Annotated in this window: 97 protein-coding genes and 2 pseudogenes (1 of these 99 running past the window's edge); 36 read left to right on the top strand and 63 right to left on the bottom strand. The window is 64.1% G+C overall.

Annotation, left to right across the window (positions count from 1 at the left end; all coding sequences use genetic code 11):
- The 23 genes from BMY90_RS08435 to BMY90_RS08325 form a co-directional block, all read right to left on the bottom strand.
- A protein-coding gene (locus BMY90_RS08435; RefSeq protein WP_092703224.1) for an isovaleryl-CoA dehydrogenase crosses the window boundary here: on the bottom strand, positions 1 to 189 show its start. It extends 969 nt beyond the left edge of the window; the window shows 189 of its 1,158 coding nt (coding positions 1–189); the start codon lies at positions 187 to 189; its stop codon lies off the left edge, out of view.
- Positions 190 to 439: 250 nt separating this feature from the next.
- Positions 440 to 1,168, bottom strand: a complete 729-nt coding sequence (gene fabG, locus BMY90_RS08430; RefSeq protein WP_092703222.1) for a 3-oxoacyl-ACP reductase FabG — start codon at positions 1,166 to 1,168, stop codon at positions 440 to 442.
- On the bottom strand, positions 1,165 to 1,623 hold the full coding sequence (locus BMY90_RS08425) for a hotdog family protein (RefSeq protein ID WP_092703220.1): 459 nt from the start codon (positions 1,621 to 1,623) through the stop codon (positions 1,165 to 1,167). The genes fabG and BMY90_RS08425 overlap by 4 nt, the downstream gene beginning before the upstream one ends.
- Positions 1,620 to 2,813: a beta-ketoacyl-[acyl-carrier-protein] synthase family protein gene (locus tag BMY90_RS08420; protein ID WP_092703218.1), complete on the bottom strand. Its 1,194-nt coding sequence runs from the start codon at positions 2,811 to 2,813 to the stop codon at positions 1,620 to 1,622. Before BMY90_RS08420 ends, BMY90_RS08425 begins: the two co-directional genes overlap by 4 nt.
- Complete coding sequence (locus BMY90_RS08415) at positions 2,810 to 3,532, bottom strand: class I SAM-dependent methyltransferase (protein WP_092703358.1); 723 nt, start codon at positions 3,530 to 3,532, stop codon at positions 2,810 to 2,812. The genes BMY90_RS08420 and BMY90_RS08415 overlap by 4 nt, the downstream gene beginning before the upstream one ends.
- A gap of 117 nt (positions 3,533 to 3,649) precedes the next feature.
- Positions 3,650 to 4,126, bottom strand: coding sequence for an acyl-CoA thioesterase (locus BMY90_RS08410; RefSeq protein ID WP_092703216.1), 477 nt, complete (start codon positions 4,124 to 4,126; stop codon positions 3,650 to 3,652).
- On the bottom strand, positions 4,119 to 5,084 hold the full coding sequence (locus tag BMY90_RS08405; RefSeq protein ID WP_092703214.1) for a lysophospholipid acyltransferase family protein: 966 nt from the start codon (positions 5,082 to 5,084) through the stop codon (positions 4,119 to 4,121). Before BMY90_RS08405 ends, BMY90_RS08410 begins: the two co-directional genes overlap by 8 nt.
- Complete coding sequence (locus BMY90_RS08400; protein WP_092703212.1) at positions 5,081 to 5,437, bottom strand: 3-hydroxyacyl-ACP dehydratase FabZ family protein; 357 nt, start codon at positions 5,435 to 5,437, stop codon at positions 5,081 to 5,083. The genes BMY90_RS08405 and BMY90_RS08400 overlap by 4 nt, the downstream gene beginning before the upstream one ends.
- Entirely contained in the window at positions 5,434 to 6,000 is a 567-nt protein-coding gene (locus BMY90_RS08395; protein ID WP_008209168.1) for a COG4648 family protein, read from the bottom strand. The genes BMY90_RS08400 and BMY90_RS08395 overlap by 4 nt, the downstream gene beginning before the upstream one ends.
- Positions 6,001 to 6,030: 30 nt before the next feature.
- Positions 6,031 to 6,321, bottom strand: a complete 291-nt coding sequence (locus BMY90_RS08390; RefSeq protein ID WP_008209166.1) for a phosphopantetheine-binding protein — start codon at positions 6,319 to 6,321, stop codon at positions 6,031 to 6,033.
- Entirely contained in the window at positions 6,318 to 7,124 is an 807-nt protein-coding gene (locus tag BMY90_RS08385) for a lysophospholipid acyltransferase family protein (protein WP_217638564.1), read from the bottom strand. The genes BMY90_RS08390 and BMY90_RS08385 overlap by 4 nt, the downstream gene beginning before the upstream one ends.
- The gene (locus tag BMY90_RS08380) at positions 7,085 to 7,834 is read right to left on the bottom strand and encodes a beta-ketoacyl synthase chain length factor (RefSeq protein ID WP_092703210.1); all 750 of its coding nucleotides are present in this window, start codon (positions 7,832 to 7,834) and stop codon (positions 7,085 to 7,087) included. The genes BMY90_RS08385 and BMY90_RS08380 overlap by 40 nt, the downstream gene beginning before the upstream one ends.
- A 130-nt stretch (positions 7,835 to 7,964) precedes the next feature.
- Entirely contained in the window at positions 7,965 to 9,212 is a 1,248-nt protein-coding gene (locus BMY90_RS08375; protein ID WP_092703208.1) for a beta-ketoacyl-[acyl-carrier-protein] synthase family protein, read from the bottom strand.
- A gap of 19 nt (positions 9,213 to 9,231) precedes the next feature.
- Positions 9,232 to 10,455: a beta-ketoacyl-ACP synthase gene (locus BMY90_RS08370; protein WP_092703206.1), complete on the bottom strand. Its 1,224-nt coding sequence runs from the start codon at positions 10,453 to 10,455 to the stop codon at positions 9,232 to 9,234.
- 268 nt (positions 10,456 to 10,723) lie between these two features.
- Positions 10,724 to 13,105, bottom strand: a complete 2,382-nt coding sequence (locus BMY90_RS08365) for an MMPL family transporter (protein WP_092703204.1) — start codon at positions 13,103 to 13,105, stop codon at positions 10,724 to 10,726.
- Complete coding sequence (locus BMY90_RS08360) at positions 13,102 to 13,746, bottom strand: LolA family protein (RefSeq protein ID WP_092703203.1); 645 nt, start codon at positions 13,744 to 13,746, stop codon at positions 13,102 to 13,104. Before BMY90_RS08360 ends, BMY90_RS08365 begins: the two co-directional genes overlap by 4 nt.
- On the bottom strand, positions 13,734 to 14,507 hold the full coding sequence (locus BMY90_RS08355; protein WP_175481536.1) for a glycosyltransferase family 2 protein: 774 nt from the start codon (positions 14,505 to 14,507) through the stop codon (positions 13,734 to 13,736). Before BMY90_RS08355 ends, BMY90_RS08360 begins: the two co-directional genes overlap by 13 nt.
- 16 nt (positions 14,508 to 14,523) lie before the next feature.
- A complete protein-coding gene (locus BMY90_RS08350; protein WP_245734989.1) occupies positions 14,524 to 14,868 on the bottom strand; it encodes an acyl carrier protein in 345 nt (114 codons plus the stop codon).
- Between the two features lie 406 nt (positions 14,869 to 15,274).
- Entirely contained in the window at positions 15,275 to 18,490 is a 3,216-nt protein-coding gene (locus BMY90_RS08345; protein WP_092703354.1) for an autotransporter outer membrane beta-barrel domain-containing protein, read from the bottom strand.
- 333 nt (positions 18,491 to 18,823) lie between these two features.
- Positions 18,824 to 19,924, bottom strand: a complete 1,101-nt coding sequence (locus BMY90_RS08340) for a Glu/Leu/Phe/Val dehydrogenase dimerization domain-containing protein (RefSeq protein WP_092703201.1) — start codon at positions 19,922 to 19,924, stop codon at positions 18,824 to 18,826.
- Between the two features lie 536 nt (positions 19,925 to 20,460).
- Entirely contained in the window at positions 20,461 to 20,829 is a 369-nt protein-coding gene (locus BMY90_RS08335) for a YXWGXW repeat-containing protein (RefSeq protein WP_008210595.1), read from the bottom strand.
- 110 nt (positions 20,830 to 20,939) lie between these two features.
- Complete coding sequence (locus BMY90_RS08330; protein WP_139201723.1) at positions 20,940 to 21,275, bottom strand: YXWGXW repeat-containing protein; 336 nt, start codon at positions 21,273 to 21,275, stop codon at positions 20,940 to 20,942.
- Positions 21,276 to 21,687: 412 nt separating this feature from the next.
- Complete coding sequence (locus BMY90_RS08325; protein ID WP_092703199.1) at positions 21,688 to 22,485, bottom strand: M48 family metallopeptidase; 798 nt, start codon at positions 22,483 to 22,485, stop codon at positions 21,688 to 21,690.
- 154 nt (positions 22,486 to 22,639) lie between these two features.
- Between BMY90_RS08325 and BMY90_RS08320 the strand changes: the two genes are divergently transcribed.
- From BMY90_RS08320 to BMY90_RS08300, 5 genes and pseudogenes are all read left to right on the top strand, one after another.
- The gene (locus BMY90_RS08320) at positions 22,640 to 22,867 is read left to right on the top strand and encodes a ChaB family protein (RefSeq protein WP_008207654.1); all 228 of its coding nucleotides are present in this window, start codon (positions 22,640 to 22,642) and stop codon (positions 22,865 to 22,867) included.
- Positions 22,868 to 23,306: 439 nt separating this feature from the next.
- On the top strand, positions 23,307 to 26,984 hold the full coding sequence (locus tag BMY90_RS08315; RefSeq protein WP_092703197.1) for a methylmalonyl-CoA mutase family protein: 3,678 nt from the start codon (positions 23,307 to 23,309) through the stop codon (positions 26,982 to 26,984).
- Between the two features lie 45 nt (positions 26,985 to 27,029).
- Positions 27,030 to 28,991, top strand: coding sequence for an NACHT domain-containing protein (locus tag BMY90_RS08310; RefSeq protein WP_092703195.1), 1,962 nt, complete (start codon positions 27,030 to 27,032; stop codon positions 28,989 to 28,991).
- A gap of 428 nt (positions 28,992 to 29,419) precedes the next feature.
- A pseudogene (locus tag BMY90_RS17035) lies at positions 29,420 to 29,485 on the top strand (integrase core domain-containing protein); the annotation flags it as partial.
- Between the two features lie 49 nt (positions 29,486 to 29,534).
- Positions 29,535 to 30,236 carry a hypothetical protein gene (locus BMY90_RS08300; RefSeq protein ID WP_139201722.1) on the top strand — a complete coding sequence of 234 codons (702 nt, stop codon included), beginning with the start codon at positions 29,535 to 29,537 and terminating at the stop codon, positions 30,234 to 30,236.
- Between the two features lie 448 nt (positions 30,237 to 30,684).
- Here the strand turns inward: BMY90_RS08300 and BMY90_RS08295 are convergent, their stop codons facing one another.
- Complete coding sequence (locus BMY90_RS08295; RefSeq protein WP_092703191.1) at positions 30,685 to 31,059, bottom strand: hypothetical protein; 375 nt, start codon at positions 31,057 to 31,059, stop codon at positions 30,685 to 30,687.
- A 96-nt stretch (positions 31,060 to 31,155) separates the two neighbouring features.
- The gene (locus tag BMY90_RS08290; protein WP_092703189.1) at positions 31,156 to 31,851 is read right to left on the bottom strand and encodes a transposase; all 696 of its coding nucleotides are present in this window, start codon (positions 31,849 to 31,851) and stop codon (positions 31,156 to 31,158) included.
- A gap of 148 nt (positions 31,852 to 31,999) precedes the next feature.
- Between BMY90_RS08290 and BMY90_RS08285 the strand changes: the two genes are divergently transcribed.
- The gene (locus BMY90_RS08285; RefSeq protein WP_092703187.1) at positions 32,000 to 32,722 is read left to right on the top strand and encodes an rRNA pseudouridine synthase; all 723 of its coding nucleotides are present in this window, start codon (positions 32,000 to 32,002) and stop codon (positions 32,720 to 32,722) included.
- Positions 32,723 to 32,905: 183 nt separating this feature from the next.
- Here BMY90_RS08285 and BMY90_RS08280 read toward each other — a convergent pair whose 3' ends face one another.
- Positions 32,906 to 33,967, bottom strand: a complete 1,062-nt coding sequence (locus BMY90_RS08280) for an alpha/beta fold hydrolase (RefSeq protein WP_092703185.1) — start codon at positions 33,965 to 33,967, stop codon at positions 32,906 to 32,908.
- 236 nt (positions 33,968 to 34,203) lie between these two features.
- Here BMY90_RS08280 and BMY90_RS08275 point away from each other — a divergent pair, with 236 nt between their 5' ends.
- A complete protein-coding gene (locus BMY90_RS08275) occupies positions 34,204 to 34,560 on the top strand; it encodes a YciI family protein (protein WP_245734988.1) in 357 nt (118 codons plus the stop codon).
- Positions 34,561 to 34,686: 126 nt separating this feature from the next.
- Here BMY90_RS08275 and BMY90_RS08270 read toward each other — a convergent pair whose 3' ends face one another.
- From BMY90_RS08270 to BMY90_RS08250, 5 genes are all read right to left on the bottom strand, one after another.
- Positions 34,687 to 35,196 carry an SRPBCC family protein gene (locus BMY90_RS08270; RefSeq protein ID WP_008207672.1) on the bottom strand — a complete coding sequence of 170 codons (510 nt, stop codon included), beginning with the start codon at positions 35,194 to 35,196 and terminating at the stop codon, positions 34,687 to 34,689.
- A gap of 54 nt (positions 35,197 to 35,250) precedes the next feature.
- Positions 35,251 to 35,607 (bottom strand): ArsR/SmtB family transcription factor, encoded by a 357-nt coding sequence (locus BMY90_RS08265; RefSeq protein ID WP_092703184.1) that lies wholly within the window; start codon positions 35,605 to 35,607, stop codon positions 35,251 to 35,253.
- 355 nt (positions 35,608 to 35,962) lie between these two features.
- A complete protein-coding gene (locus tag BMY90_RS08260) occupies positions 35,963 to 36,367 on the bottom strand; it encodes a GFA family protein (protein ID WP_092703182.1) in 405 nt (134 codons plus the stop codon).
- A 115-nt stretch (positions 36,368 to 36,482) separates the two neighbouring features.
- Complete coding sequence (locus BMY90_RS08255) at positions 36,483 to 37,307, bottom strand: DUF929 family protein (RefSeq protein WP_092703180.1); 825 nt, start codon at positions 37,305 to 37,307, stop codon at positions 36,483 to 36,485.
- 104 nt (positions 37,308 to 37,411) lie between these two features.
- Positions 37,412 to 37,849: a DUF2231 domain-containing protein gene (locus BMY90_RS08250; RefSeq protein ID WP_092703178.1), complete on the bottom strand. Its 438-nt coding sequence runs from the start codon at positions 37,847 to 37,849 to the stop codon at positions 37,412 to 37,414.
- A gap of 500 nt (positions 37,850 to 38,349) precedes the next feature.
- Here BMY90_RS08250 and BMY90_RS08245 point away from each other — a divergent pair, with 500 nt between their 5' ends.
- A complete protein-coding gene (locus tag BMY90_RS08245) occupies positions 38,350 to 39,192 on the top strand; it encodes a class I SAM-dependent methyltransferase (protein WP_092703177.1) in 843 nt (280 codons plus the stop codon).
- Positions 39,193 to 39,295: 103 nt separating this feature from the next.
- Entirely contained in the window at positions 39,296 to 39,520 is a 225-nt protein-coding gene (locus BMY90_RS08240; protein WP_092703175.1) for a hypothetical protein, read from the top strand.
- Between the two features lie 49 nt (positions 39,521 to 39,569).
- On the opposite strand, the gene BMY90_RS08235 is transcribed toward BMY90_RS08240, so the two are convergent.
- Entirely contained in the window at positions 39,570 to 40,466 is an 897-nt protein-coding gene (locus BMY90_RS08235) for a hypothetical protein (protein ID WP_245734996.1), read from the bottom strand.
- 630 nt (positions 40,467 to 41,096) lie between these two features.
- Between BMY90_RS08235 and BMY90_RS08230 the strand changes: the two genes are divergently transcribed.
- The 4 genes from BMY90_RS08230 (at position 41,097) to BMY90_RS08215 (ending at position 45,175) form a co-directional block, all read left to right on the top strand.
- The gene (locus BMY90_RS08230) at positions 41,097 to 42,068 is read left to right on the top strand and encodes an RDD family protein (RefSeq protein ID WP_092703171.1); all 972 of its coding nucleotides are present in this window, start codon (positions 41,097 to 41,099) and stop codon (positions 42,066 to 42,068) included.
- Between the two features lie 124 nt (positions 42,069 to 42,192).
- Positions 42,193 to 42,957, top strand: a complete 765-nt coding sequence (locus BMY90_RS08225; protein WP_245734987.1) for a dienelactone hydrolase family protein — start codon at positions 42,193 to 42,195, stop codon at positions 42,955 to 42,957.
- Positions 42,958 to 43,217: 260 nt separating this feature from the next.
- Positions 43,218 to 43,877 carry an NAD-dependent epimerase/dehydratase family protein gene (locus BMY90_RS08220; protein ID WP_092703169.1) on the top strand — a complete coding sequence of 220 codons (660 nt, stop codon included), beginning with the start codon at positions 43,218 to 43,220 and terminating at the stop codon, positions 43,875 to 43,877.
- Positions 43,878 to 44,035: 158 nt separating this feature from the next.
- Entirely contained in the window at positions 44,036 to 45,175 is a 1,140-nt protein-coding gene (locus BMY90_RS08215) for an aminotransferase class V-fold PLP-dependent enzyme (protein WP_092703167.1), read from the top strand.
- Positions 45,176 to 45,229: 54 nt separating this feature from the next.
- Here the strand turns inward: BMY90_RS08215 and BMY90_RS08210 are convergent, their stop codons facing one another.
- From BMY90_RS08210 to BMY90_RS08180, 8 genes are all read right to left on the bottom strand, one after another.
- On the bottom strand, positions 45,230 to 46,027 hold the full coding sequence (locus tag BMY90_RS08210; RefSeq protein WP_092703165.1) for a MipA/OmpV family protein: 798 nt from the start codon (positions 46,025 to 46,027) through the stop codon (positions 45,230 to 45,232).
- 272 nt (positions 46,028 to 46,299) lie between these two features.
- Complete coding sequence (locus BMY90_RS17030) at positions 46,300 to 46,752, bottom strand: hypothetical protein (RefSeq protein WP_139201721.1); 453 nt, start codon at positions 46,750 to 46,752, stop codon at positions 46,300 to 46,302.
- A gap of 333 nt (positions 46,753 to 47,085) precedes the next feature.
- Positions 47,086 to 47,772 carry a DUF4097 family beta strand repeat-containing protein gene (locus BMY90_RS08205; RefSeq protein WP_008214073.1) on the bottom strand — a complete coding sequence of 229 codons (687 nt, stop codon included), beginning with the start codon at positions 47,770 to 47,772 and terminating at the stop codon, positions 47,086 to 47,088.
- A gap of 160 nt (positions 47,773 to 47,932) precedes the next feature.
- On the bottom strand, positions 47,933 to 48,688 hold the full coding sequence (locus BMY90_RS08200; RefSeq protein WP_092703161.1) for a M90 family metallopeptidase: 756 nt from the start codon (positions 48,686 to 48,688) through the stop codon (positions 47,933 to 47,935).
- A gap of 359 nt (positions 48,689 to 49,047) precedes the next feature.
- Positions 49,048 to 49,530 (bottom strand): EF-hand domain-containing protein, encoded by a 483-nt coding sequence (locus BMY90_RS08195; protein WP_245734986.1) that lies wholly within the window; start codon positions 49,528 to 49,530, stop codon positions 49,048 to 49,050.
- Positions 49,475 to 49,741: a hypothetical protein gene (locus BMY90_RS08190; protein ID WP_092703157.1), complete on the bottom strand. Its 267-nt coding sequence runs from the start codon at positions 49,739 to 49,741 to the stop codon at positions 49,475 to 49,477. Before BMY90_RS08190 ends, BMY90_RS08195 begins: the two co-directional genes overlap by 56 nt.
- Positions 49,742 to 50,220: 479 nt before the next feature.
- A complete protein-coding gene (locus BMY90_RS08185; RefSeq protein WP_092703155.1) occupies positions 50,221 to 52,119 on the bottom strand; it encodes a glycoside hydrolase family 76 protein in 1,899 nt (632 codons plus the stop codon).
- 633 nt (positions 52,120 to 52,752) lie between these two features.
- Entirely contained in the window at positions 52,753 to 55,401 is a 2,649-nt protein-coding gene (locus tag BMY90_RS08180) for a glycoside hydrolase family 31 protein (RefSeq protein ID WP_092703153.1), read from the bottom strand.
- A gap of 340 nt (positions 55,402 to 55,741) precedes the next feature.
- Between BMY90_RS08180 and BMY90_RS08175 the strand changes: the two are divergent.
- Positions 55,742 to 58,132: pseudogene (locus BMY90_RS08175) on the top strand (glutaminase family protein).
- Between the two features lie 344 nt (positions 58,133 to 58,476).
- Complete coding sequence (locus BMY90_RS08165) at positions 58,477 to 59,769, top strand: MFS transporter (protein ID WP_245734985.1); 1,293 nt, start codon at positions 58,477 to 58,479, stop codon at positions 59,767 to 59,769.
- A gap of 114 nt (positions 59,770 to 59,883) precedes the next feature.
- Here the strand turns inward: BMY90_RS08165 and BMY90_RS08160 are convergent, their stop codons facing one another.
- Positions 59,884 to 61,155 carry an O-acetylhomoserine aminocarboxypropyltransferase/cysteine synthase family protein gene (locus BMY90_RS08160; protein WP_008216765.1) on the bottom strand — a complete coding sequence of 424 codons (1,272 nt, stop codon included), beginning with the start codon at positions 61,153 to 61,155 and terminating at the stop codon, positions 59,884 to 59,886.
- 236 nt (positions 61,156 to 61,391) lie between these two features.
- Positions 61,392 to 63,335: a CocE/NonD family hydrolase gene (locus tag BMY90_RS08155; protein ID WP_092703146.1), complete on the bottom strand. Its 1,944-nt coding sequence runs from the start codon at positions 63,333 to 63,335 to the stop codon at positions 61,392 to 61,394.
- A gap of 240 nt (positions 63,336 to 63,575) precedes the next feature.
- Here BMY90_RS08155 and BMY90_RS08150 point away from each other — a divergent pair, with 240 nt between their 5' ends.
- The 5 genes from BMY90_RS08150 (at position 63,576) to BMY90_RS08130 (ending at position 72,814) form a co-directional block, all read left to right on the top strand.
- Positions 63,576 to 65,420, top strand: a complete 1,845-nt coding sequence (locus BMY90_RS08150; protein ID WP_175481532.1) for a peptide-N4-asparagine amidase — start codon at positions 63,576 to 63,578, stop codon at positions 65,418 to 65,420.
- A gap of 127 nt (positions 65,421 to 65,547) precedes the next feature.
- Positions 65,548 to 66,825 carry an FAD-dependent oxidoreductase gene (locus BMY90_RS08145; protein ID WP_092703142.1) on the top strand — a complete coding sequence of 426 codons (1,278 nt, stop codon included), beginning with the start codon at positions 65,548 to 65,550 and terminating at the stop codon, positions 66,823 to 66,825.
- A gap of 152 nt (positions 66,826 to 66,977) precedes the next feature.
- Positions 66,978 to 67,817: an endonuclease/exonuclease/phosphatase family protein gene (locus BMY90_RS08140; RefSeq protein WP_092703140.1), complete on the top strand. Its 840-nt coding sequence runs from the start codon at positions 66,978 to 66,980 to the stop codon at positions 67,815 to 67,817.
- 251 nt (positions 67,818 to 68,068) lie between these two features.
- Positions 68,069 to 71,029, top strand: coding sequence for a TonB-dependent receptor (locus tag BMY90_RS08135; RefSeq protein ID WP_092703138.1), 2,961 nt, complete (start codon positions 68,069 to 68,071; stop codon positions 71,027 to 71,029).
- Positions 71,030 to 71,281: 252 nt separating this feature from the next.
- Positions 71,282 to 72,814 carry a glycoside hydrolase family 30 protein gene (locus BMY90_RS08130; RefSeq protein WP_092703136.1) on the top strand — a complete coding sequence of 511 codons (1,533 nt, stop codon included), beginning with the start codon at positions 71,282 to 71,284 and terminating at the stop codon, positions 72,812 to 72,814.
- 26 nt (positions 72,815 to 72,840) lie between these two features.
- Here the strand turns inward: BMY90_RS08130 and BMY90_RS17215 are convergent, their stop codons facing one another.
- The gene (locus BMY90_RS17215) at positions 72,841 to 73,002 is read right to left on the bottom strand and encodes a hypothetical protein (RefSeq protein ID WP_157618227.1); all 162 of its coding nucleotides are present in this window, start codon (positions 73,000 to 73,002) and stop codon (positions 72,841 to 72,843) included.
- Positions 73,003 to 73,220: 218 nt separating this feature from the next.
- Here BMY90_RS17215 and BMY90_RS08125 point away from each other — a divergent pair, with 218 nt between their 5' ends.
- Both BMY90_RS08125 and BMY90_RS08120 read left to right on the top strand, forming a co-directional pair.
- Complete coding sequence (locus tag BMY90_RS08125) at positions 73,221 to 73,943, top strand: SDR family oxidoreductase (protein ID WP_175481531.1); 723 nt, start codon at positions 73,221 to 73,223, stop codon at positions 73,941 to 73,943.
- 127 nt (positions 73,944 to 74,070) lie between these two features.
- A complete protein-coding gene (locus tag BMY90_RS08120) occupies positions 74,071 to 75,117 on the top strand; it encodes an MDR family NADP-dependent oxidoreductase (RefSeq protein ID WP_092703132.1) in 1,047 nt (348 codons plus the stop codon).
- A 94-nt stretch (positions 75,118 to 75,211) separates the two neighbouring features.
- Here BMY90_RS08120 and BMY90_RS08115 read toward each other — a convergent pair whose 3' ends face one another.
- The 4 genes from BMY90_RS08115 to BMY90_RS08100 all read right to left on the bottom strand — a co-directional run bounded on the left by BMY90_RS08115 (position 75,212) and on the right by BMY90_RS08100 (position 79,388).
- Positions 75,212 to 75,835, bottom strand: coding sequence for a glutathione S-transferase family protein (locus BMY90_RS08115; RefSeq protein WP_092703130.1), 624 nt, complete (start codon positions 75,833 to 75,835; stop codon positions 75,212 to 75,214).
- Between the two features lie 89 nt (positions 75,836 to 75,924).
- The gene (locus BMY90_RS08110; RefSeq protein ID WP_175481530.1) at positions 75,925 to 76,509 is read right to left on the bottom strand and encodes a peroxiredoxin; all 585 of its coding nucleotides are present in this window, start codon (positions 76,507 to 76,509) and stop codon (positions 75,925 to 75,927) included.
- 159 nt (positions 76,510 to 76,668) lie between these two features.
- Entirely contained in the window at positions 76,669 to 78,057 is a 1,389-nt protein-coding gene (locus tag BMY90_RS08105; RefSeq protein ID WP_175481529.1) for a chloride channel protein, read from the bottom strand.
- 128 nt (positions 78,058 to 78,185) lie between these two features.
- Complete coding sequence (locus tag BMY90_RS08100; protein WP_050984397.1) at positions 78,186 to 79,388, bottom strand: MFS transporter; 1,203 nt, start codon at positions 79,386 to 79,388, stop codon at positions 78,186 to 78,188.
- 496 nt (positions 79,389 to 79,884) lie between these two features.
- Between BMY90_RS08100 and BMY90_RS08095 the strand changes: the two genes are divergently transcribed.
- Complete coding sequence (locus BMY90_RS08095; RefSeq protein ID WP_139201720.1) at positions 79,885 to 80,400, top strand: hypothetical protein; 516 nt, start codon at positions 79,885 to 79,887, stop codon at positions 80,398 to 80,400.
- A 36-nt stretch (positions 80,401 to 80,436) separates the two neighbouring features.
- On the opposite strand, the gene BMY90_RS08090 is transcribed toward BMY90_RS08095, so the two are convergent.
- Both BMY90_RS08090 and BMY90_RS08085 read right to left on the bottom strand, forming a co-directional pair.
- Positions 80,437 to 83,292, bottom strand: a complete 2,856-nt coding sequence (locus tag BMY90_RS08090) for a sensor domain-containing protein (protein ID WP_245734984.1) — start codon at positions 83,290 to 83,292, stop codon at positions 80,437 to 80,439.
- Positions 83,293 to 83,560: 268 nt separating this feature from the next.
- On the bottom strand, positions 83,561 to 84,487 hold the full coding sequence (locus BMY90_RS08085) for a cupin domain-containing protein (protein WP_092703122.1): 927 nt from the start codon (positions 84,485 to 84,487) through the stop codon (positions 83,561 to 83,563).
- Between the two features lie 135 nt (positions 84,488 to 84,622).
- Here BMY90_RS08085 and BMY90_RS08080 point away from each other — a divergent pair, with 135 nt between their 5' ends.
- Complete coding sequence (locus BMY90_RS08080; RefSeq protein ID WP_092703121.1) at positions 84,623 to 85,159, top strand: carboxymuconolactone decarboxylase family protein; 537 nt, start codon at positions 84,623 to 84,625, stop codon at positions 85,157 to 85,159.
- A gap of 69 nt (positions 85,160 to 85,228) precedes the next feature.
- On the opposite strand, the gene BMY90_RS08075 is transcribed toward BMY90_RS08080, so the two are convergent.
- On the bottom strand, positions 85,229 to 86,125 hold the full coding sequence (locus BMY90_RS08075; protein ID WP_092703119.1) for a LysR family transcriptional regulator: 897 nt from the start codon (positions 86,123 to 86,125) through the stop codon (positions 85,229 to 85,231).
- A 111-nt stretch (positions 86,126 to 86,236) separates the two neighbouring features.
- Between BMY90_RS08075 and BMY90_RS08070 the strand changes: the two genes are divergently transcribed.
- From BMY90_RS08070 to BMY90_RS08050, 5 genes are all read left to right on the top strand, one after another.
- Positions 86,237 to 87,115 (top strand): NmrA/HSCARG family protein, encoded by an 879-nt coding sequence (locus tag BMY90_RS08070; RefSeq protein ID WP_092703117.1) that lies wholly within the window; start codon positions 86,237 to 86,239, stop codon positions 87,113 to 87,115.
- Positions 87,116 to 87,256: 141 nt separating this feature from the next.
- Complete coding sequence (locus BMY90_RS08065; RefSeq protein ID WP_092703346.1) at positions 87,257 to 87,658, top strand: VOC family protein; 402 nt, start codon at positions 87,257 to 87,259, stop codon at positions 87,656 to 87,658.
- Between the two features lie 59 nt (positions 87,659 to 87,717).
- Entirely contained in the window at positions 87,718 to 88,167 is a 450-nt protein-coding gene (locus BMY90_RS08060; protein ID WP_092703115.1) for a helix-turn-helix transcriptional regulator, read from the top strand.
- A gap of 29 nt (positions 88,168 to 88,196) precedes the next feature.
- Positions 88,197 to 88,607, top strand: a complete 411-nt coding sequence (locus BMY90_RS08055) for a VOC family protein (RefSeq protein WP_092703113.1) — start codon at positions 88,197 to 88,199, stop codon at positions 88,605 to 88,607.
- Positions 88,608 to 88,673: 66 nt separating this feature from the next.
- Positions 88,674 to 89,078 (top strand): DUF1801 domain-containing protein, encoded by a 405-nt coding sequence (locus BMY90_RS08050; protein WP_092703111.1) that lies wholly within the window; start codon positions 88,674 to 88,676, stop codon positions 89,076 to 89,078.
- 150 nt (positions 89,079 to 89,228) lie between these two features.
- Here BMY90_RS08050 and BMY90_RS08045 read toward each other — a convergent pair whose 3' ends face one another.
- The 3 genes from BMY90_RS08045 to BMY90_RS08035 form a co-directional block, all read right to left on the bottom strand.
- Entirely contained in the window at positions 89,229 to 91,493 is a 2,265-nt protein-coding gene (locus BMY90_RS08045) for a beta-glucosidase (RefSeq protein WP_092703109.1), read from the bottom strand.
- A 40-nt stretch (positions 91,494 to 91,533) separates the two neighbouring features.
- Positions 91,534 to 92,811, bottom strand: a complete 1,278-nt coding sequence (locus BMY90_RS08040; protein ID WP_245734983.1) for a hypothetical protein — start codon at positions 92,809 to 92,811, stop codon at positions 91,534 to 91,536.
- Positions 92,812 to 93,115: 304 nt separating this feature from the next.
- A complete protein-coding gene (locus tag BMY90_RS08035; RefSeq protein ID WP_092703105.1) occupies positions 93,116 to 96,379 on the bottom strand; it encodes a TonB-dependent receptor in 3,264 nt (1,087 codons plus the stop codon).
- Between the two features lie 515 nt (positions 96,380 to 96,894).
- Between BMY90_RS08035 and BMY90_RS08030 the strand changes: the two genes are divergently transcribed.
- From BMY90_RS08030 to BMY90_RS08005, 6 genes are all read left to right on the top strand, one after another.
- The gene (locus BMY90_RS08030) at positions 96,895 to 97,908 is read left to right on the top strand and encodes a LacI family DNA-binding transcriptional regulator (protein ID WP_092703103.1); all 1,014 of its coding nucleotides are present in this window, start codon (positions 96,895 to 96,897) and stop codon (positions 97,906 to 97,908) included.
- 66 nt (positions 97,909 to 97,974) lie between these two features.
- Positions 97,975 to 99,237, top strand: a complete 1,263-nt coding sequence (locus BMY90_RS08025) for an MFS transporter (protein ID WP_092703101.1) — start codon at positions 97,975 to 97,977, stop codon at positions 99,235 to 99,237.
- A gap of 288 nt (positions 99,238 to 99,525) precedes the next feature.
- Positions 99,526 to 101,124 (top strand): carboxylesterase/lipase family protein, encoded by a 1,599-nt coding sequence (locus tag BMY90_RS08020; protein ID WP_092703099.1) that lies wholly within the window; start codon positions 99,526 to 99,528, stop codon positions 101,122 to 101,124.
- Between the two features lie 114 nt (positions 101,125 to 101,238).
- On the top strand, positions 101,239 to 101,823 hold the full coding sequence (thpR, locus tag BMY90_RS08015) for an RNA 2',3'-cyclic phosphodiesterase (RefSeq protein WP_008213154.1): 585 nt from the start codon (positions 101,239 to 101,241) through the stop codon (positions 101,821 to 101,823).
- A gap of 52 nt (positions 101,824 to 101,875) precedes the next feature.
- Positions 101,876 to 102,361 carry a GNAT family N-acetyltransferase gene (locus BMY90_RS08010; RefSeq protein ID WP_175481528.1) on the top strand — a complete coding sequence of 162 codons (486 nt, stop codon included), beginning with the start codon at positions 101,876 to 101,878 and terminating at the stop codon, positions 102,359 to 102,361.
- A 170-nt stretch (positions 102,362 to 102,531) separates the two neighbouring features.
- Entirely contained in the window at positions 102,532 to 102,903 is a 372-nt protein-coding gene (locus BMY90_RS08005; protein ID WP_008213150.1) for a YciI family protein, read from the top strand.
- Between the two features lie 151 nt (positions 102,904 to 103,054).
- Here BMY90_RS08005 and BMY90_RS08000 read toward each other — a convergent pair whose 3' ends face one another.
- Both BMY90_RS08000 and BMY90_RS07995 read right to left on the bottom strand, forming a co-directional pair.
- Positions 103,055 to 103,963 carry a hypothetical protein gene (locus tag BMY90_RS08000; RefSeq protein ID WP_092703095.1) on the bottom strand — a complete coding sequence of 303 codons (909 nt, stop codon included), beginning with the start codon at positions 103,961 to 103,963 and terminating at the stop codon, positions 103,055 to 103,057.
- Complete coding sequence (locus BMY90_RS07995; protein ID WP_008213144.1) at positions 103,950 to 104,282, bottom strand: PadR family transcriptional regulator; 333 nt, start codon at positions 104,280 to 104,282, stop codon at positions 103,950 to 103,952. Before BMY90_RS07995 ends, BMY90_RS08000 begins: the two co-directional genes overlap by 14 nt.
- A 248-nt stretch (positions 104,283 to 104,530) precedes the next feature.
- On the opposite strand from BMY90_RS07995, the gene BMY90_RS07990 reads away from it, so the two are divergent.
- The gene (locus BMY90_RS07990) at positions 104,531 to 106,486 is read left to right on the top strand and encodes a M61 family metallopeptidase (protein ID WP_092703092.1); all 1,956 of its coding nucleotides are present in this window, start codon (positions 104,531 to 104,533) and stop codon (positions 106,484 to 106,486) included.
- 240 nt (positions 106,487 to 106,726) lie between these two features.
- Here BMY90_RS07990 and BMY90_RS07985 read toward each other — a convergent pair whose 3' ends face one another.
- The 8 genes from BMY90_RS07985 to BMY90_RS07950 form a co-directional block, all read right to left on the bottom strand.
- Positions 106,727 to 107,248, bottom strand: coding sequence for a DUF4405 domain-containing protein (locus BMY90_RS07985; RefSeq protein WP_008213143.1), 522 nt, complete (start codon positions 107,246 to 107,248; stop codon positions 106,727 to 106,729).
- Positions 107,249 to 107,337: 89 nt separating this feature from the next.
- Entirely contained in the window at positions 107,338 to 109,716 is a 2,379-nt protein-coding gene (locus tag BMY90_RS07980) for a M48 family metallopeptidase (RefSeq protein ID WP_092703090.1), read from the bottom strand.
- Positions 109,717 to 109,955: 239 nt separating this feature from the next.
- Entirely contained in the window at positions 109,956 to 110,708 is a 753-nt protein-coding gene (locus tag BMY90_RS07975; protein WP_157618125.1) for an energy transducer TonB, read from the bottom strand.
- 256 nt (positions 110,709 to 110,964) lie between these two features.
- Entirely contained in the window at positions 110,965 to 111,648 is a 684-nt protein-coding gene (locus BMY90_RS07970) for a class I SAM-dependent methyltransferase (RefSeq protein WP_092703344.1), read from the bottom strand.
- A gap of 244 nt (positions 111,649 to 111,892) precedes the next feature.
- Positions 111,893 to 113,221 (bottom strand): M1 family metallopeptidase, encoded by a 1,329-nt coding sequence (locus tag BMY90_RS07965; RefSeq protein WP_092703086.1) that lies wholly within the window; start codon positions 113,219 to 113,221, stop codon positions 111,893 to 111,895.
- A gap of 207 nt (positions 113,222 to 113,428) precedes the next feature.
- Positions 113,429 to 114,337: an NAD(P)/FAD-dependent oxidoreductase gene (locus BMY90_RS07960; protein ID WP_092703084.1), complete on the bottom strand. Its 909-nt coding sequence runs from the start codon at positions 114,335 to 114,337 to the stop codon at positions 113,429 to 113,431.
- Complete coding sequence (locus BMY90_RS07955) at positions 114,327 to 114,779, bottom strand: RrF2 family transcriptional regulator (protein ID WP_092703082.1); 453 nt, start codon at positions 114,777 to 114,779, stop codon at positions 114,327 to 114,329. The genes BMY90_RS07960 and BMY90_RS07955 overlap by 11 nt, the downstream gene beginning before the upstream one ends.
- Positions 114,780 to 115,120: 341 nt before the next feature.
- Positions 115,121 to 115,343 (bottom strand): transposase (locus tag BMY90_RS07950; RefSeq protein WP_139201718.1); only part of this gene is annotated, 223 nt, incomplete at its 5' end.

The following is a 115,343-nucleotide window of genomic DNA, read 5'->3' as shown; positions in this document are numbered from 1 at the left end:
GGTGCCGCCGTACTCGGTCGGAATGGTCATGCCGAGCAGGCCCATCTCGCCGAATTTCTTCCACAGGTCGGCCGGGAACAGGTTGTCGTGATCGATCTGGGTCGCGCGCGGGGCGATCTCTTTTTCCGCGAAGGCGTGCACGGTGTCGCGCAGCAGGTCGATGTCTTCTCCGAGCGGGAACGGGCGCATCACGAACTCCTTGGGGACTTAGCCGGGCAATGGTAACCGAGTGGCGCCGGCTTGCCCTGACGCGCCGCACCAGTGCGATGGACGTCGTCGGTTGTGGCGCCCCGGGGTTGGTGTAGGAGCGCACCCTGTGCGCGAATGCTCTAATGCCGGTCCTCGGCGAAAAGCATTCGCGCACAGGGTGCGCTCCTACGGTAGCACCGGGATCAATGCACCTTGACGAGCTTCGCCATCAGGTCCACGTCGGACATCGTCAGCACAGCCCGCCATTCACCGCCAGCACCTGGCGGGTGATGTAGCCGGCGTCGGGGCCGAGCAGGAATTGCACGGCGGCGGCGACTTCCTCCGGCGTGCCCATGCGTTGTGCGGGGATGGCCTTGAGGATTTCCTCGACCGGCACGTCCTCGTCCAGCATGTCGGTGTCGATCAGCCCCGGCGCCACGCAGTTCACCGTGATCTTGCGCTTGGCCAGTTCCACCGCCAGCGCCTTGGCGGCGCCGATCACGCCGGCCTTGGAGGCGCTGTAGTTGACCTGGCCGCGGTTGCCGATCAGGCCCGAGACGGAGGCGATGCAGACGATGCGGCCCGGCTGGCGGCGACGGATCATCGGCATCACCAGCGGGTGCAGCACGTTGTAGAAGCCGTCGAGATTGGTGCGCAGCACGCTGTCCCAGTCGTCGTCGGACAAGGCCGGGAAGGCGCCATCGCGGGTCAGTCCGGCATTGCAGACCACTCCGTAGGGTGCGCCGTGTTCGGCTGCGTCGGCTTCCAGTGCGGCGCGACAGGCGGCGCGATCGGAAATGTCGAATTGCAGGATGCGTGCCTGGCGGCCCAGCGCCTCGATTTCAGTGGCGACGGCTTCGGCCTCGTCGCGGCGCGAGCGGCAATGCAGCACCAGGTCGTAGCCGGTTTGCGCTAGTCGCAAGGCGATGGCGCGGCCGATGCCGCGGCTGGAGCCGGTGACTAGGATGGTGTCCGTCATGTGGGTTCTCCCGCAGAGGCCGTGAAAAACACCTCCGCGTTGGTTGGACTGAAAACGTTGAGCAAGGCCTCGGCACTGCCGATGGCTGAATCGATGCGGCAGGCGAACACGGCCATGCCGCTGTCGTCGTGGAAACTGCGTACCGCTTCCACGCGCAATTCGGTATCGGGCGGGAAGCTGTCCACGTCGCAGCGATAGTGCCGGGTGCCCAGCAGAAAGCCCAGGCGGACCGGTTGTCGTTCCTGCCGGGCCTGGTGGCCGGCCCAGGCGGCGACGGCCTGGGCCATCAGTTCCACGCCGGCCCAGGCGGGCAAGCCGTTGGCATCTTCGAACAGGCCTTCGCTGCGTACGCGGCGACGGCAAGCAATGTATTCGTCCCCGACTTCGATCACGCCGTCGAGCAGGATCATCTCGCCGGCGTGTGGCAGCAGTTCGGCGATCGGTCGCGCTGTCATCGCGGGTCCCCGAGAATCAGGCAGGCATTGTTGCCGCCGAAGGCGAAGGAATTGCTCATCAATCGGCACGGGCGACCGGCCGGTAGATGCTCGCCGGTGTGGACGAAGTTCAATGAGGGCTGTTCTGGATCGGCTGCGCCATCCCATACCTGCGGTGGCAGCCGCCGCATGGCGCGCGCGTCGGTCAGGCTCAGCCAGCAGAACGCCGCTTCCAGCGCGCCGGCGGCGGCCAGCGTGTGACCGGTGAGCGACTTGGTCGATGCGCAAGGCACGCCATCGGTGAACACGTCGGCCACCGCGCGGCTTTCCATGCGGTCGTTGTGTTCGGTGGCGGTGCCGTGCAGGTTGAGGTAGTCGATCTGCGCCGGTTGCAGCCCGGCATCGGCCAGTGCGGCACGCATCGCCTGCATCGCGCCGCGACCATCCGGATCGGGCGCCGACATGTGGTGGGCATCCGAACTGGCGCCACTGCCCAGCAGCTGTACCGGACCGCGCTCGCGGGTCATCAGGAACAGTGCGGCGGCCTCGCCGATATTGATGCCGTGGCGATGCCGCGAGAACGGATTGCAGCGCGCCGGGTCCAGCGCTTCCAGCGCATGGAAGCCGTTGATCGGCAGCCGCGCCAGCGTGTCCACGCCGCCGCATAGCACGGCATCGCAGACGCCGACCTGCAACAGCCGCTGCGCGCTGATCAGCGCGCGTGCGCCGGAGGTGCAGGCGGTGGAGATGACGTAGCAGGGACCGGCCAGCCCCAGCCATTCGGCGAGACATTCGGCCGGGCCAGCCAGTTCCTGGTGGGCGTATCGATATTCAGACGGCCATGTGCCATCGCGACGCCAGGCGGCGAGGCCATCGGTGGCTTCCTCGATACCGCCGGTGCTGGTGCCGAGCACGATGCCGATGCGCTCGCTGCCGTAGTGTGCGATGGCGGTGCGAATATCGCCCTCGATCTCCATCGCGGCGGCCAGCAGCAGGCGATTGCAGCGGTTGTCGCGGCTGGCCGCCAGGGATTCGGGCATGGCCGGCAACGGCGTGCGCACCGCACCGAGTGACGGCGCATGGCCGGGAATCCAGCCGGACTCGGGTTGCAGGCAGCGATCGTCGCCGGCAAACAACGCCTCGGCCACCGCGGCCTTGCCGCTGCCGAGCGTGCAGGTCACGCCAAGTGCGTTGAGGTAGGCGTGGCTCATGCGCGTTCCATCGGTTTGCGCGCGGCCACGTTCACCAGGGTTTCCTCGCGCTGGCCCGGCGGTGGCGGCGCTCGCAGCCCCCAGCGTTCAAGCAAACCGAAATCCTTCGAACGGCTCCACCACAGATAGGGCAGCGAAACGTGGGCGTCATCGAACACGAAACCCTGCGTGCGCAGCATGGCGAGGTAGCCGTCGGCACTTTTCTGCACGTGCATCGGGTGACGGAAGAACCAGCGAATCACCCACGTGTCGATATACGCCTTGGTCGATTCGGCGAACAACAGCCGGCCGCCGGGTTTCAGCACGCGCCAGAACTCGGCCAGCGCCTGTTCCTGTTCAACCAGGTGATGGAACGTCTGGTGGCAGAACACGATGTCCACGCTGGCATCGGGCAACTCGATGCGCGCGCAGTCGGCAACGTGCAGCTCCACGTCGATGCCCTCGCGCTGCGCTTCGATGCGCGACAACTCGACGCTGTGCGGGTCGGCATCCAGTCCAATCAATCGGCGGGGCGCGAAGGCCTCACGCAGCAGCCGGAACGAACGCCCCTGGCCGCAGCCGACGTCAAGCAGCACGCCGCCTTGCGGCAGCGGGTCGCCGATCAAGCGCTTCAGGTCATTGATCGCCACGCGCAGCACATGGTGCTGCCAGGTGTGAGTGGCGAGGAAGCGGAAACCGATGCGGGTTTCTTCGACGTAGGTAGGGCTGGCGTAGGTCATGATCAATAGGTTCTTTGTTCGTCATTCCTGCGCAAGCAGGAATCCAGTGTCTTTTGTTCAATGGCTCGGAGGCACTGGATCCCAGCTTGCGCTGGGATGACGAGCAGAATCCGGATGCTAGGAGCGGTCATGAGCGCTCACCTGTTCATGTGCTCGGTCAGCATGACCAATGGAAATACTTTGCTCCACGGCATCAATAAAAATCTGCGGCGAAACCAGTTGCATCTCGCCATCGGCCAGGCGCACAGCCACCTGCACGGTGCTGGCGCGGGTCATACGCTCGCCGCTGGCGGCATCGCTGACGAGGTAGTGGATCTTCAGCCGGTTCTGCCATTCCACCAGCTCGGCGCGCACGCGCAGGCGCTGTCCGAAACGGGCCGGGCGCACGTAGCGCAACTGCACGTCGATCACTGGCCAGACGTAACCGGCGGCCTTCATCTGCGTGTAGTTGTGGCCGATCAGGTCGAGCAGCGCGCAGCGCGCCACTTCCAGGTATTTCACGTAGTGACCATGCCAGACCACGTCCATCGAATCGACGTCGTAGAACGGCACCACGATTTCGCTGTCAACGTGCATCACGCCGCGGCTACGCATCGGTTTCTCCCTGATGGATGGATGGCCAGTAGGCGTAGAAATTGAACCATTGTTGCGGCGCCAGCAGGCATAGCTGGGCGAGGCGGTCGGCGTAGCGTTGCGTCCATTGGGCAATGGTTTGCTCACGTCGCCCGCGCTCCCACGTCGGCAAGTCGAGGAATGGCTCCAGCCGGATCTGGTAGCGGCCATCGATCTTCAGGCAGCACATCAGGTTCACCGGGCAGCGCAGTAGGCCGGCCATCAGCCACGGACCTTGCGGAAACGGCGCGACATGGCCGAGGAAATCCACGTTGACACGACGGCCATCGTTGAGCGGCACGCGGTCGCCGGCAATCGCCAGCCATTCGCCGCGATCCAGCCGTTGCGACAGGTCGAGCATCAGCGCCGCGTCCATCTCGCTGACCTGCAGCAGGCGCAGCTGGCGATCACCGGCCTCACTCTGCAACTGGTTGAAATGGGCGACGTGACGGTTGTGCACCAGCACGTTCAGCGGTACCTGTTCTCCCATCTCCGCCAGCGCGCGGCAGACGTCGAGGTTGCCCAGGTGGGTGCAGACCAGAATCTGTCCGCGTCCGCCATGCAGGCATTGGCGCAGCTGGTCGCGCACGCCGGCCGGGTCGTGCAGCTCGACCTGCGCCGGGCCGAGCCGCCCATGCCACACGTCGAGGCGATCAAGCAGGCTCTCGCCGAAAGCCATGAACTGGCCGAACACGCGGCGCGTGGTGGAGCGCAGTTCGTCGCGTCCACTCCAGTTGGCGAGGTAGGTCTGGTACTGGCGTATGTTGCGCCGCGCGCGACGGCCGAACACGAAGAAGTACAGCACGATCAGGTACAGCACTGGCGTCATCGGACGTCGGCCGAGGTGGCGCAACGCCAGCGCCGTGAGTTTCATCAAGGCGAAGCTGCCGCGCTCCTTCTGTGCGGCCCAATGCGGCTCCTGCACGCCTGCGTCGCTCATGCCGCCGGCTCCACGCGCAGGCGGCCGGACGAGCAATGCGCACCGTCGATCCGATAGGCGAAGTGCAGCTTGCCGCGCGTGGCGTCCAGTCGCAGTTCCAGTTCCACCTCGTCGCCCGGGCGCAACAGGCGCTGGAATTTCAGCGCCTCCATCTCGCGGCAGCGCGGAGTGATGCCCAGTCGCGGCGCCGCCAGCGCCAGTGCCCATTGCACCTGCAGTACGCCGGGCAACACCGGGGCACCGGGAAAGTGCCCGGTGAAATGCGCCAGCTCCGGCGGCAGGCGCAGACGCAGCGTCCAGACGCCATCGACTTCGCGTTCGTCGAGCAACTCGGCGGTGCGCGGCGCATTCATGCGTAGCGCTTCCGCATGCGCTGGCGCAGCAGCCATTCGCCGACGAACAGCACGGCCATGATGAAGTACACGATCAGGCCGTTGTACAGCGTCCACCACTTCAGCGGCGCCCACAGCGTGAGCGCCGCCGACATCAGTCCGTTGAACACGAAAAAGCCTACCCACACCCAGGTGACCTTGCGCGTGTAAGGCACGGCTTCCGGGGGCAGGTCGGGTTCGCGCAGGCGCGCTATTCGCTCGACGAGAGGCGGCCCGAAGACCAGGCTCAGGCCAAACGTGGCAAGCAGGAAGACACTGATCAGGGTGGGGTACCAGCGCAGCAATTGCTCCTCGCCGCTCACGGCCAGCAGCACGCAATACGCCAACGCCACGGCGACCATCCAGCGTCCGCCGGGCTCGCGCAGCAGTGTCGGTGCGCGGATCAGCCAGATCGCGCCCAGCACCAGCGCGAATACCGGCGGCGCCACCTTTTCCATGCCGTAGTAGACGACGAACGGATACAGCACGCCGGCCAGCGGCAGCAGCAGGCGGGTCAACTTGGGTCGCGGCGATCCGTTCGGCATGGTGTTCATCGATGCGCAGGGCAGGCGTCGTCAGTGTGCGCCATCGCCGGCGCCTTGCTGCGAGGCGACATAGGCGGCGAGGTTGGCGACGGTGGCGAAGTGCTCGCGTGCGTTCTTCGCATCGGATTCCACGCGAATGCCGTAACGCTTCTGCAGCGCCAGCGCCAGTTCCAGCGCGTCCACCGAGTCCAGCCCCAGGCCTTCGCCGAACAGCGGTTGCGCCGGCGGAATGTCGGAGGCCTGGAGGTCTTCCAGGTTCAGCGTGTCGATGATGAGCTGGGCGATGGCCTGCTCGAGTGCGGTCTGGGTCGGTGCGTTCACGAGGTGGCGAGTTCCCTGAGAAAGAGTTGATGCAAATGGTCGTTGAGCCGGCGCGAGGCGACCGGCAGTGGTGCGTTGGTGTTGAAGTCGGCGGGGTCGATGTCCGCGCCCACGCGCAGGCGCACCTGCACGCGGCGGTCGGGGATGCGATACCACGGCTCGGCCTTGGTCAGCGTGGTCGGTTCGACGGTGATGAACACCGGTGTGACGCAACGCGCGCCACGCAAGGCGATGGCCGCCGCGCCGCGATGGAACACCGGCGCGCAGCCCGGCGTGGTGCGCGTGCCTTCGGGAAACACCAGCAGCGATTGCCCTTCGCGCAGCACGTCGGCGGCGCGCTCCAGCATGGTCATGCTGCCATCGTTGCTGATGTATTGCGCCGCGCGCACCGGCCCGCGCATGCACGGGTTGCGAAACAGGCCGGCCTTGACGATGCAGTTGGTGTCGCGCAACTGGCCGATCAGAAACACCACGTCGATCAGCGAGGGATGGTTGGCCACGATCATCTGGCCGGGTTGTCCCAGTCGCTGCACGCCATCGATATGCAAGGTGAGGACGCCGCTGCGTCGCATGAACCAGGCGTGCAGGCGGAACGCGCGACTGATCGCGGCGCGTGCGCGCCGGCGTCGTGCCATCACTCCACCGGGCAGGCAGGCCAGCACCGGCAGCAGGAATATCCACAGCAGCAGGCCGCCCAATCCGAACAGCACGAAGCTGGCGCCGGTGGCGACCAGCCGCACGGCCCATGCGTCGGTGCGCCGGTTCAGCGGCTGCGTTGCCAGTTCCAGCGGCGTGCTTTCCATACGTGTTCCAGTGACGGTTCATGAACGAGCAGAGCGCGCAGGAAATCCAGCGCGTGCGGCCATGCGCAAGGTGTGCCACGGTCGTCGTGCCGGCCTGGCTGCAGTTGCCAGTCGGTGGTGGTCGGCGCTTCGCCGGTGGCTGTGGTTTTCCCCAAACGCAGCGCGACAGCATAGGAGAACGGCACGTCGTCGATCCACTCGGCATAGGCCGGCGGCGGCAGTTCCTCGGCGACCACCACCAGCACGGATGGGGCGCCGGCGGCCAGTTGCAGCGTGCCTTCCAGCATGGCGTGCTCGAAGGCATCGGCCTCGCCGGCAAGCGCCACCGACTCGCCGCGCTGTTCGCGCAGAATCGACCATTGACCGGCGATGGCGTTATGCACCGACAGGCCGAACTGGGTCGGCGACAGCGGCTGCTCATCGACCAGGTCGCCAAGCAGGGCGAGCGTGCGCGTGGTTTCGCCATGACGCGAGGCGAACACGAATGGCAATTGCTCGCCGTCGTCGCACAGCGGCCACGCGGCTTCCAGGGTCATGCGCGCCAGCCGGCTCAGGCGGCGGCGCTGCATCGCCGGCAGGAAGGCACACGCTGGTTGCAGCTTGCCGTCGTCGGACACGGCGTGTGGCGCTTGTGCCCAGGCTTGCCACGCCGCGGCGTTGTCCAGGCCGGGCGCCCATGCCTGCCAGCGTTCGATGCGCAGGTCGATCATGGACACCTCGAAAAGTCAGTGTAGGAGCGCACCCTGTGCGCGAACGCTTCTGGCTTCGACCGGCGCCAAAGCCATCGCGCACAGGGTGCGCTCTTACCCACGGATGCCTTGCGGGTTTCCCGGGAGGCCCTCATGCGGCGTCCTCCGTGTAGCGGCGGAATAGCAGCGAGGCGCAACTGCCGCCGAAGCCGAAGCTGTTGGACAGCACGCTGTCGATGCGTTGCGCGCGGTTGGCAGCGAGCAATGGAGCATCGGCGAAGTCGGGATCGGGTGTGTCCACCACCCGGCCGGCGACGAGCAGATCGTGCTGCATCATCAGCAATCCGGCGATGGCATCCAGCGCACCGGCGGCGCCGGGGGCGTGACCGGTCAGGCCCTTGATCGAGGACAGCGGTGGCACCGCCGCGCCGCGCTCGGCGAACACCGTGCGGATGGCCTGCCATTCGGCCAGGTCGCCCTGCGGCGTGGAGCAGGCGTGGGTGTTGATGTAGTCGGGCAGGGTGCCGGCGCGGTCCAGTGCCTGGCGCATTGCGCGGGCGATGCCGTCGGCACCGGGGCCGACCATGCTGGCGGCATCGGTGCAGTTGCCGTAGCCGGCGAGTTCGGCCAGCACGGTGGCACCGCGCGCGTGCGCATGTTCCAGTGATTCCAGCACCAGCACGCCGGCGCCGGCGGCCAGCACGAAGCCGTCGCGGTCGCGGTCGCAGGGACGCGAGGCCAGCGCGGGATCATGCTGTGGCGACAGCGCACCCATCGCGTCGAACCACATCGCCGTGCTGTCGTGCAGTTCTTCCGCGCCGCCGGTGACCACCATCTGTTGGCGACCGAGCTGGATCAGCTCCATCGCGTGGCCAATCGCGTGGGTGGCGCTGGTGCAGGCCGAGCTGAGGGTGAGGCTGGTGCCGCCGATGTCGAACGCATGCGCCAGGCTGGCGGACAGCGCGCTGCTCATGCCGCGTGGCACCCAGAACGGCGACAGCTTGGCGATGCCTTTGGCGCGATGACTGGCCAGCCCCGCTTCGTGTTCGCTCAGCGCGGCGCCGCCACCGAATACCAGTCCGCAGTCATCAGCACGCAGGTGTTCCGGCGTCACGCCCGCTTGCGCGAACGCCTCGTTCGCGGCATGCCACGCGTACAGGCCGGGCGGGGCGAAAAAACGGCGCAGCTTGCGCGGTGCTTCGGGCATACCGGTGAGGTCGACCGGGCCGCCCACACGAGCGCGCAGGCCCAGCGCAGCGAACCCCGCCATCGGGCGCAAGCCACCACGGCCCGCGCGCAAGGCATCGAAGAACGCCACGTTGCCGTGACCCAGGCAGGATAGCGAACCGCTGCCGGTCACCACCACGCGCGGCAGGCCGTTGGCGTCGCGCAGGCGCATCAACTGCACGCTCCGCACGTCATGCGCAGGCCCCGAGGATCAGCGAGGTATTGATGCCGCCGAAGGCGAAGTTGTTGCTCATCACGCGCTCGGTGGCGAGCTGGCGAGCGCTGCCGATGATGTAATCCAGCTCGGCGCATTCCGGATCGATCTCGCTCAGGTTGATCGTGGGCGCAAACCAGCCTTCACGCATCATCGCCACTGTCCACCACGCTTCCAGCGCGCCGCAGGCGCCCAGCGTGTGGCCGACGTAACTCTTCATCGAGCTGATCGGCACGCGCGCACCGAATACGTCGTGGGTGGCGTGGCTTTCGGCCACGTCGCCACGGTCGGTGGCGGTGCCGTGGGCGCTGATGTAGCCGATCGCGTCCGCTGGCAGTTGCGCGTCATCCAGCGCCAGCCGCATCGCCACCGCCATCGTTTCGGCGGTGGGCTGGGTGATGTGCGCGCCATCGGAATTGCAACCGAAGCCCAGCACTTCCGCATGGATCGTCGCGCCGCGCGCCCTGGCGTGTTCGTATTCCTCCAGCACCAGCGTGCAGGCCCCTTCACCCACCACCAGCCCGTCGCGATGGCGGTCGAACGGACGCGGCGTGAGCTGCGCTTCGTCGTTGCGCGTGCTGGTAGCGAACAGCGTGTCGAACACCGCCGCGCCGGGGCCGGAAAGCTCCTCCGCACCGCCACACAACATGAGCTTCTGCTTGCCGTGCTGGATCGCCTCGTAGCCGTAACCGATCGCCTGGCTGCCGGAGGTACATGCGCTGGAGGTGGGAATGATCCGCCCCTTCAGTCCGAAGAACACGCCGACGTTCACTGCGGTGGTGTGCGCCATCATCTGGATATAACTGGTGGCGGTGACGCCCTGCATCGAACCGGTGTCGAGCATGCGACCCATCACCCGCACCGGCTCGATGCTGCCGCCGGACGAACCATAAGCCACACCCATGCGGCCGTCGCGAATCGTCGCGTCGTCATGCAGCCCGGCATCGCGCAAGGCATGTTCACTGGCGGCCACGGCCAACTGCGCCACGCGCCCCATCGAACGCAGTTTCTGGCGCGGCCAGCGTGGCACGTCGAAATCGTCCACGGGACAACCGAGGCGGCTGTTCAGGCCATCGAAGTAATCCCACTCGGGCATGCGCCGCACCGCGTTGCGACCCTCGCGCAGGCGTGTTGCGATGGTGTCCCAGTCGTGGCCCAGCGCGGTGATCCCGCCCATGCCGGTAATGACGACGCGCTTCATGCTGGCGGCATCCTTGTCGATGGTTTCGTGGTCACGAATCGTGCGCGCTCCGCTCCCTCTCCCCGTGGGGGAGAGGGTTGGGGTGAGGGGTGGGTGCTCGCGAAGTCGCTGGGTTTGCTGCCCGTCATTCCGGCGCAGGCCGGAATCCAGTCAGATATCTCGCGTGAAGCGCACAAAGCCTGTTTCGAGTGCTGCGCACGACATGTTTCACTAGATTCCGGCCTGCGCCGGAATGACGTTGAGGGCGCGCGATGGACGTGGACTGTTTTCACGGTGCCGCATCCATCGTGCCGGCCCGACTCGCCGGCACCAGCAATGCGGTAAACCCGATGCCCAGCAACAACGTGAGCCCGAAGTCCCGCAACGCCGGCATCGAGCTGAGAGACAGCAGCCCGAATGAAAGCAAAGCGGTGATCGCCGACAGCAACACGCTGGCATACATCGCGCCGGGGCGGTGCGCGGCGTGCGGCTCGCCTTCGTGCAGAAATACGGCGTAATTGGCGCCCACGCCGAGCACCAGCATCAAGGCCATCCAGTGGAACAGCGTCAGCGGCTGATGCAGATAGCCCAGGGTTGCCAGGGTCAGTGCGATCCCCAGCACCGGCGGCGTCATCACGCGCGGCATGCGACGCCAGCCGTAGCGCCAGCCGAATACCGGCACGATCAGCACGATCGCCGCCAGCAGCCACACGCTGGCGTAGCGGCGGTAGCGGCCGAACAGTTGCGACACGCTGGCCGGTTTGTCGACCAGGCTCACGCCGGGCAGACCATCGGCGGCACGTTGCAGCGTGGCGTCGTCGTCGGTGCCTTGCGGCAGCACGATGGTGCCGCAGCCTTGCGCGCTGCAACCCATCCACAGATAGCGGAATGGCGTGGCCAGTGGCGTCTTCAGCCAGGCATCCAGCGTCAACGGCGTGCCGGGCCACGCCGCCAGCCACGCGTCGATGGCGTTGGCGCGGAAGCCGGCACCGGCAAGCAAGGCGCGCACGCGCTCGGGATGACTCATCAACGGCGCCAGCAAGGCATGGTCCACCTGTTGGCGTTGCTGCGATGGCACCATGCCGGCCAGCCCGATCCAGCCTTGCAATTGCTGATGGTCGACCATCGATTGCAGGCGCCGGTCGAGCGCTTCTTCGCGCTGCAGCGTCTGTTCGGTATTGGCACCTTGCACCAGGTAGAACTGGCTGCCGTTGCCGAGTCCGGTGATGTCGCGGATCTGTGCCTCCTGCGCCAGCAGGCCGGCGGGTTGGGCGATCAGCAGATGCACGTCGTCGTTGTGGCCCAGTTGCCACCAACCGGGTAGCGCGAGCAGCAGCAACAGCAGCGCCACACCCGCGCCGCGCGCCCCGCGACCGAAGCGGTTGACCGTGCGTTGCAAGGCCAGCGCCCAGCGCACCGGCCGCGCCGACAAGGGTCGGGCCGGGCGTTGCAGCAAGGCCGGCAGCAGGCCGAACACGCTGAGACAGGCGGCGAGCATGCCGCTCATCGCGAACACCGACATCTGTCGCAGCGCGGGGAACGGCACCAGGCCGAGCAGCGCGTAGCCAAGCAACGAGGTGGCCAGCGCCAGCAGCAGGGCCGGGCGCACCTGGCGCAGGCCGGTCGAGGCGTGCCAGTTCGCGCCGGCATTCGCACGCGCGGTGAGGTACTGGATCGAATAGTCCACCGCCTCACCCAAGAGTGCCGCGCCGAACACCAGAGTCAGCAGGTAGATCTGGCCGAATACCAGCAAGCTCACCGTGGTGGCCGCGATCACGCCGACGGCGGTGGACAGGAAGGCCAGCAGCAGCGGGCCGGGCGAGCGGAACATGCCGATCAGCAATAGCGCGATGCCGATGCTGGAGATCCAGCCGACCATGTGCACGTCGTGTTCCGCGCCGGCCCGTGCGGCAGCGGCATAGAACACCGCACCGGTGCGCGACAGGTGCGTGCCCGGGTAGTCGTGCCTGATGCTTTGTTCGGCGCCGGCCAGTGCGGCCAATGCGCGCTGCTGCACGCTGTCGTCGTAGGACGAGCCGGCCAGCGCGGCCGTCACCAGCACGTAGGTCTTGTCGCCGCGATGCGCGACCAGCAGGTCATCCTCGGGCAGCAGTGGCGAGCGGCTCCACGGTTGCTGGTCCAGCCAGTGCTGCAGCCAGCCGAACGGGTCGTCCTGCAGGCTCGTGCCCACGCCGTCGAGGAACGGCGCATTCAAACGACGGGCCAATGCCTGCGCGGGATCGTGGCCGGGCGCGGCGAGTGCGGCGCGGTCGGCATCGGTGAGCAACCAGAAGCGATGCGCGAGATACGGCGCCACCATCTGTTTGAGGTCGAACGGTGGCAGCTCGGCCATGACCGAGTCGAACACCTTGTGTTGTGCCAGCGCCTTGCCCAGCTCGCGTGCGGCGGCCTTGGCGCGGTCATCGTCGGCGTTCTCCACCAGAAGCACCATGCGGTCGCCGTTGGCGTGTGCCAGCCGCTGCACGGCCGCTTCGGCCATCGGGTTCTGCTCGGTGGTCGGCAGCATCGCCAGCAGATCGGTCTGAATCGCCACCTGGCCGCGCCCGAACAGCAGGTAGGCACCCAGCGCGGCGACCAGCAGCGTGCCGAGGGCGAACAGGCCGGCGCGCAGCTTCAGCCTCCGCGATGGCATGTCTTGCGGCAGCGTCATGGCAGGCCGAGGGCGCGCTGTTCCAGCGCGCTGAGCGGGCCGGCATCGCGCGTGTGCGCGAAGCGGATGTCGGTGCTGCCGCCGTCATGCATGGCGATGCGGATGCCTTCGAGGAACGCGTCACCACTGAGCGTGATGCTGCCCAGCACGCGTGCCATGCGCTCCTGCTTCGGGGTGAAGCGCAGCGTCCAGTTGGCCGTCGTGCCGCTGGCCACCACGTTGAACTGGCGCAGTACCTCGTCGAGCTTGCCGGCGAGCATCGATTGCAGCATCTGCGAAATGCGGTCCATGCCGCGCGCGTCGCGCATCGGGTGCGCGTGGCCTTGCGCGTCGATGCGCGCGGCATGCCTGCCGGTGAGCGCCAGCGTTTCGGCGTACGGCGATTGCGTCTGCCACAGCATGCCGTGGTTGAGCACGAACAGCAGCTGGCCGCGACTCACCTGCGGTTGGGTCAGCGCGGGATTCGCCCGGGTCTGCACGAAGTCGGCGCGCACGGCCTGATGCTGGCCCAGTTCGGCCAGCACGTGTTGCAACAGCGCATCGTCAGGCGCGGTGGCTTGGGGCGCGGTGGTTTGCGCGGCAACGCTCGCAACGCACAGCAGCAGGCAGCTCAGGAACAGGGGGGCGATCAGGCGACGCATGCATTTTCTCCACGGAATCGGCGCCACAACAGGCGCGGAGCCCGAGGCAGCATGCCCAGCAACAGACGCGTATGCATCGCGCTGATGCGCAGGTTGTCCTGCAGCATACGGAAATGTGACAAGCCGTTCTCGGGGTAGATCACCCGCGTAGGCAGGTTGCGTACAGCTACGCCGCGCCAGACCAGTCGCACGGCGGCTTCGGTATCGAAATCCATGCGTGCCGGCAGCGGCGCCCGGGCGATCTCGGCGCAGGTGGCGGCCAGCGGGTACAGCCGGTAGCCGCACATCGAATCGCGGATCGCCAGCGACAGCGTTTCCAGCCACACGCAGACATGGGTGACGTAGCGTCCGTACAAGCGTCCGCGCGGCACGCTGTCGTCGTAGATCGGGCAGCCGCAGACCAGCGCGCGCGGATGGGCGCGCGCCTCGTTCAGGAAGCGTGGCACGTCGTCGGTGTCGTGCTGGCCGTCGGCATCGATCTGCAGCGCATGGCTGTAACCCGCCTTGTGCGCGGCCAGCAGGCCGGCGGAAAGTGCGCGGCCCTTGCCCTGGTTGTACGGCAGGCGCAGCAGTTGCACGCCTGCCTCGTCGCGCGCCAGCGCATCGAGCACGTCGCGGGTGGCTGCATCGCTGCCGTCATCCACGATCAGCACTGGCAAGCCATGTGCACGCAAGGCGTGCACCGTGCGCGCAATGGTGCTGCCGTGGTTGTAGATCGGGATCAGCGCGCAGGGCGCGAAACCGTCGCTGGCGTCCGGCATGAGGCGCGCGGCGGGCTCAGCGGCCGAGCAGGGCATGGACCGTGGCGATCACGTCGCCGACGGTGCGCACGTTCTTGAAGTCTTCCGGCTTGATCCGCATGCCGGTCATTTCCTGCACCTGGATCGCCAGGTCCACCGCGTCGATGGAGTCCAGCTCCAGGTCGGTGAACAGGTGGGCCGAAGGCGTGACCCGGGCCGGGGCGATCTCGAAGGTCTCGTGCAGCACTTCGCGGAGTCTGCCCAGAATCTCCGCGTCGCTGATCCCTGCTGCCAAAATGGTGCTCATAACGGTTCCGCCTGTTCCTGCTTTCGTGAATGCGTCGGTAGCGCGAGATCGAAGGCGGAAGGGCGTGCCGGGCATGACAACCATCCAGCGGAGGAGGTCCTCCGTTCCGGTTCCGTTGCATGAAAATCGGCATGAGCCGATTGTTCCCCGGTGCAAGCCCCTGTTCGACCGCTTTGCCTTTGCAGGCAAAGCCTTGCACATGACGCGATGGGCGAAGTCTAGCAGGATCGTGGCATGGGTTGGCCGGCCCCGCCGCCCCGGGCCGTGGCGAAAGCGCGCTTTGTGGCGAGGCGGGGTGATGGCGGAGGCCGGGCCCGCAAATGCAAACAGCCGCCGGTGGGCGACTGTTCGGACTCTCAACAAGAAGGTGGGGCGGCCAGCAAGGAGTCGGGGGGACCACCTTGCCGGCCTCGGTCATGAACGACCGCCCATAAAGAAAGGTTTCAGGAAATCGCCATCCAGGGCGTTTGTGTGATGGTTTTCAGAACGTCCAGTTGAAGCCGACATGGAAACCGCTATCCAGCGCATGGCTGGCCACCTGGCCCTGGTAGGACAGGTCGAACGAGGCTGACGTCGACACCTGTGCCGTCAGCCCCGCTTCCACCGCCAGCGCGTTGCGGGCAATCGGCACGCCGGTAGTGGTGAAGCTGTTGCCGCCGTCGAAGGCCAGCGCGTCTTGCGGCCTGACGTAGTCGGACGCATGGCGCCAGCCGAGCATGCCGTGCGCGGTGATGCGGTTGTTGTTGGCGATGAACCAGGTGGCGGCGCGAGCGCCCAGCGTGGTGAAGAATGTGCGGTGCTGGTCGTTGTGGCCGGTCAGCGTTTCGATGCCCCCTTGCTCGCGGACGGTGCCGGTGTAGGTGCGCACGCAGGCCGCCTGCGCAAACGGTTCCAGCACCGAGCGCTTGAAGTGGTAGGTGTAGCTGGCTTCACCGAACGCCTGCGAGGTATGGGCGGTGTAGTCGCCGCGCGCCTCGTCGAGCAGGTAGGGCATGGCGATGAGGCGGCGCGTCTTGATCTCATGCCGGGTCCAGGCCACGCCCATGCCCAGGTTGAAGTTGCCGAGCTGGCTGCCGACATACGCGCCCAGGTGCAGGTCGTCGCTGTTGGCGGACGATTGGCGCCCGTCGACATTGACCGCGGTCTGGGTGTAGCCGGCGGTGATGCCGAAGCGGCTGGCCTGGCCCATGGCGATGTCGTGTCCGACCAGGAAACCGCCCAGGTTCTGTCGACTGCGGGCCGCGTTGCCGTCGCCATCGTTATGGCCCCAGGCGCCGATGAACTGGCCCCACCACGCCTGTCCGTTGGCGCCGGCCTGCACCGAAGGGCCGGCCGCGGTGGCGTCGTCGTTGCCCTGGCGCAGGCGGGCACTCACGGCATCGCGCAGGTAGTGGCTGTCGGACAGGAAGGCGCTTTGCACGCTGGCGTGGATTTCGCCGGAGAGCTGGTCGGCGGCGCTGCGAATGGCGGCATCGCTGGGCTGGTTGGCGAGCACGGTGAACAGCGCGCTGGTCGGTGCCAGGCTCTGCACGCCGCCCAGTGCGGCCACCTGGTTCGGCGTGCCGCCGACGGCAGTCAGCGGGCGCGACTGCACCACGTCCAGGTACACGTGCCGTGCATCGTAGGCCGTGGCCAGACCCAGGATCGGGCTGATCGCCATGTCGCCGGCCAGCGCATAGGTGCCGCTCACGCCCTTCGCGGCATCGAGCACGGTGTAGCGCGAACCGACGCTGTACAAGGTACCCGGCTTGGCGGTGACGGCCAGGCTGGCACCGCTGAGCAGGCTGGCGTGGCCACCTACGTCGATCAGGCTCGATGTGCCGGGATGACCGAGATCGACCTGCGCCAGATAGCGGGACGTCGCCGATTGCACGTAGTTGCCCGCCACCGCCAGCGTCTGGAAGCTGCCGGCGCCCTGGCCGGGGGCCACCATGCCATCGACCTGCAGCGCGCCGCCGATGCGACCGTTGCCGAGCAACAGGCCGTTGTTCAGCACCGAGCCACGGATCAGGCCGTTGTCCACCAGCAAGCCGAGGTTGATCGCGTTGCCGGTCAACGCGCCGGTGAGCACCAGCGCGCCGTTCGCGCCGATGCCGGTGGGGCCGGTGAAGCTGTTGTCGCCGGTCAGCAGTTCGCTGCCGCCGGACACGATCAGGTGGCCGCCCACGCCACCGCTAAGCCCGCCGTCGACCAGGCTGCCGTCGAAGCGGCCATTGGCCGCGGTGAGGTTCAGCGTGGCATCGCCCAGGGCAACGTAGCCGCTGCCGGACAGCGAGCGGATGTCGGTGGTGTGGCTGGTGCGCGAGATGTCGAACACGCCATCCACCTGCACGTTCGACGAATCCGCGATGCTGCCGGGACCGGCCAGGCCCAGCCAGCCGTTGGCGGCCACGCGGGTGGCGCCAGTGTAGGTGTTGGTGCCGCTGAGGTTGGCCACGCCGTTGGCTTCCACCTGCAGCGTGCCGGTGCCGGAAATGTTGCCGGCCAGTCCGAGCAGGCCCATGTCCGGGGTCACGTCCAGGCTGCTGGTGATCGGCGCCTCGGTGACGAAGAACGGGGTGTAGGCGGTTTGCTGGTTTTCCAGGTCGTACATCACCGCGTTGTGGAAGAAGAACGAGATGCCGTAGATCGCGCTGTCCGGGAAGCCGCCGTAGGGGCCGATGCCCACCACGTTGCTGTAGTCGCCGCTGTTCGGGTCGCCCGAGACGATGGACGAACCCTGCGCACCGGCCACCGCGCCGGTGGCGGTCAGGGTGATGCCCGGGTTCAACGCGGAGCCCGGCGGATAGCCGTCATCGTTGTCGATCAGCATGATGTCCGGCGTGCCGGTGTCGAACAGCGTGGGGTAGGTCGCGCTCCACAGCGTCTGGCCGCCCTGCGACAAGGTGTAGGTGAACTCGGTATCGAACTGGCTGGCGGAATTGGCACCGGACAGCGCGAACGAACCCTGCGCACCGCCGATCCACGGCACTGCGGTGAGGAACTGCGCGCGCAGTGCCGGCGTCAGGCCCTCGATCAGGCAGGCTGGACCGCAGTTGCCCGGTCCCACGCCGGTGCCGTTGGCCTCGACGATGTAACCGCTCTTGCTCAGCATGCCGGGCACGCCGTTGCCGAAATCGCCGGCACCGAAGATGCCGTAGAACGCGCCTTCTTCCGGGGCAATGCCCTTGGCCAGGCTGTTCTGGAAATTCTCGTCGATCTTCAGCGTGGTGCCGTCGGGAAACGTACCCACCACCGGGCCGGTGGCGATGGTGGTCACGTAGGCGTAGTTGATCGCCACCGGCGCGCCGGCCGCGGTGCCATAGCCGGCCACCTGGGCACCCGTGGTCGAGTTGTAGAACTGCATGCTGGCCACGGTGGTGGACGACTGCAGGTAGCCGTAGGTGCCATTACCGTAGAGATAGAACTGCAGCGGGCCGGTGGCCGTACCGGGCTGGGTGGGGAACCAGGCAGGGCCGCTGCCACCGAGCGCAGTCAGGCCCACGTCGATGTTGAACGAATCCGAGCCGGTATCGAAGATGTATTCCTCGGGCTTGGCGCCGTTCACGCCGACGTTGATGCCGAGCCGATAGGCATAGGCTTGGCTGTTGCCTTCCTGGATGATATCCAGCGGAATGCTGTCGGCCCACGCCTGGGCGCAGGGAGCAAGCAGGCAGGCCAAAGCCAGCGCCAGCGGTCGGTACGGAATCTTGCGCACGTATTTCCCCATGATGAAAGACGACAGACCCGCCGATCGGGTCGCCTTCGATGTAACGGAGCGCGCGCGAAAATCCCCCACCTGTCGGCGAAGCTTCAGGTGCTTCATGGGGGGGCGTCGCTCCGGTGCAGGCGATTTCAAAGCCTTACCGAATTCGCATGTAGGAGCGCACCCTGTGCGCGATGGCTCTTGCTTCGAGCGGACGCCAGAGCATTCGCGCACAGGGTGCGCTCCTACAAAACCGGCCATGCGGAGCCCGTAAACGAACAAGCCCGGCGCAAGGCCGGGCTCGTCGATGGCGGAACCGGGTGGTTCCACGATGTACGCGGCGGTTTACTGCCCGCGCATGCGACCCTGGAAGCGGGTGCCGTTGCCCATGTGCGGCAGCTTGATCTTGCCGATCGCGCTGATGCGCTCCTCGGCCAGGCGATCGGCGGCCTTGTAGGTCGGGATGCCTTCGTTCTTGCTGATCTCGAAGATGCGGCTCAGGTTGTAGTAGATCGTGCGCATCATGCGCATCGCGCGCTCGCGGTTGTAGCCGTCGATTTCCAGCGAGACGTTCATCACGCCGCCGGCGTTCACCGCGTAGTCCGGCGCGTACAGCACGCCGCGCTTCTGCAGCTCGTCGCCAATCGCGTCGGTGGCCAGCTGGTTGTTGGCCGGGCCGCAGATGATCTTCGCCTTGATGCGGTCGATGGTCTGCTCGTTCACCGTGCCGCCCAGCGCGCACGGGCTGTACACGTCGGCGTCGACGTCATAGATCTCGTCCAGGCCCACCGCTTCGCAGCCCAGCTCGTCCACGCAGCGCTGCACCGCTTCCTTGTTGATGTCGGTGACGAACACCTTGGCGCCCTGTTCGCGCAGCAGCTTGATGTACTCGCCGCCGACGTGGCCGCAGCCCTGCACCGCATAGCTGTACTTGCCCACGTCCTCGTTGCCGAACTTGGCCTGCAGCGAGGCCATCAGGCCCTGCAGCGAACCGTAGGCGGTGAACGGCGACGGATCGCCCGAGCCGCCGTGCACCTGGTGCACGCCGGTGACGTATTCGGTTTCACGGAACACGTATTCCATGTCGTTGACGTCGATGCCGACGTCTTCGGCGGTGATGTAGCGGCCATTCAACGAGTTGACGAAGCGGCCGAACGCGCGGAACAGCGCCTCGGACTTGTCCTTGCTCGGATCGCCGATGATGACGGCCTTGCCGCCGCCCAGGTTCAGGCCGGCCACGGCGTTCTTGTAGGTCATGCCGCGCGACAGGCGCAGCACGTCGTTCACCGCATCCTGCTCGGTCTTGTAAGGCCACATGCGCAGACCGCCGAGCGCAGGGCCCAGCACCGTGTTGTGAACCGCGATGATGGCCTTCAGGCCGGCGTCCCGGTTCTGGCAGAAAACGACCTGCTCATGATCGGTTTGGGCGATGGTTTCGAAAATCATTGGAACGTTGACTCCACGTTATGCAGCACTGCAAACAGCGACTGCGGAAGGCGGCGAAGGTCGATCCAGTGCGGCCCCGCCAGGGCATTGCCTGAAACTCAAAGCCCCAGGCGTAGGAGCCTGGGCGGGAGAAATCTTCCGGACGGCAAAAGCGTCTGCGTGGTCCATATTCCCGTCGCTTCTTGGCCCATAGAACCACTATGGGCCGGCGAATCGTCGAAAATCTGTCCTCACGCAGCCACTTTTTCGCCTCGAAAGTTTCTACCGCCCAGGCCCCTAGAGGCCGGGGCGATGAGTTTATCCAGTCAATTTTAGTCCCTTGCCGAGGCCACTGCTTTCGCGGCGCAGCATGACAAGCGTGCGCAGATGTGGGTGGCGCGTCGCCACGCGGCTGACATCGGTGTCAGCCGTGTGGGTCGAACGGGAGTCGGCAGCTTCAGGGCCGTGGTTCAGGTGCAGTGTCCGCGCGGCCCCGTGGCCGGCGGGCGCGATATGGCCAGGGTGCGGCCGTATCGGCGTTTGTACGGGCTTGGCGATCAGCCCGAGACCCACGCGCCGACGTGGAAATGCCAGCCATCGTTGCGCTGTTCCCAGTGCGGGCGCACATAGCGGTAGCCGGGGCGGGCCGGGCGCCAGTGGCCATGCACGGCCACGTAGCGTCGGCCATTCCAGCGCCAGTAGCCGTGCACCCAGATATAGCCGGGGTTGGGACGTGGTTCGATTTCCACGATGCGCGGCGGTGGCGGCTGCGGTGCGATCACCTCCACCACCTGGGGCGCCGGACGTTCGACGATCACCTCGCGCTGCACCGGGCGCGGGCGGTATACGGGACGTTCCTCGACACAGCCGGAAGCGAGCACGACCACGCCGACGAGGCCGGCCAGAGCGACAAGACGCAGGGACATGAAAATTCCTGGATTGGGAGCGGGAAGGATGAAGCGCGCGCAGTGTAGGGATGCAGCCCATGGCGGAGGTGTGCCGCATGGCACACCTCCGCTCGCAGGTTGTTGCGGGTTCAGCGGTCCCAGCGGCCGGGGTGGAAATGCCAGTGTCCGCGCGGCCCGCGCACCCAGCGGGCGGGGCGATAGCGATAGCCCGGGTGCACGCGCATCCAGCGACCGGCGACCCACACATGGCGGTGCCAGCCCGGGTTCCACTGCCAGTAGCCGGGGGCCCACACATAGCCGCGACGTGGCGGCGGCATGCGCTCGAAACGCGGCGCCGGCGGCGCCACATTGATACCGATGCCAACACTGACCTGGGCCGCGGCAGGCAGTGCGTAAACCGTGCCGCCGAAGGCGAATGCCAGTCCGGCGATCAAGGCAAACTTGCGGGGGAAGCGCATCATCATGGTGTGTTCTCCGTCATGGCCGCCATCGGCGGCGTGCAAGACGGAAAACGCCGTACCGGCGCCTGTGTTGACGTGTGTGCGTAGCCTTGTTCAGCTTGTACTGGGAATGACTCGGTTTCGGCGGCTACGCTTGCCCAGGCCATACGGCCACTGGATGACCAGACAGCCGTCTGTTGAAAGGCGCCTCCGGCCTGCGCCGGAATGACGAACAAAGCGTGATGTCGATGCGTCGCGCGTGGGGCTGCGCCCTGGGAGCGTGGGCGGTAGAAACTTTCGAAGCGAAAAAGTGGCTGCGTGAGGACAGATTTTCGACGATTCGCCGGCCCATAGTGGTTCTATGGGCCAAGAAACGACGGACATATGGACCACGCAGCCACTTTTGCAGTCCGGAAGATTTCTGCCGCCCACGCTCCTACATCCGGCAGTTCGGCGCATGCCCGCTGGCGCGTGCCTGCTGGTACACCGGCATCAGCTGCTGCGCCTCCTGTCCCAGCACCGCTTCGCGATGCGCCGACGAGGGATGGGTGGACAGGAAGGCCGGGGTCTTGCTGCCGCCTTGCTGCGCCATCTTCTGCCACAGCGCCGGGGCGGCACGCGGGTCGAAGCCGGCACGCGCCATGTAGCGCAGGCCCAGTTCGTCCGCCTCGCTTTCCTGGGTGCGCGAGAACGGCAGCAACAGGCCGACCTCCGCGCCAAGCCCCAATGCGGCGGCGGCATAGCCGGTATTGGTGCCGCGCGTGCCGGCGTAGATGGTGCCGGCGGCTACCGCGGCTTCTGCTGCCAGGTGATCGGACATGCGTTCGGCACCGTGCCGCGCCACCACGTGCGACAGCTCGTGCCCCAGCACCACTGCCAACTGGTTCTGGTCGGTGGCCACCTTGAACATGCCCATGTTCACGCCGATGCGGCCACCGGGCAGGGCAAACGCATTGGCGCTGTCGTCGCCGATGATCTGCACCTCCCACGATTGCGTGTTCCACGGCGGCGGCAGCACCGCGATCAGCGCATTGGCAACGCAGGTGGCGTAGGCCAGCTGGCGTGGCGCGTCCACGAACTTGCCTTGTTTGCGCATGCTGTTGAAGGCAGTCAGGCCCATCTGGCTCATCTGCGCATCGGACACCATCATCAATTGCGAGCGGCCGGTGGGCGAGGTGGCGCAGGCGCCCAGCAGCAGGGTGGCCAGGGCGGTGGCCAGGGTTCGCGCGTTCATGCGGCATTCTCCATGTGTTCCAACATGCCAAGCATAACGTGAGGCGGTGCCGGGTCGCCGCGCAGACCTTCCACGCAGGGCATGCACGCGTTTGACGGCGACGTGATGCCAGCGCGTCCATGCTGGTTCCATCGATGCTGCCGAGTCCGTCGCCATGCCGTACAAACACACCAGCGAGTTGCCCGATGCCGTGCGCGATCATCTGCCCGATCACGCGCAGGCGATCTACAAGGAGGCCTACAACCACGCCTGGGACGAATACGCCGACAAGGACAAGCGCGACGGCGACGATTCCCGCGAGGAAGTGGCGCACAAGGTCGCCTGGTCCGCCGTGAAAAAGGACTACGCCAAGGGCGACGACGGCGACTGGCACCGCAAGTGATGCGCTGACATGGAGGGCCCTGTTGGGAACCTCGAATAACGCAATCATTCCGGCGCAGGCCGGGCCTGATGGGCGACAAGGTTCAGCCGAGACCTTACCGTTCGCCCTGAGCGTAGGCCCGCAGGGCCGGAGTCGAAGGGAGCGCCTGTGCTTGCCGACGCAAGCTTCGCTCGGTTCGAACGGCCTTTTGGGCTGATCGTCATCGCCAATCAGGAAGCCGAAATCCGGCCACTTCAAGTCTCTTGAAAAGCAAAGGCACTGGATTTCAGCTTTCGCTGAAATGACGTGTCCGGCGAAGTTTTTCGAGACCGCCCCTGCTTCCGTGGCGATTTTCCACGCACCGACGCACGCCTTCGCTTATGCGGCAGTGCGTCAGCGGATGACAGCCCCCAGCCACTAGAATCACGGGGCTGATCACCAAGGTTTTACGGAGTCCCCCATGAGCTCGCCCGCCAAGCACGTCCCCGCAAGCACCCACCAGCGCGAGACTCATCCGCTGCGTTTCGTCACCGCCGCCAGCCTGTTCGACGGCCATGACGCGGCCATCAACATCATGCGCCGCATCATCCAGAGCCAGGGCGCGGAAGTGATCCACCTGGGCCACAACCGCTCGGTGGAAGACGTGGTGCGCGCGGCGCTGCAGGAAGACGCCGACGCCATCGCCATGTCGTCCTACCAGGGCGGCCACGTCGAGTACTTCAAGTACATGGTCGACATGCTGAAAGAGAAGGGCGCCGGTCACATCCGCGTGTTCGGCGGCGGTGGCGGCACCATCACGCCGGAGGAAATCCGCGAGCTGCAGGCCTACGGCGTCGAGCGCATCTACCACCCCAACGACGGCATGAAGCTGGGCCTGGTCGAGATGATCGAAGACGTGATGACGCGCGCCCGTGGCGCCGCCGGCAAGCGCGCCGAAGCCGAGCCGTCCGGCGTGCCCGCCCGCGTCGATATCAGCGACGAGATCAGCATCGGCCACATGCTCACCGCCATCGAGGAAGGTCATCTCGACGATGCCGAGCTGACCCGCCTGCGCAAGGAATGGGCGCTGGCCGGCAAACAGACCCCGGTGCTCGGCCTTACCGGCACCGGCGGCGCCGGCAAGTCGTCCGTGGTGGACGAGCTGCTGTTGCGCTTCCTGCATGCCTTCCCCGAGATGCGCATCGCCGTGCTGGCGGTCGATCCCACCCGCCGCCGTTCCGGTGGCGCGCTGCTCGGCGACCGCATCCGCATGAATTCCCTGCGCAGCCATCGCGTCTTCATGCGCTCCATGGCCACCCGCCGCCAGCACGCCGCCACCAGCATCGTGCTGCACGACTGCATCGGCTTCCTGAAGAGCCAGCCGTACGACCTGGTCATCGTGGAAACCGCCGGCATCGGCCAGAGCGATTCGGAAATCGTCGACCTGGTCGACTTCCCCACCTACGTGATGACCAGCGACTACGGCGCCGCCAGCCAGCTGGAGAAGATCGACATGATCGACTTCGCCGAACTCATCGTGCTGAACAAGTTCGACAAGCGCGGCGCCGAAGACGCGCTGCGCGACATCCGCAAGCAGTGGAAGCGCAACCGCACCGCGTTCAACGTCAAGGACGAGGACGTGCCGGTCTATCCCACCATCGCCAGCCAGTTCAACGATCCGGGCGTCACCTGGATGTTCACCAACCTGTGTCGCCTGATGCGCGAGAAACTCCACCTCGGCGCGGGAAAAGGGGGTCAGAGTCACTTTTCGAGTGCGTACGCCGCTGGTCTTGTTGGTTCTGAGTCGAAAAGTGACTCTGACCCCCTTTTCCTTTCCGGCTGCGACTGGCAACCCAACCTCGACACCACCCTCAAATCCCCCCGCGCCACCGTCCTCATCCCCGGCGCCCGCGTGCGCTACCTCGCCGAAATCGCCGAGCAGGGCCGCGCCATCAACCAGGGCATCGAGACCCAGGCCGAGTTCGCCAGCAAGGCGCAGCACTACTACGAAGCGCTGAAGGAGCTGGGCGACGACAAATTGCCCAAGCCGCTGGAGTTGTACCGCAACGCCGAGCTGCACGAGCCCTTCGACTCCGACGCTGCGCGTCTACGCTCAGGGCGAACGGATGGGTCGGCTGGTAACGAACATGAAACCGTTCGCGCTGAGCGTAGCCCGCAGGGCGAAGTCGAAGCGTCCCCTCACGTCGACCGCTCCATGCTCCTCCTGCGCCAGCGCTACAACGCCGCGCTGAAGGAACTCAGTCACGAAGCCATCGAACAACTGCGCCACTGGCCCACACTGTTCGAATCGGTCACCGCCGAATTCAACGAATACAAAGTCCGCGACAAGGTCATCAAGGTCGACAACTACCGCGAATCCCTCAGCCATCAGAAAATCCCGAAAGTCGCCCCACCCAAGTCCAAGGATTGGGGCGACCTGCTCACCTTCCTCGGCAAGGAAAACCTGCCCGGCCACTACCCGTACACCGGCGGCGTCTACCCATACCGCCGCAGCGGCGAAGATCCCACCCGCATGTTCGCCGGCGAAGGCACGCCCGAGCGCACCAACCGCCGCTTCCATTACCTGAGCCAGGGCGGCGCCGCCACGCGCCTGTCCACCGCGTTCGACTCGGTCACCCTGTACGGTGAGGATCCGGCCCCGCGCCCGGACATTTACGGCAAGATCGGCAACTCCGGCGTCAACATCGCCACCCTGGACGACATGAAGAAGCTGTACTCCGGCTTCGACCTCAGCGCGCCCAGCACCTCCGTCTCCATGACCATCAACGGCCCCGCGCCGATGATCCTGGCGATGTTCATGAACACGGCCATCGACCAAAATGTTGAAAAGTACCTGCGCGAAGACGCCGCCCGCTGGGCCGCCGCGCAGAAGAAGATCGACAAACTCTACGAAGGCCGCCAGCGCCCGCAATACCTGGGCGACCTGCCCACCGGCAACGACGGTTTGGGCCTGGGCCTGCTCGGCGTCTGCGGCGACGACCTGGTCGACGCGGAAACCTACGCCCGCATCAAGACCGACACCCTGACCAAGGTGCGCGGCACCGTGCAGGCCGACATCTTCAAGGAAGACCAGGCGCAAAACACCTGCATCTTCAGCACCGAATTCGCGCTGCGCATGATGGGCGACATCCAGCAGTACTTCGTCGACCACAAGGTGCGCAACTTCTACTCGGTCAGCATCAGCGGATATCACATCGCCGAAGCCGGGGCCAACCCGATCAGCCAGCTCGCCTTCACCCTGAGCAACGGCTTCACCATCGTCGAGTACTACCTCGCCCGCGGCATGAGCGTGGACGACTTCGCGCCCAACCTGTCGTTCTTCTTCTCCAACGGCATGGACCCGGAATACACCGTCATCGGCCGCGTCGCCCGCCGCATCTGGGCCCGCGCCATGCGCGAGCGCTACGGCGCCAGCGCGCGCAGCCAGATGATGAAGTACCACATCCAGACGAGTGGCCGGTCACTGCACGCGCAGGAAATCCAGTTCAACGACATCCGTACCACCCTGCAGGCGATGTACGCGCTGTTCGACAACTGCAACTCGCTGCACACCAACGCCTACGACGAGGCGATCACCACGCCTACCGAGGAAAGCGTGCGCCGCGCGGTGGCGATCCAGATGATCATCAACAAGGAGCTGGGGCTGAACTTCAACGAGAATCCGTGGCAAGGGAGCTATGTCGTCGACACGCTGACCGACCTGGTCGAGGAAGCGGTGTACAAGGAGTTCGAGGCGATCAGCGAGCGCGGCGGCGTGCTTGGGGCGATGGATACGATGTACCAGCGCGGCAAGATCCAGGACGAGTCGATGTATTACGAGCACAAGAAGCATGATGGGTCGTTGCCGTTGATTGGCGTCAATACGTTCTTGCCGAAGGATCATGCGGGGGAGATTGCCACGGAGATCGAGTTGATTCGGTCGACGGAGGAGGAGAAGGGGGCGCAGATTGCCAATGTTCGGAGTTATGGGGAGGCGCGGAATGCGCTGGCTTCGGATAGTCTGAAGGTGCTGCAGACGACGGCGCGGGAGCGTAGGAATGTGTTTGAGCAGTTGATTGAGGCAGTTAAGTACAACTCTTTGGGGCAGATCAGCCATGCGTTGTATGAGGTGGGGGGGGAGTATCGGAGGAATATGTAGATTTCGACCTTTTGGTAACGTCTCATTAAAAAAGGAATTTTGACTATGGCTTTCTTTGAAACAATGCTCGTAGCAAGCGGTGTTGCGGCCAATAAATCAATTGCATCAACTATGGCAAAAAAAGCTGCGAATAGCTTCTGGGATAAGGTCCTGGCGCCATTGTTAAAGAGTAGAAAAGCTCATAATTCAATAGTAAATGGCTCTAAGAAATATATTTCAAGGCTCGACAAGGCGACCAAAACAATTTCCACTGTCGCTATCCCTGGCGGTTCCATTGCATTAAGTGATGTGTATGTGCCGTTGACCCTTGTTGATCAAGCAAACAAAGTGTCACTAAAGCTAGATAAATACCCCGAATCATTTTTTGAGGCAAATAAAAGAATACTGATTACGGATACTGCGGGTATGGGTAAGTCCACTGCGCTGAAGTTCATCGTGCAGGCCGTTCTCTTACAGCTGAAAGCTATCCCGATACTTGTAGAGTTAAGAAAAATCGCTTCCGGGGAGACGCTTTATGGATACATATGTAAAGAATTTTCCGGGTGCGACCAAGAAGTATGTGGGACGGTGCTCGAAGAGGTGCTATCAGCTGGAAACGTATTGTTGCTGCTTGATGGTTATGACGAAATAGAAGACGGTCTTCGAAAGAGAATCAACGGTGAAATATCCGAGTTATCTGCCAAATTTGAGAAATGCAACTTTATAGTTTCATCTCGGCCGGATTCTGAGCTGAAAGGTTTAAGCGACTTTAAAGAATATCGCATCAGGCCACTTGAAATGCAGGAAGCTTTCACGTTGATAAAAAAGTATGGACACGATGGCGATGTTGCTGAGCGCTTAATAAGCAAGGTTAAAAGCAATAATCAGATACATGAGTTCCTGCGTAATCCACTTCTTGTGTCATTGCTCTTTAAGGCATTTGAGTACAAAGGCACTATCCCATTTAAACGGCATATTTTCTTTAGGCAGGTGTACGATGCGCTCTACCAAGATCATGATTTGAGTAAGGGGGCAGGGTTTGAACGCAAAAAGAAAACGGGCCTAGATATAGAAGATTTTCATAAAGCCGTTCGGGCGCTCGGCATTGTGACCTTTTTCATTGGCAGGGTTCAGTATAGTAACGAAGAATTCCACGCGTCCATCGAGAGTGCTAAGCGAATTGTCGATCCGTTAAATTTTGAGGCTGGCAAGCTTAGGGTTGATCTGCTCTCGGCAGTTCCCATTTTTCAAAAAGATGGCGTAGATATCAGGTGGGCACACAAAGCATTTCAAGATTATTTTTCAGCCCAATATATATTCTTCGATTCTGGTTCGACTAGAGATGAATTAATAAAAAAGCTTGTCGATCCAGCTAATCCAAGAAAGAACGAAAATATTCTCGTTATGCTAGCTGATTTGGATCGAAGGCTTGTCAGGTCGTTAGTCTCCAAGCCATTTTTGTCAGACTGTTTGGTGGAGTTTGACAAGAGTAGGTTCCGTGATAGAGAATCAGGTTTTCAGATGTTTTTGGCAGAAAAATTCGGTGATATATTTTTTATCAGAAAGGCATACGTTGACAGCACCCTGAAAGACGATTTTTCTGGTTTTGGTAAGTTCATGGATGACGTCAAAAAATTTGGTCTACGATCTAATTTCCAAAGCGCCAGTCATGTTTCCCTGAACGGGGGTAAGCTTACGGTCTGTAATACGCCATTTTTGGATAAGTTTAGGCTTATTAGTGCCTTGGAGCCAGATAGAAGTCTGGGGTCTGGATTGCCTGTCTCGATGTTAGGTGCTATTGACAGATTTTCACATATTTTAGATGAACCGATTTGTAGTTTTTTCGATTTGTTGGAAGACAGTACGTCCCCAGATAAGACTAAGGACCTTCTTTCTCTATTAGAGCGCTCGCATGGCGTTCGGACAATGTCCCTTGATGAGGCGAGGGAAATCGTTGATAGCGTCAATGAGCCACTAAATCATGACCTTGATTGGCTTATGTCCGTGATTCCGAAGAAGGCGAATTAAAGGGGAAACAGGGGTCACCATTTCGCTGTCCTTAGTCAATAGGCCCGCACTGGCTCTTCCCCGGTCGTGCCGAAGGGTATGTGCCCGTCTTGCCGCTGACCACCCGCCGTTGTGTTTCATGCGGCGCCAAGATCGCGCCAGTCACCGTTCTGGTTAGGGCCGCGCCAGCGGCCCTTGCTGCTGGCCAAACACTCATCGGTCATCGCGGATGCCGTCCAGGTGCGCGTCATGCGTCGCACAGAGTCTCGGGATCACGGCCCACCCCTTGATGGCTCGGTCCGCGTGCGGTCTTGCGTACAACACGGGTGCCGACGGTCGCGACCTTTCAGAGTGACTGGTTCGAAGCCAAACCCCGGTTCCGGCCTGCGACCGTCAGCGTGATCAGCCGAAGGCGCGCGTGAGATCGAACGTCGTGCCTTCGCACAGCATGTGGTAAGCCGAACCAGAACGCCTGCATCGAATCGTTCAACGGCCGCCTGCGCGACGAATGCCTCCCTATCCCTTCATGCAGACGTTCGACATCGATATGCCGATTCAGCTTTGATGGCGGGAGTTTCTTTAGCGATCGAGCGCGCTGAATGGCGCGCGAATGCGCTCGGCCCCGACCACGAGTGGGGCAAGTCCTTTAGCGGGTATGGCGGACGAGTCAGGTCGGGCTCACTTGAGCCCATCGAGTATGAGCAACTGTTGTTACGAGTATTTCCTCAAAAATTGCGTCGAAATAACCTTTCAACGATGACATTCCTGCGAACCTATTTCTCTGACGCGGCGGGCGAGGGTGACAGTCGGTCATCTTTCTATCCACGAGTCTTTGGCGCGTTCTTTACGAAGGTCGCAGAGCTCGGGACGAGTCGCGGCGAGAAGGCGCTGGACGGGGGGCGTGTTTCCCACGACGTCGTATTAGAGGCTTTCGAGTACGCCGCGCGTGATTTTATTAACGAAGTTAAGCAAGAGCTGAATTTTGCTCTCGATTTAGGCTCGTCCGTAGACTTGAATAAGAAGCTAGTTGCCGACCTTCTTCAGTCTTTCAGTGGTTTACAGACTCCATTTATTCTTGATCGGTGTGTGGATGCTCTTGAAGATAAATTACCTAATGACATTTCTAAGAAGGCAATTCGCGAGTCTCTTCGCCGAATGAAAGATATGGGTATTTTTGAGGATCACCCAAGTGACCCTACAAAATGGCGCGCGGGGAGACTCTTTAAGGAAGGCCTGCGTATGAAATACGTGCGTAAAATCCCGTAGCCAATAAGAAAATACAAAACCACCACCAAAACAGGGGTCCAAAACAGGGGTCAGAGTCTGAGGTTTCCCCACGTTTTCATGCTGGTACACCCAGTTGATCAATCAAGGATGTGGCGGGTTGTCGTAGCTGATCAAGAAGGCGCGAGACCGAGATCGGCAACCATCGTCGCACGAGCGCTTCGCGGCCCAGTCGCATCACCGAGTACAGCCGGCGCTTGCTGCGATAAAAACAGGGGTCAGAGTGCACTTTCTTTGAGCAAAGCCGCTAGTAAAAGTCGACCCTGCCCCCTGTTTCTTTACGGGTGAGTGGCTCAGCGGCTAATTGTCCTTGGCACCTTTTTTCTCTTTTTCGTGGGTGCAGTCCGCTTCAAGCACGCCAGGGACACAGCTCAACCCATCGGATACCACCGCCGTGTCGGGCACCAGATGCCAGTATGGGCCTAAGTTGCTACTTCTTCTCTTTCGCAATCTTCTCGTTGGCCGCTTTCGCTGCCAACTGCCCAACAAACACGGCGTCAGCCACCAGAATTGTCTTGTCGGGGTATTGCGAGCAAAAAGCCGTGATCGACTTGCGCAGATCTACCTCGGTGCCCTCAGCCACATCGGTCCCTTGGGCAACGATAGTCTGACGCATACCAGTGACGAAGCCTTCCTGCCATACGACGGAGAGGGCAATCAGTTTCTCGTTTTGCTTGGCAAGTTCGTCGTTCCAAGCGGAACAGGGCATGAGGCCAAGCGTATCCATGGGGAGGTCGCTCGCGAAGCTACCCACGCTCGCCAAAAGCCCAGCTACGGCCGCCGCCAACGTAACGATCCTTTTCATCGCGCTCCCTCCCCTGTGGAGAGCAGAGTGTATAGCGTAAGGACCAAGGGGTCAGCTCTAGCGGGAAAACAGGGGTCAGAGTGCACTTTCCGAGCTTCACTCTGGAGGTTTTTTGCGCGGGCGCCCGATTTTCGCCGGCCCTGCACGGCGTGACAGCTGCGCTTCGATAGCCGTGCGGAAGCGCTCAGATCCCAGGGCGTGTTGACGTTGCAGGTGGATGCGGATGGCGTCGAGATGATCCTGGGATAGGTTTTCCATGGCGAGGGCGCGGTAGGCGCGCTGTCGCTCCTGGCCTGTTCTGCCCAGAGCCAGATAGGTCGGGTGCGGATGGATAAGCGGATCGGCGCGGCCGAAGGCATTGTGTGCGTGGCTCGACCACGCGTAGTCGAGTGGATCGGCGGTCATGCGAGCGCGGACCGGGTTCAACTCGATATAGCGGTAGCAGTGCAGCAGGTAGGTTTCCCGATCTACCAGTGATGACTTGTAGCGTCCTTCCCACAATGTGCCGGTGCGCCGGTAACGATCGTTGATGTAGCGAACGTAGCGCCGCCCCAGCGATTGCATGACGCGCGCAACCTGGCCGCTGGCGGCGGGCGTCATCAGCAGATGTACGTGGTTGGTCATGAGCACGTAGGCGTGGACGTGGCATCCCTCGCGCATGGCGATCTCGCGCAGGTCTTGCAGGTAACGCACACGATCGATGTCGGTGAAAAAGCACGGCTGGCGATCATTGCCGCGCTGGACGACGTGCTGGGGTATCTGGGCAAGATCGAGTCGTGGCTGGCGAGGCATGGCGGCATCCGTATGGGCGTGTCGCCAGTTTCCCCACGCACCATGCGACGGTCTGTCGGATCACGCCACCATCTCCTGTCGGAAAGTGCACTCTGACCCCGGTTTGGACCCCGTACAATGGCCCCACTGACCACCCGAGGCCCGCCCGATGACCGAACCGCTACGCCTCGACAAATATCTCACCGCGCTCACCGGTTGCTCGCGACGCGAGGCCCAGCAGTACATCGAAGGCGGCTGGGTGAAGGTCGACGGCAACGTCGTGGAAGAGCCGCAGTTCATGGTCGACACGCAAGTGGTCGAACTCGATCCCGCGGCCCAGTTGGTCCCCGCTGAACCGATCACCCTGGTGCTGCACAAGCCCGCTGGATACGACAGCGGTGTCGGCGCAAACCCGGCCAACGCGCTGGTCACTGCACTGACACGCACGCCTGACGATGCCTCCGGCGTGCGCCCGTTGCGGCGACACCTGCATCGACTGACCTCGCCGCTTTCGCTTCCGACAGATGCCAGTGGCCTGTTGATCTTCACTCAGGACTGGCGCGTCGTGCGCAAGCTGACCGAAGACATCCATCGCGTCGAACAGGAATTTGTCGTCGATGTGGAAGGCACGCTGATTCCGAACGGGCTGGCCCTGCTCAATCACGGTCTGCGTTTCAACAACTATGCGATGCCGCCGATCAAGGTCAGCTGGCAGAGTGAACAACGGCTACGCTTCGCGTTCAAGGTGTTGCGGCCGACCCAGATCGAACCGATGTGCAATGCCGTCGGACTCACCGTGCTGGGGATGAAATGTCTTCGCGTGGGGCGCATTCCGCTGGCCAAGCTGCCGCCGGGACAATGGCGTTACCTGGCACCGCATGAACGCATCTGAGGGTCATTTGAAGTCGGTCCACCTCTGACAAAAACGAGGTCAGGTTCACTTGCAACCGTTTGAATTGTTGCGTCACGAGCGATGCGCGGGCAGGGCGCCGATAGATGCCTGCCCTGGAAGGCCGCTTCACTTTTGGAAAGTGAGCCAGACCCCCGGTCCTGCGCTGCAGAGCCGGGCTGTCCGTCAACCCCGGTCTGGCTCACTTCGTCCTCGTTGCCGCCCATTGGCGTCCCCTTTGGCCATCTTCAGAGCCTGCATGACCGCCTTGGCCACCGCGTTCGGCTGATCGATCTGGATGTCATGCGAGGTATCCGCAACGTGCACCAGCGTGCCGCGGGAGGAGGTGGCGACGATCTGCGCCTGCGTGTGGGCCCGGGCTTCTTCCAGCCCTTTGCGGTCACGCGGCAGCGCATCGGCATAGGTGTTGGCGGCGGACAGCACGATCAGGGGCGTTGCGCCGTGGGTCTCCTGCTTTGACACGGGCGGCTTGAATATCGCGGGATTGTTCTGGAGCACCGACAACACGGTGTGCCAGTACGCAGGCTTCGACATGAGGGCCAGGTTCACCGCGTTGAGCTTGGCGCTGGCGTGTGGATCGGGTCCGCCGAGACACTGGCTCAGTTCCTTGTTGGTGGACGTCAGCTCGTGCTTTTCGGCGGCCGCCTCGCATTGCCGAAGAAACGCGAACCGCTGCACCGAGAGGGTGTCCTCGTCCTTCTGCCAGCCGGGAGCAAACCGGCCGATGTCCTGCGCTGGCGGATCGAGCAGCACCATCGCGCTCACGTTCTCCGGATAGCGGCTCGCGTACTGCCGAACGATGTTGCTGCCCAGCGAATGCCCCACCATCACCAGCGGGGTCGCAAGGCCAGCGCGTTGGATCAGCGCGTGCAGATCGGATACGTCGGCGTCGAGATTCCGCGGCAACGGCCCCTCGCTGCTGAAGCCGAAGCCGGCGCGGTCGTATGCGCAGACGCGTGCGTGGGCGGCCAGCAGCGGTTGTACCTTGAACCAGGTGGAGGAATCGGCGAGCGCGCCGGCCTCCAGCAGGACGGTCTGCGGCCCGTTGCCCGAGCAGCGCAGGTTGAGATGGCGGCCATGGCCAAGGTCGATCAGCTTCGCCGCCTGCGCATAGCTGTCCGGCATGCGTTGCGTTGCGGTGGCGTGGCTGGCTTCGGTGGCCTGGGTCTGGCAGAACGCCATGACCAGCAAAAGGGCGCTACCCGCTTTCAGGTGCATCTTGTTCATGGCATGTCTCCCATTGATGGCCCGGACAGGCGCGCCGGGCAGGCTCTTTCATCGACTTGAGGCGGTGCAGGAAGTTCAGCAAGTTCAGCAAGTTCCGAAGCGTATAAACGGGGTAGGGTTCACTGACAAACCGCCTTCAGCGCTTGTCGGAAACGGAGTCTTGCCCCGCCCGCTTGTCGAAACAGCCTGCGCCCGTTCGTCGACAGGAGGAAGCCAGCCGCTGGGGCTGCGCGGCCTTGAAGCATGCCATGAGCGAGTATCTGATCTATTTCAATCAGCCGTGGGTCGGCGAGCATTCCGAAACATGGTTCGAAGCGCGCGGCCCGCTGGCCAGGGCGGTTGTGGAAGAAATGAAGGCGGCCGGCATCCATGTGTTTGCCGGAGGCCTGGAGGAAGACCCGGCTGCCGCCTTCTGTGCGGACGCCACCAGCGGCACGCTGGTTTTCACTGACGGGCCGTACGTCTCGAACCCCCAGTTCCTGGGCGGATTCAGCGTGATCGACGTAGCCGACGAACAGGCAGCAAGACATTGGGCCGGCAAGCTGGCCGTGGCATGCGGCTGGCCACAGGAGGTTCGCCGGATCAAGTCGTAGCCGAAATCGAACGCGGGCCCGTATGTGTTGCATCCCTGCGTACGCGTGCGGTCTGTCGTAAAAGAGGATGCAGGGAGCTTGAAACAACGGCCTCCATCCAATTTGTCGTGCCGCGTGCCTGCTTCTTTACTCCGCAGCTTTGAGCATGTCGTCGAGGCGGGTGTAGCTATGCTCCATGCCGTCGGTCATGCCGGTGGAGACTGCGTCTTCACGCGCTTGCTTCGACGCGAACGTCAGATTGCAGACGAGCGTGGTGACGCCGTCCTGCTCGCTGAGTTCAAGTGACACGATGCATGGATCGCCCGTTGGCATGGCGAAGTCCATGTCGCCCGGGTCGAAATATTGTTCGTGGGCCAGCCTGGATGGGGCGTCGACTTCGGTGAACGTACCGAGGAAGCCGAATCCGTTGCCGTCTTCGCGGTTTTTCCACTGCCATCGGTATTTGCCGCCAACGCGGACATCCATGTCGCACACCGGCATGTCCCAGCCGTCGTAACCCTGCCATTTCCGCACGAGTTCGGGGCGGGTATGTGCATCCCAAACCAGTTGGCGGGGCGCGTTGAAGCTGCGTGTGACGCGGACTTCACGATCGCTGGGAAGTGTTACTTGTGCGGGCTTGGGCATGGTCTTCTCCATGATGGTTCATCGTGGTTGTGCGCCGCCATGAGGATGAAGGGCGGCATGTTGTCGCTATTTTTTTGCCTGTTTGCGCCTGGACGGTTTGGCCTGGAGTTCATCGAGCAAGGCATCGAGGCGCTGGTAGTTCTGTTCAAAAATTTCGCGGTAACGTTCGATCCAATCCACGGCCTCTTGCAGTCGCTTCGGTTCCAGTTTGCGTGGGCGTCGTTGCGCATCGACATCCATCGAGATGAGGCCGGCGCGCTCCAGCACTTTCAGGTGCTTGGAGATCGCTGGCTGGCTCATTTCGAACGGCTCGGCAAGTTCCGTCACCGTGGCCTCTCCGGTAGCCAGCCGCGCCAGGATGGCGCGACGGGTCGGGTCGGCCAGCGCGGCAAAGGTGAGGTTGAGGCGTTCCGATGATTGCATAGCCGTTTAGTTTAATAACTGATAGGTAATGTACATAGGCAGGGTGGGGCGGTCAAGATTCTCGGGTCATGATGGGAAAGGAGGCTTAGTGGCGCCCGGGCGTGGTCATCTCGCTGCTGCCGGGACGAAGCCATAGGCACCCGTGAGTGGCTGCGTGCAGTTGATCAGTGCGTCGCGCACGTCGGCAACCAGACTCGCCATGCGGTCCAGGGAAAATCTGATTTTGCCCGTCATTCCGGCAAAAGCTGGAGGCGCTTTTCAACAGACGGATGCCTGGTCATCCAGTGCCTTGCCCTTGATTCCGCCGCTTGCACGCTTCCACGTGATGGAGCAGGGAATGAGGGCATGTGCGGCGTCAGTCCGTATCTTTTGCGTAGTGGGCGATTCCCTCGGGCAATTGAACCCATGAGTGCTTGCGACACTCGTAGATGGAATCTTGCGGGGCAGGGAAATCCGGCTCGGCAAATGCGCCGACTGCCACCATCACGTACGTGTCGTTCCCTTCTTCCGTGTGAAAAACCGTGCTTCCGCAAACAGGGCAAAACCTGAAGCGGAATGTTGCTCCCTGGTCGCCGGTGCGGACGTATTCGGTAGCGGTACCGGTAACGGCAAAAGGGGCGGCGTAAGCAGCCAGCGCCGCGAAAACGCTGCCGGTGCGCTGCTGGCACGCGAGGCAGTGGCAAATGCCGGCACCCAGCGAATCGCCTTGAACGTCGATGCTGAGTTGTCCGCAGCAACATGAAGCCGTTTTATGGGACATGGGCACCTCGACCGGAAATGGGTGATGGCAAGCGTGTCACGCTGGCGCGATTCCCTTTGCGACCTGGACGTTTCCGTCGGGCCAGGTGGCGGGGGAGGTCAAGCGCCCTCCGTTTTCACTTGGCCAGAACGCTCTTGGCCGCCGCCACGCCGGGTGCGGTGCAGACGTCGACCGGCTTGCCGCCGTCAAGATGGCAGATGGCTGCAGTCAGCAGGTTGACCCGGGGCATCACGCTACGAAAGAGTGCACTTTTCGGGTCGGCCAGCGCGGTCGCGATTTGCTGCCAGTTCTGGTCCTTGAGCTGGTCCGGTGTCACCAGCAACTGGCCCAGTTCGTATTTGCCGTCGAGGTAGACAAAGGGGATGGATCCGGCGAACTGCACGTACGGCGGTGCGTCGAAAGTGTTCAGGATCCGCATCTGCGACTTGTTCGGAATCATCAGCGGCTGCTCATCACGGTCCGCGGTTTCCACTGCCTGAAAATCGAGATACGGGCTCTGATAGCTTGCGTGCTGGAAGGTCACCGTGACTGTGTTGGGATACACGTCGCTGGCAGTGGAGAGCATGTAACGCAGCCCGCCGAGCTTGCCGAAACGCAACAGCGTCAACATCACGCCCCAACGTTGGCTGGCGCAGTACGGACAGAAGTCGGCGCCGACGTACAGCAATCCCACCTTGCCATCGGTGGTGAGGCGCGTGCCCGGGATGGCCTTGAGGACGGTCGCGTCCGGTTGGGTGCGGAAGGCGAGGCCGCGATGGCTGGCCTGCTCGAGAGTGGCCAGCAGTCGGGGTGCTACCGGCTGGTCGAGTTTCTGGTGCAGCGCCACCGGTGTCTTGGGCGCACTTATCCCGAAGAAACTGGATTGCGCCGACGCTGCGGGCGTGAAGGCAGCCGTGGCTGCGGCGGTCAGCATGGCCGCGATAACGATAAGACGGGGCATGGGTATCTCTTGGCGGATCGGCGAGCAGGAATCGTATGCCAAAAGCGCTGGCGGCAATCAGAAATCGCGCCATTTCACCCCTGGGTTCAAGCCCGCGTTTCCGCTCAGGCGGATGTTTCGCCATCCTTGTGGTCGCCACCCGCACCGTGGCCGTAGACCAGGGTGCCGCCCAGCCAGCCGCCGACCAGCAGAAAGACGAAGCCCGCCACGCTGAACGCCCGCGCCACGGTATCGGGGTGGATGAACTGGCCTTCGTGATCGCGCAGCAGCAGGCTCACGAGGTAGAGGATGAAGGCCATGAACATGATGCCCATGTGCGTGAAGCCGGTACGCACCGACGCAGGTTCTTTCGGAATCGCGGTCAGCTCGAAGATGCCGACGATGATGGTCGGTATCGCGGCGAGTGCTCCGATCCAAAGCAACACATCGGCCAGGTGCCAGGCAGAGGGCCCGTAGTGCGGCGTGGCAAAGTCCGCGATGGTGGCGATTGACCAGCAGGCCACCGGAAAGTGGGCCAGCGTGGGATGCAGGGGATGGCGCATGACGGGGTGCCCATAAGAAGCCCGGGCTCACTTTTCCGGCACACGAACATGCCGAACCCGGCCCGAACAAACAGTCATTGATTGTACGCTCCCGCGCCAAAGGCAGCGGGAAAGGCATCAGCCATCTTCGCATCTTGCAAGCACGGCGAGTACATGAGCGAGGCGGCCGCTAAGGCCAAGGGTGATCATGCCGAGCACGGCAAGGCCTGTTCGTAATCATCCGGGCGACGGCATGGCCGTCGATCAGGTGGGTGTAATGCGAAGGCCGGCGCAAGCCGGCTTTCGTTTATGCCGGCGACAGGGAGCCGAATGGGATCGTTGTCTCCTGCCTGGTTCGGCAACGAGGGCATTCGTGGGAAAATTCCTGTATTGCCCCATGAGTGCAGGGCCGCCCCCGCGATCGTCATCCGCCTCCGAAGAGGACCTTGACGACGTGGCTGATCAGGCAGGCTTCCACGGCGGGGTATCCCCTCGCATCATTCCATTCCCGAGAGTTCCGCATGCCCCGTTACATTGGTCCCCTGTTCGTGCGCGCAACCGCCCAAGCTCTGCTGGCCGCGCGCGATGCCAGTGCTGGCGAATGGAGCGGTTCGCTCGACCTGGGCCTGTCGCAGGGCGTGGCGTTGCTTCAGGCGGATGTCTGGCAATGGCGGGGCATGCGTTATCCGTATCCGCCGTCGCTGAAGGATCGGACGATCTACTACTGGGACGGCGACGAGTTCGTGCCGGCAGCGCGTTTCTCCGGCTCGCTGATCAAGCTGGCGCCGACTGAATGGGGCGCGCCGACATTCGAGATCGATGGCATCAAGATGCTGCCCACCTCGAAGCAATCGCCGTTTGAGGATGCGCGCCACAAGGTGGCGCTGATCGAACCGCGCGGCAAGCGCGTGCTCGATACCTGCGGCGGCCTTGGCTATTTTGCGGCCTGCTGCCTGCAGGCGGGTGCGGCGCGCATCGATTCGTTCGAGAAGAATGCCGACGTGTTGTGGCTGCGCACGCTCAACCCGTGGTCGCCAGACGCTGAAGACCCGGCCAATGAAGGGCGCCTGCAGTTGCGCCACGCCGATGTATCGCTGGCGATCAGCCAGGTCGCCGATGCCTCGATCGACGCCGCGCTGCACGACCCGCCGCGTTTCGGTATTGCCGGCGAACTGTATTCGCAGGTGTTCTACGACCAGCTTGCACGCGTGCTGCGCCGGGGCGGGAAACTGTTCCACTACACTGGCAGCCCCAACAAGCTCACCACCGGTCGGGATGTGCCGCGCGAAGTGGCCAGGCGGCTGGAGAAGGCCGGCTTCAAGCCGCAGCTCGCGCTGGATGGCGTGCTCGCGTTGCGGCGTTGAATCAAGCCTCTGGCTTGGAACGCACTTTTTCAGAAAAGCCAGCGCCGTTCCGTGTCTTGCTGGCCGTCGATTCCCGCATACTTGCCGTCCCACAGGAGGGCATATGGAAACGATCCACGTAGTGCAGCCGTTCGACCACGCGAAGCAGGGCTTGAAAGCAGGCCAGGTGTTGCAATTCAAGACGGGCGACGAGGCTGCACGCAGGGCCGCGCTGATGGCCGACAAGCATGCCGGCGTGATTGCCTACAGCATGGATGTGGACGAAGAAGGCGGGGATTACGGTACGCCGCGCGTGCTGTTCCAGTCTGGCGAAGTACCGGAGCTCTGATCTCGCAAGCCACACAATGTCGGGATGGAGAACGCTGAACGGGGTTCGCTCAGTGGCCTCCATCCCGCTTCTTCGATTCGGCAGCCGCGCGTTTGGGTGTATCAGGCGGGCACCATGTCTTGAGGCGCTTGCCGGCGCGGAACAGGTCGATGCATACCTGCATCTCGGCCTTGAAGGCCAGGTCAGGCGTGTTGATCGGGCAGCCGTACGGCAACGGCCCGCTCGCCTTGTAGATGGTGATGCAGGTTGCCAGTGGCAGCGGCTTGGCCGGATGCGGATTGCCGGCCAGTGGCGCGGACGGCAGGCTGATGCGTTCGTCGCGATCCTTGGACGACGGGGGCAGGGGTGGTGCGGCGCACAGCATGTTGGTAGCCATGCTGCTCTTCTTGGGATTGCAGATGCTTTTGGCGATCTTCTTGAGCGCATCACCCATATGGCGGCCCAGCGCGCCACCGGCGGTCTCGTTCGGCGGCGGAAAATATTTTTCGAACCGGGTTTGTGTGGTGTGCATCCGGTTCAGGTCGTGCTGCATGATCCGGCGATCGTCCGCGAGCTTGGGCTGCTTGGCCTTGGCGCTTTGTGGCGCCCAATGGTTCGTCGGGGGCGGTAGTCGTACCGAGCCATCTTTCGCGAACACACTGTTGTCCGCCGCCGTGGCTACGGAAGCCGCTTGTGCTGGCGCTGTTTCATGATCCTGCACCACCATCGCGCCACGGCGTGGCTTCTCGTGCGTGACGGGGCGGGCGTGTGGCGTCGCTCCCTGCCGCGACGCGGTCAATTGGGGCGGCGCGGGTGGTGCAGGTGGCTGCGCGGCGGGCGGTGTGCTGGTCTGGTCCAGCAGGCGCACCACCAGCACCTGGTTGATATCCGCGTGCACCCGCGTCGGGTGCGCCGGACTGGACCGCATCTCGTTCCACAGCACCAGCGCGAACAGCGCGTGCAGCACCAGGGTCAACGTCAGCGCGAGCGCCCACTCCCGGCGTGTCAGCGACGGTGGTTGTCGCCAACGCCGGCGCCGCAGGGTCTCGCGTGTACCGATGTCGAGAGATGCCAGACCGCGTGCGCGATCCTCCTCGGAGGGATGTCGGACCTGCCCGGAACGTTCGATGAGACGGCCTCATTCAAGCGAAATACCCAAACGAAGCTTGCGCATGCCGGCGGCATGGCTGTGTTTCGGGCGATCCCGGTAGACAGATTCTCTCGCGCAGGGTTCCCTCGATGGCAAAAATGGAGGCTTGCCTTGTCTGTCTCCACCGTTCTGCCCAGACCGCCGAGCGCACCACGCCGCCGTCCGCGAGCGTCGCCGCACGGCCCACAATCCGCTCACGGCCTTGATCGCTGCGAGGGTTGAGTGGCCCCTGTTCGGGCAGGTCTCGCCAGCATCCTCGCGTTTACGGCAAGATGCTCCCTACAGGGAATCTCGAAAAACCTTTCAATCTGCGTCATTCCGGCGAAAGCCGGAATCCAGTGCCTTTGTACTTCAGGCGTTTTAAAGTCGCTGGATCCCGGCTTTGGCCGGGATGACGAGCAAATAAAGCGGTTGTTCGAGACTCCCTTCAGGGAAGGAGGGGACATCATGAACACCACGACTGCGGCCCAGCCGCCGATGCTGCCTGCGGCACCATTCGTCATCGCCGGTTTCTGGCGCCGGTTGTTTGCGCTCGTTATCGATCTGCTGATGCTGGGTGCGCTCGGCATGATTATCGGCACGTTGTTTTTTGGTCCGCTGGCACGCATGGGGGATGCGGCGAAGCTGATCGGTTTCGTGATCGCGCTGGCGTACTTTGGTTTGTGCAACAGTCGTGTGTTCGGCGGGCAGACTCTGGCCATGCGCTGGTTGGGCTTGCGTGTGGTCGATGCGCAGGGCGGGGTGCTGTCGTTGCCGCGCTCCATGTTGCGTTACGTGGTGCTGGGCGTGCCTTTTTTTGCCAATGGCACCGCGTTCAATTCGCAATGGATGCTGACGTCCGCGCTCGGCTATGTGCTTGGCTGTGTGCTGGCGCTGATGGTCTTCGGTGGCATCTTGTCGATCATCTATCTCTATGTTTTCAACCGCCGCACGCGGCAGTCCCTGCACGATCTGGCGGTAGGTTCGTACGTGGTACAGGCAGCCCCCGCGGCGGCGCGCGCGAACTTCCCGTCGATCTGGCGAGGGCATCTGGTGGTCGTGGCGGTGCTGGCGTTGTTGACGCTGGGTGTGCCAGCAGTGGCGAAGCGACTGGCGGCGACCACCAGCTTTGCCGGCATGCTGCCGATGTATCAGACACTGTCGACGCAGCCTCATGTCATGTCGGCGCAGGTGGGTCGCACGCGGCTCAACTTCAACGGCAGCGTGACCCGCTCCATGCAGGCGACGCTACGGCTGGATGCGCCGCTGTCGGATGACAGCGCCATGGCGAAGCGCATCGCCCAGTTGGTTGCCAGGGCGGACCCTGACATCGCCAGCGAGGACACCGTGCGAATCACGCTTGTGTACGGCTACGACATGGGCATCGCGTCGGGGTGGAAGTCACATGGATACTCCTTCAAACCAGCAGAACTGAAGTAGACGGACAGCGGGAAAATGCCGGCGCGCTATCATGCTTCGATGCCTGTGCGCCGGCATGTCGCGGTGCGATACCTGTCGTGCGCCACGAGGCGATCGGCGCATGCCTTCCACTGCGAGCAAAAACATGATCAAGCACGAAACAATCAATATCCGTACCCCGGACGGGCAATGCGCGACGCATGTCTTTACGCCCGAAGGGACGGGGCCTTGGCCGGCGGTAATCGTCTACATGGATGCGTTCGGCATCCGCCCGGGATTGATGCAGATGGGCGAGCACATCGCCGCCAGTGGCTACGTGGTGCTGGTGCCGGATCTGTTCTACCGGTACGGCGCCTATGGTCCGCTTGATCCGAAGGAAGTGTTCGCCAGCGGCGGCTTCCGGGCCGTAGTCGGGCCGCTGATGGCGAGTACGGACAACGTCAAGGCCGCGCAGGATACCGAGGCGTTGCTGGCGTATCTCGACACACGCAAGGACGTGGCCGGCGACGTAATCGGCACGGTCGGTTTCTGCATGGGCGGCGGCATGGCAATCGCCGCAGCGGGGACGTATCCCGATCGCGTGGCGGCCGCAGTCAGCTTCCACGGTGGCCGGCTGGCCACCGACGACCCGGTCAGCCCGCATTTGCTGGCGCCGAAGATCCGCGCCGAGTTGTACGTTGCGGTGGCCGACAACGATGGCAGTAGCCCGCCGGACATGGTCGAGCGCTTCGAGCAGGCGCTGGACGATGCGGGCGTGCGCTACCGCTGCGAACTGTATCGCGGCGCTTCGCACGGCTGGATGAAGCCGGACTTCCCGGTTTACGACGAGGCGGCGGCCAAGCGCGGCTGGTCCGAGATGTTCGCGCTGTTCGACCGCGTGCTGAAACAGGAGCGGCCGGACGCGGCATGAAACGGTGTCGCGAGCGGATGGAGATGGACTGGAATCACCCGACGGTCAACCGTTCGCGCTGAGCGTAGCCCGTGCAACGGGCGGAGTCGAAGCGTCACCGAGCGTGGGCAGCCCATCGCCGACATGTCCTTCGACTTCGGCCCGCGGCCTGCGCCCAGGGCGAACAGAGTCCGGGCAAGCGCCATGCGTGCCGGAGACAACTCTCCCTGATCGTGGCGCACAATGGCGCGTCGCCCATCCTTGAGCTTCGAGCTGCCACCATGAAGAAAGCACTCGTTTTCGGCGCCACCGGATTCATTGGTTCGCAGTTGCTGCCGATGCTGTTGGCAAGCGCCGATTACGACCGCGTCACCATCGTCGTGCGGCGTGACCCGGGCGTGACGCACGCGAAGCTGGTGACGCTCGTTGGTGATATCGATGCACTACCCGCGCTGGCCGACAGGATCGACGCGGATGACGTCTTCATCGCACTCGGCACGACCAAGGCCAAGGTGCCCGACGAGGCGGCCTATTACCGTATCGATCACGACTACCCGGTGCGCGCCGCCGCCGTGGCGCAGGCGCGCGGCGCGACTGGTGTCTTTCTGATCTCGGCAGTGGGTGCGAAGGCGGGTTCGTCGCTTTTCTACCTCCGTACGAAGGGTGAAACGGAGCGCGACGTGATCGCGTTGGGTATCGCACGCACGCATGTTTTCCGGCCATCGCAGTTGCTTGGCCAGCGCGAAGAGCGCCGGCCACTTGAGCGACTCAGTATCGCGGTGTGGCCGGCGATCGACTGGCTGTTCGTGGGCGGCGCACGCAAGTACCGCGGCATCGCGGGTGTGGATGTCGCGCGCGCGATGGTGCGGGCCGCAAGCGACGGCGCCATCGGTGTGAACATCCACGAGTGGGCCGACATGAAAGCGCTGGCGTCGCGCTGAACGGATGGGACGAGCCATGGCGCAGTGTGGCTGGATGAGCGCAGGCCCGGCTTCGGCATGGCAGGGCGCGCGCGTTTGCTGGCCTCGGCCTTGGGTGTGTTTGGTAGTCTTTTCGTCAGGCAAACGTACCCGGCTTCTTTGAAACCAAGGTGGAAACCATGCATGCATCCCAATCACCCGGTGTCGACCCGCAGGGCCTGCAGGAATATTCGGTGGTGTTCACCGATCGCGCGCTCAACCACATGTCGCAGCGCTTCCAGCAGGTCATGCGCGACCTGTCGAAAAACCTGAAGGCGGTTTATCGCGCGCACGCAGTGGCGCTTGTCCCGGGTGGCGGTACGACGGGCATGGAATCCGTGGCGCGGCAATTTGCGCATGGCAAGAACGTGCTGATCATCCGCAACGGCTGGTTCAGTTATCGCTGGAGCCAGATCTTCGAGGCCGGCCGGATTCCTTCGCACACTACCGTGCTCAAGGCGCGTCCGACCGGTACCGCGCACCAGGCCCCGTTTGCACCACCGCCGATCGACGACGTCATCGCCAGCATTGCCGAGCACAAGCCTGACCTGGTATTCGCGCCGCACGTGGAAACCTCGTCTGGCATGCTGTTGCCCGATGACTACTTGCAGCGCGTGGCGACGGCCGTGCACGCACATGGCGGCATGTTCGTGCTGGATTGCATCGCCAGCGGCACACTGTGGGTCGACATGGAAAAAGTGGGCGTGGACGTCTTGCTGAGCGCCCCGCAAAAAACCTGGAGCGCAAGCCCTTGCGCGGCTTTGGTGATGCTTTCAGCCGAGGCGGAGGCACGGCTCAAGGCCACGCAAAGTTCCAGCTTCACCCTGGATCTGGCCAAATGGCGCGCGGTGATGACGGCGTACGAAAACGGCGGCCACGCTTATCACTCGACCATGCCCACCGATGCGCTGGTGACACTGCGTGATGCCATGGACGAAACCATGGCGATGGGCCTGGAACACGCACGCAACGCGCAGTTGGAGTTGGGTCGCAAGGTGCGGGCCTTGCTGGTGCGGCGCGACCTGCCCAGCGTGGCTGCCGAAGGCTTCCAGGCACCCGGCGTGGTGGTGAGCTACACCGATGACGACACCATCCACAATGGCAGTGCATTCGCCAAACGCGGCCTGCAGATTGCCGCTGGTACGCCGCTGGCCTGCGACGAGCCTGCCGATTTCAAGACATTCCGCCTCGGCCTGTTCGGTATCGACAAGCTCAGGGATGTCGACGGCACGGTGCAACGACTGGACAATGCACTGAACGACATGCAGGCGGGTACCTGAGTGCCAGTCACGCGTGATTCGGATGGCCTTCCATACCCATGGCAGGCCAGCGCCTCAACGGTGATAAATGAAGGCCAGTGATTCGTTCCACTGACTGCGTGAGCCGAACCGGGTCACCAGCGGACTGTCGCCGGCTGCACCGAGCAGTTGTCCATAGGCCAGTGCCAACGCGAAACCGGTGTGTGGGCTGGTCGGCATGAACAGGTCGTACTCCAGCGTGGCAAGCTGACTGCCGGCGCCCGGTTGCCAGGCGCGCACTCCCAGGGCGTCGGCCTGTTCCGTGGTAACGCCGAAGAAGCGATTCATCGCGGCGTGATTCATCGCCTGCCAGCTCAGTTGCAGCGAGTGATGTAGCAGCCCAACCGATGGCAGGTCCCATTCGGCATACAGCCTGAGATAGGCGCCCGCGCCTTGGGTGTCGTGACTGAGGTCGACGCCCGCATCCATTTGCTTGCTCAGCTGCCATTCGAGGTAGCCACCCAGGGTCAGCCGTGGCGATAGCGTATTGATCTTGCTGCGCAGTGCACCGAGGTCATCACCATCGCGGCCCCATTGGTAATCGCCATAAACGCCGCCATGCAGCACCGGGCCACCGATCAGATCGAACTGCAGGCCGTCCATGGTGGACAGGCTGAGGTGTCCGGGGATCTCGATGTCGACGTAGGGAACCGGCTGGTTGCGCGCCGTCTTGGCGCCGGGCCACGCTGGCATGCGTTCCACGCCGATGCCGCCGGCAAACGTCGGCTGGACGTCGGAATCGGCAAGGCAGACTTGCGTCGACAACAGGCAGGCCAGCAGGCCCGCCGGGAGCCATTGTCGCCAGATTCGCGAGAGTGGATGTGCGTGGTTCATGGGGAGGCCAGCATAGCGGCTGGATCCATGATTGGAGGTCAACGCACCACGCGGCTGCTCAGCCTGCGTTTGGTTGGCGCGTGATGGCGAGCAGGTGGCAGGGAGGGGGCGTGGACTCGTCGACTCGTCGAGTGGGCACATCCCCTGCCAAAGGCTTCAATAGCTTGAGCGCGAAGCTCACACGCCTTGTTCGGGCCGGATCGCCCTGGTACCTCGGCAAGCTGGATGTTTCGAGCAACCCCAGGGAATATCGAATAACCTTATTTTGCTCGTCATTCCTGCGAAAGCACATTGCTGTCCGGAATAATTTCGAATACCCGCAGTCGTGCGGTGGCATATGCCGAAATCGGTTTTTGCCCGTCATTCCGGCGAAGGCCGGAATCCAGTAGCCATATGGCTTGGACAGGCGTGATCGCTACTGGATGACCAGACAGCCGTCTGTTGAAAGGCGCCTCCGGCCTGCGCCGGGATGACGAGCCGGAGAGGTGGTCGCTGCCAGAAATGGAGTCGCCCCCTTGTTGCATCTCGCGCAAGCGGCGCGGGTATTCACTCTCGAAGGACATCCCAGGATTATTCCGGACAGCAGTGTGCGAAAGCAGGAATCCAGCGCCTTTGCTTTTCAATGGGTGGACGGCACTGGACCCCAGCTTGACCAGCCCTTCGGCTGTTGAGAGCCGCTGGGGTGACAGAGGGTCTTCGATGCCCCCCAAAGTGCGTTTGAGCAAAAGCCATGGCTCCGGAATAAATCCATGCCGTGACGTCGAGCCCGCCGTGGTGCAGGGCGGGGCGATCGAAGGCCATGATTCCGGCACAAATTCGCGGCCCATGGTCGTAGGAGCCCGCTGGCGGGCGATGCTTTTCTGGATGAAGCAGAAGCAGGAGCATCGCCCGCCAGCGGGCTCCTACAAGAATGGCGACTTCGAGGCCAGCCGCAGACGTCAGCCCTGTCACACCGGAAGCAGTGGTGTGATCGAACGGATTTATTCCTGACAGAAGGCGGCAGGATGACGACGGTTGTTCGAAGATCCCTGTCGGGTTTCCAGACGGCGCGCTGCTTCCTACGAGGCCGGCGGCGTGGCGCCGGTGAACTTCACGGCCTGGGCGCCGCTGATGGGCCCGGCAACCTTGGCCTGGTCGTTGATGTAGAGCTTGACCGGCCTTTCGAAGACCAGCGGACCATTCACGGTTGCGCCTGCATCGATCACGATTCGCGGCACATGGTTGCTGCCGAAGTGGATGCCGAAGAACTCGTTGCCGTTGCCGTTGCCATCGGTTTTTTCCACCTTGATGCCACCGTCGACCACGGCATTGCCGGTGATGTGGATGTCGCCGTTCGCCGTGGTGATGCCATGGCCAACGTGGGCACCATCGATCTCGATTCGATCGTTGACGTTGCCCAACGAGCCATTCACGGCCGACCCTGCGGCAAGGTCGAGCTCGCCGTTGACGGTCTCGGCGTCGCCCAGGACCTTGGCGTCCTTGGCGAGGGTGATGTCGCCATTGACCGTATGGACGGCTCCGGCCTGCGCGCCTTCGGCGAGGTGGATCGAGCCGTTGACGGTAGCGGCCTTGTCGGCCTTGGCATGGGCCTGCAGGCTTATCGCCCCGTTCACGGTGGTTGCATCGGAAACGGTGGTGCCGGCAGGAACATCAACGGAACCATTGACGCCGTTCACGCATGCAGCGGTGGCGAGCGGCAACACCAATAGGGCGATGACGTAGGTGCAAAGACGTGCGTGTGGCATGGCGGCCTCGTGCGCGTAGTGGAGGGAAGCGTCGATCGAAGGGATCGTGCAGCAACGTCGGTGGTTTGCCAATAGGGCTTTTGACAGGGTGAAAAATCGCGACGTTTGTATGCGCGCAGACAGGCGTGTGGTACCGGGCTCTTTGCCTGCGTCGTTGTGTTTACAACGGGTGCTGCCGGTAGAACTGCGTGAGTTGCTGGTAGATCGCCGGCAAGTGCTGGTGCAGGGTGGCGGGTGCTTCGAAGAACAGTTCACTGACCACGGCGAAGAACTCGGCCGGGTTTTCCAACGCGTACGGATCAATCGGCAATTCGATTCCGTTGCGCTGGTCTTCCTTCAGGCGGTCCCATGTACTCGAGAAGATGCGCCACCACTCGCGGCGGTCCATGCGCCGGTGCAGCGGCGGGAAGCCGTTGGTGTCGCCGTTGAGCATGTCGAGCTTGTGGGCCATTTCGTGGATGACCACGTTGTGCCCGGGTTTCTTGCCGGCCTCCAGCACGTCCGCCCACGACAGGATCACCGGCCCGCGGCCCCAGGCCTCGCCTGCCAGCGGGGTATTGGTCTGGTGAACCACACCGGCGGCATCGACTTGCTGGCGGCGGGGGATGAACGCGTCCGGATACACGATGACGCTGCGCCAGCCGTCGTACCAGTCGATGCCCAGTTTCAGGATGGGCATGCATGCGTGAGTCGCGAGAAGGACGCGATCGGCATCGTCAAGCTCCACGCCCTTCACCGGCTCCAGCGACTTGCGGTCAAGGAACAATGTGGCCAGCACGCGCAGCGTGGCCTGGTCGGAAGCACCCAGCCGGCGTGCCGGGAGACAGTGCTGCAGCGCGTTTTGCCAGAGCCCGTCGGGGATCGGGTGCCGGGCGACGATACGCCGCACACGCCAGTTTCTGATTTTGTCGAACATGGGCACCCGCCGGAGGAGTTACATGGTCAACAGCATCTGGGCCGAGATGTGCTTTCTCAAGCAGGGGAGCGGATGTTTCCCCGCCGCGGGTTTCCGAGGCTGCTCAAGTCGGAACGCTGATCAGCGTCGAAACTCAGTTGCTTGAAGCCTCTCTCCCTTTGGGAGAGGGGTTGGGGAGGGGGTTCGGACGAAGCGCGGCATACAGGCCTGAATCACACGAGGCGCCTCGCTTGGTCCGAACCCTCATCCGCCCCTTCGGGGCACCTTCTCCCGGAGGGAGAAGGGAAAAAGCTGGCTGGGAATCGACGCTAATCGGAAGTCGGGATGGCCAGCTAATCGGCCCCGCCTGGCATGCCGGATTACTGCCTGGCGTCGGCCGTCTGTGCGGCGCGTGCGGCGTCAACCAGTTCATCCAGACTGATCTTTCCGTCGTGGTTGGCATCCACATCGGCGAAGTGCTGCTCCAGCGTCGGGTTGGCGGCGGCCTCCGATTTGCTGATGCTCTTGTCCCCGTTGCTGTCGAGGCTTTTGAAGGCTTCTTCGATGGCGACCCGCTGGTTGGCCAGGCGCGATGCCATGAATGCATTGAACTCCGTGCGGCTGACCTGTCCGTCGCCGTTGGTGTCCATCTTGTTGAAGGCGGCCGCGACAAGATCGGACTCGGACTTTGTTTCCACCGGCGTGGCCGTGGCGCATGCGACCAGTGCGCAGAACAGGGTGGCGGAAGCCAGCAGGGTGTTTCTTGCGATGGCGGATTTCATGGGTTGCTCCGTAAGTGTTGCAGGGTCAATGCCGATGCCTGTCGTAGTTATCGTGGCGATGGTCGTGGTAGCGCCGGTCATCATGATGTCGGTGGTGGTTTTTGGTGGTGACGTTGCCGATCACGCCACCTGCGGCGGCGCCGGCGATGGTGCTGAAGATGTCGCCATGGGAAAGCACCGCGCCACCGATTGCGCCGATGCCGACACCGATAAGCGTGTTCTTCTGTTTCCTTGTCATGCCGTGCGCGTCGACAGTGGAGGCGGTGCCCGCGGCCATGGCGAGCGATGCCATCAGGCAGAATGCGATTCGGGTTCTCGCGGGTGTGATTTTCCTGGGTGTCATTGCTACATGCCCTCATGCATTTCGATCAGGTGCCGGAGGCCACCGAAGCGAAAGGAGAGCGCCAGCGGATGCGGTACTCGCCCTCGTGGTCCGGGGTGGCTCTGGTCAGGGGATACAGGTGGCAGGCGTGAAGACGAAGCAGGGCTTCGGGCGGTTCCTGCCCCGCATGGGACAATGCGAATCTCGCGCCTGCGAAAAGCCAAGCGCTGCATGGTCCGGCACGAACATTGCCTCAACATTGCGTCCATGGGCGATGGAGGGTCGTCGTCGTTCGACGCGTGCGGGTTCTTGCATGCATCAGGTGCATGTATCTGCCCGGGAGCGCATGGGTCGCTCGGACGGTCGTCCATCGTGTACGCGTGCTCCGCTGCGCGCCGGAGCACCTCCGTTCCCCTCGATGGTTCGGGGAACGGAGGCCTCGGGTTCGATTACTCGGTGAAGCTGGCGGTGACGTGGTACACGCGTCCGCCCCAGCCATCATCCGGGAACGCATCGGATACCTTGACGTAGACCGGTTTCGCGCCATCGCTGCCGGAGCCGAGGTATGGCGTCAGGTCGATGGTCTGGTTGCCCTTGTTGGAGCCGTCGGTGATGCGCTGGTTTTCCTGCAGCACCGTGGTCCAGTTCTGGTTGTCGGAGCTGACCTGGACCAGGTATTCGGCATCGATGGTCAGGGTGACGTGTGCCGAGGTGGTGTCGAACGGGAACGGGAAGCGATAGGTGAAGTGCGCGGTACCGTCGGCGAACCGGTTCTGCACGCCATTGCTCTGCGAGCCGTCGGGATCCCACAGCCACGGCGTCTCGTTGACGGTGCCGGTGTCGAAGTCGATCGAGTGCGCGACCAGCACGTCGGCCTGGGTGCTGAAATGCAGCCCGGCAGCCGCCACGTTGGCGGTGACCATGTGGTGCCCGTCCGTGGCCAGGCTCGGCACGGTAAGCGTCAGTGGAATCGAGCCGTTGACCGGGACGGCGGTGCCGTGGGGCTGCAAGTGCAGTTGGCTTGCGGTGGGCGAGACGCCCCAGCCGGCAGGCGCCTGGACCGATGCGTTCGCGTTGAGCGGGAACCAGCCGGTGGCGGAGACCCCCAGGTTGAGGGCGATGGGGGTGTTTCCTGATGCCGCCGGCATGACCACGGGCTGCGCCGGGGACAGGGTTGCGGCCAGCGAGGCTTGCGGCGTCCAGACGGGTATCTCGCCGATCAGGGCGCTGAGCGCACTGGCCTGGGTGCGCCAGTCGAAGACATTCGGATGAGCGTCGCTGGTGGCGCCGGACCAGCGCGTGCCGAGCCGCCCGGCGGCGTCGCGATCAGCGTTCCAGATGCTTTCGGCCTGCGTGTCCAGGAAGGCGGCGTAACGGCGATCGTGGGTGGTGTCGACCAGGTCGGTCCAATAGCGCATGAAGATGCCCTTGAACTGCTTGCCGTTGTCGTCGCAAGTCTGGTCGAGTGCATCGCAGCTTTCGGTCAGAATGCCGCTGGCGACCAGTCCGTTCGGACCGATGGCGGCATCGGCCAGGCGGCGCACGGTGGCCATGATGGACGGGTCGCGGGTGGCGCGCCAGAGTTCCAGGCCGGCACCGATCAGCATGCCCTGGTTGTAACTCCACACGGTTTGTCCATTGTTGGTGCAGGTGTCGGTCAGGCCATCGTTGACCAGGCCGTTGGCATTGATCATGCCGCTGCCGTTGAACCACTTCCACGCGGTGCTGGAACGGGCGAGCCAGAGATGATCGCCATGGATGCGGTTGTGCAGTTCGGCGGTGAGCCGGATCCACAGCGCGTTGGTGACGGCGTTCTTGTAGGTGCGTTCCGCGTTCCACCACACGCCACCGCCACAGGTGCTGGTGTCCCAGTAGCCGTAGACGTAGTTGGCGATGGTCACCGCCATGTCCAGGTACTTCGGATTGCGGGTCAGGTCATAGGCCTGAAGCCATGTCAGCACCCACCATTCGGAGTCGTCGATGGCCCGGCTGGTGAAGTTGCCGAGCAGGGGATCGCCGGACAGCACGCCCGGCGGAAACACGCCCTTGTCCTTCTCGAAGGTGTTGTCCAGTTGACCGAGATAGCGGCGGTCGCCGGTGCGTTGCATGTAGTCGCCGATGGTTTGCAGGGCGACCGCCGAATTCCACCAGCTGGAGGGAAACCAGGCCTTGTTTGGATCGTACGAACTCATCAGCACATCCGCCGCCACCCGGGCACGGGCGACGGCCGTGGGACCATCGATTCGCGGGCTGGCTTCGGGTTGTCGGGCGTGCGCGCTTGCCACTGCGGTCAGCACCATGAACAGGGTCATCAGACCGGTCAGGCCCGGCGTGATCGAACGGCGCATTCGCGGGGCGCCGAGCCAGCCTGAGCGGATCTTTGGGAGCAATTTCAATCGATCTAAAAGCGAGTGGAATTTTGTCGTCGAATGCATGATCGGAAGCTCTCCTCGTGGGAATACCCGGGAAAGGGATGGAGGCTGGATTGCCCCATCTTTCCATGGCCAGATCAGTGGCTTGGCGCCATGCCGGTCTGGAAAAGTGCACGTGTGGCGCAGCCTTCAGGGCACAAGTCGACGAAGCTGGCAGGCCCGTGCGCCCGATCGAGTATTGCCGGAGGATCCTTCCAATTGTGAGAACCACGCCACGGACTGCTCATCGATGGCCCCGGGCGCTTCGAATAGCCGTCCAAACACGGAGCCGCGGATGACCCTGTTTTCTCGTCATTCCCGCGAGACGCTAGTTCAACAGCCGCTCTGATCAACGACGAAACTCCGCCCGGGGCCGTTCGCGCTGAGCGTGGCTTGCGCCAGCAAGCAGAATTGAAGCGCACGAAAGCAATGCCCCTTCGACTCCGGCCCTACGGGCCTACGCTCAGGGCGAACGGTGAGGTGTCGCCTGAATCTTGTCGCCAATCAGGTCGGCTGTTGAAAAGCGCCTTGTCGGGATGACGGGCAAAAGACTGATGGATCAGACTTCCCTCAGTCCTTGCCGATGGCCTTGATCATCTGTGCGAAGTGGGCCTTGACCTTGGGGTCGGCATGCGATTGATCAATTTCGGACGGTAGCTTCGTCAGTCGCGCATTGAACGCCTTGACCAGCGTTGGCAACTGCTCGGGTTGATAGTCGATCAGGCGACCGAGCTGCGCCGCCAACGACACATCGTCTGGCAGCGGGGCCGGTGAATTCCAGTGGTATTTCAGCCATTCGACTGCGGCCGCGGTGCGTTTCATGCGGTAGCGCAAACCGGCTACATCGACCGGGTGGTCAGCGAAATGCACGGTCACTTTCAATGGCTGGTCCGCGTTCTGCGCCGGCACGATGATGCGGACCGTCAGCGCGTCGCCGTCGTACTGCCAGGTGCCCGGACGGACGTCATCCGCGCGGGTGTACGGCTTGCCATTGACCATCACGCTTTTCGGCAGCGTCGCGTCCGGCAGTTCGATGGTGAATTGCTTGTCGTGCGGCATGCCGGGATAGCTGCCCTGGTGTGGGCCGACGGTCAGTGTCGCGGTGTGCGCGTCGCGTTTCCCATCGATCGCGGTGAAGGCGTATTCGCCATGGCGATAGCCTTCGCTGTTGCCGGCGTCGGTGTAAAGCCGCGTGTGCGCAGTTCCACCCGGGAACTGGCGCAGCACGAGGACGCTGTTGTCCATGTCCTGCAGTTTTTTCACCGAGGGCGGGTTCATCGGCACGATCGCACCGGCGCGGACGAACACCGGTACTTCATCCAGCGTGTAATCACGCGTGACGGTCCGTCCGCCTTGCAGCACGTCGCCGCGGTTGCGGTCGTACCAGCGGCCGGGTGGCAGCCATGTCGAGACGTTGGCCACGCCGTCCTTCATCGGTTGCGCGACGGGGGAGACCAGCATGTCGTCGCCGAACATGTATTCGTTGCCGACGTCGTAGGCTTTGGCCAGGTTCGGCCATGCGTAGTACAGCGGGCGCATCAGCGACACGCCGCTGTCGTAGGCCTCGCGCGAAGCCGTGTAGATGTAGGGCGCCAGGGCGTAGCGCAGGTCGATGATCTGCCGCAGCGCGGTGAAATCCGCAGGCGGGAAACGCCAGGGCTCCTTGCGCAGGCCGGCTTCCTTGGAGGAGTGGGTGCGCAGGATCGGGCTGAAGGCGCCGAACTGCATCCAGCGCACGTAGAGTTCCGGATTGATGTGGCGCTGGTCTTCCGGTGTGTCGTCGGAAAACATGTGGCCGCCGATGTCATGGCTCCAGTAGCCATAAAGCACGTTCGATGCGGTTGCCGTGAAGTAGGGCTGGTAGGCCAGCGTTTGCCAGGCAATCACCGAGTCGCCGGAAAAGCCCACCTGGTAGCGATGGTTTCCGAGGCCGCCCCAGCGGTGGTAGATCAGCGCGCGGGCCTTGTCCGCGTTCTGCATGTGCGTATAGAAGACGTAGTTGAGCCACCAGGTGTTGGACAGGCCCGGCAGCTTTTTCGCATCGGGCCATTGCTGCCAGTCGTGCCACCAGAAGTTCACGCCCTCGGCGCGCAGGGGCGCGAGCACGATATCGAACAGGTTGCTCATGTAGCGCTTGTCGACGGTATCGATGCCGATGGCTTTGCCGTCATGCACGCCCATCGCCTTGGCGAAGGCGGGGTAGCGCGTCTCGTTCGATGGCACGCCGGACGCCGGGTGCAGGTTGAGCGTCACTCTCAGTTGCTGGCTGTGCAGCCACGCCAGGAATTTGGCCGGGTCCGGGAACAGGCTGTGGTTCCAGCTGTAGCCGGTCCAGCCGACGGTTTGCCCGAACGCGTCGCGCTTGACGTAGCGGGGATCCCAGCTGAGCTGGTCGGTGCGGTGCCAGTCCATGTCGATGACCAGCACGTCCAGCGGAATGCCGTAGCGCTCGAAGTTTTTTACCAGCGCGCGCAGTTCGCTGTCCGAGTAGTTCCAGTAACGCGACCACCAGTAGCCGAACGCAAACCGCGGCGGCATCGGTTCGCGCCCGGCCACCTTGGCGAAGTCACCCAGGATTTTCTTGTAGTGATGGCCGTAGCCGAGAAAGTAGAGGTCCTGGCAATCGCTACAGGTGCGTTTCTTGACCCAGCGCCAGGCGCTGTCGTCGAACAGGAAGCTCTTCGAATCGTCGACCAGGTGCCAGCCCTGCCGTGACAGCAGGCCTTGTCCGAGATCCAGCTGCTTGCCGGTGTCCAGTTGCACGTCGCCGCGATAGCGGTCCAGCGTGCGCGCCGTGCCCTTGAGATTGCCTGTTTCCACGTCGCCCGGGTGCCAGTCGAAGGCGGTCTTGAAGCCCTTCGAATGGATGGTGAGATTGCCGGCATTGAAGCGGCCGCTGCCAAGCTTGTAGGCAAGGCTCAACGAAGCCGTGTCGATGTGCAGCGTGCCATCGCGGGTGGTCGTGGTGAACTTCGGTACCGGCTGATCGCGGTCGATGAACACCTGCGAAGGCGCATCGACGAAGTGCCCGTCGGGAGACCATTCCATGCGGATGATGCGTGGCGTCAGTACGGTGAAGCGCACATGGCTGCGTTGGACGACTGCGGCGGGGTTGGCCTTGCCGTGCATGGCGGGTTCGGCGTTCTGCGCTAGTACCGGCAGCGCTGTCATCAACGCGAGCAGCGCGATGGCTGCCTGTACATGGATCTGTCGCTTCATCGGAATCCTCGATCGTCGGGGAAGATCCGGACGCGCGGCGATGCGGTGTCACGCCTTTCGCCACGCCAGGATCAGACAACAGCGCTTCATGCGGGGCCACCGCACGCAGGGAAGACTACCCTCAGCAATGCTGATGCAGTCAGGTGTCGACCCGTTATCCCCGGGTGCGGCATCCGGCGTGCGGTCATGAAGGTGTGCGCTCCTCCACACCACGGACCGGACTCTCCATCGCCGTCGACTCGCCGGTTTCGTGGCGATTCAACGTGTCCGATGGAAGGCGGCCCTTGATGACTATAGCAAATAAGTCATACATTTCGAGGTGCGTCTTGCCGATGGCGCCATGGTGCATTTGGCCCTGCTTGTACGGGGTGCTCCGTGCACATTCCGCCGACAACGCCGGCCCGCCCCATCTGGACGTCCATCCATGTCGAAAAAGCGCACGCCTCTCATCGATCCTTCGGCTGTCGCCGATCCCCGCCGCCGCGATGTCCTGAAGCTTTCCGGTCTTGCCGGCCTGGCGCTTGCCGGCTCGGCGCTGCTGCCGGCCGAGGCGCGCGTGCCGTTCGGCGTGGCACGCACCGGCTCGGCGACAGCCACCGAGGGTGCTGTCGTGCCGTTCTCGACGGCGGCCACGCCGATCCGTCCGCCCGCTGTGCCGTTGGCGGTGCGCCAGCCGTATCTGAGCACCTGGTTGCCGGCGACGCTGCTTCCCGGGACCTCGCCGCAATTCTGGCAAATCGACCCGAGCCATCTCGATGCCACTTCCACCAACGCCACGGGCATGGTGGGGTTGGCCCGCATCGATGGCGTGGCGTGGCTGTTCATGGGCGACGGCAAGATCGTCCGGGACATTCCCGATGGCAATCACGGCAAGGCGCACACGGTCGAGGATTATCCACGTGCCATGCAGCAGACTGCGTTGCACATCACGGCGACGCGCTCGTGCTTCACCTTGCAAGGCGGCGGTGTCGAACTGTCGGTGGATTTTCTTTCCCCGGTGGAGTCGGGCGACGCACGCCGCCAGTCCATTCCGATGAGCTATGTCCGTGTCTCGGCACGAAGCGCGGATGGTGCGGCGCATGCCGTGCAGATCTACATGGAAATCACCGGCGACTGGGCCAGTGGCGATCATGCACAGGAAGTGGTGATTGCGCGCGGCGACTCAAAGGCCGCCCGCACCTGGACGCTGGCGCTGGCCAAGCCGCAGCCGCTGACCGAGCAGCACGAATTCGCGGCCTGGGGGCATGTCGTCTGGTCGACGCCGAATCGCACGGGCATCAGCATGCAGGCGGGGGATTGCCTGAAGGTGCGTCGCCGGTTCGTCGAGCATGGTTCGCTCGACGGCAGAAACGACGCGCAGCAGTCCACGATCAAGTCGATGCCGGCGCTGGCATTGGCGGTCGACCTGGGGCGCTGCGGTACCTCTGCCATCGGCGTGGACTTTGTCGTGGGACAGGTGCGCGAGCAATCCATCAACTATCTCGGAAAGCCGCTGAATGCGTTGTGGACCCACCATTTCGGTGACTGGAAGACGATGCTGGATTTCTTCCATGGGGACGCCACCGCAGCACGTGCGCGGGCCGACACGCTGGATGCAAAAATCACGCGCGACGCACGTGCCGCCGGCGGCGGGCATTACGAAGGCCTGTGCGTGCTTGCGCTGCGGCAGGCCTACGGCGGCACGGAACTGGTGCTGGGGCCGGACGGTTCGCCATGGGCGTTCCTGAAGGAAATCTCCAGCGACGGCAACGTGTCCACGGTGGATGTGCTGTTTCCGGCATCACCGGTGTGGATGTACCTCGATCCCGATTATCTGCGCATGCTGTTACTGCCCTTGCTCGATTACGCCGAGAAGGGCGGCTGGCCGAAGACGTTCGCCGAGCACGACGTGGGTTCGTCCTACCCGCAGGCATCGGGTCACAACGACGGCAAGGAAGAGGACATGCCGGTGGAGGAGACCGGCGACATGCTGATCATGATGGCCGCTTATTTGCGGCGGGTTCCGCGTGCCGAAGCACGCGCGTTCGCCACGCGCCATTACCCGCTGCTGAAAAAGTGGGCGGGCTATCTGGAAAAGAACCTGCCCGATCCGGGTTTCCAGAACCAGACCGACGATTTCGCCGGGTCGATCGCGCACAGCGTCAACCTGTCGCTGAAAGGCATCGTGGCGCTGGCAGCCATGGGCCAGGTGGCCGAGCTGGTTGGCCGGGCCACCGAGGTCGCGCACTACCAGCAGCGCGCACGCAAGGACATCGCTTACTGGGCGAAGCGGGCGAAGGATCCGAAAGCCCCGCACCTGGATCTCACCTACCACGACGCCGGCGGGCAGGGTACGTGGGGCACGCTCTACAACGGCTTTGCTGATACGTTGCTGGGCACGGGGCTGATTCCGCCGCAAGTCCGCGTGATGCAGGCGAACTGGTATCGCCAGCAGTGCAATGCCTTCGGTCTTCCCTTGCAGGTGCCGCACAGTTACGCCAAGTCCGATTGGGAGCTGTTCACGGCGGCCTGACTGGCCGACCAGCCGGTGGCGCAGGACCTGATCGATCGCGTCTACGCCTACGCCAATACCACGCCCGATCGCGTGCCCTTCTGCGATCTGTACAACACCGTTACCGGTCGCCGCACCGGCTTCGAGGCCCGGCCGGTGCAGGGCGGCATCTTCGCGCCACTGGCGGTTCGGAGCATGGGGCGGACAGGTTCCCCTGGCGATCCCGAAACCTCTGCCTGAGCCGTGTAGGAGCGCACCTTGTGCGCGAAGGCTCTGGCTTCGATCGACGCCAGGAGCGTTCGCGCACAGGGTGCGCTCCTACAAAAAAGGAGTAGCGAGCAAAACAGGGTTGTTCGAGATTCCCCAAGGTGCGGGCATTGGCGTGATGCGGGCCCGTTGTGACGCTGGGCTTGTGGCCGATTGGATGTACGCTTGCGCGACGGTCGTTGTCGCGTGCCGCCCAGTTGCTCCCCACTCCAAGCATTTCGCATGTCCCTATTTGAACGGCTTACCTTGTCTGCAAGTGCCATCCTTTTCATCGGTGGCAACGCCTCGACGGAATGGTCAGGCGCGCAATGAGCGGCATGTTCCATTCGCTCAGAAGCTACAACTACCGGCTGTGGGCCGGTGGCGCATTGGTGTCCAACGTGGGCACCTGGATGCAACGCATCGGGCAGGACTGGCTGGTGCTTACCGTGCTCACCCATCACAACGCGACGGCGGTGGGTACGGTGATGGCGCTGCAGTTCGGACCGCCGTTGCTGCTGCTGCCGTTGTCTGGTTTTGCCGCCGACCACATGGATCGGCGCAAGCTGCTGCTGTGGACCCAGGGAGCTTCAGGTTTGCTGGCGCTGGGCCTGGGCCTGCTGACCATCTTCGGTGCGATCCAACTCTGGCAGGTGTATGGCTTCGCGTTGCTGCTCGGCATCGTCACCGCGTTCGACGCGCCGGCCCGGCAGGCGTTTGTGTCGGATCTGGTCAGCGATGACGTTCTGGCTAACGCGGTGGCGCTGAACTCGGCGTCCTTCAATGCCGCGCGCATGGTCGGCCCGGCGGCAGCGGGCGTGTTGATTGCCGCGGTCGGTGAGGGCTGGCTGTTCCTGATCAATGCAGGTTCCTACGCCGCCGTGCTGGTATCGCTGTGGTTTCTTCGCAGGCACGAACTGCTGACCGAGGCGCGACCCAAGCGCACGCGTGGCAGTCTGCTAGCCGGGTTTCACTATGTGTGGAAGCGACCCGACCTGATGGCGGTGCTGGTGATGCTGTTGCTGCTCGGCACCTTCGGTTTCAACTTCGCCATCTTCATTTCGACCATGTCGGTTACCGTGTTCCACGGCAACGCCAGCCAGTACGGCCTGCTGACCTCGGCGATGGCCGCGGGCACCATGTGCGGAGCCTTGCTGTCGGCGCGCCGGGCGTTCCCCGGCATGGTGCTGATGGGCGTCGCGGCGGCCGCCTTCGGTGTCAGCGTGGCAGTGGCGGCGGTGATGCCCAGCCCCATCCTGTTCGCCATCGTGCTGTTCTTCGTCGGCCTGGCCGCGCTTACCTTCATGACCGCCAGCAACTCCATGATGCAGCTCACCACCGAACGCAGCATGCGCGGCCGGGTGCTGGCGCTGCGCATCGCCGTGGTCATGGGCGGCACCCCGATCGGTGCGCCGCTGGTCGGCTGGGTGGTCGACCGTTTCGGCGCCCGCTGGGCACTGGGCGTCGGCGCGGTGGCGGGCATTGCGGCGGCCGGGGTGGCGGTGGCTTATCTGGTCAGACATTGCCACCTGCGCCTGTTCCGCGAGGCCGGCCGACTGCGCCTGACTATCCATCCGGAGCCGGCTGACGTAACCGCCGTGCGCGTGGCGGCGGGCGAGCGTGTGACCTGAGCAGGCGTACCAACCAGGGAGACGCCATGCTTTCAGGTTGCGCAGTTGACCTTGCTCGCCACGGTAGCTGGCGCTTCGCGCGCACCAGCGGTGCATGAATCGCGCGCTTTGTTCCTATACGGTAGCCAGCGCCTGCTCCAGGTCGGCAATCAGGTCGTCCGCGTGTTCGATACCGATGCATAGCCGCACCAGGTCGGCGCTGACGCCGGCTTCCTTCAGCTCTTCGTCGTTGAGCTGGCGGTGGGTGGTGGTGGCGGGATGGCAGGCGAGGGTGCGGGTGTCGCCGATGTTGACCAGGCGCTTGACGATCTGCAGCTTGTCCATGAAGCGGGCGCAGGCGTCGCGGCCGCCCTTGATGCCGAAGGTGAACAGGGATGAGGGGATGCCGCCCTCCATGTACTTCTGCGCCAGCGCGTATTCGCTGTCGCCCTCCAGGCCGCCGAAGCGCACCCAGCTGACCTTGGGATGGGCCTTGAGGTACCTGGCCAGGGTCAGCGCGTTGCTGCAGTGGCGTTCCATGCGCAGCGTGAGGGTTTCGATACCTTGCAGGATCAGGAAGGCATTGAACGGCGAGATGGCCGCGCCGGTGTTGCGCAGCGCCACGGTGCGGGCGCGGGCGATATAGGCGGCCGGGCCGAAAGCTTCCGTGTACACCACGCCGTGGTAGGCCGGTTCGGGAGTGGAGAACTGCGGGAAGCGCGGGTTGCCCTTCCAGTCGAACTTGCCGGAGTCGATGACGATGCCACCAATGCTGTTGCCGTGGCCGCCGAGGTACTTGGTGAGCGCGTGCACGATGATGTCGGCACCGTGCTCGATCGGTCGGCACAGGGCTGGCGTGGGCACGGTGTTGTCCACCACCAGCGGCAGGCCGGCCTTGTGCGCCACCTCGGCCAGCGCGGCGATGTCCACCACGTTGCCGGCCGGATTGCCCACCGATTCACAGTAGATGAGCTTGGTCTTGTCGTCGATCGCGGCGGCAAACGCGGCCGGATCGCGGCCGTCCACCAGCCGTGCCTCGACGCCTTGCGCGCGCAGGGTGTGGCGGAAGAAGGTGTAGGTGCCGCCGTAGACCTGCGCGGTGGCGACGATGTTGTCGCCCGCCTCGACCAGGGTTTGGATGGCGGCGGTGATGGCCGCCATGCCGGAAGCGAAGGCCAGACCCGCCACGCCGCCTTCCAGCATCGCCACGCGCTGCTCCAGCACGTCGGTGGTGGGATTCATGATGCGCGTGTAGATATTGCCCGGCACCTTCAGGTCGAACAGATCGGCGCCGTGCTGGGTATCGTCGAAGTAGAAACTGGTGGTCTGGTAGATCGGCACGGCGACCGAGTGAGTTTGCGGATCACCGGCGAAGCCGCCGTGGATGGCGATGGTTTCCCTTTTCATGAAATGCCCTCGAGCGTTGTGCGGCCATCATGCTCGTTAAGGCATGGCGGATGCCCGAGTGTAATGGTTTCAGTCGATTATTTCATGGACGTCCATCAGTATGGATGGCCATATCCATGTGATGCCAGTGGTGCTCAAGGAGCATCGCACAAGGCATCGCAGCCCCGGCCCGCGCGAGCGCGCGGACCAGGTGCTGCCGTTTGCCGGCGAGGGCAGGTTGCCTGCCCCGGTCGTGCTTAGTGGCTGGCGGTCGAGTGCGCCACCACCGGCAACAGCACGGCGCTGTGTCCATCCGGTCCATGCTCGATCGTCACCGTCGCCTTTTTGTAGTCGGCCGGCTTGGCGAACAGGATGTTGGGCACATACGTCTGCGGGTTGCGGTCGTAGAGCGGGAACAGGCTGGACTGGATCTGCACCATGATGCGGTGGCCGGGTTTGAACTCGTAATTCACGCTGGGCAGGCGGAACTTGTATTCCTGCACCACGTTCGCCAGGATCGGCGACGGATCGGCGAAGCTCTTGCGGTAGCGCCCGCGGAAGATGTCGAGCGAGATCGGCAGCTCGTAGCCGCCCATCGTCGGGTCGCTGGGGTCGGTGCCCGGATAGACGTCGATCAGCTTGACCACGAAGTCACCGTCGGTACCGGTGGTCTTGGCAAAGATGTCAGCGATCGGTGCGCCCTGCAGTGTCACGGTCTTGGTCAGCACCGGCGTGGTGTAGGACAGCACGTCGGGCCGGTCAGCTACAAAGCGCTGGTCGTGGACCAGCCAGGTGCGCCAGTTGTCGTTCTTCTGCGGGATCGGGCGCGGCAGGTAGGGCACCGGCTTGGCCGGGTCGGAGACGTAGCTGTCACCACCACCGGCGGGTTGCTGGAAGCCCAGGCCCATGTCCGCCTGCAGGTAGATCGGGGTGAGCTGCTGGGCACTCGCCACCTTCCAGTTCGAGAAGCGGTCCCAGCGTTTTTCGACCGCGTTGTAGATCATCGCCTGCGGCAACGGTTTGGCCATCGGTGTGCCGCGCAGGTAATGGTTGAACCAGGGAATCATCACCTGCTGGCGGAATTCGGCGGCGGTGTCGCCGGGCCACTTGAGCGGCCCGAGATGCCAGCCTTGGCGGTTGATCTGGCTATGCCACCACGGGCCGATCACCAGGTGATTGTTGGCGCCGTGGCCGGCCTTGGTGAGCGCTTCCCAGGCGTGGATGGCGCCGTAGATGTCCTCCTGGTCCCACAGGCCTTGCAGCCACATCGTGGGCACGCTGGACGGGTGTTCGGGCAACAGCTTGTCCAGCGCCTGCAGTTGCCAGAAGGCGTCGTAGGCCGGGTGCGCGGCGAAGCGATTCCACCACGGCAACTGCTTGAAGCCATGGGCGTCGGCGTAGTCGCCGGCCGAACCTGCTTCGAGGAAATTGGTGTAGTCGTCGTAGTTGTCGCGCGGAACGCTCTCGCCTTTGCCTTTCCGGGTGGTCTGGCCGGTGAAGTAGTCCAGGTTCACCTGGCGCAGCGCGCCGTAGTGGTACCAGTCGTCGCCCATCCAGCCGTCGATCATCGGGCTTTCCGGCGCGGCGACCTTCAGCGCGGGGTTTGGATGGAGCAGGGCCATGGCGACGGTCCAGCCGTCGTAGGACGAGCCGATCATGCCGACCTTGCCGTTCGACTGCGTGATGTTCTTCACCAGCCAGTCGATGGTGTCCCACGCGTCGGTGGTGTCGTCGGTCTTGGTCGGATTGAGCGGTCCCATCGGCGGGCGCGTCATGATGTACTTGCCCTCCGAGCCGTATTTGCCGCGCACGTCCTGCCACACCAGGATGTAGCTGCCGTCGGCCCAGTCCTTGTCGCCCGACCACACCGCGTCGGCCATGTGCGGACTGTTGTTCGGCACGAAACCGCTGGCGTTGTACGGCGTGCGCTCCAGCAGCATCGGCAGGTCGTGCGCGCCCTTCGGGATTAGGATCACGGTGTGCAACTTCACGCCGTCACGCATCGGGATCATCACGTCGCGCTTGACGTAGTCGAAGTTGCCTTCCGGCTGGGTCCAGTGCGCCGGGATGTCCGACCCGGTCTGAATCATGTCGGGGGTGACCTTTGCCGAACTCTGGCCTGTCGGGGCCATCGCGAATGCGCTGGCCGACACGAGGCAGGCGAGCGTGACGAGCACCGAGCTGAAAGCCGCAGTCTTCATGTCGAGGGAATCCTGATGGTGGTGGATGCGTCGGCAACCTATCACGGCTTGGCCATCAGGTGCCGGCGCGAAGTCGTCGATGCAGCTTCTCTTGCCGTTTTGGACGCGCTGGCGTGGAATTTCCGGAGTGGCGGTTGGTGTCTGCCGCCGGGTCTTGGGCCGGATGATGGAAGGCCAAATCGGTACGGCGGTTTTTCGCCGGTTATGATGACCGGATGTGATCCCGGGCAGGCGCGAACGATGACAAGACGTGAGAGCACGCAGAACTGGCGGCCAGTGGTCGCCGCGGTGTTGATGGCGTGTGCGGGGACGCTGTCGGCATCCGCTCCGAAGGCCACTTCGCCATCGCGGTTCGATATCGGTTCGCCGGTAGTGGCTTCGGCCGAGCCACTGGTTTCGCGACCGGCGACCACGCCGTGCACGGTGACCCTGCTTGATCATCACGCGTTCGATGAACATGGCGATGCGTCATCGATGGACGCGCGTCCCTACGCGTTCGATTTCACGCCACCCAGGGGCTGCCGGGGTGGTTGGGGCAAGGTGGTGCTGGAGGCGGATTTCTCGGTGCCGGCGGGTCGCCAGTTTGATCGTACCGTGGCACTTTGGCTCGGTGGCATCAATCTCTATTTCGGCACCACCATCGAGCCGTCGCCGGACGTGGCCCAGCACTGGCATGTCGAGCGCGACCTTACCGATTACGCCTCGCTGTTCACGCATGCGCAGGCCGGGCAGATGATCCTCAACAACTGGGTGAGCCCGACCACCAACAGCCCCATCGTGGTCAGCGTGCAGCTGAAGTTCTATCCGGCGGATGCCCATCTGCCCGTCGCCGGCGCGGCCGATCATGTCTATGCGCTGAGCTCCGACCCGCGCGGCGAGCAGACGCCGCTGGATACGCCAAACGCAAGCCTGTCGCGCAAGCTCACGTTTCCGCGCAATGTCGAGCGGGCCTACCTGGATGTGATCGCGCAAAGCCAGGCGCACGACGAACGCTGGTACACCTGTGTCGACAAGGCGTACCTGGAGCAGACGCGGGCGTATTCGCTGGAGGGCTTCGAGGCCTGCGACGGCGGCAGTTTTCGCGGTGTGGAAGTGTTGCTGGATGGCCAGCCGGCCGGACTGGCGCCGGTGTATCCGTGGATCTTCACCGGCGGCATCGCGCCGCATCTGTGGTTGCCGACACCGGGCATCCAGACGGTGAACTTCATTCCGTTCCGGGTGGATCTGACGCCGTTCGCCGGTTTGCTGGATGACGGCAAGCCGCACACGGTATCCGTGCGCGTACCGGGTGCCGATCATTTCTTCAACGTCGCGGCCAACCTGCTGGTCTATCAGGATCATCAAAGCCGCCAGCTCGGCGGTCGTATCGTGCGCAATACGCTGGCCCGGCAACCGCCGGCCACACTGATCGTGCGCGACACCCTGCACACCGGCAGCCATGGCGCCAGCGAAGGCACGCTGAACACCGACCAGACCCAGTCGTATGTCATCGTCGGTCGCCTGCACACCTCACGCGGAACCATCGACACCACGGTTCGTTATCGGGGCGGCTTCCATAATCACCAGACCTTCCGCCAGCCCGCCGCGAAGCGCTATGTGGAGACGATCGACCAGTCGACATCGCTGTCGTTGACTGTTGAACGCAGCCGGGACGGGCATCCGTTGGACGGCTATACGCTCAGGCAGGACGATCCGCTCTACCTCTCGGTCGACAAGTCCGTAGTGACCAAAGGGCAGGATTTCACGGCACTCGTCGCCATGCGGCAAGGCCATCGGATCGACCGGCAGCAGACGAATGCGCACGGGACGGCCTACCACGCCTCGCTGCAGGAAAACCTGTCCACGCGTGTCCAGGCAGATGGCAAGACCATTCCGGACCCGCTGGACCGCAGCGACTTTGCGCATCACGAGCAAGGGACCGAGCAGGTGAGCTTCGTCGATTCGTTCGGCAGCTGTTATCGAACCGACCTCGCCTCGAGCGACGAACGCCTGACCGGGTTCAGCCAGGGCAAGGGCTGCCCCGACCAGGTCAATCACCTCGACAGTCGCTCGCGGCCGGATAGCCCGTCGCTGGCGCCTTTGTAGTGCGGGGCGCGCCCTCGGAACGGGGGCGCGGCTCGAATGGACGGTTGTTCCGCTTTCCAGTGAAGGTTTACAGAAGAACGCGATGACGGCCTAATTCCCGGCAATTGGAGTGGCAGGGGAAGGACGCGTGGGCGGACGTTTGCGGATTGCAATTGTCGGTTACGGCACGGGTGGGCAGGCGTCGGCGCTGATGCTTTCGCGCGACGGCCACGCGGTGGAAGTGTTCGAGCGTGCGTTGGAGTTGGGTCCGGTTGGCGCCGGTTTCCTGCTGCAGCCGGTGGGGTTGGCCGTGTTATGGGAGATGGGCCTGCTCGATGACGTGCTCGGCCATGGCGCCATGGTCACGCGGTTGTATGGCCAGACCAGCCGGGGCCGCCCGGTGATGGACATGCGTTATGGCGAGCTCGACAAGCGGCTGTTCGGCCTTGGACTGCAACGCGGTGCGCTGTTTGGCCTGCTTGATGCCGCGTGGCAGGAGGGGCGCCAGATCCATCGTGGCTGTACCGTGGCATCGATCGATGCCGAGCGCGGATCGGTGACCGATGCCGAAGGTCATCGGCATGATGGTTTCGACCTGATCATTGTTGCCGACGGCACGGCTTCGCGCCTGCGCAATCAGGTGGTGCCCGCGACGCTGGATCGCCCCTATCCATGGGGGGCGCAATGGTGTCTGGTCGAGCAAGGTGACTGGCCGTGGATAGACGAGTTGCGGCAGCGTTACGTGGCTGCGCGTCGAATGGTCGGCATGCTGCCGGTGGGTACGCGGCCGGATGATCCGGTACGCCGCCTGAGCTTCTTCTGGAGCATGCCGACGGCCTCGCTCGATGACGGTGTCGTGGATGCGGATCGCTGGCGCGAAGACGTTGCCGCCGTCTGGCCCGAGGCGGCCGACCGCTTGCGCGCCACCGATGTGCCGACGGGGCTTGCCGTTGCCCGCTATCGCGATGCCGTGCACCGGCACTGGTCCCACGGTCGCGCGGTGCTGCTTGGTGATGCCGCCCATGCGATGAGCCCGCAGCTGGGGCAGGGCGTCAACATGGCGCTGCTGGATGCACATGCGTTGCGCGATGCGCTGCGTGTGCATGGAGCGGTCGCGGATGCGTTGGCCGCGTATGAACGCCAGCGTCGATCCCATGTCGGCATCTACCACTTCTGGAGCCGTTGGCTGACGCCGCTGTTCCAGTCCGATCGCGACACCGCTGCACGCTGGCGCGACCGGCTGTTCCACCCGCTGTCGCGCGTGCCAGGTGGTCGCGGCCAGATGCTTCGCGTGTTGACGGGTACGCGCAAAGGCTGGTTTGGGCGGTTTCCCTTGTCGGACGGATTTGTCGACACACTCGCCGCCATGGGCCGACCTAAAACGCCACCGGATATTGCCGGCCCGCGTGTCGACGCGGCCCGTTGAAACCGCTTCCAGCCCGCTTGCGAGGCTGAGGGCGGAACCAAGTGCCTGTGTTTCGTCACAACGTTTCATTGCCGAGTATCGGCATTGGTTTCACGACGCTTTTTCGCGCTAGTCTCAAGCGTTCGACATGACGTCATGCTCGGAGACTTCTGATGAATCTGCGCCGTTGGTTTTCGGTCGTTGCCTGTGTGCTCGGATTGGGCGTGGCCGGCACGAGTGTGGCGGCCGAGGCGCCGCTGCGGGTCATGACCTTCAACGTGCGCGTGCCGGTGGATACCGGCATGAATGCCTGGGTGAACCGGCGCGACTTGATGGTGAAGGTGATCGAGGCGGCGCATCCGGATGTGCTCGGCACGCAGGAGCTGACCGAAGAGCAGGGTGAATACCTGGCCGCGCATCTGCCGGGTTACGCGTGGTTCGGGCAGGGCCGGGATGGCGGCACCAAGGGCGAACACATGGGCGTGTTCTATCGCACGGCGCGCCTGCAAGTGATTCGCTCGGGTGATTTCTGGCTTTCCGACACACCGACGGTACCGGGAAGCAAAACCTGGGGGCAGCCGTATCCGCGCATGGTGACCTGGGCGCACTTTCGCCTGCGTGATGGCGGCGGCACGTTCGACTACTTCAACACGCATTTTCCGTATCGGCCCGAGGATGTGCACGCGCGCATGCTCAGTGCCAACGAGATCCTGCAACGGATCGGCACATTGCCTGCCGGGGCGAAGGTGATTCTCGCGGGCGATTTCAATGCGGGCCCCGATACTCCGGTACACGCCAGGCTTGTGCAGAACTTGCACGATGCGTGGACGGCGGCCGCGTCGCACTCCGGTCCGGAGAAGACGTTCCACAACTTCACCGGCATTCCCGACCAGCGCATCGACTGGATCCTGAGCCGCGGCTTCAAGGTGCTCTCCGTGCATACCATCACCACGCACGATGGCGCGCACTATCCCTCCGACCACTTCCCGGTGGTCGCCGAGCTCGGCTTGTAGCGCCGGGTTGCCAGCGTCTCTTCATCGTCTCGACACAGTGGATGCTGTTTCCTCGCGCTTGCTCGCGGGATAGGCAGTATGGCCACGCGAAAATCATGAATGGCTTCTGACGACGGAGACCATTCGGGGCTGCAGCCATTTGCTGGCGTGCCGGAAAGTGAACTCGCGCCCATTCCATGGGGGAAGTACGGGTGCAAGATTTGTTTCATGTCACAGGGGTAGTGCAAATCAGGGGCAAAAGGGAGGCCTTCATGAACGATCGTTGTGTGTTGCATGGCGCTGTGGCGCCCGTCCGGTTTCATCATCTCCGTCCGCTGGCCGCCGCGTGCGCGGTCGCACTGTTTGCCATCGCAAGTGCCGCGCCTGCCGCAGCGCAGGAGTCGGCCAGTCCGCAACAGACGACACCCACGGCCACCTCGACTTCGCCGGTCGTCGGCAAGACAGCCGCAGACGACAAGAGCCAGAGTGACAAGAAGAAGCCCAAGGCCCCGGTCACCGACCTGAGTCGCGTGGTGGTGACCGGGATCAGTGGCAGCATCGAGAGCTCGATGAAGACCAAGGAGGACGCCAACGACATCGTCGAGGCGATCTCCGCCGAAGATATCGGCAAGCTGCCCGACGTCAGCATCGCCGACAGCCTGGCGCGTGTGCCCGGTCTGGCCACGCAACGTGCCGATGGCCAGGCCAACGCCATTTCCATTCGTGGCCTGTCGCCCGACTTTGCCGGCACCACGCTGAACGGACGCGAGCAGGCGACGGTCGGCGAGAACCGTGGCGTGGAATACGACCAGTACCCGGCCGAGCTGATCAACGGCGTGACCATCTACAAGACGCCGGATGCCAGCCTGGTCGGGCAGGGCCTGTCCGGCACGGTGGATCTGCATACGATCAACCCGCTGGACTTGTCCAGGCGGACGCTGGTGTTCAACCTGCGCGGCGCGCACAACAGCAACGGCTCGTTGAACCCGGGCACCGGCACGGGCACCAGTGGCCATCGCGCCAGCATCTCGTATGTCGATCAGTTCCTCGACCACACGCTGGGCGTGGCGGTGGGCTTCGCCATGGTCGACCAGCCGATCCAGGAGAAGCAGTACCAGGCCTGGTGGTGGAGCGCCGACAACGGCAGCGCCGGTATCGACCAGAACTGGGGCGGCCCGCACACGCCGGGCATGCCGGACAACGTGATCTCGCAGGAAGGCATGCAACTGCGCGCGCAATCGCAAACGCAGAAGCGCAATGGCCTGATGGCGGTGCTGGAGTGGGCGCCGAACGACGTCTATTACTCGAAGCTGGACATGTATTACTCCACCTTCAGCAAGCGCAAGTACACCAACGGGGCGCAGTGGTCGAGCAGCCCGTACGACCACGTCGGCTACGACAACGTGCAGACCTCGCCCGGCCAGCCGTTGCCGATCGTCACGTCCGGCACCATTCTCGGCGTCGCGCCGATCCTGCAGAACGAGTACACCAAGGAGCACGACAAGCTCTACTCGATTGGCTGGAACAACAAGCTATACGTGGGCGACTGGACGCTGATGGCGGACCTGTCCTCATCCAGCGCGCGGGTGAAACTGCACGATGCCTACCTGTTCAGCGGACTGGCGGACGGTGCCTTCACCAGCATCGACTTCAACACGCCGAGCGGGTTCGGCTATCCGGACTTCAGGCCCGGGGTGGACCTGGGCGACCCCGGCACGATGGTGTTCACCGATCCGGGAAGTCCCTGGAGCAACCCGCCCGGCTACGGTTACGACGGGCGCGAAGAGTTCGATCGCCAGGACGACACCATTCATGCGCTGCGCCTGCAGGTCAGCCATCCCGTTGGCTGGATCTTCAGCAACGTGGATGTCGGCGTGGCCTGGTCGGATCGTACCAAGACCAAGCATGCCGATGTCTTCTTCGCTTACTTGAACGGCAATGGCTCCACGGCGGATACGTACCAGAGCCATTTCAGCGCGCCGATCGATCCGTCGCTGCTGCGCGGAACGACGTCGCTGGGCTACGGCGGCATTCCCGGCATCGTCAACTACAACGTGCTCGGTGCGCTGTATGGCAACCAGTTCTACCTGGTGCAGAAGAACGGGCAGGGTGACTGGAGCCGCAACTACACCGTCGAAGAAAAAGTGCCGCTGGGATACGTCAAGTTCAACATCGACACGCACCTGGGTGATGTTCCGCTGCGCGGCAACGTGGGCGTGCAATTCGTGCACACCAACCAGTCGTCGCAGGCCTTGCAGACCAATGGCAATGCGCTGGTCGGCAAGATCACCGGCGGTGCCTCGTACAACAACGTGTTGCCCAGCCTGAACCTGGTGGCCGAGATCGGTCACCGGCAGTACCTGCGTTTTGGCCTGGCCAAGACCATGGCGCGCGGCCGCATCGATGACGAAAAGGTGGCCACGTCTGCCGGCGTGTCGCAGATCACCACGGGCCCCGGTGCCGGCCAGATCCTGTGGTCGGGCAGCGGCGGCAACCCGCAACTGCGGCCGTACGTGGCGGTGGGTACCGACCTGTCGTGGGAGAAGTATTTCGGCAACGCCAGTTATGTGGCAGTGGCGGCGTTCCACAAGAACCTGCTCAACTACATCTACAACAAGACCGTGCTCGACTACGATTTCTCGAACTACACCAACGACACGCCCACCTTGATTCCGACCAGCAACAAGGGCTCGTTCACCACGCCGGAAAACGGCACCGGCGGCAAAATGGATGGCCTGGAATTGTCCGGTGCCATCGAAGGCGGCCTGCTCACGTCCGCGCTGCAAGGCTTTGGCGCGCAGGCCAACTTCTCGCTGACCCATAGTTCCATTCCGCTGAGCTCCATCTCGTCCGTTCCCGGCGGGCCGAAGACCTTGCCGGGGTTGTCGCGCAAGGTGGCGAACCTGGCGTTGTTCTACGAACGCTATGGTTTCTCGATCCGCGTGGCCGAACGCTATCGCTCGTCGTTCACCGGCGAAGCGGTGGCCTTGTTCGACCAGCTCGGCTACACCCAGATCCAGGCCAACCGGCAAACCGATTTGCAACTGGGCTACGCGTTTAGCGAGGGCCGCTGGAAGGGGCTGTCGCTGCTGCTGCAGGTGAACAACCTCACCAATTCCTCGGATTCGACCGTGCAGGTATCCACCCTGCCCAACAACGTGCCGCTGACCCGGCCGCTGGAATACGACACGTGGGGGCGTACCGTCCTGTTCGGCATCAACTACAAGTTGTAGGCTGACCGGGTACCCGGCACACGGCCTTCGTGCCGTGTGCCGCTGCCTTGTGATGGCCGTGCGTGGTGTGCGCACAAGTTGATGATTCGAATGATGATTTCAGATGATCGATGCCCGCTGGACGGGCTTGGCCGGGACCAGCCTGGGAATGCCGGCAGCGGCGCGGATACGGCATGCCCTGAGACCGTTGCACGATGACCGCGAAAGTGGTGCGGGCGCACGAGGCCGTGGGCCGCGGCAAGTGCGCCGGTCATGGGTGAAACCCGGGGGATTGGCCGCTGGGCGGCGGTTTCGTCGGTAGCCCTGCTGACGCTGTTGGCCGTGTCGGCAGTGCATTGGCCGCGTCCGGAACCGTTTGCGAACACGACGGGCGAAGTGCTGCCAGCCACTGGCGTGATGGTCCAGGTGTGGTTGAGCACGGCGGACCGACGCCTGCGCCTTGCGCAACAACCCGATGTCATGGCCGAAGAACGCGGTGCCGATACAGGCACGGCCGATGTGGTCATCGACCTGGCCCACACCTACCAGACGATGACCGGCTTCGGCGCGGCACTGACCGATTCGTCGGCATGGCTGATCCGCAACAAGATGAGCGCCTTGCAGCGCGCTGCGTTGCTGCATGAAATGTTCGGGCCGCCGCCCGGCCTCGACTTCAACATGCTGCGCATCACCATCGGTGCGTCGGATTTCTCGCTGCAGCATTACACCCTGGACGACATGCCGGCGGGCCAGACCGACCCCGGCTTGCAGCATTTCAACGTGGCCGTGGCCCAGCGCAACGTGATTCCGGTGTTGCAGGACATCCTGGCGATCCATCCCGGGCTGCGCATCATCGCCTCGCCATGGAGCGCGCCGGCCTGGATGAAGACCAGTGCAAACCTGATCAGCGGCAGCTTGCTTGAGCAATACGAGCCGAACTATGCGGCCTATCTCGTGCACTTCCTCGATGCGTTCAAGGGATACGGCATCCCGATTTTCGCGTTGACCTTGCAGAACGAACCGGCGTTCGAACCCTTGACCTATCCGGGCATGGAGCTGACGGCAGACGCGCGCGCACGGATCATAGGCCAGTACCTCGGGCCGGCATTGGCCGCGCGCAAGCCGAAAACGCTGATCCTGGGCTGGGATCACAACTGGGATACCCCGAACCAGCCCCTGAGCGTGCTGGCGGATCCGACCGCCAACCGGTATGTCGCCGGGGTCGCCTGGCACTGTTATGCCGGCGATCCGAGTGCGCAAACCACGGTGCACCGGGCCTATCCCGGCAAGGATGCCTATCTCACCGAATGTTCGGGCGGCGACTGGCCATCGGCAAAAAATGGCGAGTTGCTGTTGTTCGCGCGCAACATCCTGATGATGTCGATCAAGAACTGGGCGCGTGGCGCGGTGTACTGGAACCTGGTGCTGGACGAAGACCATGGCCCGCATGCCGGCGGTTGCGATCAATGCAAGGGCGTGGTCACGGTCGACGCGCAAACCGGCGAGATCAGCCGCAATGACGAGTATTACGCCTTCGCCCATTTCAGTCGTTTCGTGTTGCCCGGCGCAGTGCGCGTGAAATCCGGCAACACACAGACGGGCGTCCACCAGGTGGCCTTCCAGAACCCGGACCATGGGTCGGTGGTGCTGGTGGCCGTCAACGGCAACGCGAAGGCGACCCGGCTGTCGGTCGAACAGGGCGATGTCCGCTTCCGGTACGACCTGCCGGCGAACAGCGTCGCGACATTCGAGTGGCCGCCGGGGGCGCCGGACGCGCCGGCTCCGGCGGCAAGTGTGGCCAGATAGCCGGCGGCGGGCGCGTGCGCCTGCGGCTACTTGTCCGAGTCCTTCTGCTTCTGCTTTTTCACCTTGGCCTCGGTTTCCTTGACGCCGGCCTCGCGCTGCCTGGCGTAATCGCGCGAGGCGACGGCCGCCTGCTCCTGCCTGGCGTCGTTGCTGCCATGTGTTGCCTGGTGCGGGTCTTTGGGTTTCATGTGCGCTCACTCGGGTTGGGCACCTGCACCATGCGACGATGAGGGTAAACACGACATCATGGTTGTGTGCACGACAGTGCAAGGCGACGACGGGCGATGATGGGGCGGTTGTCGATATCTTCGGCGCGAATGAGAGATGCCGGCTTGAACAGGTAGCGCACGGTTGGGGGATTATCATGGGGCGTCTATTCCATCCCCGAACCCTGGAGTCCGCTCCCATGCCCGCATGCACATTGCGCGATCAAACCGTCATCATCATCGGCGGCAGTTCCGGCATGGGCTATGCCGTGGCCGAAGGCGCGCTGGCCGAGGGCGCGCGCGTCGTGATCGGTTCGAGCAGCCAGGCCAACGTGGACGCCGCGGTGCAGCGGCTGGGCGCGGGGGCATCGGGTGCGGTGCTGGACGTCCATGACGAGGCCAGTGTCGCGGCCTTCTTTGCCGCGCAGGAAAGTTTCGACCATCTGGTATTCACGGCGGGCGAATCGGGCGGCTTTGCGCCGACCCCGCTGGCGCAACTGGATATCGACGCGGCGGGCGAGGGCCTGCAGGTTCGCTTCTGGGGCGCGCTGAGGGCGATCAAGCATGCCCAGCCGCGCTTGTCGGCGCACGGCTCGATCACGCTTACCGACGGACTGTTGGCCCACTTGCCGAGGAAGGGCGTCCCGTTGGCTACGGCCTTTTCCGGTGCGGCGGAACATCTGGTGCGGGGCCTGGCGGTGGATCTGGCTCCGATCCGGGTCAACGCGGTCTGTCCGGGGCCGGTGTTGACCGAACGCCTGGCGGCATTGCCGGCAGAGATGATCCGCCAGATGACCGAGCGCCAGCCGTTGCCCCGTGCCGCCGAACCGGTCGAGGTGGCGCAAGCCTTCCTGTATCTGATGCGTGGCAGCTACACCACCGGGCAGGTGTTGATCGTCGATGGCGGGCGCATGCTGGTCTGAGGCATTTCCGTAGCGCGAGCTTGCCGGAAACCGTCGCGCCGCCTCAGAGTGCCTTCGATGCATCCACGGCTCCCCGCGCGAGTCGGCATGCACGTCCATACGGCGGTAGAAGCGCAGGAGAACACGCATGACATCCGTATCCGAAATCCGCCTGGTGAAGCTGCCGGAGGGCAACATCACGCCTGAACATTTCGGCTGCTTCGACACCAGCGTGCCGACCGTTCTGCCAGCCGGCGCCGTGCGGGTGAGGAACGTGTGTTTCGGCGTCAACGCCGGCATGCGTTCGCGCCTCGGACGTGCGGCAGCGCACGACGGCAACAAGGCCGCGGCAACCCACAGTTATGCCGGGCAGCTGGGCGTGGGCGACGTACCGCAAAGCGATGCGGTGGCGCAGGTGCTGGAATCCACGACGGCGGATTTCAAACCCGGTGACTGGGTGGTGCATATCGCCCCTTGGCGTACGCGTGACGTGGTGCAGGCGAGCAAGCTGCGGCGGGTGGATGTGGGTGCACAGAAACCGCCGGAAATGTATCTGACGGCACTCGGGCATACGGCGTTCACCGCCTATGTGGGCATGGTGGAAGTGGGGAAGGTGGGCGCGAAGGACAGCGTATATGTGTCGGCGGCCGCGGGTGGCGTGGGCAGCTATGCCGCCCAGATCGCACGCTTGCGCGGGGCCCGCGTGATCGGCAGCACCGGCAGTGCGGAAAAACTGGCGTATCTGCGCGATGAGCTGAAGCTGTCCGCGGCGTTCAATTACAAGGCCACCGCGGTGGCCGAGGCGCTGGCGGAATTCGCTCCCGAGGGGCTGTCGCTCTGTTACGACAACGTCGGCGGCGAACAACTGGAAGCGGCGATCGCGGCGATGGGCGAGCATGGTCGCATCGTGCTGTGCGGCATGGTTTCGGATTACGCGCAACCCGATGCCCACGGGCCGCGCAATCTGCATCTTTTCATCAAGCGCAGGCTTTGCATGACCGGCTTCACGGTGCTGGAACACGAATCGGCCCGCGCCGATTTCGAGGCGAGCATGCGCGGCTGGCTCAGCCGTGACGAAGTGGTGGTCCGCTCGACCGTGTTCGCGGGTATCGACGCATTGCCGCGCGCCTTTTCCAGCTTGCTCGCGGGGGCGACGACCGGCTGGGCGGTGGTTCGCCTCGACGCGGCGGCCTGAAACAGGCGCCCGGGTTTCCCGGCGCAGGCCGGGAAGGTGCCGGGCATGACGCTGACACTGTCGTGCGGCCGTTCTGGCGTTCGTCCTTCCCCGATCAGTCGGCCGCCACCAGCTCGGGAAAGGGTTCGCGCCAGGCGTCCAGCTCGTTCAGGCGTTCGTGCCAGCGTTCGATGGCGGGAAATTCGGCCAACGGAATGTGCGCGCGCTCCGCATAGGGCAGCGTCACGGCCACCGCGAAATCAGCCACGGTCAGCGTATCGCCGACCAGCCAGCGGCGATCACGCAGGTGCTGGTCCAACACCTTGGCGAAGCGACGCCATTCCTTCGTGGCCTGCTCTACTTCGTTCGGGTCGGGAATACCCATGCCGAAGCGTGCCCTGATGATGTACTCGAAATACAGCGTACCGCCGTGCCTGGTGAAGTGCTGCGTGTTCCAGCTGAGCCAGCGGATCACCTCGATCTGGCGCCCGTCCTGCGGCCACAGCTCCGAATCGCTGCGCGCGGCCAGATGGCACATGATGGCATCGGCTTCCCACAACACGAGCGAGCCGTCCACCAGCGTCGGCACCTTGCCGTTGGGATTGAGCGCGAGATAATCCGTGGTCTTGTGCTCGCCCCGGCCAAGGTCGAGATAGGCATATTCCACCGGTGATTGCAGGTATTTCGCCACCGCGCAGGCCTTGCGTGGCGACAGTACGTCCGACCAGTACAGCTTCATGTGGCGTCTCCTCGGATGGTTGTGGGTGATCCGGGGAGACGACGAATGGCGTGTCGTGGAATCGACACGCGGTGATGCCGTGCAACTGCTCAGGGTTGTTTCGACGCCGTACGTGGGCGTGCCGCCTGCGATTTCTCCAGCGCCTTCACGGCATCCAGCGTTTCCTGCACATGCTTGGTCGGGCTGAGGCTGGAATAGACGAACGCGATTTTTCCGGACGGGGCGATCACGTACGAGGTCCGGTTCGACCAGCCGGGGCGGAAGAACAAGGTGGCGTCGTAGGCCTTGGCAATCTTCGCGCCCTTGTCGGCGGCCACCGGGAACTTGCCGCTGCAGTGATCGGCTTCTTTCGAGAACGCCGCCAGTTGCGAAAGATGGCCCGCGCTGACGCCGATCACGGTAGCGTGCAGCGCCTTGAACTGGTCGATGGCCTGCGAGAAAAGATGCGCCTCGATATTGCAGCCGCTGGTGTGTGGCGCGGGAAAGAAATAGACCACCACCGGGCCCTTTTTCAAGGCGGCAGTGAGGTTGAAGGTGAACGGTTGCCCGGCGAGGTAGGCCGGCGCGGTGAAGTCGGGGGCCTGGGTGCCCACCTTGAGCGCCGCGAAGGCAGGTGGTGCAAGGGCGATGGCAGCCACTGCGGCGACGATGGTCAGTCTGGTCGAAAGCTTCATGGACAGTTCCTTGGCGGGGCAGAGGTGCCGCACTTCCATATACGTCACGACGACGGACATGGATGCCTTCAGCCGTGCGGACAAACTGACAGCAAGCATAGGATGAAGTTTGCCCCGGAACATCGCGGGTTTTTGCGGCGCGGCTGCAAGCCTTGCGAACTACAGCCGGTCCTCGGGCGGATCGGTCGGGTCCGCGGTATACGGCGTGCCAGGGTGCCGGCGTTCGTGCCACCAGCGCAGCAGTTCGCCGGACAGGCGCACCTTTTCCTGGCTGACCAGCACGTCGGCGCGAGCGGTCATCCACGAGGTCTTGGTGGCGGCAATCTGCTGCTCGGGGTAGACGCTGCGGTGGCCGACGATGAGATAGGCGGCGATCGAGGCACCGGCGACGTATAGCGTGCTGTCGCCGCCGAGCAATTCGACACCCATCAGGATCGCCGCAATCGGCGTATTGGAGGCGGCCGCCACGACCGAGACCAGCCCCACCGCCGCACCCAGTGGCGGCGACAGTCCGAACAGGTGCGCAAAGGCGCCGCCGGCGACCGCGCCCATCACGAACTGTTCGGTGATCACGCCGCCGTAAAAGCCCGAGCCCAGCGTGACCGCGACCAGCAGCGCCTTCCACAGGAAGCCGAGATAAGGCATCGGCTGACCCTGCAGCGCGTTATCCATCAGCGGCAGGCTCAGGCCCATGTACTGGTTGGGGATCACCACGATCAACAAGGCCAGAATCACGCCGCCAATGCATGGCATCAGCGGTGGCCAGATCCCGAAGCGCTCGCGCAGGCGGGTGAACTGGCGTCGCATGCCGTGCAGCAATTCGATGAATATCCAGGCCACCACGCCGCACAGGATGCCGATCATCACGGTCTTCAGGAACAGCAGCTCGGTGAAGTCGCCGACGAAGGAGACATTGATCTTCGGATACGGCACACCCCAGAAGCGGCTGACTTCATACGAGGTCACGCCGGCGACGATGGCGGGGAACAGGAAGTTGTGGCGGATGCGACCGATGGCCAGCATCTCGACGCCGTAGATGGCGCCCGCGATGGGCGTGCCGAACACGCTGGCGAAACCCGCGCTGACGCCGCAGGCCACCAGACGCCGGCGCAATTCGGAGTTGAGGTGCAGCAGCTCACCGAGACCGGCGGCGATGCTGGCGCCCAGGTGCGAGCAGGGACCTTCCTTGCCGGCCGAACCGCCGCAGCCCAGCGTGATCAGCGTGGCCACGGGTTTGATCCACAGCGTCTTCCACGGCAATTTGCCGTTCTGGTCGTTGACCGCAATGATCACCGAATCCTTGAGCCCGGTACGGTTCTGCCGCTTGCCGTAATACAGCAGCAGGCCGTTCAGTAGGCCACCGACTGGCAGCACGGCCATCTGCAGCCACAGCGGCGCGGTGTAGGTGTGTCCGGCGGTCGCGAACAGGATGCGCAGGAACAGGCTGCAACCCGTGCCCACCAGGATGCCGGTGAGGGTTGCCAATACCAGCCACTGCAGCACGGTTGCCAGCATCACCAGCGGTTCGGTTAGGTGGGAGCCGCGCATGCGCTGAAGGGCCTGATATGGGAAAGTGGACCGCCCATTGTATCAAGCTGCCGGAGTTCGCGGAAAACCGCCCGCCATGGGGCGTCGGGTGGCTTTCCGGGACGGCGCGCCGGCGGGCAGCGACCGGTTTACGCCCCGTGCCCGGGCGGATGCACATTCGGCAGGAACACCGCGAGCAACCCCAGCAGCGGCAGGAACGCACAAACCTGGTACACGAACACGATACCGAAGTGGTCCGCCACCACGCCAAGTACCGCGGCGCCCAGGCCACCCAGGCCGAACGACAGGCCGTAGAACATGCCCGAGATCATGCCGATGCGATGCGGCATCATGTCCTGCGCATACACGATGATCGCCGGAAACGCGGAGGCCAGCACCACGCCGATCACCACGCTGAGCCCTACCGTCCACGTCAGGCCGACGTGCGGCAGCAGCAGGGTGAACGGGGCGATGCCGAGGATGGAAAACCAGATCACCTGCTTGCGGCCGATGCGGTCGCCGATCGGGCCGCCGATCAAGGTGCCGGCCGCGACGGCCATCAGGAACACCGCCAGCAGCCGGGTCGCGCTCGCCATCGACAAGCCGAAACGGTGCATCAGGTAGAACTCGTAATAGCTGCTGATGCTGGCCAGGTAAAAGAATTTCGAGAACATCAGCACCATCAACACGCCGATCGTGCGACGCACGACGGGCGCAGGAAAGGGCGGATGATCCGCGTGCGTGCGTTTCCTGACACGCTCGTTGATGTGGTGGCTGTACCAGCGGCTGACCTGCAGCAGCACGATGATTCCCAGCACCGCCGCCAGGCCGAACCAGCCGACGTGGCTGCGCCCGAACTTCAGCACAATGCCGGCGGCCAGCAACGGACCCAGCGCCTGGCCAAGGTTGCCGCCGATCTGGAACACCGACTGGGCGAATCCGTATCGTCCGCCCGAGGCCATGCGCGCCACGCGCGCGGACTCCGGGTGGAACACCGACGAGCCGCAACCGATCAGCGCCACCGCCAGCAGCAACAGCGGATAGCTCGGCGCCACCGACAACAGCAGCAGGCCGGAAAGGGTGAAGCACATGCCGATCGGCAGCGAATACGGCAACGACTTCCTGTCCGTGACCATGCCGACCACCGGTTGCAGCAGCGAGGCAGTCAACTGGAAGGTCAGGGTGATCGCGCCGATCTGGAAAAAGCTCAGGTTGAACTCGCCCTTGAGCAGCGGATAGATCGCCAGGATCACCGACTGCATCATGTCGTTGAGGACATGCACGAAGCTGACCGCACCGAGCACGCTGTAGCGCGTGGGCGATTTACCGGCCGCTTGCGCCGTCGTGACCATCGGCGGCGCGGCGCCCGCTTCGGGATCGTTTAGCAGGGATTGAGTGCTGGAGGCTGTGTCGTTCATGCGGTGGGGACGTGGCGGTACGGCAGGGATCACCCGATCATGCCGGTCGTGGCGAACCGGTCGGGGCGGGTGGATGCGGTGGACGACGGACTGGAGCGAGCTGGCGCGCGAAGCATGGGATGGGGAGTCCCCGGCTCGCGTCTGGTATCGGTTGCACGCTGTCGATCCTGCCCGTGAATGAAATGCGTCGCGGTTGTTCCGGACGCTGCGAATGTCCAGGGGCCGAATCAGGCGCAGCGATCAGGATACGCCAATGGCATCGTCGCGGGTATGTGGCGAGGCGGTCTGATGGCTGCCCTGGCGACACGCCTGATCCAGGTCATTCGCAATGGCCGGCGCTGGTTGTAGCGTGCCTGCGGTGCAAGCTGCGGGGCGTGATGCGAACATCCGTCCGGGTGATTCGATTCGACGAGGTAGCAACCCCATGGGCATGTCCAACCCACTCAGGTTCTTGCGTCAGGCTGCAAAATCCGGCGAAACGGCGCATGCGAATCCGCCATCGTGGACGGTGATGCCATTCGCGGCGATGGCTGCGCTGGCGGTGGTGGGTGGTGGTGTGCTGGCGGCCGTGATGGCCCATGTGCCGAGTCGCACGGTGATGTGGGCCGTGGCCTATCTGGTGCTGGTGGTTGGTGTGATACAGGCCGTACTCGGCGTGGGCCAGGCACTTCTGCTGCAGCGTGCACCCGCTGTGCGTGTCGTGACCCTCGAATGGCTGGCGTTCAATGCGGGCAATGCCGGCGTCATCATCGGGACGGTCGTGTCGGCGTGGTGGGTGGTGTTGCTCGGGACGCTGTTGTTCGCTCTGGCGTTGGCCATCTTCCTGCATGCGACTCGCGCCGTCCGTTGCGGCTGGCCGGCATATGCCTATCGTCTGTTGATCGTGTTCATGGGTGGCAGCGCCGTGGTGGGGTTGCTGCTTTCGGCGCTGCGCACGATGCATTGATCGTGGCAAGCCGGATCGTCGGCGGCGGTGACTCGCTCATGACCCGGCAGCGTGTTTGCCAAAGCAAATCTCCGCCTGACTGACGGGAAGTGCAGCACCCAGGTGGTTGCCTTGCAGCTCGTTGCAGCCCAGTTGGGCGAGAAACGCGGCTTGTGCCGAAGTCTCCACGCCTTCAGCCGCCACCGTCATGTGCAGTTGGTGACCGAGCGCGATGATGGTCTTGGCGATGACTGCGTCATCGGCATCAGTGGGCAGGCCTCGCACGAAGCTCTGGTCGATCTTGACCTTGTCGATGGGGAACTGCTTGAGGTAGGCCAGGCTGGAGTAGCCGGTGCCGAAATCGTCCAGCGCCAGCCGCGTGCCCAATGCCTTCAGCTCAGCCAGCGTGCGCCGGGTCTGCCCGACGTTTTCCATCAACGCGTTCTCGGTCATTTCGATGTCGAGCATGCTGTTCGGCACGGCGTGGCGTTGCAGCGCGGCCCGTACCGTGTCGACCAGCCCCGGACTCTGCAGTTGCTGTGCGGAGATGTTGACGGCGACATGGAAATCGCGATGACCGTGATCCATCCAGGCACGTATCTGCCTGCACGCGGCCTCCAGCGCCCATTCGCCGATTTCACGCATCAGGCCCAGTGCTTCGGCCACCGGAACCAGGCGGTTCGGCATGACCAGGCCAAGCTCGGGGCTGTTCCAGCGCAACAGGGCTTCGAAACCGGTCAAGGCGTGATCACTCGCCCGGTGCTGCGGCTGGTAGTACAGCTCCAGTTCGCCGCGGCGGACCGCGTCGCGCAGATAACGGCCGAGGACCAGGCGTTCGTCGAGCGCGCGCATTTGTTCGATGGTGAACTCGGAAACACGATCGCGCCCTTCGCGCTTGGCCTGGTTCATCGCGGCCTCGGCATTGCGCAGCAGGTCTGTCGGGGCACGGCCATGGTCGGGCGATTGGCTGATGCCGACGCTGGCGGTCAGCAGCAGGCGGTAGTCGTCTCCCTCGACCGGCAGCGCCACGGCGGCGCGCAGTCGTTCGGCCAGTTCGAGTACGGCCGGCCGGGATAGATCGTGTACGACGGTGACGAATGTGTCGCCGGCGAAGCGGGCCATCCGCCCCTGTTTGCCGAGCACGGCCTGCAGCCGGCTGGCCAGTTGCCTGAGAACATCATCGCCGGCGGCGTGGCCGACGGATTCGTTGACCACCTGGAAGCGATCCGGCCCCAGCACCAGCACCCATACGGATGACGTGGCCTCATCCTGCAGCAGGGTGGCAAGGACGTGTTCCACCGCCGAGTGGTACGGCAGCCCGGTGATGGCATCGTGATTGGAGGCGTAAGCCAACTCCGCCGCGACCTCGCGTCGCTCGGTGACATCGCGCGCCACCGCGTAAAGCAATCCATCCGGCGCGGCGAAGGCCATCCACTCCAGCCAGTGCACGCTGCCATCCTTGTAGCGGCAGCGGTTGACGAACTCGCGGACCTGCTCGGTGGATATCGTCGATGCGTGCATCGGATCGCCATCATCCGAATCGTGTTCCGACTGCAGGAATTCCCGGTAGTCGCGTGCCGTCAACTCGGCGGCGCTGTAACCCGTGGCACGCGAAAACGACGGATTGAACTGGACGATTCGCCGGCTTCGCGTGTTGATGATGCAGAATATTTCCTGCGACATTTCGAAAAACAGGTTGCGTTCGCGCAGGCGTGCGAGCAGCTTGTCGCTCTCGATGGCGATGCTGGTGATCGGCAGCATGCGATCGATGTTGCGAAGCTCGTCCGGTCGCGGCTCGCGTATCTCGCGGTAGTACACCGCAAACGTGCCAAGCAATTGCCCGTTGCTGCCGTAGACGGGGGTCGACCAGCATGCTTTGAGGCCGTGCTCCAGTGCCAGGTCCTTGTAGTCCGCCCAGTAGGCATGGGTGGCAATGTCGGCGACCACGACGCGTTCGCCGCGCCACGCAGCCGTGCCGCATGAACCGTGCGCCATGCCTATTTCCAGTCCGTGGATGGCCCGGTTGTAGGCCTCCGGCAGGCTCGGTCCGGCGGCGTGCAGGACGTGCCGGCTGTCGTCGTCTACCAGCAGCAGCGAGCACATCGCGCCGGGGTTGAGCGTTTCGTGCAGGCGCGCAATGGCTTCGAGGTTTTGCCGCAGCGGTTGTTGCGTGGCGATGGCAGTAAGGATGTCGTGCTGGCCGATATCGAAGCGCTCGGCGCGCGTGCGCTCGGTGATGTCCTGGCAGGCGCCCAGCATGCGTACCGTATGCCCCGCGGCATCGGCCACCACGGTGCCGCGGCTGAGCAAGGTGCGCTCAGTCCCGTTGGGACAAATGATGCGCTCCGTGAACTCGAATGGTTCCTGGTCGTCGATGGCATGCGTGATGATCTGCTGCACGCGATCGCGATCCAGCGGATGCAGCAGCGCGAGGTACGCTTCGAACGTGGCGTCGTGTTCCTCGGGCGTCACGCCGTAGATGCGATAAAGCTCGGCCGACCAGATGACGCGGTTGTCTGGCAGGTCCCATTCCCAGCTTCCGGTCTGCGCCAGCTGTTGCGCCTGCACCATCATCTGCTGCTGTCGCAACAGGCCTTGCGCGACTTTCCGGCGCTCGGTGGTGTCGAGGAAGTAGATCGTCACGCCGTCTTCCGACGGGTGGATGCGGCTTTCGAACCAGCGCTGCCAGGTGGGGTGGAACGCCTCGATCTGGATCGGGCGTTGCTGCTCCATGGCCTGTTCGCACGCACGCCGGAATGGCTGCCGGGTGTCTTCGGGGAAGTCGGCCCAGAGGCTTTGGCCGAGCAGGTTTTGCCCTGGCTGGCCGAGCAGGGCCAGGGCATTTGCGTTCAGATAGGTGTAGCGCCAGTCGCGGTCGAGCGCCATGCAGGCATCGCTGATGCGCTCGAACATATGCTGAAACTCCATCTCCGGCACGATGCGCTCCCAAGTCGACATTGGATCCCAGTCATGGCGGAATGTCAGGCCGGCCACTGCATGTGGCCGCTGCCGTTCCGATGCTGTCCCGTGGGCGCCCCCCGGCGATTCCCGGCACTAGTGTGCACCTTCTGACCGGGACTTTGTTGCAGCTCCGGGCGATGGAGAAGGGCGTGTGCCGGGGTGGGGCGCCAGCCCGGGGCGACACCGGGTTGCCTGGATTTGGCAAGGGCCGGGCGGTCGCTCAGGATGGGTTCGGCTCGTCACCCGCGCGCCGCCAGGCCGCCGGCGACATACCGTAATGGCGCTTGAAGGCGCGGCCGAAGGCAGAGTGCGTGGCATAGCCGCAGGACTCGCCGATCAACTCGATGGAGCGCCGGGTGTCGCGCAGCAGGCGGGCCGCCTGTTCCATGCGCAACGACGTTACCAGGTCCAGTGGCGTCATCTCGCTCAGCTCCGCAAAGTGCCGGGCGAAGCTGGCACGTGACATGCGGCTTCGTTCGGCCATGCGTTCCAGTGTCCAGGCTTCGGCCGGGGTATCGATGACGGCGGCGATGGCGGGGGCCATCCGCGCATCGGTCAACAGAGCCAGCAAGCCGTGCGTGAAGGCGCCCTGTTCCATCAGGATGCGCAACACGATGGTGAACATCGCGCGGGACAGGTCGTCGATCACGGCGGGCGCGCCAGCCAGCGGCTGCGCACTTTCGTGCCGCATCAGTCGCATCAAGGCCAGCAGCCATGCGCAGTCATCGCGCCCTTGCGTCGACACGTGCACGACCTCGGGCAATGACTGCAGCAGCAACGAGTGCGACTGGCCCAGTTCGAAGCTGCCGCAGAGCATGTCGTAGTCGTGTTGTTCGGTCAGGCTGTCGACCCGGGTCAGCTCGCCTTGCGCCTGCCTCGTGACCGGATACGCAACGGCGGTTCGCCCCTCCGAGCTGCGCAGGGTGTGCGCCGCGCCATGGGGAAACAGCACCAGGTCGCCACCGGCAAGGTCGATGTGCGTACGCCCCGACTCGAGATGCGCACGGCCTTCCAGCACCATGTGATAGCGCACCGTGCCGGGTTCCCTGGCTTCCTCGTCCACCGACCACATGCCGGCGAAGCGACACAGCAGGTCGACGCTTCCGCGCAGCCGCATCGAGGTGACCAGCGCAGCGAGACTGTCCATGGGGTTGCCTGAGACGAATGGGATCAACACCGAGACGCCCGGGACAAGCGGGACGCGGCGCCGTGGCTAGCATTCTCACCACCGGAAACAACGCAAGCAAGCCGGACCCTTTCCTTCCCGACCGGAGTCACCCTCATGAACCGACTGCATACCCTTACCCTCGACCAGGCCGAAGGCGAAACCGCCGAACTGTTCGCCAGCATCAAGCGCAACGTCGGCAAGCTGCCGAATGCCTACGCCGTCATCGGTAGCAATGCCCCCAACGTGTTGGCGAACGTCTTGCATACCGGCGCCACGCTGGGCAAGAGCACGCTTTCGAAGCGCGAGCAGGAGGCGATCAACCTCTCGGTCAGCGAAGCCACGGGCTGTGATTACTGCGTGGCCGCGCATACCTTCACCGGCAAGCTGGCCGGCTACAGCGACGAGCAGGCGCGTGAACTGCGCGCAGGTGGTTTCGCCGCGGATGCGCGCATCGACACCCTGGTGAAGTTCGTGCTTGGGCTGGTGCGCGATCGCGGCACCGTCGAGGCCTCCGCCGTGGACGCGATGCGCGATGTCGGTTTCAGCGATCGCCAGCTGGTGGAAATTCCGCTCGTAGTCAGTGCCATCCTGTTCACCAACATGGTCAACCGGATCAACGACACCGTGGTGGATTTCCCCAAGGTGGCCTGAGCCATGGACGAACGGAACCGGGACCACACGGCCCGGTTCCGGCGCGGTGCCTTGTCTTGTCTGCCGCTCCTAGCCAACGAGTCGGCTGAAGGCCGCGGGCGAGGCGTGCTCGAAGCGATCCACCAGCAGTTGCACGAAGGCCGATACGCGTGCGCTGACGTGGCGACGCGAGGGATACAGCGCCCAGACTTCGATCGGGCGACTGCCCAGCGTGCCCCAGTCGAGCAGCCGGCCGGCGTCGATGTCGGCCTGCACCAGCGAGCGCGGCACGGCCGCGGCGCCCACGCCGGCGAGCACCGCGTCGTGGATCATCGCCATCGACGACAGGCGCAGCACGGTGCGGGTGGTCACGCGAAGCGTGCTGCGTGCGCGTTCAAGTTGCCATGTGATGCCGGGCGTTGTGCGCGGCAGGGTGATGACCGGAACGGCCACGTCACGCTGTCGCGTGGGCCGGGGCAGGGACGGCGCGGCCACGACCACCTGCGTATCGCGCAGGAAGCAGCGGCCGGACAAATCGGTCGAAGGATCCGGGTTGGCGCGGATGATCAGGTCGAAGTCATCTTCTACCGGATGAACGAAACGGTCCTCGGTGATGACTTCCAATTGCACCTGCGGATAGGCCAGCGCGTAGTCCGCCGCGATGCGGCCCAGCCCGCGCTGGCCGAACAGCACCGGGGCGCTGATGCGCAGCCGGCCGCGTGGTGTGGTGGTGCCCTGGCGCAAGGTGTCGCCCACTTCATCGATGTGTTCCAGCAGCGACTGGGTCTGCTCATGCAAGGCACGGCCTTCCGCGGTAAGGCGCAGCTCATGGCCGCCACGTTCGAACAGGCGCACACCGAGCGCGTCCTCCAACTGGCGGACGCGGCGCGACAGCGTGGCCTTGGGGCGGCCGGTGAGGCGTGCGGCGCGGCCCACGCCGCCATGGCGGGCCACGTCGTTGAAATCGGCCAGGGCGAGCAGATCCATGGGTGTTCCAACAGTGAGACAAGATGTCCAGATTATGCGGCTATCGGGGCGATTGATGAAACATCAGGATGGGGCCGTCCATCACCACCCACCCACTGAAGGAGATACCCCATGAACATCCTCGTTACCGGCAGCACCGGCACGATCGGCAGCCTGGTTGTCCGCGGGCTGCTTGCCCAGGGCGCCCATGTCCACGCGTTGACGCGCGACCCGGGCAAGGCCGCATTCCCCGAGGGCGTCCTTGCAGTCAAGGGCGACATGACCGACATCGCCTCGATGCGCGCGGCGTTGAAGAACGTCGATACGCTGTTCCTGCTCAATGCCGTGGTCGCCGACGAAGTGACCCAGGCGATCGGTACGCTGGCCCTGGCGCGCGAGGCCGGTATCCAGCGCATCGTCTACCTGTCGGTGCTCAACAGCGAGCGCTTCACGGATGTGCCGCATTTCACCGGCAAGTACACGGTGGAGCGGATGATCGAGCAGCTCGACCTGCCGGTGACCGTGCTGCGGCCGTCCTATTTCATGCAGAACGACGTCATGCAGAAGGACGGGTTGCTGACGCAGGGTCGCTACGGCATGCCGCTTGGCGAGGCCGGGGTGGCCATGGTCGATGTGCGCGATATCGCGGAGATCGCGGTGGCCTCGCTGCTGCGCCGGGCGCGGGCAAAGATGCCACTGCCGCGCGAGGTGATCGAGATCACCGGTCCGGAAGCGCTGACCAGTGATGCACTGGCCACGATCTGGTCCGGCGTGCTCGGCAAGCCGGTGACCCATGCCGGCAACGACCTGGATGCTTACGAAGGGATGCTGGCCAACTTCATGCCGTCCTGGTCGGCCCATGACATCCGCCTGATGCTGGCGCGGTTCCACACCGACGGCATGCTCGGCAAGCCGCATGCGGCCGACACGCTTGCCGGCCTGCTCGGCCATCCGCTGCGTCGTTATCGGGACCTGGCCGAGGAATGGGCGAAGACGTGGCAGCCGTCCTGATCGGGCAAGTCGCTGCCGATTGCAGGGGCATTTCAGCCTGAGTCGACCATGGCGATGCGGAAGGCTGCTGACAACAGGCTGTCAGCAGCCTCCGTGTACAACAGTGCCGTGCCGGGCAACCGCCCCTTGAAGGAAAGCAGCATGAACTTCGTCTCGATCCGCATCATCACCGATGACATCCAGCGTCTGGTCGGTTTTTACGAGCACATCACCGGTATTCCGGTGACGATGTACACCGAGGACTTCGGCGAGTTGGCGACGCCGGCGTGCACGCTGGCGATCGGCAGCACGCGCACGCTGCAGCTGTTCGGTGCCGATGTGGCACGCGCGGCGGACAACCACACCGCCATCATCGAATTCCGCGTCGACGACGTCGATGCCGAGTACGCAAATCTGGCCCAGGTGATCGGCGCCAGCCTGGTCCAGCCACCGACCACCATGCCATGGGGAAACCGCTCGCTGCTGTTCCGCGACCCCGATGGCAACCTGGTCAACTTTTTCACGCCGGTCACGCCCGCAGCGATCAGCAAGTTCGACCGGTAGCCGAAGTTTTCGCCCTGGTTGCGCTTGAGCATGCTGATGCGGCATGGGACGATCGCACCATGACCGGCAAGCCCGCCACCACGCAGCATTTGCGCGACCTGGCACGGTTGCGCCGCGTGCGCGACCGGATCGACCGGGACTACGCACAACCGCTGGATCTGGCGGCGCTGGCGCGTGGCGTGCACATGTCGGCCGGGCATCTCAGCCGCCAGTTCAAGCGCGCTTTCGGCGAGTCGCCCTACAGCTACCTGATGACGCGTCGGATCGAGCGTGCGATGGCCTTGCTGCGGCGTGGCGACCTCAGCGTCACCGATGTCTGCTTCACGGTGGGCTGCGCATCGCTGGGCACGTTCAGCACGCGCTTCAGCGAACTGGTGGGCATGTCGCCCAGTGCCTATCGGCGCGAGGCAGCGGCCATGACCGCAGGCATGCCATCGTGCGTGGCGCGACAGGTGACGCGACCGATCAGGAATCGAGAAGCGCCGGATCCCGAACCGGATCTAGCATGATGGCTCCCGTCACAGCGAGCAGGACCACGATGGATATCAGCATTCACTCGAGCTTTCTCCCGCACACCGATCCGGACGCCTCGCTGGCGTTCTACCGCGACACTCTCGGTTTCGAGGTGCGCAAGGATGTCGGTTACAACGGCATGCGCTGGATTACCGTCGGCCCGGCCGACCAGCCCGGCACGTCCATCGTGCTGTACCCGCCGAACGCCAGCCCCGGCGTGACCGAGGACGAGCAGCGCACCATCGCCGAGATGATGGCCAAGGGCACCTTCGCGATGATGTTGCTGGCCACCGCAGACCTGGATGCGGCATTCAAGCGGATCCAGGCCAGCGGCGCCGAGATCGTCGAGGAACCGACCGAGCAGCCGTATGGCGTGCGCGATTGCGCGGTTCGTGATCCTGCCGGCAATCTGCTACGCGTACAGCAGCGGCACTGATGCGTTCGCGCCGCAGGCACTTGCACCTGCTGAATCAATGACCATCACCCGGAGGCGACTGCGAGCATGAAGAAAATCGACGCAAAGGATGGATCGGCCAGTAATACGCCGTCCCGGCTGATCGATGCGCGGATCAAGGAGCTGGGCGACTGGCGCGGCGAGACGCTGGCGCATGTCCGCAAGCTGATCAGGCAGGCGATTCCCGACGTGGTCGAGGAATGGAAATGGCGTGGCGTTCCGGTGTGGTATCGCGACGGCATGATCTGCACCGGCGAGAGCTACAAGACCGCCGTGAAGATGACGTTTGCCAAGGGAGCTTCGCTGGACGATCCCGCGAATCTCTTCAATGCCAGCCTCGACGGCAACACTCGGCGGGCCATCGATTTCCACGAGGGCGACAAAATCGATGACAAGGCGCTGATCGCACTGATTCGCGCGGCGGCGGCATTGAATACATCCGCCGCGCGTTGATCGCAAGGCGAGTGCTAGACGCTCGATCGCGATCGATGACCGGGGGCGATCGTACCGTCGCGTAGGAGCGCACCCTGTGCGCGAATGCTCTGGTGCTTCATCGGGACCAGAAGCTTTTCGCGCACAGGGTGCGCTCCTACGACAGCGAGGTTAACTCCGACTGGCTAGGCAGCTTTGCGATGCACCCTTCGGTGGTGCGTCCGCAGGCCAACTGGCCTTTGGCAGCGTCACGGAGCCCTGGCCTTGGAAAGAGGTAGCAGAGTGCCCCAATTGCAGCTGATAGCTGCCGGCCGGACGCTGCCATTGTTGTCCTGACGCGTCGAAGTTCACCAGCAGGCGAGGATCGGCGGTGACTTCGAGATGCGCGGACTGCCCCGGCTTCAGGCTGACCCGGCACCATCCGGCCAATCGCCGTACCTCGCCGCTGCCGGGCAGGGTGGCATACAGCTGCGGCACGTCCACGCCTGCGCGCTTGCCGCGATTGGTCACCGTGAACGAGGCCACCACGCGCCCATGCTCGATACGCGGCTTGAAGTCGCTGTAGGCGAAATGCGTGTAGCCCAGGCCGTAGCCGAACGGGAACAGCGGCTGGATGCCTTTGTGCTGGTACCAGCGGTAGCCGACGTTCGCGCCTTCGATGTTGTAGTCCACATGCTCGGCCGGCTGGCCTTGCGGTATCAGGCCGATGGAGGCCAGGCCGGCGCCGGGAATTTGCGGGCGCGGCAACTGCGCTTCGTCACGCGGCCACGATACTGGCAAGCGTCCGGCCGGATCGACTTCGCCGTACAGCAGCCGTGCAATGGCTTCGCCGCCGCCGGCACCGGGGTACCACGCTTCCAGCACCGCGCCGACCTGATCCAGCCACGGCATCGCGACCGGGCCGTTGTTTTCCAGCACGACGATGGTGTGCGGGTTGGCCTTGGCCACGGCCGCGACCAGCGCGTCCTGGTTGCCGGGCAGCGTCATGTGCGGCGAGTCGAAGCTTTCCGCCGACCATTGCTCGACGAACACCACCGCCACCTTGGCTTGCGCGGCCAGTTTCGCGGCGGCGGCAATGTCCTCGCCGCTGGCGTAGCTCACCTTGCCATGTGCGCGCTGCCGGATCGCGGTCAATGGCGCGGACGGCTGGTAGATGCGCGGCCCCGGCCATGCGGTGGGCGCCAGGCCCGGCACGGCATTGCCTTCGGGTGACTGCACCGCGGAGGAGCCGCCGCCGGTCAGCACGCCCTTGTCGGCATGGCCGCCGATGACGGCCACCGACTGCGCGCCCGACAGCGGCAGCAATGCGTTCTGGTTGCGCAGCAGCACCGCGCCCGCTTCCTCGACGTGCTGCGCCACCTTGCGGTCGGCAGCGAAATCGATCGGCGCCTGTTCGGCCGGATGGTCGATCACCCCGCTCGCGAACAGGCTGCGCAGGATGCGGTGCGCCATGTCGTCGATGCGCGACTGCGGCACCTCGCCGGAGGCCACGGCAGCACGCAGCGGCTTGCCGAAGTACACCTCCTTGTCGAAGGTCTCGCCGGCCGATTCCTGGTCCAGCCCGGCCAGCGCGGACTTGGCCGCACTGTGCACCGCGCCCCAGTCCGACATCACGTAGCCGGGGTAGTGCCAGTCGCGCTTCAGCACCTTGTCGAGCAGCCAGTCGTTCTCGCAGGCGTAGACCGAGTTGACGCGGTTGTAGGAGCACATCACCGAACCGGGATGCCCGGTTTCGATGGCGATCTCGAAGGCGAGCAGGTCCGATTCGCGCGCGGCGGTCGGATTGATGTCGGCACTGAACGTGGTGCGTGCCGTTTCCAGATCATTGAAGGCGTAATGCTTGATGGTGGAGACAACGTGCTGGCTCTGGATGCCGGCGATCGCATGGCCGACGATCAGGCCGGTGAGCAAGGGGTCTTCGCCGGCGTATTCGAAGTTGCGACCGTTGCGCGGATCGCGCACCAGATCGGCGCCACCGGCCAGCATCACGTTGAAGCCGCGGTGGTGCGCTTCGCTGCCGATCATCGCGCCGCCGGCGTAGGCCAGCGCGGGATCGAAGCTGGCCGCGGTCGCCAGGCCGGACGGCAGCGCGGTGGCACCCAGCTTGTGCGGTTTGGCCACGCCCAGGCCGGCATCGCTTTCCTGCAGCGCCGGCAGGCCCAGCCGCTTGATCGCCGGATCGTAACCCGCGGACGCCAGCGCGCCGGGCGACATCACGTGACCGTTCTCGGTGTCGCCGAACTGGACATCGATCAGCTGGAACTTCTCGTCCTGGGTCATCGCCTTCACCACCAGCGAGGCGCGCTGGTCGGGCGACAGATGGGTGTTCAGCCATGGTCGCGCCGGCTTGCTCGCAGAGCTTGCGGCGCTTGCCCCGAAACAGGTCAGCAACGCCATGCCGATGAAGGCGGCTACGGGAGTCTTGCGAAGGGTCATGACATTTTTCCTCGTGTTGCGAAGCGGGGTGCGAGCAGGTTCATTGCAGGGTGGGGTGGCCGGCATGTGCAGGGCTTGCGTGCGGCGGCGTGTTCGCTCGGTGCATGTTTGGCGGCAGGTACGGATTGCGATCCAGCGCGGCGATCACGGCCCATGCCGTTGCTGCAAGACACGGCTGGTGCCGGTAGTAGGAATACACCGCCGTGATGCGCGGCGCGGGCGTGGCGTACAGGAAGCCGCCGGGCGATGCCTGTTGTGCGATCGATACGAACAAGGCGTTGGCCCTGGCTGCGTTGCCCGTCCAGCGATAGACGAGTGCGGCCTGTGCGGTGCCTTCCGTCCATAAGCCGTCGCGATCGTCGGTGAAGTCGAAACCGCCCTTGACGCTGTTCATGCGTTCGATCCAGTGCAGCGCCCGCCGCCATGGCTTCGGCGCATTCGGCAGCAATTGTGCCCAGAGTTGCACATCGAGTGCCGAGGGTGAGCGAAGCGGCGTCACGCCATCGGCGGTGGTGCCCATCCAGAAATGCCCGCTGGCCGCATCCCATTGCGCATCCACGAATCGACGCGCGTGCCGCGCCTGGGCCTGCCAGTCGCCGCCGGGCGCGGCAATCCGCTGCAGCCATTCGAACATGGCGACCAGATCGATGTTGTGTTCGGTGGATTTCCATGCCGCCTTGCGTGGAACCAGCAAGTAGGACTCGATGCCGCCATCGAAGCCGCCGGCGCCACGCGTGTCGGCGGCATGCTCGACCACCCAGCGGGCGAGATGCACGGCGGCATCGCGCCAACGACCCTCGGCGGTGGTGTGATGCAGGGCCAGCAGTGCCAGTGCCGCCCAGGCCACGTTGCCGCACGAACTGCCGTCCTGGTAGGCGCCGGCATACCGCTGCGCCGCCTCGATCCAGCGTCCGCTGTCGGGATCGCGCCAGCCGTTTGGCAGCGGCTTGTCGCCTGCCACGATGCCGGCGCGGTAGGCGTCGCGCAGGCGCGTGTCGTTCATCGCGGCCAATCGCAGCGCGGCGCCGATCCGCTCGGCTTGCGATCGGCGGTGGCAGGCGAGCAGGGCGATCACCGCCAGCGCGTTGTCGTAAGTGAACGCCGCCGAGCGCAACGGCAGCAGATCGGGTGCGCCCTGGCCTCGCGAGTTGTCGTAGCTGCGCAGCAAGACCGGAGCGTTGCCGGGCAGTGTATCGACGCGTGCAGCAAGGACGTTGCAGCCCGTGCGCGCGATGGCTTCGATTCGGGCGGCTGCCGCTTGTGTGTCGGATCTCGGGATGGCTGCCGCTTGCGCGTGGGCCGGCAGCATCGAAGACATGGCAAGCACCAGGCCCACGGCCACTCCGCCCAGCCAGCCGCGCCGGGTGTTGCCGAGCCTGATTGCCGTGAATCTGATCAATACCGCGTAGCCTCGAAGTGATGCGACGGGTTGCCCGCGAGCTGTGTCCTTCAGCGGGTGTGAACACAGTATCCCGGCGAGTTGCGCAGGCTGTCGGTGAAAAAGGCAGCCATGCCGGGGAGAGCAGGCATGGCTGCATCAAAGCTTGTCACGTTGCTTTCCACCGCCGTCATGGCGCATGACCCGGCATGCGCCATGACGAAGGCTTGTACGGCGCGTCTTGTCAGAAGTTCGCGCGCAGGCTGAGGTTGTAGCGGGTGTCGTCGCGGAAGAAGCCCTTGGGCACGCTCAGGCCGTCGGTGTTGACGATCTCGCGGGTCTTGAACGTCGAGTTCAACAGGTTGGATACCTGCAGTGCCACCTTGACGTGCGGGTTGATCGTGTAGATCAGCGAGCCGTCCAGCTTGCCCTGCGACTCGGCCATCACCGGCAGGAACGGGTAATCCGCTTCCTGGCCGGAGATCAGGAACTGCGAACGCCAGTTCCAGGCCAGTCGTGCCGACAGTGGGCCTTTCTCGTAATAGGCGGTGAAGTTGAAGGTGTCGCGGGACAGCTCCGACGGCGGCAGCTTGAGCTGGTTGATGCATTGCGTCGGTGCCACATAGCCGCTGGGGCAGTAGTTGATCGAGCCGAAACCCAGTCCGTGCGGCTTGATGTAGGTGTAGTTCATCTGCGTGCCGAAGCCGGACAACCAGCCGGGCAGGAAATCGTACTTCTGCTGGTAGGCCAGTTCCGCGCCACGCACGCTGCCCTTCTGGTCCAGGTTGGCCAGGCCGGCCGTGTATTGCTCGGGATAGGTCACGCCATTGTTGGTCACCGTGGTGTCGACGACGCTGGTGATGTACTGGATGGTGTGGTTCAGCTGCTTGTAGAACAGCATGCCGGTGAGCGAGCCGGCGTTGGCGAAATACCACTCCTGGCTCAGGTCGAAGTTGTGCGCGGTGATCGGCTTGAGATACGGGTTCGAGCCGTTGTAGCCATTCCCCACCGTCGGCTCGGTGCTGCCGTTGGTGCCGTAGGGCAGCAGTCCGCCGACCGATTGCCCGGCCTGCAACTGCACCAGCGAGGGCCGGTAGATCGACTCGGAGAAGGCGAAGCGGGTAATCAGGTCGTCGGTCCAGCCAACAGCCAGGTTGAAACTGGGCAACCAGTTGCCGTACGAGCTGTGGGCCGTGATCGGGGTGAACGCGCCATTGGCGAAATTCATGTATTGCTGCTGCTGTGCCGGCGTCAGCGCGCAGAACGTGCCCGGTTGTGGTGCCGGGCCGCTCGCGCCCGAATTGCAGTACTGCGCAATGGTATGCCCGTTGAGGGTTTGCAGCATGTTCGGCAGGATCAGATAGCCCGAAGCGTCATCCTGGGTGTGGATGTAACGCAGGCCGATGTTGCCGCTGATCTGCAGCCCGCTGAGGAAATCCAGGTTGCTGTTGCCGAAGTTCAGCCGCACATACGTGGCGTTGGTCTTTTCCCGGTTGGAGGCGACTTCCTGCGGCAGGTAATACGTGCCGGGCACGAAGACGTCGCCGGCGACGTACTGCTCGCGATCGTAGTTGGTGTAGTACGGGCCGACAGCGTTGGGGGTGTTGGCCAGCCACTGCTGGTTGATCTGCTTGATGGCCGCGGCGGACTGCCAGAATTGCGTAAGCGGATTCAGGTTGAAGTAGGGGGCGACGATACCGAAATCGCCGCCGCCGAAGGCTGGCAGGTTGACGTGGTACGGCGAGACGTAGTTGGGCGTGTCGGCGGCGGTGATCGGGGCTATCCCGGGACTCGGCGTGCTGATGGGCACGTAGTTGAACGCCGAGCTTTGCACCGTTTCACTCTGGTCGGTATGCCGGAAGCCGAACTGGATGTCGCTGAGGGGTCCCTTGTCTGCGTCGAAGTCGCCGTCCAGGCGGAAGGCGCGCTGGTTGCCCCAGGAGTAGCGCTGGCTGTCCTGCGCCGCCGCCCAGTACGTGTTGGCGGGATTGGCGAAGTACTGGGCCGTCGTTTCGGCAGGGTCGGGCGACAGCAGCTTGACCGTGGGTACGCTGTCGCCGTGCGTGGCGATGTACCAGTTGGCGTTGGTCAGCTGGCGGATGTAGTAGTAGGCGTACTTGTACTGGGAGTGGGTGTCCTGCGCGTCCAGGTTCAGGTGTAGCCGGTCGTTGACGTTCCACTTCAGGTTGAAGCTGTAGTCGTTGGTGACGTAGCGGTTCCTGTAGCCGGTGCTGTTGATCTGCGTGGGCAAGCCGCCCATCGGAATTTGGTTGCCCTTGCTATCCGTATAAACGTTCGGATAGGTGTACTGGCTGGGCTGCGCCGTGACGATGCCCGACTGGAACACGCCGTTGGAATCGAACACCGGCGTGGTGCCTGCCAGCGGAATGTCGCACTGGTCCGCATCCGACCAGGCGCAACCGTCTGTCGACGCTTGCAGGGTATGTTCGTAGGTGGTTTCCGTGTCCGAAGCGCGGTCCCATTCCAGCGTGGCCGACCAGGCCTTGTCCGGGCTTTCCCATTGTGCCGCCAGCACATGGCCGAAGCGCGTGCTGGTTTCGTGCTGGGTACGCAGGTCGCCGCCGATCGGCAGGTAGGCGTAGGGACCGTCGGTGCCCTCAGGCAGGCCTGGATAGTGGTCGGGTCGATTCCCTGGGAGCGTGCAGCCGTTGCAGCGCCGCTGGAAATCGACCAGCGAGATCGCATTGTCGGCCTGGTCGATGCGGTCGTAGGCCAGGTTGGCCAGGATGCCGAAGCGGCCGATCCCGGTATTCCAGTTGTGGCTGAACAGGCCGGCGATCTGCGGCGTGCCGCGCTTGTCCAGGCTGCCCCAGTAGTCGCCGACGGTGAAGGCGGCCTGCGTATCCTTGTCGCTGTCGAAGGGCTTGCGCGTGCGCAGGTCGATCGAGCCGGCGATGCCGCCTTCGATCATGTCCGCCGTCTGGTTCTTGCTTACCACCACCGAGCCGATCAATTCCGGCGACACCGTGGAAAAGTTCAGGCCCTGACCACCGCCGGCGGAGAACACTTCGCGGCCGTTGAACAGCGTGCTGGTATAGGGCAGGCCCTGCAGGCTGATGTCCGAGCCCTGGATCGAGAAGTGGTCCGGATCGGCGGCGACACCGAAGGCGCTGACGGCCACACCAGGCACGCGTTGCAGCGCTTCGGTCACCGACAGGTCGGGCAGCGAGCCGGCGTCCTGCGCCGAGATCGCGTCAACCACGGTGTCGGAGTAGCGCTTGATCTGCTGCGCACGATTCAGGCTGGACGCGTAGCCGCTGACAGTCATGCTGTTGAGCTGCGTGACGTCCTTGCCGTCCACCGACTTGGACGTCTTTTTGTCGGCCGCCTTGATGTCCTTGCTGGTGGCCTGTGTCGTGGACGGGGTGGTTTGATCATTCGTCGTCGGCGTGGTTTGCGCATGCAACTGTCCGGCCGCGAACAGCGTCATCGCGATCGCCAGCGACAGCCGGCACGGCTGGTTGGCGCCCGGCGCACGTGTGTACATGGATGGCTTTTTCACTTTCTGCTCTCCCCAGATGTCCAGTGAATACTCGATCGATACAACCTTGTTGCGCCGGCCAGTCGTCCCGCGGCAGGTCGGTCGCGACTTGATTACGAACCCGTTGACCTGATGCAGCGCTGCCGATGGGTGTCGGGTAGCCGCAGGCTTGCCGTCATCGGGTGGCTATTCATTGCCCGCGCCCGTTGCAATGCATTGCATGGGCGTTGCGCGTGCCTGCGGCGTCCCCCGAGGCCGCGGCAATGGTGGCGGCGAAGGTGATGTGGCGCGCGTTGCGCGCGATCCGACGAATGGACATTTCCCTTCCCCTTGCATTGCGCACTGCAGCACGCGAGCCCCCTTGTGTGGATGCAAGCTAGTCAAATGTACCAGCGCTGTCAATAGAAAATACCAGCGCTGGTATTTTTGTTCGTGCAGGGGTGAAATGCGGATGGATGTGCGCTTTCCGCTTGGGTTAGCATGGCGCACTGCAAGTCATGACAGGGTGGGGTGGCAGATACATGCCTGCGAGAATCGAAGACGTCGCTGTGCATGCCGGGGTATCCGTCAAGACGGTGTCCCGTGTACTCAATGGCTATACGAACGTGCGTGCCAAGCTGCGCACCCGGATCGAGGCCTCGATCCGCGAGCTCAATTACGTGCCCAACGCATCGGCACGCAGCCTGGCGGGGAACCGTTCGTACCTGGTCGCGCTGCTGTACGACAACCCCACGGCCGGTTCCAGCTACGTCATGGAGCTGATCGTGGGCGTCCTGCAGGCGTGCAGGGGGACGCCGTACAACGCCGTCCTGCATCCCTTCGAGGCAGGCGAGGACCTGGCCGCGCGCATCGACGGTTTCGTGGCCCAGCATCGTCCGGACGCACTGGTGCTGGTGCCACCTCATGCGAGCAACGCCAAGCTGCTGCAGCGCCTCGACGAACTCGACATCCGCTATTCGACGATCTCCTCGAAATTGCGCGAGTCGCAGATCGACATCGGCTTCGACGAGCGCAAGGCGGCGGAAGAGATCGTCGCCCACCTGATTTCGCTCGGGCATCGGCGAATAGGCCACGTCACCGGACTGAAAGGGCATGGCGCACGCACCTGGCGGCGCAATGGCTACCGCGATGCATTGCGCAAAGGCGGCATCGCCTACGATGAATCGCTGGTGGCGGAAGGGGATTTCACCTTCGCATCGGGCGTGGCGGCCGCCAAGGCCTTGCTCGACCAGCGCCGCCCGCCCACGGCCATTTTTGCGGCGAACGACGACATGGCTTGCGGTGTGATGCGCGAGGCGCATGAACGCGGGCTGGTCATTCCGCGCGACCTGTCGGTGTGCGGCTTCGACGGCACGCCGGTATCGCAGCTGATCTCGCCCGGCCTGACCACGGTGCACCAGCCGTGCCGCGAAATGGGCTGCGCGGCGACCGAACGCGTGTTGCAGGCGATCCGCGACCCGGCCCTGCGCAAGCAGGAGCGGGTGCCCTATCAGGTGCAACTGCGCGCATCCACGGCCGCTCCCGGAAAGCCTTAGGATTCGTCATGTGCCGCCCGGTTCCAGCCGGGCACGGGATGTGCTGATTCCAGGGGATGCGGAGGAATGGTGGGCAGTGACCATGTCGAGGCCGCGACCGTGCCGTGCACGCGTCGCGTCGGCCGGTTGTTCATGGCGGTCTATGGCCTGGCCTATACGGGCTTGTGGATGGCTTTGCTGCCGCCGATCCTGGTGGGGCTGGCGATGCGCGTCAGCGTGATCGACCCGGCACATGCGGCCGACAGCCTGTCGCTGGTGGTGGGCGTGGGAGCGCTGGTGGCCTTGTTCGGCAATCCGTTCTTTGGCCGGCTGTCGGATCGCACGACCTCGCGCCACGGCATGCGCCGGCCCTGGCTGATTGCCGGCGCGCTGGGCGGCGTGGCCGGGCTGGCAGTCGTGGCGCAGGCCACGTCGATCCCGCAGCTCCTCTTGGGTTGGTGCATCACGCAGCTTGCCTATAACGCCGAACTGGCGGTGCTGGCGGCAATCCTTTCCGACCAGATCCCGACATCGCAGCGCGGTACGGTATCCGGCATCGTGAGCATCAGCCTGCCGCTGGGCATGATCGGCGGCACCTTCCTGGTGGAAGTGCTGGTGGCGTCCACGCTGGCCATCTTCCTGGTGCCGGCCGCGATCGCGTTGCTCTGCGCACTCGTGCTGGCATGCGTGCTGCGCGACAGCAGGTTGGATTCGGCGCACCGGCCGCCTTACGGCTGGCGCGGGTTCCTGGGCAGTTTCTGGATCAACCCGTTGCGTTTCCCCGATTTCAGCTGGGCCTGGAGCAGCCGCTTCCTGCTCTACGCCGGCGTTGCCATGTTGCTGACCTATCAGGAGTTCTACCTGATCCATCAGTTGAACTGCCCACCGGGCGATGTGCCGCACCGGATCTTCCTGTCCACCGTGGTGCAGTGCTGCATGGTGGCCATCTTCGGTGTGCTGGGTGGCGGATTGTCCGATGCCGTCGGGCGGCGCAAGGTTTTCGTATGCGGTGCGGCGCTGCTCTACGCGCTGGCGCTGGTGGTGATCGCGTTTGCCACGTCGTATGCCTGGTTCCTGGTCGGCATGGCGTTGAGCGGTATCGCGCAGGGCACCTACCTGGCCGTGGACTTCGCGCTGGTCACCGACGTGTTGCCGGAGCGCGAAACCCACGCAGCCAGGAACCTGGGCATCTTCAACATCGCCAGCGTCCTGCCGCAATGGCTGATGCCTGCCGTCGCCCCGGCCATTCTTGCCGTGAGCAGCGGCAGCTATGCGGTCCTGTTCATGGTGGCGGCGGTTCTTGTCGCGCTGGGCGCCTGGGCGATCCTGCCGGTGCGCGGCGTGCGTTGAGCTTGCGGACTCGAAAGCCTTGCCGAAACCCGGTAGGAGCGCACCCTGTGCGCGAGTGCTCTTGGTTGGAGACTGCGAAAATCTTTCGCAAGGACCTTTCGCGCACTGGGTGAGCTCCTGCAAACGTGGGTTATTCGAGGTGCTCCCTTGGCAAGCGTGGGGCGGCTTCTTTGCGCTACGCTGCGGCGGAGCCACCCGGGTAGTCGAGCGTGGCGAAGGGGCGGGGCGATTCGTGCTGTGCCGTTCCTTAGGTTCCAGGGATATCCGTTCCATCCGTGCGAGGTTTTCATGATGCGCCGTGCATTCGCCTGTTCGATCCACATGTTGCTGGGCTTGGCCGTTGTCGCCGCTCCGCTGCCGCTGCTCGCCGCGGGTTCTTCGGTGCCGGTGGTGCACACGGAAGCCGGTGCATTGTCCGGCGTCCATGTCGCCGCAGCGGGCCTGGGCGAGTTCAAGGGCATTCCGTACGCCGCGCCGCCGGTCGGTTCCCTGCGCTGGAAGCCGCCGCAACCGATGACGGCCTGGAGTGGTGTGCGCAAGGCCGACCACTTCGGTCCGCGTTGCATGCAGCGGCCGTTGTTCGGCGACATGGTGTTCCGCTCCGACGGCATGAGCGAGGACTGCCTGTACCTCAACGTGTGGCGACCCGCGCACAGCGCAGGCAAGAAGCTGCCCGTGCTGGTGTATTTCTACGGTGGCGGTTTTGTCGCGGGCGACGGTTCGGAGTCGCGCTATGACGGTGCCAGCCTGGCCCGGCGCGGGATCGTCACGGTCACCGTGAACTATCGGCTGGACGTGTTCGGCTTTCTCGCGTTGCCGGCGCTGGCTGACGAGTCACCGCAACACGCCACCGGCAATTACGGCCTGCTCGACCAGGCTGCCGCGCTGCGCTGGGTCCATCAAAACATCGCCGCGTTTGGCGGCAACCCGGCGAAGGTCACCATCGGCGGCGAGTCGGCCGGTTCCATGTCGGTCTCGGCCTTGATGGCTTCGCCGTTGTCGAAGGGATTGATGCAGCAAGCCATCGGTGAGAGCGGCTCCGTGCTCGGCAATCTGAAGCCGCGACCGCTGGCGCAGACCGAGAAAGAAGGCCAGGCATTCGAGCAACACGTCGGCGCGCATTCCCTGGCCGATTTGCGTGCGATGAATGCGAGCGTCTTGATCAAGGCCTGCGGTGACAAGGGCGTGGCCGAATTCAGCCCCACGATCGACGGCTATTTCCTGCCGCGTTCGCCCGAGGCGATCTACCAGGCCGGCGAGCAGGCGCACATTCCGCTGCTGGTGGGCTCGAATTCGCAGGAAGACTATTACGCCGACCTGTTCAACGGCAGGGCGCCCACGCCAGCCAACTATCGCGCCGTGCTGGAGAAGCAATTCGGCGCGCATGCCGCCGAGGCGCTGAAGCTTTATCCGGGCAATACCGCGGCCGAAGTGAAGACGTCCGGCACGGCGCTGGCTGGCGACCAGTTCATCGCCTTCGCCACCGGACGCTGGATGCAGCTGCAACGCCAGACCGGTCACGCGCCGGTGTATTACTACTATTTCGACCAGGCGCGTCCGGCCAAGCGTGATGGCAGCGCCGGCCCCGATCCGGGCGCGGTGCACAGCAGCGAGATCGAATTCGCGCTGGGCAACCTGTCCGGCAACCACGTCTTCGCGTGGACCGCCACCGACCGCAAGGTGTCGGCCACGATGGAAGGCTACTGGGCCAACTTCATCAAGACCGGCAACCCCAACGGTGCGGGCCTGCCGCACTGGCCGGCGACAGCGGACAAGGATGGCGGCCTGCTGCGCCAGGTGATCGGCGCGGACACGCATACCCGCGTCGATCATGCCGTGACGCGCTACGACTTCCTGCAGCGCGTGGAGCCCGACGCGCATCTTTGATGTGTATGGTGTCCGCCCCGAAAGCCGCGAACGTTTCGGAGCGGAGTCATTCGGCCAGGCCGTGCCCATTCGTTCCGCCGCATCCACCTGTCCATTCCATTGTCGAGACGATGCATGTCCACCCAAGGATCCTTGCCGGGCTTCGAGCCGGATCAACCCACCGACCGATTCTTCCTGGCGATATTCCCCGACGCACGCCATGCCGCCAGCCTGGCTACGCTGGCGGATGGCTTTCTCGGCAAGCACGGCCTGGGTGCCGGAGCGGTCGCCGCCTCGCGGCTCCATGTCACGCTGTTCCACCTGGGTGATTACGCGGGCCAGCCGCCCGGGTTGGTGGAGCATGCCGGCCAGGCACTTTCGCGGCTGGTGGCCGAGCCGTTTACCATCCGCTTCGACCAGGCTGGCAGCTTCGGGAACCACCGCTCCAAAAGCCCGCTCGTGCTTGCCGCGAGCGAGGGCAACGAGACGTTGCATGCATTGCACGGGCAACTGGCAATGCATTTGCGGGCCCATGGCCTGGGACAGTCGACGCATGGCTCCTTCGTGCCGCACATGACCGTGGCTTACGGCAAGGCGCTGCTTCCGTTCGAGACGATCGAGCCGATTTCATGGCCGGCAGGTGAGGTGCGGCTTGTCCACAGCCTGCTGGGCAAGACACGGCACATCCCGTTGGCCAGTCGTGCTTTGGCCGGTGGCTGAGGCGTCGCTGCGGCGGGTGCGGTGAATGGACCTTCCAGGTCGGGAGACCGCCTTGCATATTGAAAAAGCGACCATCGAGGAGGCGCTGGCCTGCTTCGCCATTCGCCGCGAAGCCATTCTGGCCCGATGCACTGGCTTCTATCCCCAGCGTGATCTGGCGATCTGGACGTCGGGAGCGATGTCGGAGGCATTTGCCAGGCGCGTGGCGGAGCACTTCCACGTCGCGGTGGCCGATGGCCAGGTCGTGGGCACCGGCATGATTGATCTCGCAACAGGAAAGGTCGATGCGATCTTTGTCTTGCCCGGGTACATGGGGCGAGGCGTGGGACGCGCCATGATGGAGCATCTGGAAAGCCTTGCGCTTGGCGCTGGACTTGGCAGTATCCACCTCGAGTCCACGTTGAATGCCGTCGCGTTCTATCGGTCGCTGGGGTTTGAGGGGGAAGGCCAATCGATCTATGAATCGTCTTTGGGCGTACGCCTTGCATGCGTACCCATGGCAAAGCCGTTGCGGGATGGACCGGTTCCGGCCCCATAGGCCCGGCGGAAATGGAAGGCGCCCGTTGAAATCGCCGGCGAGCTTGTTGCTACTTGTGGTGACTGTGCGCTTCCAGAGCGGTCGAATTCGCTGACTGGCCCGGCGCGCAGGATTGTCGATTTCCGATCATCCGCTTCGTCGTCAATGCATTCCCACCCAATGGATCTCCCATGAAATATCTCGGACTGGCCTACTTCACGCCCGAAAAATTTGCCGCGATGGCGCCCGCTGACGTCAAGGCACTGGTGAGCCAATGTCCGGCACTGGACGAGAAGATGCGCGCGACCGGCAAGGTTCTGGTTTCCGCATCGCTTGGCGATCTGGACGGCTGGCGGACGCTTCGCCCTCGCGGCGGCAAGACGCAGGTCAGCGACGGGCCTTATACCGAGTCGAAGGAAGTGGTGGGCGGCCTGTTCATCATCGAGGCGGACAGCCGTGACGAAGCGCTGCGCATCGCATCCATGCATCCGGCTGCCACGCTGGGCGAGGAAGGCGGGTGGGCCGTCGAGCTGATCCCCATGGATTTCTATCTGGCTGGATGAGGGCGTGGGCGCGCGTTCCGCGCGTGTATTGGCGCTGGTCTCATCCGCGAACACTTCCCGGCTTCGTGAGTCATCGTGGCGATGTCCGCGAGTCGATGATGGTCAGGGTGCCGACGCACTGATCACCATTGATGGGTCAAGCGGATCAACTTCACCGGTGCGCGCTGGGCATCCGGATACGTGTGCGCTGGCGGTACAGCTTCCAGACTGCGTCGATAACGATGAACAGCACGACCAGTTCGAGGCCGCCCTTGGCGCCCTTGTCGGTGGCCTCGGCCAGGAAGATCGGTCCGGCCGCAACCCACCACAGCAGCAGCGCCACGAAGGCCATGCTTACCGCGATGTGAGTCCATCGCATCGGTGGCGACCAGCGTCCTCGGTGGAACACCAACGCCAGGGTGATGAAGCTGGCCAGCCAGAGCGGCAGGACCCACGGCGCCCGTGTGTGCAGGAAACCGGCGTCGAAGGCGAAGACCTGCGCGAGTGGGGCGGGCATGCGGTGGGCGATCCATGGCAGGGCGGTTACCAGAGCGGCGCCGACAAGGAACCACGCGAGGCCCACGGCCAGCGAGCCGCGATGAATCCGTTCGGGATCGACTACCCGGGGCCGCCAGCCGGGCTTGAACAGCCCCGTTTGCCGGATGCCTGCGGCGATCACGGCAAGCATGGCGAGGAAACCGGGCCACCACAGCGCGCCCAGTCCCCAACTGAACCACCAGCCGGCCAGTGGCGCACCCTGGAATACGCGCGGCAGGGTCAACGCCCATTGCAGCACGATGCCGACGACCGACAGCAGCACGAATGAGCGGGTCTGCTCGGCGGGGATGATCACGACGCCAGGCGGGCGATAGCGTGCGGCGACTTCGGCCGGCGTGCCGAAGTCCCGCAACATGGCCAGCACCAGTGCGTCATCGGCAGGGTTGGCATGGCTCTCGGCACGCTCGGCCAGCATGTCGGCGAGCAGGCCGCGAAGTTCCAGGCCGATCCCGTTGCGTTCTCGACCGGGCAAACGGCGCATCACATCGAGGACATAGGCTTCGATCACGTCATTCGGGTTCATGTTCCGCTCCCTTCAGCAGGCCGCCCATGGTGGCGACGAGGTCGCTCCACACGGTCGTGAGATTGGCGAGCAGCGCCTCGCCGGCGTCGTTCAGGTGGTAGTAGCGGCGCGGCGGGCCATCGTCGATGCGCCACTCGGAGGCCAGCAGCCCCTGCTTTTCCAGCCGCCGGAGCAGGGGATAGAGCGTTCCCTCCTCGATCGGCATGCCGCGCTGGGCCAAGGCCTGGCGCAGGGAGTAGCCGTATTGCGCACTTCGCAGCTGCGAGAGCACCGCCAGTACCAACGCGCCGCGCCGCAGCTCAAGCTCCAGCTTGGACAAGGGGTTTTCGTGAGTCGGAGCCATGCGGTGCTCTGTAGAGTTTCGTGCAAAGTACATAGCTACACACAGTATGTCAACGGCATGCGCTGGAGGCGAGGCCGCAGCGCCGTATCGCGATGGCATGGCGGCGGCCTGCGCCGGCTTTTGCACGCGGATGGCCTTGCCGGCATGGCCCATCCGGCCTGCTCCATATCGGGGTGTCGTGGTGTTAAGTTGGGGCAATCATTTGCCTGTCCGTGGAGTCCGTCATGTCCCTTGTTTCCTTTGCCGGGTTGTCGGCGGGTGCGCGTCGTCCCGCCATTCGCCTTGCCGTGGCCGTATCGGTGGCGCTCGCCGCCAGCACGGCCTTTGCGCAGGTCTCGCGCAGCGCCAACGTGCCGCCGCCGCAGGACACGCCGTACCCGGGCACCATCGCCCTGCATGTGGATGCCAGCGATACGCGACAAGGCATCTTTCGCGTGCACGAAACGATTCCGGTGCAGGCGGGCAAGCTGACGCTGCTGTTCCCGCAGTGGATTCCCGGCGAGCATTCGCCAAGCGGCCCGGTCGACATGCTGGCCGGCCTGGACGTGACGGCAAACGGCAAGTCGCTGAAGTGGGTGCGCGACGAGTACGACGTGTATGCCTTTCACCTCGACGTGCCCGCAGGTGTGTCCAGCATCGACGTGAACTTCCAGTTCCTGTCCAGCCGTGGCGAGGGTTCGGCTGAAATGACCGACCGCATGCTCGACCTGGAATGGAACAAGATGGCGCTGTATCCGGCCGGGCATTTCTCGCGCGACATCACCTTCAAGCCCAGTGTGACGCTGCCCGGTGGATGGAAGTTCGGCACCGCGCTGGAGACGGCTTCGACGTCCGGTAATACCACCACCTTCAAGCCGGTACCGTTCAACACCCTGGTTGATTCGCCGATGTATGCGGGGCTGTACTTCAATCGCGTCGACCTCAACCCGGGTGGCAAGGCGCCGGTGCATCTGGATGTCGTTGCGGACGCGCCGAAGTACCTGGTGATGTCGCCGGAACAGCTGAAGGTGCATCGCGCGCTGGTGACGCAGGCCGTGAAGCTGTTCGGTTCGCATCATTACGACCACTACGACTTCCTGTTCTCGCTGTCCGACCAGCTCGGCGGCAATGGCCTGGAGCATCACCAGTCCAGCGAGGACGGCATGGGCCCCGACTACTTCACGGCATGGGCCGACAACGCGCCGAATCGCGACCTGCTGGCGCACGAATACGTGCATTCGTGGAACGGCAAGTTCCGCCGTCCGGCTGACTTGTGGACGCCCAACTTCAACGTGCCGATGGGTGATTCGCTGCTGTGGGTCTACGAGGGTCAGACGCAGTACTGGGGCTTCGTGCTGACCGCGCGCTCGGGCATGTGGACGCCGGAACAGTTCCGCGATGCGCTGGCCATGGTCGCGGCCAACTACGACCGCAATCGCCCCGGTTTCGACTGGCGCACGATGGAAGACACCACCAACGACGCCACCGCTGCGCACCGCGCGGGCCTGCCGTATCGCAGCTGGCAGATGAGCGAGGAGTACTACAGCGCCGGGCAGATGATGTGGCTGGCCGTGGACGCCAAGATCCGCGCGCTGACGCATGACAGCAAGTCGCTGGACGATTTCGCGCGCGCGTTCTTCGGCGTCGACAACGGCAGCTTCGTGACCAGGACCTACACGTTCGACGACGTGGTGGCGGCACTGAACGGGGTGGCGAAATACGACTGGACCTCGTACCTGCATTCGTTCGTCGACGAACGCCAGCCACCGTTGCTGGATGGCGTGAAGGGCTCGGGCTGGAAGCTGGTCTACACCGACAAGGAAAGCCCGTACGAGAAGCAGTACGAGAGCCGACCGGAATCGCCACGGCACATCTTCAACTTCACCTGGTCGATCGGCATGACCCTGACCAAGAAGGGTCAGGTCAATGACGTGCGCTGGAACGGACCGGCATTCAAGGCCGGCGTCAGCACCGGCGCCACGCTGGTGGCGGTGAATGGCGAAGCCTATTCGAGCGACGTGTTGAAGAACGCGATCACCGCGGCAAAGGACAGCAAGTCACCGATCCGGTTGCTGTTCAAGTACCAGGGCGCAGTCCGCACCGTGCCGGTGGATTACCACGGCGGCCTGCAGTACCCGCATTTGGTGCGCGTCGCGGGCACGCCGGATTACCTCAGCCAGATCATCGCCGCGCGCAAGTAGGCTTGGCCTGGTCCGTCGGCGTGATGCTTCGGCGAAATCAGCCGGGGCATCGCGCGGATTTGGAGTGGCGTGTCGCGTCGGCGGCGTGGGCTCGGTGCGTATGAAAACCCATCCTCACGCCGCCATGGCCAGGTAGGTGACCGCCCGCGGGCAATGCTCTGTTCTGATACCTGTTGAAGGTAAAAGCATCGCCCGCGAGCGGGCTCCTGCACTTGATGGGTGCGGATCTTTCATCGGTGCTCACTGCTTTGTGGCGGCGTTGCGTTGTGCCGGCATCATCGCGTACAGGACTTCGGTCGCGGGCACGGCGGAGGCGGTGGCAATCGTCGTTACCGAATCATGGGGAGAGGCGACCTTGTAGCCACGTTTCTGCAGATGTTGCAGCAGGGCGTCGGGCGTTGCATGGAACACGGGTGCCAGGTCGGCCACGCTTGCCTCGGTCATCAAGGCCACGGTCTGGAAAGCCGGGTTGCCGCCGCGGCCCTTGCCGGCAGTCAGCGCAAATGGCACGGCCACCAACAGCGACAGCGCCAGCGGGATGAACAAGGTCTTGCGCTTGGCGTATGCCAGCAGCGGCTTCCAGTTTTTCCACAGGTGCAGGACGAAGGGCGCCAGCAGCAACAGGCTCAGCCACTCGTGCATGGCGTGAAAAGTCCGTGGCGCCCAGTGGAAGAAAAGCGCGACGCCCGAAACGGTGGAGACGGCGAACAGGCCGGCTGTCAACGGCGTGCCGTAGCGGTGCATGAAGTGGCTGAAGGTCATGTCGGTTTGCTATCGATAAAAAGGCTCCAGTCATGATAATGATATTCGTTATCATTTACGAGCATGGCCAGCATGGCTGGCGATGGAGCTCAGTTCTCGATCCCGGCGATACCGTGTGCGCGCTCTGCTTGCGCACAACGTTGGGCCAGCGAGGAAAACGCCAGCCGGTAGGCATGGCCGAGGCTGTCGAGCAATGTGCCGGCGATGGCCACGAATTCCGTCGGGCCGTCGCTTGGCTGGGCCACGCGGGGACAGCGTCGCCGCAGGTAGCCGCCGATGCTGTCGCCGTCAAGCAGGCTCTGTGGAATGTCGTCGCACTTGCGCAGCAGGCGCAGCGAGTGCTCCTGGCACGCGATCATCGCGTCTTGCCGGATGCGCTCCAGTCCCTTGTGTTGCGCGACGTCGCCGGTGCCTTCGAACTGACTGGCCACGATCCATGCTTCCTGCAGCGACTCCACGTCGGCGTACAGCGTGCTCAGCGCGAACAGTGGCTCGTGGCGCAAGTTGGCCGCTCTCAATGCCAATTCGATGCGGCGTCGGTAGAGTCCCGCCGTGCGCAACAAGGCCTGTCGTGACGGCGTCTGCCAATCGATGATCCGCTGGTACTCGGGTAGATGACGTTGTTCGTCGAAACCTTCCACCCGGCTGAGAGGGAAGGGGATGCCATGGCGTTCCAGCAATCCCGCGAAGGCGATGCGTGCGCGTCGCCCTGCTTCCTGTTCGGCCTTGGCCCAATCCTGGGTGATGGCGGGCGAGTGCAGGCGCAATTCGTCGATGCAGGCCTGCCAGGACAACTTGCCCAGATCATCAGGCAAGGGGCGTTGTAATGGTAACCACGGCCGCGCATGCCATTGCCGCCCGGTCCAGCGGCGCAGGTCCGAGTGCGCGTCGTCGCGTTGTGCGCCAAGTCGTGTGACGATCTCGGTGTCGCACAATTCGGCATTGCGAAAGTCCACGCCCAGCAGACGGTAATAGGCGCGGGTCGCGTCGCGGCAATGCTCGACGAAACGGTCGAACAGCACCGCGGCGGGGCGCGCATCGCTGAACATGCCCGGAGCCTGCAGCGATTGCGCATGGCGGATGCGTTCCAGGTCGGCCGGATGACTGTCCCAATAACGGGTGGTGCCGTAACCGAGACCTCGCCTGAGTGTGGCCCACGCAGACGTATCGTAGCCGTCCACCTGAGCAGCGACCGCTTGTGGCATGTCGCGCAACAGCTTGTGCTCGCGCCAGGTGCTGGCGTTGCGCTTGTCCACTTCGCCGAAGGCGCGGGCCAGCGCGCGCAAGCGCAACGCGGTGTCGCCAAAGGCGGTGCTGCCGGCCAGTACGGCCTCGTAGCGGTCGGCATCGAATTCCATCTGGCGCGACAGCGATTGCGATAGGCGAAAGCTCAACTGGAACAGGCCGGCCAGCAACAATCGCGAGCCGCCGATGCCGGCACGCGTAACGATCATTATGGTGCGCACCACGAATTCATCGTTTTCGTGCGCCCATTGTTCCAGTCGCTCGACCCACGGGTCGGGTCGATGGGCGCGCTGGTACAGCCACGCGTTGACATGGTTGATCAGGAAGCTGCAGCGCATGCCAAGGCGCTGCGCGAAGTGGCCGAACTCATGCGCAAGTACGCCGAGGAATTGCTGGCTGCTCAAGCCGGCGACCAATGGCAGGCCGATGGTGAGCACCTTGCGGCCGTTGAAAAAGCCGGCCCAGCCACCTTCGAAATGCACGCTGGCATTGACTTCGTTGGACAGGCGCAGGGCAACCGGCGGGCGGATGCCGATAGCTTCGGCGAGCCTATGGATGGCCTGCAACAGGCGTGGTTCCTCGCCCGGGTCCAGCAGCAGGCTGCGTTCCCTGGTAGCGCCCATCGGCAGCATCGGCCGCAGCAGGAACAGCAGCAGGAGGGCGCCACTCGCACCGGGCAACGCGTAAAGCACGAACATGGGCCAGAAGCCGCGTACGTGGAAGCTGGTGAAATCGTGCACGTGCCACAGATACCAGACCAGCCCGTAGCCGAACAGCGTGACCATGGCCAGATAAAGCAACGGGATCAGCACGCAGCAGAGCGTCACCAGTACCAGTCGCAAGGCATAGCCCGGGCTGGGGCGTCGTCGGGGAAATCCCCTGGCAAGCGACGTGACGAGGTCGGACAGCGGATCAGCGGTCGTCGCTGTCGCAGCTGCGGGCGATGAGGTGGCAGAAGTGGCCGCAGGCGAAGCCGACGGAATGTCGGCGGTGACAGCCTGCTTTTCCTTGTGTGCCGCCAGGCCCGCGAGCGTAAGTATCTGATGCAGGTGATCGGCTTCATCGTGGTTCAAGCCGGCTTTCACCACCCGTCGGGCCGGTGGCAGCATGGTTTGCACTTGGGTGGGGCGCAGTTTCAGCTGCCGGAGCAACGCCTCGGCGATGCTTTCCGGGGTGTGTCCGGGAAGCGCCTCACCGGTGAGCCTGACCCGATAGGTCTCCATGACATTCCTTTGCGTAATTTCTTGCGATATTCACAAAATCCCATGCCGTCGACAATAGGAAAATGTGCGGGTTCGCCGAGCGCGTGCGAAGGTCGCCATCTGTTCTGAAAGGCACCCGCGGTCGAGCCGCCACGGGCGAAACGATGGCAAGGCGTCAGGGGTTCCATGGCAACGGGCGAGGTTCACCGGCGCCGATATCGGGACAGCGCGATAGCTGTCCCGATGGTTGCGGGTGCTGCTTACGATTTCGGCGTGGTGATCAGGTGCAGGCTCTGATCGGCCAGGTAAAGGCCGTTGTCGGGGAGTGCGTCGGCGCTGCCGGGGACGGACGCTTCCGGCTTCAGCCATGAAATCTTTTCGCGCGGGCCGGGAAGATAGGCTGTCCAGGTGCCGTAACTGCGCGCTTTTGCCTTGCCCATCTCATGGAGCGTGTAGGAAACCGGTATGCGCACGATCCAGGCTTGCCGCGTTGCAGCCGCTCCGCTGGCAGGCACGTTGTAGGTCCAGTGGGACGCGGCGCGCACCGAGGCGTCGGCGAAGTCCTTGCGCCACATCCGCATCAGCATTTCGGGGCCTCTGACGCGCAGGTTGACCTGCTCGGCGGCAACCTGGTCCACCTTGCCTTGCCGGTTGATGCGCGCCACCAAGTAGACGGTGCCGGATACGCGTTCCTTGATCTCCCGTCCCGGGTAATGCGGCAGCGTTTGATTTTTGATGGTCAGTCCATACGTGTTGGCCGCATTGCCGAACCATTGACTGGCGATGCGCAGCGCAAAGTGGTCCTTGTCCGTCGGCGTGGCGACGATCCGCAAATGCATGGCCGCTTTCGCGGCGACGGCGTGGCCGTGGTCGATGACGGGCTCGAAGCGCCAGTGCGGCACGTTTTGGGTCAGCAACTGCTGCACCGGGGCAGGCAAGGTCGCCAGCTTGTCCACGGTGTAGGACTGGACTGCGCCCTGCGGGCTGACGGTGATGCTGCCGGCCAGCAGCATGCTGGCCTCGGCTTGTGCCGGTGGCGTGTGGGCAAGCGCCGGCATCAGGCCCGGCAGTACGAGTAGCGACAAGGCGGCAAGCAAGGCTTTCATCTGTGAATTCCCCGGTTGGATGACTTCACGGCTGGCGACGAGCACGCCGGCAGGGCGATGTTCGCGGATTTCCCAGCCGTGGATGTAGTCGGGCCAGTTTACTGGCCCGCGCTGGAGAAGGCATGGACGCCAAGTACCGGACATGCCCGCCCACGTCGTGCGATCAAGCCTGGTGCCGGCCCGTCGCGCGTGGCGGGCAACGCCGATAACTCAGCAGCCGCCCGCGAAACGGCGGCTGGTCGTTGGCATCCATCGGGCTGCGTTGTTCGCTGACGGCGTAGCCTTCTGCTTCCATCAGGCGGGTGAACAGCGCGCTGTTGCCGCGGCCGGGGTCGGTGATCAGTATTTCGGCGTCCGGTTTTGCATGGTGTTCCACTACCGCGGCGAGCAGCGCCGCGTGATCGCGTTCGTAGAGGATGTCGCTGCCGATGATGAGGTCGAAGCGCCCCAGCCTGGTATTCGGCTCGTCCCAGCGCAGCGAGCGATAGCGCACGGCCGGCAAGTCATTCAGCGCCGCGTTGTAGGCCAGGAACACTTCGGCCAGCGGATGGATGTCGCTGGCGGTGATGTCGGCGCCGTGCCGTTGCAGCAGCAGGCTGGCCAGGCCAAGGCCGCAGCCAAGTTCGAGGATGCGCTTGTGACCGGTGGCATGGCGGCTCATCGCTTCGGCGAGCAGTCGCCCGGCCGGCCAGACTTGTCCGAACAGACTCCATTGTGCGGATGAAATGCCCAACCGTTCCGCCTGGTGGCCAGGGTCGGCGAACTGCTGACGGTCCGTGAGCGAGCGGATACGGTAATCCTGCCCGCCCAGGCGGAGGGTGCGAGTGATGGTGGCGTAGCCGGGCACGGTGGATCCGAGGGGTGCGTCCTGCAACACGGGTGTGTGCGGGAGACGTGCGGCGAGGGGCCGGCAAGGGATCGACCGGGGCAGGGGCGTTGTTGCCGCCTTGCCCCATCATAGGCCATGTGGAGTGGGGCCGTTCGCACCGCGAGCGAACTCGGGACCGCCCGGACGCAAACGCCGCGGCATTCCCGGGTGATGCGTTGGCGATGGTGTGACTCTGCGCTGCTTTTCGTTTCCCTCGATAGGGTCACGAATGCGAGGTGGCCGCACCGGTTGGCGTGCTCCCGGTCACCCACTGCCGGAAGAATCCATCGAGATTGCGTCCGCTGGAATGCTCCATGGCGCGCTTGAAATCGGCGGTCGTCACCGACTTGCCCTGGAATGCCCGCGTGTAATCGCGGATGCCGTTCCAGAAGGCCTGCTCGCCAAGCTCGTGCCTGAGCAGGTACAGCACGTAGGCACCCTTCTGGTAAACCACGACACGATCATCCCGGCTCGGGTGGTCCCAGTGCGCATAGACCAGCGGGTGATCCTTGCCGGAGGCCACCAGACCCTCCACGTTCCGCTGCCAGTGTTCGACGATGGCCTGGTAGGCAGCGTCGCCAAACCGGTGCTGGATATACGCCGCCGCCATGAAATCGGCGAAGCCTTCGTTGAGCCAGAAATCGCTCCAACTGCGACAGGTGACCTTGATGCCCCACCATTGGTGGGCCGCCTCGTGGGCGATCAGGTCTTCATCCGCCGGCGTTTGCAGCGCATCGCGGCCGTAAGCCTCCGACAGCAGTGCGAGGCCCGCCATTTCCTGCCCGATGGTGCGGGTGACCAGGGCCTGGTCGTAGCTGTCGCGGTAGGGAATGCCGGCGCGGTCGCCGAAGAATTTCAGCATGTCGCCGGTGTCGGTGAACAACTGTCGAAGCTGATCCGGCGACATGTCCCGTGAGAGAAAACGCATGTCCACGCCATTCGCCCGTGCGTCGGCCTCGTTGAATCTTCCTGCGGCGAATCCGTAGACGTAGCTCGGTACCGGAGCCTGCTGTTGCCAGTGATACAGCACGCGTTGGTCGCCCAGTCGTCGACGCGATATCAGCCGGCCGGTGGCGATGGCTTTGAAATCGTTTGGCAACGCCACGCTCAGATCGAGCGATGCCCGTTGGTCCGGAGCATCCAGGCAAACCAGCCACTGGCTGGTCGAGAAGATCGTGTAGAGCTGTTCCGTTTGCGGATGGAATTCCAGGCCGAAACGAGGTGCACCGTGATAACGAACCTTGATGTCGAGGTGTCTGTTCGTGGCTGGATTGCTGGCCAGCCGGATGTCGAGTCGGTGTCCGGTTTTCTCGAATGAAAGCTTGCGGCCGTGCAGGCTGACCTCGTCGATGGTCAGTTCACCGGCATCGAAGTCGAGCTGGCGCACATTGGCATCGAGTAGGGCGACGCTGATCGTCTCGGTGCCGCGAAGGGTTTTGCGCGGCAAATCCGGATCGAGACGAGCGGTGTAGTGCACGACATGGAAACCCGGGTCGGGCAGCGGCCGGGCATGACCCGGCTGCGCCCAGAGCAGGCCGGCGAAGAGGAGCATTCCCGTCAAAATCCAACTGGATCGCGCGGAGGCATGCATATTGAGGTTCACGATGGAGATGAGGACTGGGTTTGGTCCGGCAGTGCCCGACGTTATCGTGGATTCCTGCTCGGGCGACCTTGTGATGGTGGGACGCTGCATGTTCGGCGGACAAGTGCGGGAATCCGAGCCAGCCTGCAAAGCCGAAAATTCATGACCTCGCGGCGTTCACTGCGCCGGAAAAAGCATCGAACGATGGGCGGAGAAACCGGCCATCGTGCCGTCGCCCACGGCCAGGGCGACGTTGCCAGCCATGCGCGCCGCATCGCCGCAGGCGAAGACGCCGGGCACGGAGGTTTCCTTCATCGCGTCGGTGCGAATGAACGAGCCCATCGGGCTGTCCTCGAAGGCGCAGCCCAGCTGCTCGGCGAGCGGGCTGGCCATGTGGATGCGGGAGGCAGTGAACAGGCCGTCGAACGCGATGCGCTGCCCGCCGGACAATTCGACCGTGGCGGTTTCCACGATGCGTTCGACGCGCCGTGGCTCGATGATCACGCCTTTGGTGGCGAGGGCGATGCGTTCCGTTTCATCGGGCTCGAAGGTTTCGTTGGTGAAGAACGTCACCTTGCCCCAGTCCGGCAGCATCATGGCGTGATGCATGGACAGCGGGCCGACCGCGAGTATGCCGATGCGGCCTTCGTTCAATTCGTAGCCGTGGCAATACGGGCAGTGGAAGACACTGCGTCCCCAGCGTTCGGCCAAGCCTTCCAGTTCCGGCAATTCGTCGACCACGCCGGTGGCAAGCACCAGGCGCTTGGCGTGGTACGGCCGGTCGGCGACATGCGCGATGAAGCCGTCGTTGGCGGCTTCGGCACGCGTGGCGTCACCGTCCAGCCATTGCACGTTCGGATAAGCCAGCAGTTGTGCCTTGCCGTCGGCAACGATGGCGCCGGGCGCGCGGCCGTCCTGGCCCAGGAATCCGTGCGCGGCCTTGGCAAAGCGATTGCGACGCAGGCCAGCGTCCACCACCAGCACGCGTTGGCGGGCTCGGGCCAGGATCAGGGCGGCGGACAGTCCGGCGTAGCTGCCGCCGACCACGATGGCGTCGAAGCTGTTCGGCATGGTTTCAATGGTCATGGACGGATTTCCTTCGCATCTTCGCGGCGCGATGGTTGAAGTCACGGGAGAGGTCGGCCAGCGTCACGGTGCCCAGTCGCTGGACCAGCAATTCTTCGGCCTCGCGAAAGGCCTCATCCAGAGCTTGGTTGACGGCTTGCTCGACCAGGCATTGGGGATGTTCGCTGCGGTTGCCCATGGCGAAGACACTGGGCGAACCCACCGCGTCGTAGATGTCGCGCAAGGTCACGGCGTGCAAGTCACAACTGATCGACCAGCCACCGCCATGCCCCTTCACCGATGTCACATAGCCCAGTTCACGCAGCCCGGAAAGCGTGCGGCGCACCACGGCAGGGTTCGTGCCCAGGTAGCCGGCCAGCTCTTCGGAAGTCAGCGACCGTTCGGCATGGGCCATGTGCAGCAACACATGCAGGATGGAGGAAAGCTTGCTGTCACGTCTCATGTAACAAACGATAGCACATGAAATGCGAATTTTGCGAAAGGACCACTCAAGCCGCCCTGGCCAGCCTCGCGCGGAAACCAGGTGATGGGCGCTGGCGGCACTTCGGCTTGCTTGCCATTCGCTGCGCAAGCCTTCGGCTGCGCGAGTTGGGCAGAGGCGATCAGAGCTCTGGCCGGACATCATCACTGCGCTGGTGATGATCAGGGATACCAAGTTCTAGCAGGCTGTTGAGAATGTCGATTTCAAAGCTGCAGCGATAGAGTTTTTCTATCGCAGCAGGTGCATGTCCGTTTGGGTGAAGACCCTTTTCCAGGTTCCGGGCGCACGCCTCCCGTCGCGGCTCACGTTGGCGATGGATTCCACCACTCGCCAATGCCGCCGAGTCGGATCAGGTTGTATGCCGCAAACGTCCACGTCACCCAACCACGCACCTTGGGCAGCGATACCAGCGGCAACTTGTCCAGCCCGCCAACAGTCTTGATCCAGCCAAAACCCTGCTCGATGCGCTTGCGTACCTGAAGACTCATCGCGTACCCCTTGCCGCGCGCCTTGCGCGCATCGATG

This window comes from Rhodanobacter glycinis (genome assembly GCF_900114325.1).
In the GTDB taxonomy this organism is placed as follows: domain Bacteria; phylum Pseudomonadota; class Gammaproteobacteria; order Xanthomonadales; family Rhodanobacteraceae; genus Rhodanobacter_A; species Rhodanobacter_A glycinis.
The sequence above is the reverse complement of the archived record's forward strand: the minus strand, read 5'-3'. Positions and strand labels throughout refer to the sequence as shown.

Excerpts from the sequence above, each read along its gene's own strand:
- BMY90_RS08270 (WP_008207672.1), bottom strand. The coding sequence starts at position 35,196 with ATGGAGAAGACCATGCCCAAGCCCGCACAAGTAACACTTCCCAGCGAT.
- BMY90_RS08285 (WP_092703187.1), top strand. The coding sequence starts at position 32,000 with ATGACCGAACCGCTACGCCTCGACAAATATCTCACCGCGCTCACCGGT.
- BMY90_RS08405 (WP_092703214.1), bottom strand. The coding sequence starts at position 5,084 with ATGAGCGACGCAGGCGTGCAGGAGCCGCATTGGGCCGCACAGAAGGAG.
- BMY90_RS08295 (WP_092703191.1), bottom strand. The coding sequence starts at position 31,059 with ATGAAAAGGATCGTTACGTTGGCGGCGGCCGTAGCTGGGCTTTTGGCG.
- BMY90_RS08025 (WP_092703101.1), top strand. The coding sequence starts at position 97,975 with ATGGTGGGCAGTGACCATGTCGAGGCCGCGACCGTGCCGTGCACGCGT.
- BMY90_RS08035 (WP_092703105.1), bottom strand. The coding sequence starts at position 96,379 with ATGTACACACGTGCGCCGGGCGCCAACCAGCCGTGCCGGCTGTCGCTG.
- BMY90_RS08020 (WP_092703099.1), top strand. The coding sequence starts at position 99,526 with ATGATGCGCCGTGCATTCGCCTGTTCGATCCACATGTTGCTGGGCTTG.
- BMY90_RS08100 (WP_050984397.1), bottom strand. The coding sequence starts at position 79,388 with ATGGTCACGACGGCGCAAGCGGCCGGTAAATCGCCCACGCGCTACAGC.
- BMY90_RS08245 (WP_092703177.1), top strand. The coding sequence starts at position 38,350 with ATGCCCCGTTACATTGGTCCCCTGTTCGTGCGCGCAACCGCCCAAGCT.
- BMY90_RS08205 (WP_008214073.1), bottom strand. The coding sequence starts at position 47,772 with ATGCCACACGCACGTCTTTGCACCTACGTCATCGCCCTATTGGTGTTG.
- BMY90_RS08325 (WP_092703199.1), bottom strand. The coding sequence starts at position 22,485 with ATGAACGCGCGAACCCTGGCCACCGCCCTGGCCACCCTGCTGCTGGGC.
- BMY90_RS08255 (WP_092703180.1), bottom strand. The coding sequence starts at position 37,307 with ATGCCCCGTCTTATCGTTATCGCGGCCATGCTGACCGCCGCAGCCACG.
- BMY90_RS08140 (WP_092703140.1), top strand. The coding sequence starts at position 66,978 with ATGAATCTGCGCCGTTGGTTTTCGGTCGTTGCCTGTGTGCTCGGATTG.
- BMY90_RS08215 (WP_092703167.1), top strand. The coding sequence starts at position 44,036 with ATGCATGCATCCCAATCACCCGGTGTCGACCCGCAGGGCCTGCAGGAA.
- BMY90_RS08000 (WP_092703095.1), bottom strand. The coding sequence starts at position 103,963 with ATGAACCCGAATGACGTGATCGAAGCCTATGTCCTCGATGTGATGCGC.
- BMY90_RS17215 (WP_157618227.1), bottom strand. The coding sequence starts at position 73,002 with ATGAAACCCAAAGACCCGCACCAGGCAACACATGGCAGCAACGACGCC.
- BMY90_RS08360 (WP_092703203.1), bottom strand. The coding sequence starts at position 13,746 with ATGCGTCGCCTGATCGCCCCCCTGTTCCTGAGCTGCCTGCTGCTGTGC.
- BMY90_RS08135 (WP_092703138.1), top strand. The coding sequence starts at position 68,069 with ATGAACGATCGTTGTGTGTTGCATGGCGCTGTGGCGCCCGTCCGGTTT.
- BMY90_RS08310 (WP_092703195.1), top strand. The coding sequence starts at position 27,030 with ATGGCTTTCTTTGAAACAATGCTCGTAGCAAGCGGTGTTGCGGCCAAT.
- BMY90_RS08260 (WP_092703182.1), bottom strand. The coding sequence starts at position 36,367 with ATGTCCCATAAAACGGCTTCATGTTGCTGCGGACAACTCAGCATCGAC.
- BMY90_RS08190 (WP_092703157.1), bottom strand. The coding sequence starts at position 49,741 with ATGGCATCGCTCGCCATGGCCGCGGGCACCGCCTCCACTGTCGACGCG.
- BMY90_RS08185 (WP_092703155.1), bottom strand. The coding sequence starts at position 52,119 with ATGCGCCGTTCGATCACGCCGGGCCTGACCGGTCTGATGACCCTGTTC.
- BMY90_RS08195 (WP_245734986.1), bottom strand. The coding sequence starts at position 49,530 with ATGACCGGCGCTACCACGACCATCGCCACGATAACTACGACAGGCATC.
- BMY90_RS08130 (WP_092703136.1), top strand. The coding sequence starts at position 71,282 with ATGGGTGAAACCCGGGGGATTGGCCGCTGGGCGGCGGTTTCGTCGGTA.
- BMY90_RS08415 (WP_092703358.1), bottom strand. The coding sequence starts at position 3,532 with ATGACCTACGCCAGCCCTACCTACGTCGAAGAAACCCGCATCGGTTTC.
- BMY90_RS07990 (WP_092703092.1), top strand. The coding sequence starts at position 104,531 with ATGTCCCTTGTTTCCTTTGCCGGGTTGTCGGCGGGTGCGCGTCGTCCC.
- BMY90_RS08220 (WP_092703169.1), top strand. The coding sequence starts at position 43,218 with ATGAAGAAAGCACTCGTTTTCGGCGCCACCGGATTCATTGGTTCGCAG.
- BMY90_RS08375 (WP_092703208.1), bottom strand. The coding sequence starts at position 9,212 with ATGCGCCTGCGCGACGCCAACGGCCTGCCGCGCGTGGTGGTGACCGGC.
- BMY90_RS08200 (WP_092703161.1), bottom strand. The coding sequence starts at position 48,688 with ATGTTCGACAAAATCAGAAACTGGCGTGTGCGGCGTATCGTCGCCCGG.
- BMY90_RS08115 (WP_092703130.1), bottom strand. The coding sequence starts at position 75,835 with ATGAAGCTGTACTGGTCGGACGTACTGTCGCCACGCAAGGCCTGCGCG.
- BMY90_RS08125 (WP_175481531.1), top strand. The coding sequence starts at position 73,221 with ATGCCCGCATGCACATTGCGCGATCAAACCGTCATCATCATCGGCGGC.
- thpR (WP_008213154.1), top strand. The coding sequence starts at position 101,239 with ATGTCCACCCAAGGATCCTTGCCGGGCTTCGAGCCGGATCAACCCACC.
- BMY90_RS08005 (WP_008213150.1), top strand. The coding sequence starts at position 102,532 with ATGAAATATCTCGGACTGGCCTACTTCACGCCCGAAAAATTTGCCGCG.
- BMY90_RS08265 (WP_092703184.1), bottom strand. The coding sequence starts at position 35,607 with ATGCAATCATCGGAACGCCTCAACCTCACCTTTGCCGCGCTGGCCGAC.
- BMY90_RS08080 (WP_092703121.1), top strand. The coding sequence starts at position 84,623 with ATGAACCGACTGCATACCCTTACCCTCGACCAGGCCGAAGGCGAAACC.
- BMY90_RS08155 (WP_092703146.1), bottom strand. The coding sequence starts at position 63,335 with ATGAAGACTGCGGCTTTCAGCTCGGTGCTCGTCACGCTCGCCTGCCTC.
- BMY90_RS08350 (WP_245734989.1), bottom strand. The coding sequence starts at position 14,868 with ATGCCCGGCACGCCCTTCCGCCTTCGATCTCGCGCTACCGACGCATTC.
- BMY90_RS08085 (WP_092703122.1), bottom strand. The coding sequence starts at position 84,487 with ATGGACAGTCTCGCTGCGCTGGTCACCTCGATGCGGCTGCGCGGAAGC.
- BMY90_RS08040 (WP_245734983.1), bottom strand. The coding sequence starts at position 92,811 with ATGTCTTCGATGCTGCCGGCCCACGCGCAAGCGGCAGCCATCCCGAGA.
- BMY90_RS07975 (WP_157618125.1), bottom strand. The coding sequence starts at position 110,708 with ATGCTGCTGGCCGGCAGCATCACCGTCAGCCCGCAGGGCGCAGTCCAG.
- BMY90_RS08340 (WP_092703201.1), bottom strand. The coding sequence starts at position 19,924 with ATGATTTTCGAAACCATCGCCCAAACCGATCATGAGCAGGTCGTTTTC.
- BMY90_RS08055 (WP_092703113.1), top strand. The coding sequence starts at position 88,197 with ATGGATATCAGCATTCACTCGAGCTTTCTCCCGCACACCGATCCGGAC.
- BMY90_RS08210 (WP_092703165.1), bottom strand. The coding sequence starts at position 46,027 with ATGAACCACGCACATCCACTCTCGCGAATCTGGCGACAATGGCTCCCG.
- BMY90_RS08075 (WP_092703119.1), bottom strand. The coding sequence starts at position 86,125 with ATGGATCTGCTCGCCCTGGCCGATTTCAACGACGTGGCCCGCCATGGC.
- BMY90_RS08180 (WP_092703153.1), bottom strand. The coding sequence starts at position 55,401 with ATGAAGCGACAGATCCATGTACAGGCAGCCATCGCGCTGCTCGCGTTG.
- BMY90_RS08120 (WP_092703132.1), top strand. The coding sequence starts at position 74,071 with ATGACATCCGTATCCGAAATCCGCCTGGTGAAGCTGCCGGAGGGCAAC.
- BMY90_RS08165 (WP_245734985.1), top strand. The coding sequence starts at position 58,477 with ATGTTCCATTCGCTCAGAAGCTACAACTACCGGCTGTGGGCCGGTGGC.
- BMY90_RS08095 (WP_139201720.1), top strand. The coding sequence starts at position 79,885 with ATGTCCAACCCACTCAGGTTCTTGCGTCAGGCTGCAAAATCCGGCGAA.
- BMY90_RS08300 (WP_139201722.1), top strand. The coding sequence starts at position 29,535 with ATGGCGGGAGTTTCTTTAGCGATCGAGCGCGCTGAATGGCGCGCGAAT.
- BMY90_RS08330 (WP_139201723.1), bottom strand. The coding sequence starts at position 21,275 with ATGATGATGCGCTTCCCCCGCAAGTTTGCCTTGATCGCCGGACTGGCA.
- BMY90_RS08365 (WP_092703204.1), bottom strand. The coding sequence starts at position 13,105 with ATGACGCTGCCGCAAGACATGCCATCGCGGAGGCTGAAGCTGCGCGCC.
- BMY90_RS08335 (WP_008210595.1), bottom strand. The coding sequence starts at position 20,829 with ATGTCCCTGCGTCTTGTCGCTCTGGCCGGCCTCGTCGGCGTGGTCGTG.
- BMY90_RS08400 (WP_092703212.1), bottom strand. The coding sequence starts at position 5,437 with ATGAATGCGCCGCGCACCGCCGAGTTGCTCGACGAACGCGAAGTCGAT.
- BMY90_RS08225 (WP_245734987.1), top strand. The coding sequence starts at position 42,193 with ATGATCAAGCACGAAACAATCAATATCCGTACCCCGGACGGGCAATGC.
- BMY90_RS08380 (WP_092703210.1), bottom strand. The coding sequence starts at position 7,834 with ATGATCGACCTGCGCATCGAACGCTGGCAGGCATGGGCGCCCGGCCTG.
- BMY90_RS08110 (WP_175481530.1), bottom strand. The coding sequence starts at position 76,509 with ATGAAGCTTTCGACCAGACTGACCATCGTCGCCGCAGTGGCTGCCATC.
- BMY90_RS08240 (WP_092703175.1), top strand. The coding sequence starts at position 39,296 with ATGGAAACGATCCACGTAGTGCAGCCGTTCGACCACGCGAAGCAGGGC.
- BMY90_RS08065 (WP_092703346.1), top strand. The coding sequence starts at position 87,257 with ATGAACTTCGTCTCGATCCGCATCATCACCGATGACATCCAGCGTCTG.
- BMY90_RS08385 (WP_217638564.1), bottom strand. The coding sequence starts at position 7,124 with ATGGAAAGCACGCCGCTGGAACTGGCAACGCAGCCGCTGAACCGGCGC.
- BMY90_RS08105 (WP_175481529.1), bottom strand. The coding sequence starts at position 78,057 with ATGCGCGGCTCCCACCTAACCGAACCGCTGGTGATGCTGGCAACCGTG.
- BMY90_RS08050 (WP_092703111.1), top strand. The coding sequence starts at position 88,674 with ATGAAGAAAATCGACGCAAAGGATGGATCGGCCAGTAATACGCCGTCC.
- BMY90_RS08250 (WP_092703178.1), bottom strand. The coding sequence starts at position 37,849 with ATGCGCCATCCCCTGCATCCCACGCTGGCCCACTTTCCGGTGGCCTGC.
- BMY90_RS08280 (WP_092703185.1), bottom strand. The coding sequence starts at position 33,967 with ATGAACAAGATGCACCTGAAAGCGGGTAGCGCCCTTTTGCTGGTCATG.
- BMY90_RS07980 (WP_092703090.1), bottom strand. The coding sequence starts at position 109,716 with ATGGAGACCTATCGGGTCAGGCTCACCGGTGAGGCGCTTCCCGGACAC.
- BMY90_RS08150 (WP_175481532.1), top strand. The coding sequence starts at position 63,576 with ATGACAAGACGTGAGAGCACGCAGAACTGGCGGCCAGTGGTCGCCGCG.
- BMY90_RS08410 (WP_092703216.1), bottom strand. The coding sequence starts at position 4,126 with ATGCGTAGCCGCGGCGTGATGCACGTTGACAGCGAAATCGTGGTGCCG.
- BMY90_RS07955 (WP_092703082.1), bottom strand. The coding sequence starts at position 114,779 with ATGAGACGTGACAGCAAGCTTTCCTCCATCCTGCATGTGTTGCTGCAC.
- BMY90_RS08395 (WP_008209168.1), bottom strand. The coding sequence starts at position 6,000 with ATGCCGAACGGATCGCCGCGACCCAAGTTGACCCGCCTGCTGCTGCCG.
- BMY90_RS08030 (WP_092703103.1), top strand. The coding sequence starts at position 96,895 with ATGCCTGCGAGAATCGAAGACGTCGCTGTGCATGCCGGGGTATCCGTC.
- BMY90_RS08060 (WP_092703115.1), top strand. The coding sequence starts at position 87,718 with ATGACCGGCAAGCCCGCCACCACGCAGCATTTGCGCGACCTGGCACGG.
- BMY90_RS07965 (WP_092703086.1), bottom strand. The coding sequence starts at position 113,221 with ATGCTCCTCTTCGCCGGCCTGCTCTGGGCGCAGCCGGGTCATGCCCGG.
- BMY90_RS08420 (WP_092703218.1), bottom strand. The coding sequence starts at position 2,813 with ATGAGCCACGCCTACCTCAACGCACTTGGCGTGACCTGCACGCTCGGC.
- BMY90_RS08290 (WP_092703189.1), bottom strand. The coding sequence starts at position 31,851 with ATGCCTCGCCAGCCACGACTCGATCTTGCCCAGATACCCCAGCACGTC.
- BMY90_RS08160 (WP_008216765.1), bottom strand. The coding sequence starts at position 61,155 with ATGAAAAGGGAAACCATCGCCATCCACGGCGGCTTCGCCGGTGATCCG.
- BMY90_RS08315 (WP_092703197.1), top strand. The coding sequence starts at position 23,307 with ATGAGCTCGCCCGCCAAGCACGTCCCCGCAAGCACCCACCAGCGCGAG.
- BMY90_RS08370 (WP_092703206.1), bottom strand. The coding sequence starts at position 10,455 with ATGAAGCGCGTCGTCATTACCGGCATGGGCGGGATCACCGCGCTGGGC.
- BMY90_RS07960 (WP_092703084.1), bottom strand. The coding sequence starts at position 114,337 with ATGACCATTGAAACCATGCCGAACAGCTTCGACGCCATCGTGGTCGGC.
- BMY90_RS08045 (WP_092703109.1), bottom strand. The coding sequence starts at position 91,493 with ATGACCCTTCGCAAGACTCCCGTAGCCGCCTTCATCGGCATGGCGTTG.
- BMY90_RS08090 (WP_245734984.1), bottom strand. The coding sequence starts at position 83,292 with ATGTTCGAGCGCATCAGCGATGCCTGCATGGCGCTCGACCGCGACTGG.
- BMY90_RS08070 (WP_092703117.1), top strand. The coding sequence starts at position 86,237 with ATGAACATCCTCGTTACCGGCAGCACCGGCACGATCGGCAGCCTGGTT.
- BMY90_RS08425 (WP_092703220.1), bottom strand. The coding sequence starts at position 1,623 with ATGACAGCGCGACCGATCGCCGAACTGCTGCCACACGCCGGCGAGATG.
- fabG (WP_092703222.1), bottom strand. The coding sequence starts at position 1,168 with ATGACGGACACCATCCTAGTCACCGGCTCCAGCCGCGGCATCGGCCGC.
- BMY90_RS08230 (WP_092703171.1), top strand. The coding sequence starts at position 41,097 with ATGAACACCACGACTGCGGCCCAGCCGCCGATGCTGCCTGCGGCACCA.
- BMY90_RS08355 (WP_175481536.1), bottom strand. The coding sequence starts at position 14,507 with ATGCCGGACGCCAGCGACGGTTTCGCGCCCTGCGCGCTGATCCCGATC.
- BMY90_RS07985 (WP_008213143.1), bottom strand. The coding sequence starts at position 107,248 with ATGACCTTCAGCCACTTCATGCACCGCTACGGCACGCCGTTGACAGCC.
- BMY90_RS08320 (WP_008207654.1), top strand. The coding sequence starts at position 22,640 with ATGCCGTACAAACACACCAGCGAGTTGCCCGATGCCGTGCGCGATCAT.